The sequence below is a fragment of the Falsiroseomonas oleicola genome (genome assembly GCF_019029495.1).
Classification (GTDB): Bacteria; Pseudomonadota; Alphaproteobacteria; order Acetobacterales; family Acetobacteraceae; genus Falsiroseomonas; species Falsiroseomonas oleicola.
In genome coordinates this window covers 1,326,992-1,437,889 of the sequence record NZ_JAERQM010000001.1, presented here as the reverse complement: position 1 = coordinate 1,437,889, position 110,898 = coordinate 1,326,992, and the positions used below count along the sequence as shown (strand labels likewise).

Annotated in this window: 106 protein-coding genes and 1 tRNA gene (2 of these 107 only partly in view); 63 read left to right on the top strand and 44 right to left on the bottom strand. The window is 69.8% G+C overall.

Features of this window, described 5'->3' with window-relative positions; all coding sequences use genetic code 11:
* The 10 genes from JJQ90_RS06925 to JJQ90_RS06880 form a co-directional block, all read right to left on the bottom strand.
* Nucleotides 1-211, bottom strand: the 5' end (the start) of a protein-coding gene (locus tag JJQ90_RS06925; RefSeq protein WP_216873694.1) for a Gfo/Idh/MocA family protein. 938 nt of this gene lie to the left of the window's left edge; the window shows 211 of its 1,149 coding nt (coding positions 1-211); its start codon is at nt 209-211; its stop codon lies off the left edge, out of view.
* Entirely contained in the window at nt 208-1,266 is a 1,059-nt protein-coding gene (locus JJQ90_RS06920) for a sugar phosphate isomerase/epimerase family protein (protein ID WP_216873693.1), read from the bottom strand. Before JJQ90_RS06920 ends, JJQ90_RS06925 begins: the two co-directional genes overlap by 4 nt.
* Nucleotides 1,263-2,189: an SRPBCC family protein gene (locus JJQ90_RS27705; RefSeq protein ID WP_216873692.1), complete on the bottom strand. Its 927-nt coding sequence runs from the start codon at nt 2,187-2,189 to the stop codon at nt 1,263-1,265. The genes JJQ90_RS06920 and JJQ90_RS27705 overlap by 4 nt, the downstream gene beginning before the upstream one ends.
* Nucleotides 2,190-2,222: 33 nt before the next feature.
* Entirely contained in the window at nt 2,223-3,053 is an 831-nt protein-coding gene (locus tag JJQ90_RS06910) for a phosphoenolpyruvate hydrolase family protein (protein ID WP_216873691.1), read from the bottom strand.
* A 2-nt stretch (nt 3,054-3,055) separates the two neighbouring features.
* Nucleotides 3,056-4,252, bottom strand: coding sequence for a Tm-1-like ATP-binding domain-containing protein (locus JJQ90_RS06905; RefSeq protein WP_216873690.1), 1,197 nt, complete (start codon nt 4,250-4,252; stop codon nt 3,056-3,058).
* 16 nt (nt 4,253-4,268) lie between these two features.
* The gene (locus JJQ90_RS06900) at nt 4,269-4,970 is read right to left on the bottom strand and encodes an ABC transporter ATP-binding protein (RefSeq protein ID WP_216873689.1); all 702 of its coding nucleotides are present in this window, start codon (nt 4,968-4,970) and stop codon (nt 4,269-4,271) included.
* Entirely contained in the window at nt 4,970-5,716 is a 747-nt protein-coding gene (locus JJQ90_RS06895; protein WP_216873688.1) for an ABC transporter ATP-binding protein, read from the bottom strand. The genes JJQ90_RS06900 and JJQ90_RS06895 overlap by 1 nt, the downstream gene beginning before the upstream one ends.
* A 56-nt stretch (nt 5,717-5,772) precedes the next feature.
* Nucleotides 5,773-7,038, bottom strand: coding sequence for an ABC transporter substrate-binding protein (locus JJQ90_RS06890; RefSeq protein WP_216873687.1), 1,266 nt, complete (start codon nt 7,036-7,038; stop codon nt 5,773-5,775).
* A 73-nt stretch (nt 7,039-7,111) separates the two neighbouring features.
* Entirely contained in the window at nt 7,112-8,101 is a 990-nt protein-coding gene (locus tag JJQ90_RS06885; protein ID WP_329959391.1) for a branched-chain amino acid ABC transporter permease, read from the bottom strand.
* Nucleotides 8,094-8,969 carry a branched-chain amino acid ABC transporter permease gene (locus tag JJQ90_RS06880; RefSeq protein WP_216873686.1) on the bottom strand — a complete coding sequence of 292 codons (876 nt, stop codon included), beginning with the start codon at nt 8,967-8,969 and terminating at the stop codon, nt 8,094-8,096. The genes JJQ90_RS06885 and JJQ90_RS06880 overlap by 8 nt, the downstream gene beginning before the upstream one ends.
* Nucleotides 8,970-9,083: 114 nt before the next feature.
* Here JJQ90_RS06880 and JJQ90_RS06875 point away from each other — a divergent pair, with 114 nt between their 5' ends.
* On the top strand, nt 9,084-9,710 hold the full coding sequence (locus JJQ90_RS06875) for a phosphoenolpyruvate hydrolase family protein (protein ID WP_216873685.1): 627 nt from the start codon (nt 9,084-9,086) through the stop codon (nt 9,708-9,710).
* On the opposite strand, the gene JJQ90_RS06870 is transcribed toward JJQ90_RS06875, so the two are convergent.
* On the bottom strand, nt 9,674-11,326 hold the full coding sequence (locus tag JJQ90_RS06870) for a phosphoenolpyruvate hydrolase family protein (protein ID WP_216873684.1): 1,653 nt from the start codon (nt 11,324-11,326) through the stop codon (nt 9,674-9,676). The genes JJQ90_RS06875 and JJQ90_RS06870 overlap by 37 nt on opposite strands.
* A 352-nt stretch (nt 11,327-11,678) precedes the next feature.
* On the opposite strand from JJQ90_RS06870, the gene JJQ90_RS06865 reads away from it, so the two are divergent.
* The 5 genes from JJQ90_RS06865 (at nt 11,679) to JJQ90_RS06845 (ending at nt 15,722) form a co-directional block, all read left to right on the top strand.
* The gene (locus tag JJQ90_RS06865; protein ID WP_216873683.1) at nt 11,679-12,386 is read left to right on the top strand and encodes a TVP38/TMEM64 family protein; all 708 of its coding nucleotides are present in this window, start codon (nt 11,679-11,681) and stop codon (nt 12,384-12,386) included.
* A gap of 65 nt (nt 12,387-12,451) precedes the next feature.
* The gene (locus tag JJQ90_RS06860) at nt 12,452-13,312 is read left to right on the top strand and encodes a phosphate/phosphite/phosphonate ABC transporter substrate-binding protein (protein WP_216873682.1); all 861 of its coding nucleotides are present in this window, start codon (nt 12,452-12,454) and stop codon (nt 13,310-13,312) included.
* Nucleotides 13,309-14,052: a phosphonate ABC transporter, permease protein PhnE gene (phnE, locus tag JJQ90_RS06855; protein WP_216873681.1), complete on the top strand. Its 744-nt coding sequence runs from the start codon at nt 13,309-13,311 to the stop codon at nt 14,050-14,052. Before JJQ90_RS06860 ends, phnE begins: the two co-directional genes overlap by 4 nt.
* Nucleotides 14,049-14,870: a metallophosphoesterase family protein gene (locus JJQ90_RS06850; RefSeq protein ID WP_216873680.1), complete on the top strand. Its 822-nt coding sequence runs from the start codon at nt 14,049-14,051 to the stop codon at nt 14,868-14,870. The genes phnE and JJQ90_RS06850 overlap by 4 nt, the downstream gene beginning before the upstream one ends.
* 51 nt (nt 14,871-14,921) lie before the next feature.
* Nucleotides 14,922-15,722: a DUF72 domain-containing protein gene (locus tag JJQ90_RS06845; RefSeq protein ID WP_216873679.1), complete on the top strand. Its 801-nt coding sequence runs from the start codon at nt 14,922-14,924 to the stop codon at nt 15,720-15,722.
* Here the strand turns inward: JJQ90_RS06845 and JJQ90_RS06840 are convergent, their stop codons facing one another.
* Nucleotides 15,723-17,414, bottom strand: a complete 1,692-nt coding sequence (locus JJQ90_RS06840; protein WP_230410361.1) for a thiamine pyrophosphate-requiring protein — start codon at nt 17,412-17,414, stop codon at nt 15,723-15,725.
* Nucleotides 17,415-17,535: 121 nt separating this feature from the next.
* Nucleotides 17,536-18,501 carry a tripartite tricarboxylate transporter substrate binding protein gene (locus JJQ90_RS06835; RefSeq protein ID WP_216873677.1) on the bottom strand — a complete coding sequence of 322 codons (966 nt, stop codon included), beginning with the start codon at nt 18,499-18,501 and terminating at the stop codon, nt 17,536-17,538.
* Nucleotides 18,502-18,706: 205 nt separating this feature from the next.
* Here JJQ90_RS06835 and JJQ90_RS06830 point away from each other — a divergent pair, with 205 nt between their 5' ends.
* Nucleotides 18,707-19,558, top strand: coding sequence for a serine/threonine-protein kinase (locus JJQ90_RS06830; protein ID WP_216873676.1), 852 nt, complete (start codon nt 18,707-18,709; stop codon nt 19,556-19,558).
* 322 nt (nt 19,559-19,880) lie between these two features.
* Entirely contained in the window at nt 19,881-23,363 is a 3,483-nt protein-coding gene (locus JJQ90_RS06825; protein WP_230410360.1) for a class I SAM-dependent DNA methyltransferase, read from the top strand.
* A 75-nt stretch (nt 23,364-23,438) separates the two neighbouring features.
* Here the strand turns inward: JJQ90_RS06825 and JJQ90_RS06820 are convergent, their stop codons facing one another.
* On the bottom strand, nt 23,439-24,140 hold the full coding sequence (locus JJQ90_RS06820; RefSeq protein ID WP_216873675.1) for a recombinase family protein: 702 nt from the start codon (nt 24,138-24,140) through the stop codon (nt 23,439-23,441).
* A gap of 572 nt (nt 24,141-24,712) precedes the next feature.
* Between JJQ90_RS06820 and JJQ90_RS06815 the strand changes: the two genes are divergently transcribed.
* Nucleotides 24,713-25,162 (top strand): ASCH domain-containing protein, encoded by a 450-nt coding sequence (locus tag JJQ90_RS06815; protein WP_216873674.1) that lies wholly within the window; start codon nt 24,713-24,715, stop codon nt 25,160-25,162.
* Nucleotides 25,159-25,779 carry a hypothetical protein gene (locus JJQ90_RS06810; protein ID WP_216873673.1) on the top strand — a complete coding sequence of 207 codons (621 nt, stop codon included), beginning with the start codon at nt 25,159-25,161 and terminating at the stop codon, nt 25,777-25,779. The genes JJQ90_RS06815 and JJQ90_RS06810 overlap by 4 nt, the downstream gene beginning before the upstream one ends.
* 990 nt (nt 25,780-26,769) lie before the next feature.
* Here JJQ90_RS06810 and JJQ90_RS06805 read toward each other — a convergent pair.
* Both JJQ90_RS06805 and JJQ90_RS06800 read right to left on the bottom strand, forming a co-directional pair.
* Nucleotides 26,770-28,524, bottom strand: a complete 1,755-nt coding sequence (locus JJQ90_RS06805) for a site-specific integrase (RefSeq protein ID WP_216873672.1) — start codon at nt 28,522-28,524, stop codon at nt 26,770-26,772.
* A 64-nt stretch (nt 28,525-28,588) separates the two neighbouring features.
* Nucleotides 28,589-28,664: transfer RNA gene (locus JJQ90_RS06800), tRNA-Ala, on the bottom strand.
* Between the two features lie 155 nt (nt 28,665-28,819).
* Between JJQ90_RS06800 and JJQ90_RS06795 the strand changes: the two genes are divergently transcribed.
* The 6 genes from JJQ90_RS06795 to JJQ90_RS06770 all read left to right on the top strand — a co-directional run bounded on the left by JJQ90_RS06795 (nt 28,820) and on the right by JJQ90_RS06770 (nt 32,522).
* Nucleotides 28,820-29,131: a YggT family protein gene (locus tag JJQ90_RS06795; RefSeq protein WP_216873671.1), complete on the top strand. Its 312-nt coding sequence runs from the start codon at nt 28,820-28,822 to the stop codon at nt 29,129-29,131.
* 7 nt (nt 29,132-29,138) lie between these two features.
* Complete coding sequence (locus tag JJQ90_RS06790; protein WP_216873670.1) at nt 29,139-29,438, top strand: DUF167 domain-containing protein; 300 nt, start codon at nt 29,139-29,141, stop codon at nt 29,436-29,438.
* Complete coding sequence (gene folD, locus JJQ90_RS06785) at nt 29,435-30,277, top strand: bifunctional methylenetetrahydrofolate dehydrogenase/methenyltetrahydrofolate cyclohydrolase FolD (RefSeq protein WP_216873669.1); 843 nt, start codon at nt 29,435-29,437, stop codon at nt 30,275-30,277. The genes JJQ90_RS06790 and folD overlap by 4 nt, the downstream gene beginning before the upstream one ends.
* A 64-nt stretch (nt 30,278-30,341) precedes the next feature.
* On the top strand, nt 30,342-31,217 hold the full coding sequence (locus JJQ90_RS06780) for a DMT family transporter (RefSeq protein WP_216873668.1): 876 nt from the start codon (nt 30,342-30,344) through the stop codon (nt 31,215-31,217).
* 146 nt (nt 31,218-31,363) lie between these two features.
* Nucleotides 31,364-31,978 (top strand): FMN-binding negative transcriptional regulator, encoded by a 615-nt coding sequence (locus JJQ90_RS06775; RefSeq protein WP_216873667.1) that lies wholly within the window; start codon nt 31,364-31,366, stop codon nt 31,976-31,978.
* A 1-nt stretch (nt 31,979) separates the two neighbouring features.
* Nucleotides 31,980-32,522, top strand: coding sequence for an NUDIX hydrolase (locus JJQ90_RS06770; RefSeq protein ID WP_329959396.1), 543 nt, complete (start codon nt 31,980-31,982; stop codon nt 32,520-32,522).
* On the opposite strand, the gene JJQ90_RS06765 is transcribed toward JJQ90_RS06770, so the two are convergent.
* Nucleotides 32,506-34,563 carry a hydantoinase/oxoprolinase family protein gene (locus JJQ90_RS06765; protein WP_216873665.1) on the bottom strand — a complete coding sequence of 686 codons (2,058 nt, stop codon included), beginning with the start codon at nt 34,561-34,563 and terminating at the stop codon, nt 32,506-32,508. The two genes, JJQ90_RS06770 and JJQ90_RS06765, sit on opposite strands and share 17 nt — an antisense overlap.
* A gap of 68 nt (nt 34,564-34,631) precedes the next feature.
* Nucleotides 34,632-36,623: a hydantoinase B/oxoprolinase family protein gene (locus JJQ90_RS06760; protein WP_216873664.1), complete on the bottom strand. Its 1,992-nt coding sequence runs from the start codon at nt 36,621-36,623 to the stop codon at nt 34,632-34,634.
* A gap of 29 nt (nt 36,624-36,652) precedes the next feature.
* Here JJQ90_RS06760 and JJQ90_RS06755 point away from each other — a divergent pair, with 29 nt between their 5' ends.
* Nucleotides 36,653-37,855, top strand: a complete 1,203-nt coding sequence (locus JJQ90_RS06755; protein WP_216873663.1) for a 2-aminoethylphosphonate--pyruvate transaminase — start codon at nt 36,653-36,655, stop codon at nt 37,853-37,855.
* A 16-nt stretch (nt 37,856-37,871) separates the two neighbouring features.
* On the opposite strand, the gene JJQ90_RS06750 is transcribed toward JJQ90_RS06755, so the two are convergent.
* Nucleotides 37,872-38,435 (bottom strand): hypothetical protein, encoded by a 564-nt coding sequence (locus JJQ90_RS06750; RefSeq protein ID WP_216873662.1) that lies wholly within the window; start codon nt 38,433-38,435, stop codon nt 37,872-37,874.
* Between the two features lie 83 nt (nt 38,436-38,518).
* Between JJQ90_RS06750 and coaBC the strand changes: the two genes are divergently transcribed.
* The 4 genes from coaBC to JJQ90_RS06730 all read left to right on the top strand — a co-directional run bounded on the left by coaBC (nt 38,519) and on the right by JJQ90_RS06730 (nt 41,817).
* A complete protein-coding gene (coaBC, locus tag JJQ90_RS06745; RefSeq protein WP_216873661.1) occupies nt 38,519-39,694 on the top strand; it encodes a bifunctional phosphopantothenoylcysteine decarboxylase/phosphopantothenate--cysteine ligase CoaBC in 1,176 nt (391 codons plus the stop codon).
* A 1-nt stretch (nt 39,695) separates the two neighbouring features.
* Entirely contained in the window at nt 39,696-40,142 is a 447-nt protein-coding gene (dut, locus tag JJQ90_RS06740; RefSeq protein WP_216873825.1) for a dUTP diphosphatase, read from the top strand.
* 73 nt (nt 40,143-40,215) lie between these two features.
* On the top strand, nt 40,216-40,812 hold the full coding sequence (locus JJQ90_RS06735) for a hypothetical protein (protein WP_216873660.1): 597 nt from the start codon (nt 40,216-40,218) through the stop codon (nt 40,810-40,812).
* A gap of 108 nt (nt 40,813-40,920) precedes the next feature.
* Nucleotides 40,921-41,817 (top strand): dienelactone hydrolase family protein, encoded by an 897-nt coding sequence (locus JJQ90_RS06730; protein ID WP_216873659.1) that lies wholly within the window; start codon nt 40,921-40,923, stop codon nt 41,815-41,817.
* A 67-nt stretch (nt 41,818-41,884) separates the two neighbouring features.
* On the opposite strand, the gene JJQ90_RS06725 is transcribed toward JJQ90_RS06730, so the two are convergent.
* Nucleotides 41,885-42,322: a DoxX family protein gene (locus JJQ90_RS06725; protein WP_216873658.1), complete on the bottom strand. Its 438-nt coding sequence runs from the start codon at nt 42,320-42,322 to the stop codon at nt 41,885-41,887.
* Nucleotides 42,323-42,475: 153 nt separating this feature from the next.
* Between JJQ90_RS06725 and JJQ90_RS06720 the strand changes: the two genes are divergently transcribed.
* The 5 genes from JJQ90_RS06720 (at nt 42,476) to JJQ90_RS06700 (ending at nt 46,864) form a co-directional block, all read left to right on the top strand.
* Entirely contained in the window at nt 42,476-43,408 is a 933-nt protein-coding gene (locus JJQ90_RS06720) for a LysR family transcriptional regulator (RefSeq protein ID WP_216873657.1), read from the top strand.
* A 226-nt stretch (nt 43,409-43,634) separates the two neighbouring features.
* Complete coding sequence (locus tag JJQ90_RS06715; RefSeq protein WP_329959390.1) at nt 43,635-45,455, top strand: transglycosylase domain-containing protein; 1,821 nt, start codon at nt 43,635-43,637, stop codon at nt 45,453-45,455.
* 82 nt (nt 45,456-45,537) lie between these two features.
* Nucleotides 45,538-46,152 carry a histidine kinase dimerization/phospho-acceptor domain-containing protein gene (locus JJQ90_RS06710; RefSeq protein WP_216873655.1) on the top strand — a complete coding sequence of 205 codons (615 nt, stop codon included), beginning with the start codon at nt 45,538-45,540 and terminating at the stop codon, nt 46,150-46,152.
* 47 nt (nt 46,153-46,199) lie between these two features.
* Nucleotides 46,200-46,475, top strand: coding sequence for a type II toxin-antitoxin system Phd/YefM family antitoxin (locus JJQ90_RS06705; RefSeq protein WP_216873654.1), 276 nt, complete (start codon nt 46,200-46,202; stop codon nt 46,473-46,475).
* Complete coding sequence (locus JJQ90_RS06700) at nt 46,472-46,864, top strand: type II toxin-antitoxin system VapC family toxin (protein WP_216873653.1); 393 nt, start codon at nt 46,472-46,474, stop codon at nt 46,862-46,864. Before JJQ90_RS06705 ends, JJQ90_RS06700 begins: the two co-directional genes overlap by 4 nt.
* A gap of 9 nt (nt 46,865-46,873) precedes the next feature.
* Here the strand turns inward: JJQ90_RS06700 and JJQ90_RS06695 are convergent, their stop codons facing one another.
* The 5 genes from JJQ90_RS06695 to JJQ90_RS06675 form a co-directional block, all read right to left on the bottom strand.
* Nucleotides 46,874-47,476 (bottom strand): DNA-3-methyladenine glycosylase I, encoded by a 603-nt coding sequence (locus JJQ90_RS06695; RefSeq protein ID WP_216873652.1) that lies wholly within the window; start codon nt 47,474-47,476, stop codon nt 46,874-46,876.
* 3 nt (nt 47,477-47,479) lie between these two features.
* Nucleotides 47,480-47,767, bottom strand: a complete 288-nt coding sequence (locus JJQ90_RS06690; protein ID WP_216873651.1) for a YciI family protein — start codon at nt 47,765-47,767, stop codon at nt 47,480-47,482.
* Between the two features lie 14 nt (nt 47,768-47,781).
* The gene (locus tag JJQ90_RS06685; RefSeq protein WP_216873650.1) at nt 47,782-48,342 is read right to left on the bottom strand and encodes a TetR/AcrR family transcriptional regulator; all 561 of its coding nucleotides are present in this window, start codon (nt 48,340-48,342) and stop codon (nt 47,782-47,784) included.
* 78 nt (nt 48,343-48,420) lie between these two features.
* Complete coding sequence (locus tag JJQ90_RS06680) at nt 48,421-50,445, bottom strand: DUF4139 domain-containing protein (protein ID WP_216873649.1); 2,025 nt, start codon at nt 50,443-50,445, stop codon at nt 48,421-48,423.
* A gap of 53 nt (nt 50,446-50,498) precedes the next feature.
* Nucleotides 50,499-51,245, bottom strand: coding sequence for a hypothetical protein (locus JJQ90_RS06675; protein ID WP_216873648.1), 747 nt, complete (start codon nt 51,243-51,245; stop codon nt 50,499-50,501).
* On the opposite strand from JJQ90_RS06675, the gene JJQ90_RS06670 reads away from it, so the two are divergent.
* Complete coding sequence (locus JJQ90_RS06670; RefSeq protein WP_216873647.1) at nt 51,244-51,780, top strand: hypothetical protein; 537 nt, start codon at nt 51,244-51,246, stop codon at nt 51,778-51,780. The genes JJQ90_RS06675 and JJQ90_RS06670 overlap by 2 nt on opposite strands.
* On the opposite strand, the gene JJQ90_RS06665 is transcribed toward JJQ90_RS06670, so the two are convergent.
* Together JJQ90_RS06665 and JJQ90_RS06660 are read right to left on the bottom strand one after the other, a co-directional pair.
* Nucleotides 51,770-51,997, bottom strand: coding sequence for a hypothetical protein (locus JJQ90_RS06665; RefSeq protein ID WP_216873646.1), 228 nt, complete (start codon nt 51,995-51,997; stop codon nt 51,770-51,772). The two genes, JJQ90_RS06670 and JJQ90_RS06665, sit on opposite strands and share 11 nt — an antisense overlap.
* Before the next feature lie 4 nt (nt 51,998-52,001).
* Nucleotides 52,002-52,943 carry an SMP-30/gluconolactonase/LRE family protein gene (locus tag JJQ90_RS06660; RefSeq protein ID WP_216873645.1) on the bottom strand — a complete coding sequence of 314 codons (942 nt, stop codon included), beginning with the start codon at nt 52,941-52,943 and terminating at the stop codon, nt 52,002-52,004.
* A 108-nt stretch (nt 52,944-53,051) separates the two neighbouring features.
* Between JJQ90_RS06660 and JJQ90_RS06655 the strand changes: the two genes are divergently transcribed.
* The 8 genes from JJQ90_RS06655 to JJQ90_RS06620 all read left to right on the top strand — a co-directional run bounded on the left by JJQ90_RS06655 (nt 53,052) and on the right by JJQ90_RS06620 (nt 60,575).
* On the top strand, nt 53,052-54,077 hold the full coding sequence (locus JJQ90_RS06655; RefSeq protein WP_230410357.1) for an NAD-dependent epimerase/dehydratase family protein: 1,026 nt from the start codon (nt 53,052-53,054) through the stop codon (nt 54,075-54,077).
* Nucleotides 54,064-54,717, top strand: coding sequence for a TetR/AcrR family transcriptional regulator (locus tag JJQ90_RS06650; RefSeq protein WP_216873644.1), 654 nt, complete (start codon nt 54,064-54,066; stop codon nt 54,715-54,717). Before JJQ90_RS06655 ends, JJQ90_RS06650 begins: the two co-directional genes overlap by 14 nt.
* A 60-nt stretch (nt 54,718-54,777) precedes the next feature.
* Nucleotides 54,778-55,818: a dihydrodipicolinate synthase family protein gene (locus JJQ90_RS06645; RefSeq protein ID WP_216873643.1), complete on the top strand. Its 1,041-nt coding sequence runs from the start codon at nt 54,778-54,780 to the stop codon at nt 55,816-55,818.
* A 16-nt stretch (nt 55,819-55,834) separates the two neighbouring features.
* A complete protein-coding gene (locus JJQ90_RS06640) occupies nt 55,835-56,989 on the top strand; it encodes a Gfo/Idh/MocA family protein (protein ID WP_216873642.1) in 1,155 nt (384 codons plus the stop codon).
* 2 nt (nt 56,990-56,991) lie between these two features.
* Nucleotides 56,992-58,137: a dihydrodipicolinate synthase family protein gene (locus tag JJQ90_RS06635; protein WP_216873641.1), complete on the top strand. Its 1,146-nt coding sequence runs from the start codon at nt 56,992-56,994 to the stop codon at nt 58,135-58,137.
* Nucleotides 58,137-58,943 (top strand): sugar phosphate isomerase/epimerase family protein, encoded by an 807-nt coding sequence (locus JJQ90_RS06630; protein WP_216873640.1) that lies wholly within the window; start codon nt 58,137-58,139, stop codon nt 58,941-58,943. The genes JJQ90_RS06635 and JJQ90_RS06630 overlap by 1 nt, the downstream gene beginning before the upstream one ends.
* A gap of 27 nt (nt 58,944-58,970) precedes the next feature.
* The gene (locus JJQ90_RS06625) at nt 58,971-59,942 is read left to right on the top strand and encodes a Bug family tripartite tricarboxylate transporter substrate binding protein (protein WP_216873639.1); all 972 of its coding nucleotides are present in this window, start codon (nt 58,971-58,973) and stop codon (nt 59,940-59,942) included.
* A 66-nt stretch (nt 59,943-60,008) separates the two neighbouring features.
* The gene (locus JJQ90_RS06620; protein WP_216873638.1) at nt 60,009-60,575 is read left to right on the top strand and encodes a DUF2585 domain-containing protein; all 567 of its coding nucleotides are present in this window, start codon (nt 60,009-60,011) and stop codon (nt 60,573-60,575) included.
* A gap of 88 nt (nt 60,576-60,663) precedes the next feature.
* Here JJQ90_RS06620 and JJQ90_RS06615 read toward each other — a convergent pair whose 3' ends face one another.
* Both JJQ90_RS06615 and JJQ90_RS06610 read right to left on the bottom strand, forming a co-directional pair.
* Nucleotides 60,664-62,139 (bottom strand): UdgX family uracil-DNA binding protein, encoded by a 1,476-nt coding sequence (locus JJQ90_RS06615; RefSeq protein ID WP_216873637.1) that lies wholly within the window; start codon nt 62,137-62,139, stop codon nt 60,664-60,666.
* Nucleotides 62,139-63,389, bottom strand: coding sequence for a putative DNA modification/repair radical SAM protein (locus JJQ90_RS06610; RefSeq protein ID WP_216873636.1), 1,251 nt, complete (start codon nt 63,387-63,389; stop codon nt 62,139-62,141). The genes JJQ90_RS06615 and JJQ90_RS06610 overlap by 1 nt, the downstream gene beginning before the upstream one ends.
* Before the next feature lie 196 nt (nt 63,390-63,585).
* Between JJQ90_RS06610 and JJQ90_RS06605 the strand changes: the two genes are divergently transcribed.
* Nucleotides 63,586-63,777 carry a hypothetical protein gene (locus JJQ90_RS06605; RefSeq protein ID WP_216873635.1) on the top strand — a complete coding sequence of 64 codons (192 nt, stop codon included), beginning with the start codon at nt 63,586-63,588 and terminating at the stop codon, nt 63,775-63,777.
* Nucleotides 63,778-63,801: 24 nt separating this feature from the next.
* Here the strand turns inward: JJQ90_RS06605 and JJQ90_RS06600 are convergent, their stop codons facing one another.
* The 4 genes from JJQ90_RS06600 to JJQ90_RS06585 form a co-directional block, all read right to left on the bottom strand.
* Nucleotides 63,802-64,188 carry a hypothetical protein gene (locus JJQ90_RS06600; protein ID WP_216873634.1) on the bottom strand — a complete coding sequence of 129 codons (387 nt, stop codon included), beginning with the start codon at nt 64,186-64,188 and terminating at the stop codon, nt 63,802-63,804.
* A gap of 1 nt (nt 64,189) precedes the next feature.
* The gene (locus JJQ90_RS06595) at nt 64,190-64,978 is read right to left on the bottom strand and encodes a hypothetical protein (protein WP_216873633.1); all 789 of its coding nucleotides are present in this window, start codon (nt 64,976-64,978) and stop codon (nt 64,190-64,192) included.
* A 78-nt stretch (nt 64,979-65,056) separates the two neighbouring features.
* Nucleotides 65,057-66,451 (bottom strand): BLUF domain-containing protein, encoded by a 1,395-nt coding sequence (locus tag JJQ90_RS06590; protein WP_216873632.1) that lies wholly within the window; start codon nt 66,449-66,451, stop codon nt 65,057-65,059.
* 446 nt (nt 66,452-66,897) lie between these two features.
* Nucleotides 66,898-67,170 (bottom strand): hypothetical protein, encoded by a 273-nt coding sequence (locus tag JJQ90_RS06585; RefSeq protein WP_216873631.1) that lies wholly within the window; start codon nt 67,168-67,170, stop codon nt 66,898-66,900.
* Nucleotides 67,171-67,322: 152 nt separating this feature from the next.
* On the opposite strand from JJQ90_RS06585, the gene JJQ90_RS06580 reads away from it, so the two are divergent.
* From JJQ90_RS06580 to JJQ90_RS06555, 6 genes are all read left to right on the top strand, one after another.
* Nucleotides 67,323-67,988, top strand: a complete 666-nt coding sequence (locus tag JJQ90_RS06580) for a LolA family protein (RefSeq protein WP_230410356.1) — start codon at nt 67,323-67,325, stop codon at nt 67,986-67,988.
* A gap of 387 nt (nt 67,989-68,375) precedes the next feature.
* Nucleotides 68,376-70,610: a polyribonucleotide nucleotidyltransferase gene (pnp, locus tag JJQ90_RS06575; RefSeq protein WP_216873630.1), complete on the top strand. Its 2,235-nt coding sequence runs from the start codon at nt 68,376-68,378 to the stop codon at nt 70,608-70,610.
* A gap of 118 nt (nt 70,611-70,728) precedes the next feature.
* A complete protein-coding gene (locus JJQ90_RS06570) occupies nt 70,729-72,129 on the top strand; it encodes an NAD(P)H-dependent flavin oxidoreductase (RefSeq protein WP_216873629.1) in 1,401 nt (466 codons plus the stop codon).
* A gap of 141 nt (nt 72,130-72,270) precedes the next feature.
* Nucleotides 72,271-74,151 (top strand): hypothetical protein, encoded by a 1,881-nt coding sequence (locus tag JJQ90_RS06565; RefSeq protein ID WP_216873628.1) that lies wholly within the window; start codon nt 72,271-72,273, stop codon nt 74,149-74,151.
* Nucleotides 74,152-74,153: 2 nt separating this feature from the next.
* Nucleotides 74,154-74,957, top strand: a complete 804-nt coding sequence (locus tag JJQ90_RS06560; RefSeq protein ID WP_329959389.1) for a DUF2272 domain-containing protein — start codon at nt 74,154-74,156, stop codon at nt 74,955-74,957.
* 17 nt (nt 74,958-74,974) lie between these two features.
* Entirely contained in the window at nt 74,975-76,090 is a 1,116-nt protein-coding gene (locus JJQ90_RS06555; protein ID WP_216873627.1) for an NADH:flavin oxidoreductase/NADH oxidase, read from the top strand.
* A 41-nt stretch (nt 76,091-76,131) separates the two neighbouring features.
* Here the strand turns inward: JJQ90_RS06555 and JJQ90_RS06550 are convergent, their stop codons facing one another.
* A complete protein-coding gene (locus tag JJQ90_RS06550) occupies nt 76,132-77,109 on the bottom strand; it encodes a tripartite tricarboxylate transporter substrate binding protein (RefSeq protein WP_216873626.1) in 978 nt (325 codons plus the stop codon).
* Nucleotides 77,110-77,136: 27 nt separating this feature from the next.
* On the bottom strand, nt 77,137-78,285 hold the full coding sequence (locus tag JJQ90_RS06545) for a mandelate racemase/muconate lactonizing enzyme family protein (RefSeq protein WP_216873625.1): 1,149 nt from the start codon (nt 78,283-78,285) through the stop codon (nt 77,137-77,139).
* Between the two features lie 100 nt (nt 78,286-78,385).
* Between JJQ90_RS06545 and JJQ90_RS06540 the strand changes: the two genes are divergently transcribed.
* On the top strand, nt 78,386-79,294 hold the full coding sequence (locus JJQ90_RS06540) for a LysR substrate-binding domain-containing protein (RefSeq protein ID WP_216873624.1): 909 nt from the start codon (nt 78,386-78,388) through the stop codon (nt 79,292-79,294).
* A gap of 42 nt (nt 79,295-79,336) precedes the next feature.
* Here the strand turns inward: JJQ90_RS06540 and JJQ90_RS06535 are convergent, their stop codons facing one another.
* Complete coding sequence (locus tag JJQ90_RS06535; RefSeq protein WP_168049130.1) at nt 79,337-80,044, bottom strand: ribonuclease activity regulator RraA; 708 nt, start codon at nt 80,042-80,044, stop codon at nt 79,337-79,339.
* A 382-nt stretch (nt 80,045-80,426) separates the two neighbouring features.
* On the opposite strand from JJQ90_RS06535, the gene JJQ90_RS06530 reads away from it, so the two are divergent.
* Nucleotides 80,427-81,182 carry an SDR family oxidoreductase gene (locus JJQ90_RS06530; RefSeq protein WP_216873623.1) on the top strand — a complete coding sequence of 252 codons (756 nt, stop codon included), beginning with the start codon at nt 80,427-80,429 and terminating at the stop codon, nt 81,180-81,182.
* Between the two features lie 13 nt (nt 81,183-81,195).
* Here JJQ90_RS06530 and JJQ90_RS06525 read toward each other — a convergent pair whose 3' ends face one another.
* Complete coding sequence (locus JJQ90_RS06525) at nt 81,196-82,791, bottom strand: alpha-amylase family glycosyl hydrolase (RefSeq protein ID WP_216873622.1); 1,596 nt, start codon at nt 82,789-82,791, stop codon at nt 81,196-81,198.
* A 116-nt stretch (nt 82,792-82,907) separates the two neighbouring features.
* On the opposite strand from JJQ90_RS06525, the gene JJQ90_RS06520 reads away from it, so the two are divergent.
* Nucleotides 82,908-83,165, top strand: coding sequence for a hypothetical protein (locus JJQ90_RS06520; protein WP_216873831.1), 258 nt, complete (start codon nt 82,908-82,910; stop codon nt 83,163-83,165).
* A 29-nt stretch (nt 83,166-83,194) separates the two neighbouring features.
* Complete coding sequence (locus JJQ90_RS06515) at nt 83,195-84,172, top strand: Gfo/Idh/MocA family protein (RefSeq protein ID WP_216873621.1); 978 nt, start codon at nt 83,195-83,197, stop codon at nt 84,170-84,172.
* Here the strand turns inward: JJQ90_RS06515 and lhpI are convergent.
* Entirely contained in the window at nt 84,157-85,086 is a 930-nt protein-coding gene (gene lhpI, locus JJQ90_RS06510) for a bifunctional Delta(1)-pyrroline-2-carboxylate/Delta(1)-piperideine-2-carboxylate reductase (protein ID WP_216873620.1), read from the bottom strand. The two genes, JJQ90_RS06515 and lhpI, sit on opposite strands and share 16 nt — an antisense overlap.
* A gap of 231 nt (nt 85,087-85,317) precedes the next feature.
* Between lhpI and JJQ90_RS06505 the strand changes: the two genes are divergently transcribed.
* The 4 genes from JJQ90_RS06505 (at nt 85,318) to JJQ90_RS06490 (ending at nt 89,834) form a co-directional block, all read left to right on the top strand.
* Complete coding sequence (locus tag JJQ90_RS06505) at nt 85,318-86,346, top strand: amino acid ABC transporter substrate-binding protein (protein ID WP_216873619.1); 1,029 nt, start codon at nt 85,318-85,320, stop codon at nt 86,344-86,346.
* Between the two features lie 319 nt (nt 86,347-86,665).
* Nucleotides 86,666-87,871: an amino acid ABC transporter permease gene (locus JJQ90_RS06500; RefSeq protein WP_216873618.1), complete on the top strand. Its 1,206-nt coding sequence runs from the start codon at nt 86,666-86,668 to the stop codon at nt 87,869-87,871.
* 2 nt (nt 87,872-87,873) lie between these two features.
* A complete protein-coding gene (locus tag JJQ90_RS06495; RefSeq protein ID WP_216873617.1) occupies nt 87,874-89,016 on the top strand; it encodes an amino acid ABC transporter permease in 1,143 nt (380 codons plus the stop codon).
* Nucleotides 89,017-89,039: 23 nt separating this feature from the next.
* A complete protein-coding gene (locus JJQ90_RS06490) occupies nt 89,040-89,834 on the top strand; it encodes an amino acid ABC transporter ATP-binding protein (protein WP_216873616.1) in 795 nt (264 codons plus the stop codon).
* Between the two features lie 3 nt (nt 89,835-89,837).
* Here JJQ90_RS06490 and JJQ90_RS06485 read toward each other — a convergent pair whose 3' ends face one another.
* Nucleotides 89,838-90,491, bottom strand: coding sequence for an SCO family protein (locus JJQ90_RS06485; protein WP_216873615.1), 654 nt, complete (start codon nt 90,489-90,491; stop codon nt 89,838-89,840).
* A complete protein-coding gene (locus tag JJQ90_RS06480) occupies nt 90,488-92,671 on the bottom strand; it encodes a heavy metal translocating P-type ATPase (RefSeq protein ID WP_230410355.1) in 2,184 nt (727 codons plus the stop codon). The genes JJQ90_RS06485 and JJQ90_RS06480 overlap by 4 nt, the downstream gene beginning before the upstream one ends.
* 96 nt (nt 92,672-92,767) lie before the next feature.
* Between JJQ90_RS06480 and JJQ90_RS06475 the strand changes: the two genes are divergently transcribed.
* From JJQ90_RS06475 to JJQ90_RS06465, 3 genes are read left to right on the top strand one after another with little or no spacing between them, the layout of a single operon-like run.
* Nucleotides 92,768-93,217, top strand: coding sequence for a MerR family transcriptional regulator (locus tag JJQ90_RS06475; protein WP_216873614.1), 450 nt, complete (start codon nt 92,768-92,770; stop codon nt 93,215-93,217).
* 24 nt (nt 93,218-93,241) lie between these two features.
* Nucleotides 93,242-95,170, top strand: a complete 1,929-nt coding sequence (locus JJQ90_RS06470; protein ID WP_377097998.1) for a potassium transporter Kup — start codon at nt 93,242-93,244, stop codon at nt 95,168-95,170.
* A 27-nt stretch (nt 95,171-95,197) separates the two neighbouring features.
* A complete protein-coding gene (locus tag JJQ90_RS06465) occupies nt 95,198-95,593 on the top strand; it encodes a hypothetical protein (protein ID WP_216873612.1) in 396 nt (131 codons plus the stop codon).
* Between the two features lie 160 nt (nt 95,594-95,753).
* Here the strand turns inward: JJQ90_RS06465 and JJQ90_RS06460 are convergent, their stop codons facing one another.
* Together JJQ90_RS06460 and phaR are read right to left on the bottom strand one after the other, a co-directional pair.
* Nucleotides 95,754-96,206, bottom strand: coding sequence for a helix-turn-helix domain-containing protein (locus JJQ90_RS06460; RefSeq protein WP_377097995.1), 453 nt, complete (start codon nt 96,204-96,206; stop codon nt 95,754-95,756).
* Between the two features lie 159 nt (nt 96,207-96,365).
* Nucleotides 96,366-96,932: a polyhydroxyalkanoate synthesis repressor PhaR gene (gene phaR, locus JJQ90_RS06455; protein ID WP_216873611.1), complete on the bottom strand. Its 567-nt coding sequence runs from the start codon at nt 96,930-96,932 to the stop codon at nt 96,366-96,368.
* A 487-nt stretch (nt 96,933-97,419) separates the two neighbouring features.
* Here phaR and JJQ90_RS06450 point away from each other — a divergent pair, with 487 nt between their 5' ends.
* The 3 genes from JJQ90_RS06450 (at nt 97,420) to JJQ90_RS06440 (ending at nt 102,563) form a co-directional block, all read left to right on the top strand.
* Entirely contained in the window at nt 97,420-98,673 is a 1,254-nt protein-coding gene (locus JJQ90_RS06450) for an alpha/beta fold hydrolase (RefSeq protein ID WP_216873610.1), read from the top strand.
* Nucleotides 98,674-98,751: 78 nt separating this feature from the next.
* Nucleotides 98,752-99,924, top strand: coding sequence for an acetyl-CoA C-acetyltransferase (locus tag JJQ90_RS06445; protein WP_216873819.1), 1,173 nt, complete (start codon nt 98,752-98,754; stop codon nt 99,922-99,924).
* A gap of 140 nt (nt 99,925-100,064) precedes the next feature.
* Nucleotides 100,065-102,563 carry a calcium-binding protein gene (locus JJQ90_RS06440; protein WP_216873609.1) on the top strand — a complete coding sequence of 833 codons (2,499 nt, stop codon included), beginning with the start codon at nt 100,065-100,067 and terminating at the stop codon, nt 102,561-102,563.
* Nucleotides 102,564-102,568: 5 nt separating this feature from the next.
* Here JJQ90_RS06440 and JJQ90_RS06435 read toward each other — a convergent pair whose 3' ends face one another.
* Both JJQ90_RS06435 and JJQ90_RS06430 read right to left on the bottom strand, forming a co-directional pair.
* Entirely contained in the window at nt 102,569-103,180 is a 612-nt protein-coding gene (locus JJQ90_RS06435) for a protein phosphatase CheZ (RefSeq protein ID WP_216873608.1), read from the bottom strand.
* 135 nt (nt 103,181-103,315) lie between these two features.
* Nucleotides 103,316-104,137, bottom strand: a complete 822-nt coding sequence (locus tag JJQ90_RS06430) for an NADPH-dependent oxidoreductase (protein WP_216873607.1) — start codon at nt 104,135-104,137, stop codon at nt 103,316-103,318.
* A gap of 164 nt (nt 104,138-104,301) precedes the next feature.
* Between JJQ90_RS06430 and purH the strand changes: the two genes are divergently transcribed.
* From purH to JJQ90_RS06395, 7 genes are all read left to right on the top strand, one after another.
* Nucleotides 104,302-105,876 carry a bifunctional phosphoribosylaminoimidazolecarboxamide formyltransferase/IMP cyclohydrolase gene (purH, locus tag JJQ90_RS06425; protein ID WP_216873606.1) on the top strand — a complete coding sequence of 525 codons (1,575 nt, stop codon included), beginning with the start codon at nt 104,302-104,304 and terminating at the stop codon, nt 105,874-105,876.
* Between the two features lie 98 nt (nt 105,877-105,974).
* Complete coding sequence (locus JJQ90_RS06420; RefSeq protein WP_216873605.1) at nt 105,975-106,586, top strand: carbonic anhydrase; 612 nt, start codon at nt 105,975-105,977, stop codon at nt 106,584-106,586.
* Between the two features lie 90 nt (nt 106,587-106,676).
* The gene (locus JJQ90_RS06415) at nt 106,677-107,678 is read left to right on the top strand and encodes a DNA recombination protein RmuC (RefSeq protein ID WP_230410354.1); all 1,002 of its coding nucleotides are present in this window, start codon (nt 106,677-106,679) and stop codon (nt 107,676-107,678) included.
* A 31-nt stretch (nt 107,679-107,709) separates the two neighbouring features.
* The gene (locus JJQ90_RS06410) at nt 107,710-108,954 is read left to right on the top strand and encodes a NupC/NupG family nucleoside CNT transporter (protein WP_230410353.1); all 1,245 of its coding nucleotides are present in this window, start codon (nt 107,710-107,712) and stop codon (nt 108,952-108,954) included.
* Between the two features lie 11 nt (nt 108,955-108,965).
* Nucleotides 108,966-109,358 carry a RidA family protein gene (locus JJQ90_RS06405; protein WP_216873603.1) on the top strand — a complete coding sequence of 131 codons (393 nt, stop codon included), beginning with the start codon at nt 108,966-108,968 and terminating at the stop codon, nt 109,356-109,358.
* Nucleotides 109,351-110,697 (top strand): aspartate aminotransferase family protein, encoded by a 1,347-nt coding sequence (locus tag JJQ90_RS06400; protein WP_216873602.1) that lies wholly within the window; start codon nt 109,351-109,353, stop codon nt 110,695-110,697. The genes JJQ90_RS06405 and JJQ90_RS06400 overlap by 8 nt, the downstream gene beginning before the upstream one ends.
* Before the next feature lie 84 nt (nt 110,698-110,781).
* Nucleotides 110,782-110,898, top strand: the 5' portion of a protein-coding gene (locus JJQ90_RS06395) for a CsbD family protein (RefSeq protein ID WP_216873601.1). It continues 78 nt past the right edge of the window; the window shows 117 of its 195 coding nt (coding positions 1-117); its start codon is at nt 110,782-110,784; its stop codon lies beyond the right edge, outside the window.

Below are 110,898 nucleotides of genomic sequence, written 5' to 3'. Positions count from 1 at the left end.
CCTGGGCCGCCATCTCCTGCCAGGTCGCATAGGCGCGGTCCGGCGCGACATGCAATTCAGCCGCGCTGGCCCGCGCGCGCGCGGCATCGGAGGAAAAGGCGCCGGCGACCAGTTCGTAACGGTCATCGAGCCGGGCTGCGATGCGGTGCACCGCACCGATGAAGGCGCCCTGCCCGCCGCCCACCATGCCGAGGCGCAGACGCCGCCTCATCGCGAAAGCCCCAGCATGCGGCGGTTCGCCGCATCATCCACGCCGCTCGCCGCGAAATCGTCGAAGGCGCGCGACGCCACCTGGATGATGTGCTGGGCGATGAAGGGCGCGCCTTCCGCCGCGCCTTGCTCGCTGTCCTTGATGCAGCACTCCCATTCCAGCACGGCCCATCCGTCGAAGCCGTATTGGCTCAGCTTCGAGAAGACCGCGGCGAAATCCACCTGCCCGTCGCCGAGCGAGCGGAAGCGGCCGGCGCGCTGCGCCCAGGGTGCATAGCCCGAATAGACACCCTGGCGGCCGGAGGGATTGAACTCCGCATCCTTCGCGTGGAAGGCGCGGATGCGATCGCGGTAGATATCGATGAAGGCCAGATAGTCCAATTGCTGCAGAACGAAGTGGCTGGGATCGTACAGGATGTTGCAGCGCGGATGGTTGCCCAGGCGCTCCAGGAACATCTCGAAGGTCGTGCCGTCGAAGAGGTCCTCGCCAGGATGGATCTCGTAGCAGACATCGACGCCGGCTTCGTCGAAGGCGTCGAGGATCGGGCGCCAGCGTCGTGCGAGTTCGTCGAAGGCGGTCTCGATCAGGCCGGCCGGGCGCTGTGGCCAGGGATAGGCATAGGGCCAGGCCAGCGCGCCGGAGAAGCTGGCATGCGCGGTCAGGCCCAGGCGTTGCGAGGCACGCGCCGCGAGTTTCATCTGCTCGACGGCCCAGGCCTGGCGCGCTGTCGGATTGCCATGCACCGCGGCGGGCGCAAAGCCGTCGAAGGCCAGGTCGTAGGCCGGATGCACGGCGACGAGCTGGCCCTGGAGATGCGTCGACAGCTCCGTGACCACCAGGCCGGATTCGGCCAAGGTGCCGCGCAGCGCGTCGCAGTAGTCCTGGCTTTCCGCCGCACGCTTCAGGTCGATGAGGCGTGCATCCCAGCTCGGGATCTGCACGCCCTTGTAGCCATGCCCGGCCGCCCAGTTCGCCATGCCGCGCAGGCTGTCGAAGGGCGCGGCATCGCCGGCGAACTGCGCGAGGAAGATCGCGGGGCCCTTGATGGTTTTCATCGTCCGCTTGCCCCCTTCAGGAAACGCGCCCCCACCGTGCGGAAGGCCTTGAGATAGACCTCGTTCGTCGCGAAGGGGATCAGTTCCAGGTCATCCTGCGGCGAGGCCAGCCAGTCGCCGGTCCAACTGCCGAAGCAGCGATCGCCATCCGTCACCGGCCACAGCCGCGCGCCGCTGACATAATGCATCCAGGGCGTGTCGCATTTGGTGATGAAGTACGAAAAGCTGCGCCCCGTATCGTCCAGGTGCAGCAGCTTCTCGTTCAGATGGTTCGTGTCGAACCGGAAGTCGCGCGTGCCCGACACCTTGTCGCTGCGCGCACCGTCGATCATGTGCATCTGCGTGATAGCATCGTGCCAGTCGCCCATGCCAGCGAAGTCGCGGATCACCTGCCACACCGCATCCGCCGACCCGTCCAGCACCGTGCTGCACCACACCTTGTTCGGCGGGAAGCCGGCCCAGCGTTTCGTGCCCGACGGCGCGGCGCGTCCCGCGACAACCGGCTTCAGCGCATCCCAGCCGCCCTGGAAGACGCCCTTCGAGATGATCTCGACGTACTTGCCCGCATCCTCCGGCGCCTCATCGAACACCGCCTCCCATTCCGCGAAGGTGCGGTTGCCGTCGGTGACGGGCATGAGCTGCATGCGTGCGACGTAGTTCTTCACCGGGAAGGCCGGTGTCTCGAAATTATAGGTGAAGCTGTAGTCGCGGTCCGACAGGCTCAGCAGCCGCTCCCGCACCATGGGACCGTCGCGCAGCCAGAAGCGGCGCACGCAGCCGACGACGTCGGAGTCCAACCCATCCTCGATCTCGGATCGCGCGATGGCCGGGTTCCAACTGGGCAGGCCGTTGAAGTCGCGGACCACATCCCACACCGCCTCGACGGGCGCATCCAGGATGGTGGAGGCATAGGCGCGGGCCATGGCGATGCTCCCTTGCGTGTTGAGCGGGCCGATTCAGAAGCCGATGGATTTGAACTCGCGGGTGCGCGCGGTCAGCGCCTGTTCGGTCGGCAGCCGCTCCATCGAGGAGGCGCCGTAGAAGCCGTTGATGTTCGTGGTGTTGCGCAGGACATAGGCCGCATCCTCCGGCGTCGCGATCGGCCCGCCATGGCACAGCACGATGATGTCCGGTCGCACGCGCCGCGCCGCTGCTGCCCATTCGTCGATCAGCTTCGGGCAGTCCTCCAGCTTCAGCGCGGTCTGCGCGCCGATCGCGCCGCCCGTGGTCAGGCCGAGGTGGGGCACCAGGATATCGGCACCGGCCTTCGCCATCTCCGCCGCCTCCTCGGCATTGAAGACATAGGGCGTGGTCAGCATGTCCTTCGCATGGGCCATGCGGATCATGTCGATCTCATGCCCGAAGCCCATGCCCGTCTCTTCGAGGTTCGCGCGGAACACGCCGTCGATGAGGCCGACGGTCGGGAAGTTCTGCACGCCGGCGAAGCCGAGCGCCTTCAACTCATCCAGCAGGTGGTCCATGATCGCGAAGGGATCAGTCCCGTTGACACCTGCGATCACCGGCGTGCGCTGCACCACGGGCAGCACCTCCCGCGCCATCTCCTTCACGATGTCATTGGCATTGCCATAGGCGAGCATGCCGGCCAGTGAGCCACGGCCCGCCATGCGGTAGCGGCCGGAATTGTAGATGACGATGAGGTCGATCCCGCCATCCTCCTCGCATTTCGCGGACAGCCCGGTGCCGGCGCCGCCGCCGATGATCGGCTCCCGGCGCGCCACCATGGCGTTGAAGCGGTCGAGCAATTCGCGTCGCGTGAAGCGCGGCATGGTCAGGCAATCTCCCGGAAGGCGGCGAGGGTGGCGTCCACGAAGGCGCGGTCGTTGATCGCGGCCGGCACCTCGATGAGCTTGCGGTTCGGCGCTGGCTGGAAGCCGGAACGGATGGTCTCGAACAGCGCGGCATCGGCCGCGGGATCGTGGAAGGGCATGCCCGGTACGTCGATGGCCGAGACGCCGCCGAGCGGCAGCAGGAAGCGCACCGGCCCGTCCATGCGGTTCAGCCGATCCACGATGAAGCGCCCTATCGCCCCATTCTCCTCCGGCGTCGTGCGCATCAGCGTTACCTGCGGATTGTGGACGTAGAGATTGCGTCCAGTGAACTTTGCCGGAACCGTCTCCCTGGCGCCGAAATTCACCATGTCCACCGCACCGACGCTGCCGACATAGGGCAGCCGCGTGCGGATCGGCGCGCCGAAGCGGTCGGCATCGCAGGGAAAGACACCGCCCACCAGGAAGTCCGGCACCTCCGTGGTGGTGAGGTCGAGCAGCGCGGCGACCAGGCCGGAATCCGCCAGCTTCTCCATGCTGCGGCCGCCGGCGCCGGTGGCGTGGAAGACGTAGCATTCGTAGTCCGCATCCAGCGTTTCCCGCAGCATGGTGATGCAGGCGGTGGTCACGCCGAACATCGACAGGCCAAGGCCCTGCTTCTCCGCGGCAGTCGCGGCGGGCGGCGTGTTCAGCGCCATGCCAGCCACGGCATGCGCGGCATTGGCGATGACGCGGCGCGAGATGCCGTTGAGGCCGGCGACATCCACCACGGAATACATCATCGCCAGATCGGTCGGCCCGACATAGGCCGCGACATTGCCCGAGGCCACGGTGCTGACCATCAGCTTCGGCGTGCCGATCGGCAGGTCCCGCATCGCCTGCGTGACCAGCGCGGTATTGCCGGAGCCACCCAGCCCCAGCACGGCGCCGATATCGTCACGCGCGGCCAGCCAGCGCGACAGCGCCTCCGCCATGCCTGTCACCGCCTTGCCACGATCATCCAGGCCGAGCACGGCGCCAACGCCATCCGGATGCTTCCCCGCGATGTCCATCGCCGTCACATCGGCGCCCTGCCCCGCATCACGGGTTCCGACATCCACCAGCACCGGCACCGCGCCAGCGCGCCGCACGCAATCGGCGGCGAAGCGCAGTTCCTCGCCCTTGGTGTCCATGGTGCCGACGACATAGACCTTCGCCATCGCGCGCTCCCTGCCTTCAATGCCCACCAGTCGCCACGCCGAGGTAGCGGCGCTGGAGTTCCGGATTCTCCGCCAGTTCCCGCGCCGGCATGCGCGCGGCGATGCGGCCGGTGACCATGATCGCCACCTCCTCCGCCACCTCGGTCGCGACGCGCAGGTTCTGCTCGATCAGCAGCAGGCCCATGCCTTCTGCAGACAGGCCACGCAGCACGGTGATGAGGTGGTCCACGATCACCGGCGCCAGACCCTCACTGGGCTCGTCCATGATGACGAGCTTCGGGTCCATCAGCAGCGCACGCGCGATGGCGAGCATCTGCTGCTCGCCGCCCGAGAGTTCCGTGCCGCCATTGCGGCGACGCTCGGCGAGGCGCGGGAAGGTTTCGTAGACGCGCTCCGGCGACCAGCGCGCGCCGCGCCGCGCCACCAGGCGCAGATGCTCATCCACCGTCAGCGAGGGAAAGGTGCGCCGGCCCTGCGGTACCAGCGCGATGCCGCGCCGGGCGATGCGGAAGGGCGGCAGGCCGTTGAGCGCCGCGCCCTCCAGGGCAATCTCACCCTCCCGCACCGCGACGAGGCCCATCACCGCCTGGCACAGCGTGGTCTTGCCCATGCCGTTGCGGCCGACGATGGCCATGGGCCGCGCGCCGACGGACAGCGAAACCCCTTGCAGGATATGCGCCTGGCCAAAGCGGACATGCAGGTCGCGGATCTCCAGCATCAGTGCCCACCGCCGAGATAGATGGCCTGCACCACTGGGTCCTGCGCGATGCGGTCGGGCGTTGCCTCCACCACCACCTCGCCATCCTTCATCACGGTCACGATATCCGCGGCGGGCAAGGCGATATCCATGTCGTGCTCGATCAGCACCAGCGTCAGCGTGCGCGGCAATTCGCGCAGCAGGCGCAGCAGTTCCGGCCGGTCGCCGGGGGACAGGCCGGCGGCCGGCTCATCCAGCATCAGCAGGCGCGGATCGCCGGCCAGCGCCATGCCGACCTCCAATTGCCGGCGCTGGCCGTGGCTGAGGTTCAGCACCTCCGTCCCGAGCAGATGGCTGAGGCGCATGCGCTCCGCCAGCTCCCGCGCCTTGGCCAGGCCGGCATCGCCGCGGGCGGGACGCAGGAAGGAGAAGCGGTTGGGTCGCAGGCCGCGCACCGCGATGAACAGATTGTCCAGCACCGTCAGCCCGTTGAACAGCAGCGAGGTCTGGTAGGTGCGGCCGATACCCATCCGTGTGCGCCGATGCGGGCGCAGCCCGGTGATGTCCTCGCCGAACAGCGCGATGCTGCCGGCGGTCGGCGGGTAGTCGCCGCAGATCGTGTTGAACAGCGTGGTCTTGCCGGCACCGTTCGGCCCCAGCACGGCGCGTCGCTCCCCGGGCATGACGTCGAAGCTGACATCACGCACGGCCTGCAAGGCACCGAAGCGGCGGCTGACGCCGGCAAGGCGAAGGGCGGGTTGGGTCATGGTCTCCCGTGCGGCGATAAGGCGGGGCCGGCACGCGGCCGGCCCCGTCCGTCACATCAGGCCACGCAGCCCGCATTGTCGCGGGAGGGCGAGCCGAGCTGGAGGAACTGCGCCTCCGGCATGCCCAGCGTCTGGTTCACCGCGCGCGCCCGGTCGAAGGCCACCACCACGGCATTGCCGCCGCGTTCCTCGATCCGGTTCAGGAAGATGTCGGAGATCGCCTGGCGATTGTGGTCGAGTTTCACGGAAGCACCGGTCGGCGCGGTCAGCTCGGCCGCCGCCATGGCACGCTGGAATGCCGCCTGGTTGCCCGAAAGGTCGCCATTCACCGCCCGCAGACCGGCCAGGATGCCGTAGAGATTCGTCACGTAGTTCACGCCATGGATGGAGGGCGAGGCGAAGCCACCCTCATTGGCCCAGCGGCGCCGGTAGCGCGCGACGAAATCGGTCCAGGTCGGATCGTCGATGATGTCCGCGATCGGCCCCCCGGAGAGCATGCCCATCATCACGCGCCGATGCGGACCGCGGGCGGAGAGCATGGTCTGGTCCGCCATGATGGAGCCGCCGACCAGCGGCTTGCTGCCACCCGCCTGGGCATATTGCGTCATGAAGGCCAGGCCGTCCGTGCCGCCATGCACCACGATGACGGCCCCGGCATTGGAGCGGTTGATCTGCGCGATCTGGGAGGTGAAGTCGGTGGTGCCGAGCGGCGCCCAGTACTGCGTCACCTTGCCGCCCAGCCGGCAGAATTCCAGGTTGAAGCCGAAGACCTGCGCATAGGGGAAAGCATAGTCGCCCGCCGTGATCGCCACTTCACGGATGCCGAGCCCATGGATGTGCCGCCCCAGCCCGGCCATCCACTGCGTGCCATCGGTGGAGAAGCGGAAGAAGTTCGGCGACGGGTTGCGCAGCGTGGTGTCGGAGGCACCTGAAGACCCGTTGACGATGCTCTTGCCGGTCAGCGTGCGCGAATAGTCGCGCAGTGCGATGCCTTCGGCGCCCGAGAGCGGGCCGAGGATGATGTCCACATTGTCCTGCTCGATCAGCTTGCGGGCGCGCGCCAGCGCCACATCGGCCTGGGCGTTGGAGCTTTCGCGGATGAACTCGATGCGCCGGCCGCCGATCGTGTTGTTGATGCGCTCCAGCTCCATCTGCACGCAGCGATAGGCATCCTGCCCGCCGGTGGCGAAGGGGCCTTCCAGCGTGGTGAGGCCGCCGAGACGGATCGGCGCGTTCTGCGCGATGGCCGGCATGGCGAGGCCGCCGGCGGCGAGGCCCGCACCGCCCAGCAACGCGGCGCGACGGGTGATCTGGATGGTCATGACCGTTCCTCCTTCCTTGTTCGTTCTTCGTTGGTGGCGCGCGGGTTCGTTCTCGCCCGCGATCTGGTGACGCTCATGGTCGCCGTGCCAGCAGCCGGCGCAGCCTGGCGCCGATGCCGATCGCGCCATCCGGCGAGACCAGCACGATGGCGAGGAAGACGACGCCGATGAGCGTGTTGAAGCGGTCGCGGTCGTAGATGGTGGCCGCGAAGGTGTCGAAGACCGTGTAGATCAGGGAGCCGATGAAGGCGCCGACCGGATGGCCAAGCCCGCCGATCACACTCATGATGAGCACGTTCACCGTGGCCCCGAGGCCGATCGAGCCCGGCGAGATGCCGATATTGTAGATGGTGGAAAGAATGCCGCCGCAGCCGGCGATGAAGCCCGCGACGCCGAAGGCCGCGATCCGGTGCAGCCCGACGGAATAGCCCAGCGCCGCGACGCGCCGCGGATTGTCGCGGATGCCCTGCAGCACCAGGCCGAAGGGTGTGCGCACCAGATAGAGGATGCCGGCATAGAGCAGCACGGCGGTCGCCAGGGCGATATGGTAGAAGACCAGCGGGTTGCGGAAATCCTGCCCGAACAGGGTCGGGCCGACGACGTTGCGGATGCCCTCATAGCCGTTGAACCAGGCGATATTGGTCTCGATGAAGCGGAAGACGCCCATCGCCAGGGCCAGCGTGATCATCAGCAGGTAGATGTCCCGCGTGCGCACGCTGATGGCGCCGACCAGCAGACCCATCAGCGTGGCCGCGAGCAGGCCGAGCGGTATGGCCGCGCCATAGCCGAAGCCGCCCAGGATATGCGGCACGGCGCCATCCACCAGGATCGCCAGCGTGTAGCCGGCGATGCCGGCCACCATCATCTGCGCCAGCGAGATGAAGCCGCCATAGGTGGCCAGGAAGGTCAGCGACATGGCGATGATGCCGAAGACAAGGGCGCGGCCCAGGATGTTCGCCGTCCAGAACGCGGCTTCGTTCGCGGGCAGCACGAAGGGCAGCGCCCAGGGCAGCATCAGCAGTGCCACGAGGCCCAGCAGGGACCACAGGATGGTGTTACGCACGGCCCAGAATTCCCTGCGGGCGCAAGGCCAGCACCGCGACCATGATGACGAAGGTCAGGATCACGGAATAGGTCGGGAACAGCGCCTGGCCGATCTGCTCCGCCAGGCCGATCAGCACGGCGCCCAGCGCGGTTCCGGTCACGCTGCCCATGCCGCCGACGATCACCACCACCAGCGAGATCAGCAGGAAACGGCCATCCGCACCCATCGCGAGCGGCTGCGCCGTGGCGCCGACGACGCCACCGAGGCCCGCCAATGCGGAGCCGAGCGCGAAGACCGCGACCCCCACCAGCGGCACATTGACGCCACAGGCGCCGAGCATCTGCCGGTCATCCACGCCGGCGCGGATCATCATGCCCAGCTTCGTGCGGTTCAGCAGTAGCCACAGCCCGATGCCCACCGCCAGGGCGATGCCGATCTGCACCAGGCGGAAGGTGGGATAGCCGCCGACGCCCGGCACCTGGGTGGAACCGAAGATGGCGTCGGGCGCGAAGAACTGCCGCGGCGTGCCGCCATAGATGGCCAGAAGCTGGTCGGCGACAATGATGGACAGGCCGATGGTCACCAGCGCCTGGCGCAGCTCCTGCCCCTGCATCCAGCCGAGCAGCACCACCTGCACGAAGGCGCCGAACACCGCGGCGAAGGCCACGCCCGCGGCGACGCCGACATACCAGGCGTACCAGACATCCCTGTCATACAGCGGCTCGAACACCGCATAGCCGACATAGCCGGCGACGAGATACATCGCGCCATGCGCCATGTTCACCACGCGCATCAGGCCGAAGATCAGCGAGAAGCCGCTGGCCACGATGAAATAGAGCGCGGCCAGAGTCAGCCCGTTCAATACGATCGTGGCAGCCAGATCCATGCCCGCGCTCATCCCCCCGTCCGGGCGTCATCGCGCCCCTTGGCGGTGACCATGGCGGTTGGGCCGGCGGCGGAGCAAGATGGTTTTCCTGCAATCTTTGGGTAAAATGGGGTAATGGTTCCACCCTCCGCAGCACGGCTCCGGCCCTGCGCCCGGCTCGACGGCCTCGATCCGCCGGCCCGCCAGCGCAGCCTCTACCTGCCCGCGTTGGCCGGCTTTCCGCCCGGGACCTGGCCGCTCGTCGCGCTGCTGCCGGTGCTCGACATCAACGGTGCGCTTCGGGTGGCGCTGGAGGCGCGGCGGCCGTTTCGCAGCGCGCCGCCGGCCGTCGGCATCTTTGCCTGCGACCCCTTCCTGCGCCTGGCGGATATGGCGGCGCTGCTGCGGCGCGCCGGCGTGACGACGGTGGTCAACTACCCCACCGTCGCGCTGTTCGAGGGGGAGACCGCGGCAGCCCTGGCGGCGGTGGGCTACCGGGCGGAGGCGGAGTTCCGGCTATTGCTGCGTTTCGCCGAGTTGGGCTTCAGCGCTATCGCCTGCGCCGCCTCACGCCGCGCGGTGGATGTGGCGCTGGGCCTCGGGCTGCGCCGCATCCTGCTGCATCCCGGACTTGGGCCGCCCGCGGATCCGGAGGCCTGGTGGGCCGAACGCGCCGGCCATGTGGCGATCGAGGGGGCGGAACCTTTGGCCTGGGATGCGCCGGTTCAGGCCTCCAGCCCCAGGCGGCGCATGCGGTTGTAAAGGGTCTTGCGGGCGATGCCGAGGAAGGCGGCGGTCTCGCCCCGGCGGAAGCGGTTGCGGCGCAGCGCTTCCAGGATCCAGGCCCGCTCATCCGCCGGGGAGGTCGGGGTGGGGGCGATGGCGGGGCCAAGCTGCGCTTCCAGCGCCTCCAGCGTCAGGCGGCCACCCGGCGCCTCCGTCGCCGCGCGGGTCAGCACCTCCGCAAGCTGGCGCAGATTGCCGGGCCAGGGCTGCGCCATCAGCAGGCGCAGCGCGGTGGGGTCCAACTGCGTCGTCGGGCGCTGGGTCGCCCGCAGCATGGCCCGCGCCAGCAGCGGCAGGTCCTCCATGCGGTCGCGCAGGGGTGGCACCAGCAGGCGCTGCGCGGACAGCGCGCGGGCCAGGGCCTCGCCCCCAGGCGGATGGATCAGCACCAGCCGCGCCCGGGGCGCGCGTTCGCCCGGCTTGGCGAAGCGTTCGAAACTGCCGCGCTCGATCCAGTCGGCGAGCCGCGCGCGCAGCATGGGCGGCAGCGCATCGGCGCTTTCGATCACCACCGTGCTGTGGCGCTGGGCCAGCAGCGCCGCCGGCCCGGCCTCCCCGAACAGGCGCTCGGCAATCGCCTGCTGCGCGTCGAGGAAGGTCAGGCCGCCGGCGCGGCCACTGGCCTGGTGGATGGCGCGCGCGATGGTGGTGCGGCCGGCGCCGGGCTCTCCCTCCACCAGGATCGGCAGGTCGGTGGCGACCAGCCGGGCGATGCGCGCGGCAAGCTGCCGCGCGGCGCGGGACCGCGCGACGAGGCCAGGCAGTTTCGCCGCCTCCGGCGTCGCGTTGTCCCGCAGCAGACCCGCGGTCTTGAAGGCGGAGGTGGTCTGCATCACCGACATTTCGAGCGGCAGGCGATCCAGCGTGGAGCCACCGACATAGCCATCGGCGCGCGAGGCATCGCAGACCTCCAGCAGATGGGCGGGATCGATGATCGGCCCGCCTTCGACGAAGCACAGCGTGCGCGGCGCCGTGCGGCGCACATGGCGGAAGATGCGGCGGGCGCGTTCCGCCGCCTGGTCCAGGGGCACACCGCTCGGCACGCCCTGGCTGCCGCCGGAATTCCAGCCGAAGTTCAGGCACAGCCGCTCCACCCCGCCGCCGAGCAGGGCGTCCACCTCCGCCCGCGTCTTGGCATAGCCCAGCGTCGCGAGGCCCATGTCGCGCGCCGCCCGTAGCATGGCGACTTCCCGTCCGAATCCGAGGCCCGCGGCCTCCAGCGCGGTGCGGAAGGTGCCATCGTAGTGGATGGCGGTGGGGAAGTTGGCGACGCCGTGATAGCCGGCTTCCTGTATGCGTCGCAGCAGGTCCTCGATGGGCAGGCGTGGATCGCAGGCCGCGGCGCCGAAGAAGACCGGCACGCTGACGCGGTCGAGGATTTCCTGCCGGGCGAATTCATCGGTGAAGGCGTTGCTGTCGCGGATCGGCAGCATCGCGGCGAGGGACGGCGCGCCCATGACGCGCAACCTTCCGGCGCTGAGCGCCAGCAGGAAATCCGCCCCCCCATCCGCCGCGGCGCGCGCCGTCATGCCGAGGCCCATGGCGGCGCCGACAACCAGTTCCAGGCGGCCGGCGCCGGGCAGGGAGGTCATCGATGGCATGCCGCGCGAGGTCGGCAGGGCGACGGCCCGCCCTGTGCCACCCCGCTTCTGTCTCGGATGCAGGGATCAGGCCCCGGCATGGCATGCGCCTCTGCGGCTGGAGGGTTTCAGGCGGCCGTCCCGGTCACCCCACGCGCGTGTCGAACCGCGCAGGCCCCGGGCGGCCCAGGACGGACTATCGGCTCCTGCCACCCTACACCGCGTCGACGCGGCATGGCAGCGCCGCGGTGGCTTTTCCGCCTGCCGAAGAATGCGCAAGCTCCGTCCGCGAAAAGCAGCCATAGACGGGCCGTAACCACCGCATCGGCCGGGGCGAAGCCGTTCCGACCCAAGGAGATAGCCCATGCGCCTCGGCCGCCTGCTGCGCGACCGCCGGCTCTGGATCGGCGTTGCGATCCTGCTGCTGGTGCTGGGCCTGAGGGCCAGCGGCCTCTCGGAGCATCTGTCGCTGGAGACGCTGGCCCGGCACCGCGCCACGCTGGTCGGGCTGGTCACGGACCATGCGGTGCTCGCGGCGGCGGTCTATGTGCTGGTCTATGCGGCGGCGGTGGCGCTCTCCATTCCCGGCGCCGTCTTCCTGACGCTGAGCGGCGGCTTCCTGTTCGGCGCGGTGCTGGGCACGGCCCTGACGGTCACCGGCGCCACGCTGGGCGCGACGCTGGTCTTCCTGCTGGCCCGCACCCTGTTCGGCGCCGATGCGCTGGACCGGCTGGGGCCGCGCGCCCAGAAGCTGGCGGAAGGCATCCGGCGCAATGCCGCCTCTTACCTGCTGGTGCTGCGGCTGGTGCCGCTGTTTCCCTTCGTGCTGGTGAACCTGGTGCCGGCCTTCGCCGGGGTGCGGCTGCCGGTCTATGTGCTGACCACCTTCCTCGGCATCCTGCCCGGCACGGCCGTGTTCAGCCTGGCCGGCGCCGGGCTGGGCGGGGTGCTGGAGGCGGGCGGCGATTTCGACATAAGCAGCGTGCTGACGCCGCAGATCCTGGGCGCGCTGCTGGGCCTCGCCGCGCTGGCGCTGGCCGCCATCCCGCTGAAGGCGCGCTTCGCGCGTTGAAGCGGCGCGGTGTAACCTTTGCATCCGTGCCGGCGAAGCCGCGCCTGACATCGAAGGGGTCGATCTTGCCCGAGCATCCGCCGCTTCTCCGCCGACGTGCCCTGCTGGCCGGTGGCCTTGGCGCGTTGGCCAGCCCGGCCCTGGCCCAGGCCGCGCCGCTGCGCTTCGCGGTCGGGCCGTTCCAGCCGACGCCGGGCGACACCCGCCGGGCCTTCGAACCCTTCTTCGCCCATCTCGCCGCCCAGCTGGGCCGACGCTACGCGCTTTCCGTCACCGGGGACTGGGCCGGCATCGCGGTGGCGCTGGGCAGCGACCAGGTGGATTGCGCCTGGATGGGCCCCTGGGGCTATGTGCTGGCGCAGGACCGTGCGGGGGCGGAGGCGGTGGCCACCGTTCTGTGGCGCGGCAGCCCGACCTACCACGCCATCATCCTCGCCCAGCCGGACCTGCCGATCGCGCGCTTTCCGGAGGATGCGCGGGGCCTGTCGATCTCCTTCGCCGATGCGGGGTCGACCAGTGGCTGGCTGGTGCCGCATCACTGGTTCCTGCGCCAGGGCATCGATCCCCGCACCTTCTTCCGCTACCGCGACGGCGCCAGCCATGCGGCGAATGTCGTGGCCGTGGCCAATGGGCAGGTGGACCTCGCCACCGATTACGACCGCAACCTCGCCGCGATGATGGCGTCGGGAAGGGTGCGGGAGGGGCAGGTGAAGGTGGTGTGGCGCAGCGATCCCCTGCCGAATGACGCGCTGGCGGTGCGTCGCGGCCTGCCGGCCGAACTGCGCACCGCCCTGGCCGAGGCCGCCATTGCCAGCACGGCGGAGGTGCTGCCCCCCGACTATACTGGCTGGGTGCCAGCCACCGCCGAGACCTACGCCCCCATCGAGGCCGCCGGCCGCGCCCTGGGAAGGCTGCGCAACGCGTGAAGCGGCTCGGCTGGGCGGCGTTCCTGGTCTTGCTCGCGGGCTCGGTCTGGGTGGTGGGGCCGGACCCGGCGCGGCTGGCATCCGGCCTGCCGAGGCTGGGCGGCTGGCTGGCCGGCGCCTGGCCGCCGGATTTCTCCGACCCCGGTGATATCGCGCGCCGCGCGGCGGAAACCGTGGGCATCGCCACGCTGGGCACCTGCGCCGCCGCCATCCTGGCCGCGCCGGTGGCCCTGTTGGCGACCAGGCCGGTGACCCGTGCCGGATGGCTGCGGCAGCCGGCGCGCGGGGTGCTGGATGCGCTGCGCGGGGTGGATGGCTTCGTCTTCGCGCTGATCTTCGTCGCCGCCGTCGGCCTCGGCCCCTTCGCCGGCATGATCGGCGTGGCGTTGCATTCCGCCGGGTCCCTGGGAAAACTGTGGTCGGAGGCGCTGGAAGCTGCCGATCCGCGCCCGGCGGAGGCGGTCCTGGCGGTCGGCGGCAGCCCGTTGCAGGTGGCGCGCCACGCGCTGATCCCGCAGACCCTGCCGGAGACGGCGGGGGCGTTGCTGTATGTGTGGGAGTTCAACATCCGCGCCTCCACCGTGCTCGGGCTGGTCGGCGCCGGCGGCATTGGGCAGGAGCTGAAGAACGCCGTGGACCTGCTGGACTTCAACCGCCTGTTCGCCATTCTGCTGGTCGTGGTCGGGCTGACGCTGGCGGCCGACCGGATCAGCGCCGCGCTTCGGAGAAGCCTCGCATGATGATCGACGGACCGATGCTGGTTTTTGGCGGTCCCTATTCCAACCTTCAGGCGACGCGTGCCGTGCTGGCGGAAGCCGCGCGGCGCGGCATTCCACCGTCGCGCATTCTCTGCACCGGCGATGTGGTCGCCTATGGCGCGGATGCGGCGGCCTGCTGCGACCTGGTGATGGCCAGCGGCATCGCCGTGCTGGCCGGCAATTGCGAGGAACAGCTCGCCGAGGCCGCCGAGGATTGCGGCTGCGGCTTCGAGGAAGGCACCGCCTGCGACCTGCTCAGCCGAAGCTGGTACGCCCATGCCAATGCCGAGGTCACGCCCGCCCAGCGCGACTGGATGCGCGGCCTGCCGAAGCGGATCGTGCTGGCGCTGCCGGATGGCCGCCGGCTGGCCGTGCTGCATGGCGGCGCGACGGAGACCAGCCGCTTCCTCTTTGCCTCGGCGCCCGGGGATGTGCTGGCCGGGGAGATCGCGGCGACGGGCTGCGACGGCGTCATCGCCGGCCATTGCGGCCTGCCCTTCGCGCACCGCATCGGGGATGGGCTGTGGCTGAATGCCGGCGCGGTGGGCATGCCGGCCGATGACGGCACACCGCGAGTCTGGTTTTCGGTGCTGACACCCGCTGCGGAGGGCCTGCGCGTCGAGATCCTGCCGCTGGACTATGACCACGCGGGCGCCGCCGCGGCGATGCGCGCGGCACGGCTGCCGGAGGGCTATGCGGCGGCGCTCGCGATCGGGCTCTGGCCCTCCTGCGACGTCTTGCCGCCGGCGGAACGGGCGCGGCGCGGCCAGCCCCTGGCGCCGGTCGCGCTGATGTGGTGAGGCATCCCGCGCCGCATGGTGCAGCCTGCGGCGCGGGGGAAGGGGAACAGCATGGCAGGCAAGATCAGGGTCGGCATTGGCGGCTGGACCTTCGAGCCCTGGCGCGACAACTTCTTCCCGAAGGGCCTGCCCCAGAAACAGGAGCTGCATTTCGCCAGCCGCCAGGTCACGGCCATCGAGATCAACGGCACCTATTACGGCGCCCAGAAGCCCGAGAGCTTCGCGCGTTGGCATGATGAGGCGCCGGAGGATTTCGTCTTCGCGCTGAAGGCCAGCCGCTTCACCACCAACCGGAAGGTGCTGGCGGAATCGGAGGCTTCGATCACGCGCTTCCTCTCCAGCGGATTGACGGAGCTGAAGGCGAAGCTCGGCCCGATCAACTGGCAGTTCCTGCCGACCAAGGCCTTCGATCCGGAAGACTTCGAGGCTTTTCTCCGGTTGCTGCCGAAGACGCAGGATGGGGTTGCGCTGCGGCATGTGGTGGAGGTGCGGCATCCCAGCTTCGCCGTGCCGGAATTTCCCGAATTGCTGCGCCGCTACGGCGTCGCGGCGGTGGTGGCGGACAAGCCCGGCTTCCCCGCGATCCATGATGTGACCGCGCCCTTCGTCTATGCGCGATTGCAGGCGGCGGCGGAGGAGGAGGCGCTGGGTTACCCGGAGGCCGCGCTGGACCGTTGGGCCGACCGGGCGCGCGAATGGGCGAAGGGCGGCGCGCCCGCGGACCTTCCCTTGCTGACGGCCGCGGAGAACAAGCCGCCGAAGGCCCGGGACGTCTTCGTCTTCATGATCAACGGCTTCAAGCCGAAGGCGCCACATGCCGCGAAGGCGTTGATGGCGCGGCTCGGGACATAGTCAATATTCACACACCACGTTCACCAGCGCCTGCCGCTTCTCCCGCAGCACCACCTCCACCGCGCGGCGCAGCGCGGTGGGCAGCTCCGCCGCCACGCTCACCCGTTCCCCGTAGCCACCGCTGGCCTGGCACAGCATTTCGAAGGCCGGGGCGGGGCTGAGATCGGCCAGCAGCGTGCCGCCCTGCTGCGCCGAGGCGCCGTCGCGATACATCGCAAGGGTGGAATTCCGCACCGCGCCATACATCGCATTGTTGAACACCACGACCAGCAGCGGCAGGTCATGCGCGGCGGAAACCCAGTGGCAGGCGGTCGGGTTGTTGAAGACATAGGCGCCGTCGCCCAGCGTCGCCACCACCAGCCGCTCCGGCGCCGCCAGCTTGGCGCCGAGCGCCGCGCCGAACCCCCAGCCGAGGCCGCCCGCCGTGCTCTGGCCGTAGAAGGTGCCGTGTTTCACCCGCGGGCAATGCGTCTGCCGCAGCGGGTATTCGTTCACCAGCATGGCATCCGGCCCCGCCGCTTCCGCGATGCAATGGCTGATCCATTCCGGCGTGATCAGCCCTTCCGGCGGCTGTGCCACCTGCGCCGCCCATTCCGCGCGCAGCGCCGCGCCGATGGCGCCGTAATGCGCCAGCCGCGCGGCCACCACCGGGCTGTCGGCGGGCAGCAGCAGGTCGAGCGCGGTGGCGATGCCCTCCAGCCCCGTCGCGGGTTCCGCCGTGATGGCGAGGTCGACCGGAAAGCTGCGCATCGGGTAGCGGGTGAACAGCGGGTCCTCGCCCAGATGGATGACTCGGGAATGCTCCGGCGGGCCTTGCAGATGCGGAATCCAGGGCACGTCCGTATCCACCACTAGTACGCAATCCGCCTGCGCCAGCAAGGGTCCCGGCTCATAGCCCAGATGCATCGGGTGGTCGGCCGCGATGTTCACGAAGCGCGGGGTGAAGGAGATCACCGGCACGCCGAAGCGGCTGGCGAAACCGCTGAGTGCGTCAAAGCCTTCGCGCAGCCGCCCGGCGGCGGAGGTGATGATGAGCGGCCGCTCGGCGGTGGCGATCCAGCGCGCTGCCTCGGCCAGCGAAGCCGGATCGGGCAGGGGCTTCGCCGGCACGGCGGCCCGCGTCGCATCCACCCGCGCGGCCCCGGCCGGCGCTGCCAGCGTGTCGCGTGGCAGGGTCGCATAGACCGGGCCGCGCGGCGCCGTCATGGCGATGTGCAGCGCGCGCGTGGCGAGGTCCGCGGCCTGGTCGGGCTGGCGCAGCTCGCCATCCCATTTCACCGCCTCCCGCACCATGCCGGCCTGGTCGAACATCTCCTGCGCCCAATGGATGTGCCGCGTGCGGGCGCCATGGCGGCCCTTTTCGGCATAGGGGGTGCGGCCGGCGAGCACGAAGACCGGCGTGTGGTCGCGCGCGGCGTTCAGGATGCCGTTGATGGTATTCGCCGTGCCGACATTCACATGCACCATCACCGCCTGCGGCCGGCCGGTCACCATATAGGCGCCATGCGCCATGGCGACGGCCGCATTCTCATGCGGCACCGTCATCGGCACCGGCAGGCGGTGGTTGCTGCCCTCAAGTTTCGCGAAGGCTTCGACAATCGGTGGAAAATCGGTGCCGCCATTGGCAAAGAACCAGTCGACGCCACAGGCGCCAAGCTGGCGCAGGAAGATCTCGGCAGCAGTTGTGGTCATTTTTTCCATACCCTCAGACGCCGGGCGCGGCCTCCGGCCGCTTGGCTTCGCGGCATTGGCCGCGGCGGCCAGTCGGCCGCTCGGCCCGCGTGGGCGGGCCGCAGGTTGCGCCCGGCTTTGATCAGTTCACGCTGGCGCCCGACAGGCGAATGGCGTCGCGCATCACAGGGGTGAGGCGCTGGATCGAGGCCGCCATTTCCGCCGGCGTGCTGCAGACCGGGTCGGTGCCGAGACGGATCAGCCTTTCGCGGATGCCGGCATCCTGGCAGGCGCCCTGCATGGCGCTGGCGAGGCGGTCGCGGATGGCATCGGGCAGGCCGGCGGGCGCGGCGATGCCGTTCCAGGTTGTGACCTCGAAGCCCGGATGCCCCTGTTCGGCGATGGTCGGCACATCCGGCAGCACCGCGTTGCGCGTGGCGCCGGTGACGCCCAGCAGCCGGATGCTGTTGCCCTGCATCGCCGGCAGCACCTCCACCGCATTGCCCAGATAGCTGTGGATGCGTCCGCCCAGGATGTCCTGCATGGCCAGCGGGCCGGAACGGTAGGGCACATGCTCCATCCGCAGATCCAGCCTTTGCAGCAGATAGGCCATGCCGAGATGGCTCAACCCGCCCGTGCCGCCGGAGGCGTAGTCGAGCTGCCCGGGCCGCGCTTGCACATGCGCCACGAATTCCGCCAGCGTGGTCGGCCCGAGGCTTTGGGACACCACCAGCACCAGCGGGCTGGCGGCGGTGATGGCGATCGGGATCAGGTCCCGATGCGGGTCCAGGCTGATCCGCTGCATCAGCGGCAGGACCACGAGGTGCGACGCGCTGGCGCCCAGCAGCGTATGCCCATCCGGCGCCGCGCGGGCCACCGCCTCCATCCCCACGATGCCATTGCCGCCCGGGCGGTTGTCCACCACCACCGGCTGGCCGAGCTGGCGGGTGAGCCATTCCGCGCCGAGCCGCGCCACACCGTCGCTCAGCCCACCGGGGCCGAAGGGCACCACCAGCCGGATCGGCCGGTCCGGCCAGCTTCCCTGGGCCATGGCAGGGGCGAGGGGCACCAGCGCGAGGCCGGCGAGCAGCAGAAGGCGACGCAGCATGTCGGGACCCCCGGCGAGTTGTCCGGACATGTAAGCAGGATCGCGCGCGGCCTGGAACCCTGGTTGTGTACCAGCCGGAGCCGGACCTGGCGCAGCCAGGCGGCGATCAGGAACAACGAAGCAGACGAAACCGACGCTGCCCCTGGCACTGGTTGACGCTACCTCCCGGCACCGCAACTCTGCCGGGACGGGCGGGAGAAGAGCCATGCGACATGCCGGTTCAATGGGTGCCATCGCGGGCGTCGCGCTGCTGGCGCTTGCGGCCTGCGCCGCACCGGGCGCCCCCGTCGCCTCCCAGGCCGGGGCGGACCCGCAGGATGGCTGCGGGCCGCAGGTGGTGGTCTTCGTCAATGCCGGCGACCTGTTCGCCGGCGCCCCCCGCCGCAGCGGCCCGCCCACGGCCGCCGAGCTGGAGGCAGAGCTGGCGCGGGAGAATGCGGCGCTGGAACGGCTTCAGATCGCCTTCGACGCGCTGATGTATTGCCGCTGGACCGAGGTGCGGCTGATCCGGGCCGAGGCGGCCTCCGGCGGCTTCCCGCCCGCCGAACTGCCGCGCCGCCTGGGTGCGGCGGAGGGCCGGCTGCGGCAGGACCTGCAACGCGGCGGCCAGGCCCGCCAGAATATCGCCGCCCGGGCCGCGCGCATCGAACAGGCGGTGGAGCGGGTGGCGCCCGGCACCCGTGCCGCCGTCATGGCCAGCCAGGCGAATGATGCGGGCGTGTCCCGCGCCGTGGCCTCCGCCGCCGTGCCGCTGCGGCTGCGGCCGGAGGCGGATGCGCCGGTCGCGACGCGGCTCGCGGCCGGCAGCCAGGTGCGGCTGCGCCCCTCCGCGGCGCCGGGCTTCGTGGCGGCGGATGGCGGGCCGGGGCGGCGCGGCTATGCGCCGAGCAACGCCTTCACCCTGCAGCCGGCATTGCCGGCCGCGCCCGTCGCGACCGGCCCGGGGGCACGGCTGCGCAGCCTGGCGGCGACCAATCTGGCGCGCCGGGACGCCTTCGCGCAAAGCCTGGAACTGGCGGACCGTTCCGGCACCCAGGGTTTTGAGCAGGCAAGCTGAGGATCAGCGAGGGAGGACGGTGGTGGAGGTGAGCGGGATCTCCACCACCGATCCCATGGCCGAAAAGGTCAGGAACAACGGCTTCGCCGGGGCGACTATGGCCCCATGTGTTACATCATGTGTTACGTCCAGGGGAGCGATATTTGCTGCCTGTAGGACGTGACGCCATCGGTGGCCGTGGCCAGAACCTCACGCGACGCCCCCTGAGCATGTCGCGCTGCCTTCCAGGCGCCACCTCGGCCGGTCTTGCAAGCACCAAGCTGGGCAGCAACACTGCTCATTGCGGCGCCATAACCGGCGAACAAGGATCGGGAGAGCAAGGTTGGCGCAGCGCGGGGAAGGGGCGGACCCCATTACCGCCTTCATCGCGCGGTGGGACGGCACGGAACAGGCCGAACGGGCCAACTACGTCTCCTTCCTGGACGACCTCTGCACGGTCCTTGAGGTGCCCCGTCCGGAGCCTGCCGCCGGCCCTCTCGGCTCCTACCGCTACGAACGGGCCGTAACCCATCACGAGGCGGACGGGTCCACCAGCACCCGGCGCATCGACCTCTACAAGCGCGGCTGCTTCGTCCTGGAAGCCAAGCAGGGCAGCAACGCGCCCAAGCAGGGTGGGCTGTTCGGCCCCGTCGCGGCGGACCGGCGGGCCAATATCCGGCGTTCCCCGGGCTGGGCACAGTCCATGCTCAAGGCGAAGGGACAGGCGGAGGGTTACGCGCGGGACCTGCCATCGGAAGAGGGGTGGCCGCCCTTCGTTATCGTCTGTGACGTGGGCTTCTGCCTGGACCTCTATGCGGACTTCTCCGGCACCGGGAAGCACTACGCACAGTTCCCGGACCGCGAGGGCTTCCGCCTCTATCTGCCCGATCTGCAAAAGCCGGAGGTGCGGGACCTTCTCCGCGCCATCTGGACCGAACCCCTCTCCCTCAACCCGCAACGCAAGCGGGTGCAGGTCACGCGGGAGATTGCCGCCTACCTGGCCCGCCTGGTTCGGGCGCTTGAGGGACCGCGAGACAAGCCTCGCCACGCGCCGCAGCACGTCGCCACCTTCCTCATGCGCTGTATCTTCTCCATGTTCGCGCAATCGGTCGGGCTGCTGCCCTCCGGCACCGCCTTCACGGAACTGCTGCAAGACTGCCGGAAGGACCCGAAGAGCTTCGTCCCGCTCATTGGCGATCTGTGGCGCAGCATGAATGCCGGCGGCTTCTCCCCGGCCCTCCGCGCCATAGTGCTGCGCTTCAATGGGGGTCTCTTTGCGCCGGGGCCGCATGGCGGGGTGGAACCCCTGCCGGTGGATGGGGACATGCTGGAATTGCTGATCCAGGCATCCCAACGGGATTGGGCCGATGTGGAACCCGCCATCTTCGGCAGCCTGCTGGAAAACGCCCTGGATGCGAAACAGCGCGGTGAGCTTGGCGCCCATTTTACGCCCCGCGCCTTCGTGGAAAGGCTGGTGCTGCCGACCGTCATGGAGCCCCTGCGGACGGAATGGGATGGCGTGAAGGCGGCGGCGGTGGCGAAGGCGGAGGCGGGCGACCGGCCCGGCGCGGCGACCCTGGTGCGGGCCTATCACGCGCGTCTCTGTGCGGTGCGCGTTCTGGACCCCGCCTGCGGCACCGGGAACTTCCTTTACGTGACCTTGGAGTTGATGAAGCGGCTTGAGGGAGAGGTGCTGGACCTTCTGGCCGATCTGGTGCCCGGCGAGGGAGACCGGCTGGAGATGGCCGGCGCCAGCGTGGACCCGCACCAGTTCCTCGGGATTGAGAAGAACCCCCGGGCGGTGCCGGTGGCGGAGCTGGTCCTGTGGATTGGCTGGCTGCAATGGCATTTCCGCACGCGCGGCAACGCCCCGCCGGCCGAGCCGATCCTCCGCGACTTCCGCAACATCCAGGAAGGCGATGCGCTGCTGACCTATGACCGGGCGGAGCCGGACCGGGATGCGGCGGGCGCCCCCCTGACCCGCTGGGGCGGGCGGACGAAGCTGCATCCGATCACTGGTGAAGAGGTGCCGGACGAGACGGATCGCGTCCTGGTCCTGCGCCCCGTCGCGCCCAAGGTCACAGACTGGCCGGAGGCCGAATTCATCGTTGGCAACCCACCCTTCATCGGCGCGAAACACATGCGAGCCGAACTTGGCGATGGCTACGCAGAGGCGCTTTGGCAGGCATATCCTGCTGTTCCGAAGTCTGCCGATTTGGCGCTACATTTTTGGTGGAAAGCAGCGCAGGCATTACGCTTCGGTAAATCGAAAAATGGCAAGACATCGCCAGCCGCCACTCGGCGCTTCGGCTTCATTACATCCAATAGCATACGACAGGTCTTTTGCAGACGTGTTCTAGCGGAAGCCATGGCAGCCCCTAAAGCGCCACTGCACATCGTCTTTGCGGTTCCTGACCACCCATGGGCCGATGGAGCCGGGGCGGCGGCTGTCCGAATTTCATTGACAGTGGTTGAGGCCGGGGCTGGTGAAGGGACTCTGGCAACTGTGACTTCCGAAACACCGGGGGTGGATGGTGTTCCAACGATAGCGACCGCCACTTCGCTAGGTTTTATCAACTCCGATCTTACTATCGGCACAGATGTAAAGATGACAAAGTCGCTTCGTTCAAATGAACGGCTTGCCAGCCCAGGCGTGAAGCTACATGGAGCCGGATTTATTATCGAGCCTATTGCAGCGGGTGCGATGGGCCTTGGCAAGGTGTCTGGCTTGGACAGGCATATTCGACCGTATCTGAATGGCCGGGATTTCACGCAACGCAGTCGCGGCCAATTCGTCATTGATTTCTTTGGCCTCTCGGAAGGCGAAGTGCTCGCCCGCTTTCCAGCGGCTTATCAGCACATCCTTCTCCGCGTAAAACCGGAGCGGGAGCAAAATAATAGAAGCGCCTACCGACAGAATTGGTGGCTTCATGGCGAACCTCGGAGTGAGCTACGTCCAGCCCTCGCCGACTTGGAAAGATATATTGTCACGCCCGTAACGGCAAAGCATCGCGTATTTTCATTTCTTAAACACAACGTGCTTCCCGACGATGCTTTGATCGCCTTTGCATCTATGGATGGATTTATCCTGGGGACGCTTTCCAGTCGCTTCCACGGCGCTTGGTGCCTCGCCTCGGGAGGAACTTTGGAAGACAGACCCCGGTATCTGAAAAGTGTCTGCTTCGACCCGTTCCCCTTTCCCGCCGCCACGCCTGCCCAACGGACGGAAATCGGCGCCATCGCGGAAGAACTGGACGCCCATCGCAAGGCCCGCCTCGCGGCTCATTCGCACCTCACACTCACCGCCCTCTACAACACCCTTGAGGCGGTGCGAGCCGGGAAGCAGTTGACCGCGAAAGAGAAGGACATCCACGACGCCGGCCAGGTCTCCATCCTCCGCGACCTCCACGACCGCTTGGATGCAGCGGTAGCGGCTGCCTATGGCTGGCCCGCTGATCTGCCGGAGGCCGAGGTGGTGGCCCGCGTGGTGGCGCTGAATGCGGAACGGGTGGCGGAGGAAGCACAGGGCCTTGTGCGGTGGCTTCGTCCCGAATTCCAGGCGCCGCAGGAAGCCCGCCGGCCAGCCGTGCAAGGCGAAATGCTGGTGCCCGAAGCAGCCATTCCCGGTGCCCCGCCATGGCCCGTGGAAGGCCCCGCGCAGTATGTCGCGCTTCGCGCCGCCCTGGCCCGTGGTCCCGCCTCCGCCCGCGAAGTGGCCCGCCGCTTTAAGGGTGCCCCCCGCACCGCCAAGATGGGGGAAATGCTCGCCACGCTCGCCGCCCTCGGCCAAGCCCGTCCCCTGGGGGATGGCCGCTACGGGGCGTGATCAGTAGGTTGGTGCCCACCACCTCCGCATGACCCGCCAAGGCCCATGGGGTAACCGTGTTCGGCTCTCATGCTGCTACGACCCCAGCCGAGCAAGCACGCGCGACACCTGCACTGCTGACCACGAACCACCGCGCGACGTAGGGATGCCACGTGCATTGAGCTTGTCGGCGATGGCACGCAGAGAGGTGGCGCCGCTGTCCTTCGCCTCCTGAATGCTGGATGCCAGGTCGACAGCTCGGGCATTCGCCTTCCTCGTCTTCTCCACGTTGGCGCGATCCGTGCCGAGCTTCCGGTTCGACAGGTTGCCTGGGTTCCCAAGGGGGCGAAGCGTGGCACCGGCCGCACAGCGCGCCTTGTAAGCGGCAAGCGCGCCCTTCGTGCGGACGGAGATCATCTTGCGCTCCGCCTCCGCGACCACCGCCATGATGCCGATCGTCATCTCGTTCGCATCGGGCATGTCGGCCGCGACGAACTTCACGCCAGCGTCGCGCAGGTTCAACAGGAAGGCGGCGTTGCGAGAGAGCCGGTCAAGCTTGGCGATCACCAGTCTGGCACCGTGCAAGCGGCACGCGGCGAGTGCGGCGGCGAGCTGGGGGCGGTCGTCACGCTTGCCGCTCTCGACCTCCCTGAACTCAGCCACGAGCTTCCACTGCCCACCGTTGAGGTAGTCAGCCACCGCCTTGCGCTGCGCCTCCTCGCCAAGCCCGCTACGCCCCTGCTGCGCGGTGCTGACGCGGAGGTAGGAGACGAACTTGCCGGTGTGGGTGGTGGTCATCTGGTGCCGCTGCCTCTCGTGACATTCAGTCAGATGAACGTCTAAGCAAATGTAACACGTCGGCACCGTGACGCAAGGTCCGATTGCGCCCCCTTCGTGAAAACCCCGCAGCGCGCTCTGTCCTCCCATCCCGGTCGATCACCGAGCGGCGACGGCGGTCGGGCAAGGCCCGCCCTCAGAGCGAAGTCCTAGATGATGCGCCGACTGTCTCACCCTGATGCGTGCATGTCCTGCGGGGTCGTGCCGCACCCTTGGAGTGCGCGAAACAGTCACGCCGCACCCAGGGTGGTTTCGCGCAAATTATTCATTCATATCAATAGAATACGGCAACAATCACCAAAACCGTCCACTGTTGAGACCGGTTCTCTGCCGTGGGGCTCCCCAAGACAGCTCGGGGCGAGGTCAATCCAGCATCGCAGCCGTATAGCTGAACAAGACAGCGTGGCGCTGATCAGCGAAAATAAATGCGAATCTTCGCCAGTCATTCGCTCATCAAGGCGCCGATTTTGCCCGACATCGAGAAACCGGTCCGGTAAAATATGGCCGAACAACAAACATTCAGGAGTATTATCATGGCTACGTCGGCACTCGTTATTGTGGAACCCTACGCATCGCTCATCGTTTCTGGTGCGAAGACCCTCGAGCTGCGTTCGACCACGTCGCACAAGGTCGGCCAGGTGATCGGCATCATCGCCAAGGGCACGGGCACGGTCATCGGCGTGGTGCGCATCGACGACGTCATCGGGCCGGTCACTCGCGACGAGCTGGACGAGCTGCGGCACCAGCACCTGGCCTCGGCTGAAGACCTCGCGGCACACCCCACCTGGCGCTTCGGCTGGAGGCTTGCCGGCGCGATCCGCTTCCAGCACCCGGTGCCCTACCAACATCCCATGGGCGCCCAGACCTACGTGACGCTCTCCACCACCGAGGCTCTCGCGGTGCACCTGGCGATGGCACCCGCCGATGTTCGCGGCCTGCTGCGCCGGTCCCAGGCCGCCCGTGACGTCGCTGACCGCCGATGACCAATCTGCTGCCAGGCCCGGCCATCGCGGTGCGGAAATCTCGCCCCAAAACTACTATGAAGGTCATGAACCCAATCACCGCCGCCTCCGCCGCGTGGCTGATCAAGACGAAGACGAACATGGAAGCCGCGCGCCCGGGCGATGTCTGGTTCGCGGCGACGCTCCATCCTTGTCTGGGCCAAAACCGTCACCTCGACGGCATCGAAGCCGATGCGCGTCTTCGGCGGTTCGATGGCAGCGTGGCACAGCTGCTGTTCCCCGGACGTTGGAGGAACGGGCCGGCGACGAGGCAGCGGCCTTGGGCAGTGTTGATCGGCCAGAACGGCACCGAGGGCTTCCACTTCCACGGCCTGCTCGCTGTCCCGCAGCAGCACGCGGCCAGGTTCCTCAATGCCGCGCCCGGCGCCTGGCGTGCGGTCGCACCCTACGGATCGATCGATCTGCCGCCACTGCGCACCCAGGATTGCTGGCTGTCCTATACGACCCGCCAGCTTCGCTTGGGTCAGCCCGTCACCTTCACGGCGCTGCCCTACCTCAACAGCACCCGCAAGCTCCCCTTCTCCCCACCGCATCCAGCACACGCACCCCCCTCAGCCACCACCGCACTCGCAGCCTGACAGCCCTGGCCGCAAGGGACACGGAGAGCGCATCCGCACCGTGTCCTATCAGTGCCGACTTCCCAGATCAGGGAAGCGGAAATGTCGGCGCTGTGTCATGGCAGAATTGTTCAATCAGGATAGGCGGCTATCCGCCGGATCGTTGCGAATCTGAAGCGCGCCGCTAAAGTTCCCAACGTAACGGGGCGGGAGGACGTCGTGCCGAGCGCGGCGAAAAGCGGAGAACCCGGCGAGCATCGTTGGATTCCATGGGCGATAGGCGCCTTCGTTGCGGTTAGTCTCGGCGCGAATTGGTGGTTTGAACCCTTTCTGCAGAGCAGGGAGGCGGTCGAGCTCGGCATTGTTCAGGCACTCCGAGAATCTGACCCCCCTCAACTAATCCAGGAGAGGGCGCCCGAACTGGCACGGCATGCCTCTCGCCACGGCCACTTCTTCACCCGCGCTGATCTAATGGCCTTAGGAGAGGGCAGCTTCATCAGCGCAGATTGCCGGACGTGGCGGGAGTTACTCAGGCGTGGCGAGACCACAGAAGCCGCGACCCTCGAACGGCGCCTTGCAGCAATCGACGAACGCAGCGGAGTGGCCAGCAAGTCCTGCCACGTGATGTGGCGCGAATACGCCGTCCGCCAGCAGAGATTAGTGGTCCGGTTCGCGGACAGCTTCTTGCGCGCCCAAGCTACCGCTACCGGTTCGAGGTAGTTCATTCGAGAGGGCGGAGGTCGGTCGAGCACGTCTGGTTCTGGCGCAGCCCATCCTCGTGCAAATCGCGACCTTCAGCCGGCGACAGCGTTGTGATCGTGCCGGCGGGATGAAGCCGCCACGGGCCACACCCAAGGAAACGGGACCACCAAGGCACCACTCGCTGTGGCGTGCTGGTGCTGATCACAACGACGACCTCCAGCAGATGCAGCCCCCAACACCCCGGCACCGTCTGAGCCCTCCTGAAGCATACCGGTGGTGCCGTGATCCCTTCACGGCTCGGCATCCAGGTCAGTCGACGTGGCGTGGTCCGAGCCGAAGTAGACTGTCGGGCAGCTTGATCGCAATCAGGCCGCTCTTCATTGCCGCCAGATCAATGCTGCCATAGTCATCGCCGACCGTCCGCTTATCGTGGCCGCACACGTTGTTCGACACGCTGTCAGGAACCTGCGCATTTCGCAGTAGGGTCTTCAGCGTGTGCCGGAAGGAATGGAAGCCGAGCCCGGCGCGCGTCTTCAGTTTCATGCGCGGCAGGAACCTCTCGCTCATCCATTGGCCCGGCGCCTTGCCCGGATCACCGTGAATGGGCACTGGCATCCCCGGCAGCAGTCGCAGCGATTTCGCCGCTACCCGCTCGGCCGCGAGACGCATGAGCCCAAGCTCAACCAGCACATCGTGAAGCGGGATCAGCCGGGCTGTGGCGGCATTCTTCAGCGTCTTTCCAGCAGCCTCATTGATGTCCAGCACAGCGAACCCCTGCTCGACACGAATGTCGCCCGGCGAAAGCTGGGCGATCTCCCCAATGCGCGCGCCCGTCATCAGGGCGATCAGCGGCGCCCAGAACCGCCAGTCGCTTACCAGGTGGTCGCCGGCATCGTAGGGCTTCGCGGTGCTCTTCGCGCCCTGGAAGAGCGGGCTCGCGAACAGCATTTCCAACTCAGTCGCCGTGAACGTTTTCACCTGCTTCACGAACCGCGGCGGCTTCCTTTCACGCGTGCCGTGGAAGGGGTTGCTCGGCACCTGCGCCGCCTTCCTCTCCTGCTCGAACAGATTGCTCAGCGTCCTGAAGTAGGAGTTGACGGTCCGATAGCCCAGCGGCCTCAAGCCGAGCTCGCGGGCCTTTTCCGCCTTCTCGAACAGCCCAAGGCCCTCCAGCAACGGATGGCGCCGGAAATGCGGTGGCAGCGATCTAAGCGCTTCCCATAGTCGGCCAGCATCGGACGCGGTCACCTCAGCGACATGACGCTCAGACCCGAACGCTTCGACAAGCAGCTTCAGGTCCGACTGCACGTCGATGACATGCTTCTCCTTGATTCTCCTCTGCCGCATCGACGCTACAAAGATCTCGCCCGCCTCTGCAATCGAGCGCGAGGCGGGCTTCGGGCATGGAGCGGCTTCGGCACCGTCACCCGCGTGATCTCGTGCCGCCGTCGTGGTCGGCATGGACGTGCGCGAGATAAGCTGCGGCGGAACGCTGCCGACGTTGCCCTCCGCCCAAGCCAACTTCGTTCGTTGAAGGTCCGCAAAGCGTTCAAGCATGAGTCGGCTCAGGATTGCCCGCTCCTGCGTGCCTCTGCGCTCCCCGTGCCCGGCCACTGACAGCAACTGACCAGCGTCGGTGTCGAACCTGCGATAGTCGCCCTCGACAATACGATCAGCGGTCAGGTCCGCGTCGAGCCCGAACATGTAAGCGCTGTATGCTCTGCGCTCAGCCGCATCTAGCCCGGCGGGCGCCATCGCATCAGCGAAGTCACCGCGTTCCAAGAGCTTCCACTGGTCGGCCAGCGCTGCCCGCAGCCAGTCATCCGCGATCCTGCGGAGCTCTTCGGGGGTCAGGGGAGGCGTCTTTCGGACCATGGCCCAGAAAAGCCTGAGACGCAGAGCGACGCCAGCCACCACGAACCGGGCCGATCGTCTATCTGAGGTTCCAAGTGCTCGAACCAGCTCGGCGCGGCCGAGCCTCGGCACAAGGTCGAGCGGGACGCGAAGGCGGATTGAATGCCGCTTGTCCCTGACGAGCAGGTAGGAGCCGGTCGGCGAAGCCATGTGGTGCGTCCTGCGTTACAGGCGTCACCCGAGCCAGACCTAAGTTCCTGAAATAAAAGGACGGTGGTGGAGGTGAGCGGGATCGAACCGCTGACCTCGTCATTGCGAACGACGCGCTCTACCAACTGAGCTACACCCCCACACGACCAAGCGTGGGTCCACCGTAGGGCGCGGGTTATGATTGCGGGTCCGGCCGGTGTCAAGCCAGGGTCCCGCAACTTCCAAAGGCGGAGCAAAGCCTTGTTCCCCGGCCCGCCCGCCACTAGGTTTCGCGGGCAACGCCCAGGGGTCGCTGATGCTGCTCGATGCTGTTTTCTTCCTGCTGCGGGCCGGCCTCGACCTGTTCTGGTGGGCGGTTCTGCTGGCCGCGATCATGCAGACGCTGCTGTCCTTCAACGTGCTGGACGGGCGGAACCGCATCGTCTGGACCATCGCGGACTTCCTGTACCGGGTGACGGAGCCTGCGCTGCGGCGGGTGCGGGGGATGCTGCCCAATCTCGGCGGGGTCGACCTGTCGCCGCTGGTGGTGCTGCTGCTGATCACTGCGGCCTCCATCGCGCTGGGCGCGATCCAGGGATATCTGCTGCGGAGCGGCCTCTACTTCTGATGCGGCGATGACGGCCTGGCGGCTGCGGGCGGATGGGCTGGACCTTTCGGTGAAGGTGCAGCCCCGGGCGAAGCGCCCTTCCCTCGGCGGCCTCTCACCCGATGGCGCCGCGCTGCGCGTGGCGGTGGCGGAGGTGCCGGAGGATGGCCGCGCCAATCGCGCGGTGTGCGAGGCGGTGGCCAAGGCGCTGGGCCTCGCGAAATCCGCGGTCGAGCTGTTGCATGGCGGCGCCTCCCGCCAGAAAGTTCTCCGCGTGACCGGCGACCCCGCGGCGCTGGTGTCCAGATTGGAAAAGCTCCTCGCATGACGGCCACCCTCATCGACGGCAAGGCGGTCGCCGCCACGCTGCGCCAGACCATCGCCGCCCGCACCGCCGGCCTCGGCTTCCGCCCCGGCCTGCGCGTCGTGCGGGTGGGGGAGGACCCGGCCTCCGGCGTCTATGTCCGCAACAAGGACAAGGCGGCGAAGGAGGTCGGCTTCGACAGCGCCACCATCGCCCTGCCGGCCAGCACGACGGAGGCCGAATTGCTGGCGGAGGTCGCCCGGCTGAACGCCGACCCGGCCGTGGACGGCATCCTCGTGCAATTGCCGCTGCCGCCGCAGATCCGGGCCGACCGCGTGATCGCCGCCGTGGCGCCGGAGAAGGATGTGGATGGTTTTCATCCATTGAATGCCGGGCTGCTGGCCAGCGGCCAGCCGGGCCTGACCCCCTGCACGCCCAAGGGCGTCATGCACCTGCTGAAGGCCGCCGGCGCCGCTTTGCCGGGGGCGCGGGCGGTGGTGCTCGGGCGCAGCAATATCGTCGGCCGGCCGATGGCGCAGTTGCTGCTGGCGGCCGATTGCACCGTCACCATCGTGCATTCCCGCACCCGCGACCTGCCCGCCGAATGCCGCCGCGCCGAGATCCTGGTGGCGGCGGTGGGCCGGCCGGAGATGGTGCGGGGCGACTGGGTGGCGGAAGGCGCCACGGTGATCGATGTCGGCATCAACCGTCTGGCCGATGGCCGGCTGGTCGGCGATGTCGCCTTCGCCGAGGTCGCGGCCCATTGCGCCGCCATCACCCCGGTGCCGGGCGGCGTCGGCCCGATGACCATCGCCTGCCTGCTGGAGAACACGCTGGACGCGGCCCTGGCCCGCCGCGGCTGAGGGTGCAACCCTCGCCGCTGCTGGCTTAAGGAATGCCAGGGCCAGCAGGGAAGGCAGCTTTTCCATGAACGCCAGCGCGCTGCTGATCGCCGGCAGCTTCGTCGCCATCTGGGCCTCCGCCTTCACCGTGGCGGGGGTGGTGGTGAAGGAATGGCCGCCGCTCTGGTCGCTGGCCATCCGCTTTTCGCTGACCGTGCCGCTGCTGGCGGTGCTGGCCCTGGTGCTGCGGGCGCGGCTGCCGCGGCCGGGGGATATGGGGCGGGTGGCGGTGCTCGGCCTTTGCGGCATGGGCGGCTACCTGGCCTTCGCCTGGCTCGCCATGGCGCGCATCCCGACCGGCCTGGTCGCGCTGATCTGCGCCACCACGCCGCTGATGGTCGCCGCCGGGGAAAGCCTGTTCCTGCGCCGGCCGCTGCCGCGGCTGGCCTGGGTCGGGCTCGCCATCGGCTGGTCCGGCGTGGCGCTGCTGGGTTTTCTCCGCGCGCTGGACGGGCTGGCGGCGGCGGAGGCGCTGGGCTTCGTCTTCGCCATCGGCGCCGCCATTTCCCAGGCGGTCGGGCTGCTGGTCTATGCGCCGGCCAAGGGGCGGGTGGATATCTGGATGGCCAGCTTCGGCCAGACCCTGGTCTCCGCCTTGTTGTGCCTCGCCTTGGCGCTGGCGCTGGAAGGCGGCCCGCCGGGGCCGGCCAGCGCCCCCACCTGGGCGGCGATGATCTGGTCCATGGTGGTGGTGGGTATCGGCGCCTATGCGCTGAACTTTGCCATGATGCGCCGCGTGCCGGCCTCCACGGCCACCGCCCTGCAGCTGCTGGCCCCGCCGCTGGCCGCCGTGTTCGGCTGGGCGCTGCTGGGGGAAAGGCTCTATGTCAGCGACATCGTCGGCGGGGTGCTGACGCTGGGCGGGCTGGCGCTGCTGGTTCATGCGCGGTCGCGGGGCTGACCCTTCGGAAATGCAATGCTCCGGCGGCGGGACTCCGGTGCAGAGTTTCCGCATGCACATGCGACGACGAGCTACCATCGGCTTCTGAGCCTTTCCGCCAGGCCTTCCAGGCCGCGTTGCCCGTTCGCCCGCAGGATCATCCCGCCATGTACACCCCCGCCGCCTTCCGGGTGGAAGACCCCGACTGGATTCTCGGCCATGTCGAGCGCCATGACTTCGGCATGCTCGTCAGCGCCGATCCGCTGATGGTCAGCCACCTGCCCTTCCACCTGGTCCGCCCGAAGGGTGACCAGCCGGCGCAACTGCTGTGCCATGTCGCCCGCGCCAATCCGCATTGGCGCTGTTTTGAGGGGCAGGGCGCGCCGGCGCTGGCGGTGTTCCGCGGGCCGCATGCCTATGTCTCGCCGACCTGGTACGGCCAGCATCCCAGCGTGCCCACCTGGAACTACGATGTGGTGCAGGCGGAAGGCATCGCGACACTGATCGAGAACCCGGCCGAGATCGCCATCCAGATGCGCGCCATGGCCGCCGCCTATGAACCCACCCCCGGCTTCGACATGGACGCCCAGCCCCAAAAATACATGGAGGGGATGTTCAAGGCCCTGGTCGGCATCCGCCTGACCGTTCGGCACTGGACCGGCAAGCGCAAGCAGAGTCAGAATCGCCCGGAGGCGGATCGCATCATGGTCGCCCGCGCGCTGGAGGCGCGCGGCGACCATGACGCCGCCGCGGCCCTGCGCGAGGCGAACGACATTGGCTGACGTGATCCCGGATATCGAGACCCTCGCCTCGCGCGAGATCTACCGCAACGCCTGGATGCGGGTGCGCGAAGATGACATCCGCCGCCGCGACGGCTCCACCGGCATCTATGGCGTGGTGGAGAAGACGGATTTCGTCACGGTGGTGGCGCTGCATGCCGATGGCTCGGTGCAGCTCGTCCAACAGTTCCGCTACCCGGTCGGCCTGCGGCAATGGGAATTCGTGCAGGGCATGTGGGGCCCGCCCGGCACCGATCCGCTGGAGGCGGCACGCCACGAATTGCTGGAGGAGACGGGGCTGGCCGCCAGCGACTGGCAGCATGGCGGCCGGCTGAACCTGGCCCAGGGCAGCATGACCCAGGCCTACGACATTTTTGTCGCGCGCGGCCTGACCCAGGGGGCGGCCATGCCGGAGGTGGAGGAGCAGGACATCGTCACCCGCGCCGTGCCGCTGGCGGAGCTGGAGGCGATGCTGCGCGACGGCACGATCCTGGACGCGACGACGATGGCGACCTTCGGCCTGCTGCGGCTCAAGGGGTTGATGTAGCCGCTCGGAGCATCTCCAGGTTGCCCTGGCGGTCGGCGCGCAGCACCCAGCCGGGCAGCAACACCAGCGTGCTGTCCTCCTGTTCCAGGATCGCCGGACCCGCGACTTCGGCACCGAAGCCGAGCGCCTCGCGCCGCCAGACCGGCACATCCCGCCAGGACCCGGCGCGGAAGACGCGGCGGGTGCCGGGGGGTGCGGCGCTGGGCAGCATCGGGGCGGCGGGCAGCTCGACCGGGGCCATGCGGCCGGTGACGCGGACTCGCAGGGATGTCAGCTCCACCGCGCTGGCCGTGTCGCGGAAACCGTAGACGCCCTCATGCACCCGATGAAACAGCTCCGCCAACATATCGGGCGTCGGATCGTCGAAAGCCTCCGCCGTCCAGTCCACGGTCAGTTCGAAACTCTGGCCGGCATAGCGCATCTCGGTGGTGGCGGAGAGGATATGGCCGGCCAGCATGGTGCCCTCGCCCGCCAGCCAGTTCGTGGCCTCCGCCGAAAGCGCGGACAGTGCCGCACGCAGCCGCGCCATGGCGCCCTCCGCGCCGAGGCGCAGGCGGAGGGAACGCACGAAATCCCGCTTCACATCGGCCAGGATCGCGCCGAGCGCGCAGAAGGTGGATGGCGCCGGCGGCACCAGCACCGCCGGCAGCCGCGCCGCTTCCGCCAGCAGATTCGCATGCGTCGGCCCGGCGCCGCCGAAAGGCATCAGGGCGAATTGGGACGCATCCTCGCCGCGCTGGGCGAGGCCCTTGGCCAGTTCGGTCGCCATCGCCGCCGTGGCGACCGCCAACGCCGCTTCCGCCACGCGGGCGGGCGCATCCGCGCCGGTGAAGCCGAGCCGTGCGGCGAGAGGCAGCAGCGCCGCTTCCGCCGCCGCGCGGTCCAGCCTCATGCGGCCGCCGAGGAAGGCGTCCGGATCGATCCAGCCGATCGCCAGGTAGCAGTCGGTGACGGTGGGTTCCGTGCCGCCGCGGCCGTAGCAGACCGGGCCGGGCGCGGCGCCGGCGCTGCGCGGGCCGACCTTCAGCACGCCCTGCGGATCGACCCAGAGGATGGAGCCGCCGCCCGCCCCGATGGCGGAGACATTCACCACCGGCATCACCAGGGGGAAATCGCCGACCGTGGTGCGGGTGGTGTATTCGGGCTCCCCCGCCTTGGTCAGCGCGATGTCGCTGCTGGTGCCGCCCATGTCGAGGGTGATGAGCTGCGTGAAGCGCGTGCCCGCCGCCGCCTGCGCTGCCGCCACGACGCCGGAGGCCGGGCCGGACAGCACCGTTTCGATCGGGCGTTCGCCCGCGCTGCGCAGCCCGACGCTGCCGCCATTCGATGTCGTGATGCTGATCGGCGCCGTCAGGCCGCGCGCGGCGAGGCGCGATTCCAGGCGGGAGAAATAGCCCTGCATCAGCGGCGCGATGAAGCCGTTCAGCACGGCGACCAGCGCCCGCTCATATTCGCGGGATTCCGGCCAGATCTGCGCCGAGGCGGAAATCGCCACGCCGGGCAGGCGCGCGGCGAGTTCGCGCGCCACCTCCGCCTCCAGCGCCGGATGCAGGTAGGAATGCAGCAGCATCACCGCGACGGTGGCGACGCCGGCGGCGCGCAGGGATCCGGCGACGCGGTCGTAATCGGCGGGCTCCGGCCGCATCAGCACGGTGCCGTCCACCATCAGCCGCGCCGGAATCGCGAAGCACAGGTTGCGCGGCACCAGCGCCGCTTCCTTGGTCAGGTGGAAATCCACCGAATTCGGCATGCGGCAGCGCGCGACTTCCAGCACATCCGTATTGCCCGGCGAGGTGACCAGCCCGATGGGCCCGCCGCGCCGCTGGATGATGGCGTTCAGCCCGAGCGTGGTGCCATGCACCACCAGCGTGACATCGCCCATGGCGAGCCCCGCCTTCGCCACCACCGCGACCAGCCCGGATTCGACGGCGGCGGAGGGATCGGCCGGCGTGCTCGGTTCCTTATGGAAGACCAGGCCGCCCGGCGCGCCGGACAGGACGAAGTCGGTGAAGGTGCCACCGACATCGATGCCGATGCGCACTTCCGCGCTTGTCTGGCGCGGCGGATTCAGACCTCCGCGCCCTGCGGCGCTCCGGTCATCCGACGCGCTCATGCCCGCACCAGCGCGGCCAGCGCGTCCTCGAATCGCAGGCGCGCCGCGCCGGAATCGGCCAGCACCTCAACCAGCGGGCGGTGCCCCGCCTGCGGCATGTCCGGCACCGCTGCCTGCATCACGCGCAGTCTCGCCCGACCGCGCTGGCGGCGCGGCAGGGCGAAAAGCGCCGCGTTCAGTCGCGCCATGGCGTCATCGTCGAAGACGGCTTCATAGGCTTCGCGTTCCTCGCCGTAATCGATCCCCGCCGTGTCGCGCGGTGGCCGCGCCGCGCGCAGCGCCTCGGTGGCCTCCGCATCCACCGCTCCCTCGCGGATCACAACGCCATAATCCCGCGCCGCACTCTCCGCGCTGACAACCCGAAGAATCACGTCGCGCAGCACGGCTTCGGGATCGCGCACAAAAGGGTCGCCGAAGCCGCCGGCGCCGGGGGTGAGGATGGTGACCGTGTCGCCGGCCTCGACCGAGAGCTGGTCGATCTTGCCGATCACCTGCTCCCCCGGCAGGCCGTGGTTGAGGATGACCCGGAAGGGCAGGCCGGGCCGGCCGCCGAAGGCGCCCCAGGGCGGGAAGCGGCAGCGTTCCATCCCGCGCGCCAGCACCGTGCAGCCATCCCGCAGCACCTTGAAGGTGAAGGCCAGGCCCGCGCCCCCGCGCCAGCGCCCCGGCCCGCCGCTATCCTCCCGCAGCCCGTAATGCAGCACGAGGACGGGGGCGGCGGCCTCGATGCTCTCGATCGGGTTGTTGGCGAGGTTGCTGGTGCCGCTGTCGCGGCCATCGACGCCGTCATGGCCTTCCCGCGCGCCCATGCCGCCGATCATCGGCTCCAGCACCACGACATTGCGGTCGCCCTGCGCTGTCTCCTCCTCCGCCAGCACCACGGGGGTGGAAACGCCGCCGCTGGCCGCCGCCATCAGCGTCCGGTCGCCCTGCAGCAAGGCGGCGGTCATCATGTCGAAGATGCGCCGGCCGGTGGGCTGGCGCACGCCGACGGCGGCGGGCGGCTCCGCATTCACCACGCTGCCGGCGGGGGCGAAGGCGGTGACGGCGCGGTAGACGCCGGCATTCATCGGGATGCTGGGGTCATGCGTGGCGACGCAGCCGATCAGCCGCGCGGTGAACCAGGCATGCCGCCGGCCGAGGGTGGGGATGTTGTAGGCGGTGGCGACCTGCGGATCGGTGCCGCTGAAATCCAGCGCGAACCTTCCCGAGTTTACCCGCAGGGTCAGGCGGATGCGGACGGGAAAGGTCGAGACCATGTCGTCGTCCAGATAGTCCCAGGCGTGGTATTCGCCATCCGGGATGCGGGCGAAGACGGCGCGGGCCTTCTGGTCGGCATAGTCCTGCAAGGCTTCCTGGGCTTCGAGGAAGACATCGACGCCGTGCTGCGCGATCATCTCCGCCACACTCAGCCGGCCGACATGCAGCGCCGCCAACTGCGCCCGCACATCGCCCATGTTCTGGTCCGGTGTGCGGACATTGCTGCGGTAGAGCGTCAGGAAATCCGGATTCATCTCCCCCCGCCGCACCAGCTTCATCGGCGGGATCATCAGCCCCTCCTGGAACAGGTCGGTATTGGAGGGCGAGATGGAGGAAGGCACCCGCCCGCCGATATCGGCCGAATGGATGAAGCACCAGCCATAGGCGACGATGCGACCTTCGTGGAAATAGGGCCTGATGAGATTGAGGTCCGGCAGATGCGTGGACAGCCCCTCGCTGAGGAAGGGGTGGTTGGTGATGATGACATCGCCATCCTCCAGATCCGGCACCGCGCGCAGGGTCGGGCCGCAATCCAGGTCGAGGAAATGGCTGACGCCGATGGTGCGCGGATAGCCAAAGAAGCGCCCATCCAGCCCGACGAGGGCGGTGCCGAAATCCGAGGCCTCCTTCACATAGAGCGTGCGGCCGGTGCGCTGCAGGGTGAAGCCCATGCCCTCCGCCGCCGCCGTCACCTGGCGGCCGAGGATCTCCAGCGTCACCTTGTCCATGCCTGCGCTCCAAGCTGCATCCCGGCAGCATGCCGGTGGCTTTGCGACAGGTCCATGGCCCCCTAGGCTATGCCTGGAACCTGCCGGAGGCCGCGATGACCGAGACGCCGATTGAGGACGAGCCGCTGATGCTCACCCCCGGCCCCTCCACCCTTTCGGCCCGCGTCAAGCGCGCCATGCTGCATGACTACGCCTCGGGCGAGGAGAAGATGGTTTCGACCATCGCCTTCTGCCGGGACTATCTTCTGGACATCTGCAACGGCAAGGGCAGCCACACGGCGATCCCCCTGGTCGGCAGCGGCACATCGGGCGTGGAGGCGGTGATCGGCGGCTTCGTGCCCGAGAACGGCAAACTGCTGATCCACACCAATGGCATCTATGGCGACCGGCTGCTGGAGGTGGCGCGCCGCATCCGCACGCCCCATGCCAGCTTCCGCACCGCCCCCTATACCCCACCGACCGCCCAGCAGTTCGAGGAGGCGCTGCGCGCCGACCCGGCCATCACCCATGTAATGGTCGTGCATTGCGAGACCTCCACCGGCATCATGAACCCGTTGGCGGAGATCGCCGCCGTCTGCCGGCGGATGGGCAAGTCGCTGCTGGTGGATGCCGTCGCCTCCTTCGGCGCCTTCGAGATCGACGCCAGGGCGTTGGCTTTCGATGCGCTGGTCTGTTCCGCCAACAAGGGCTTGCAGGCGCCGCCAGGCCTTGCCTGGGTGGTGGCCAAGCGCGCGGCGCTGGAGGAGACGAAGGGCAATGGCCATAGCCTGACGCTCGACCTCTGGGACCAGCACCAGCATCTGGAACGCACCGGCCAGTTCCGCTTCACCCCCGCCACGCATTTGCTTCTGGCGATGGCGGAGGCCCTGCGCGAGCATGCGGAGGAAGGCGGCGTGCCGGCGCGCCAGGCCCGCTACCGGGCAAGCTGGCGGCGGCTGGTGGATGGCATGCGGCAGATGGGGTTTTCCACCCTGCTGGACGATGCCGTGGCATCCCCCATCGTCGCCACCTTCCACGACCCGGACGACCCCGCCTATGCCTTTTCGAAGCTGTATCTCGGCATGAAGCAGCGCGGCTTCGTGATCTTCCCGGGGCGGCTGGCCGCGGCCAATACCTTTCGCATCGCCTGCATCGGGGTGGTGACGGAGGCCGATATCGGCCGGGCACTGGATGCGCTGGCGGAGACGCTGGCGGAGATGGGCGTGCGGCGCATGGGGCGGGCGGCGGCGTAACCCGCCGCCCGGCCTGTCAGTCCGGCAGTTTCGTCGCATCCACGGCGCGGGCGAAGGCCATCTTCGCCTCCAGCGGCGCGTCGCCGCCGATCTGCACCAAATAGCGGTTCTTCAGCAGCATGGTGATATTGCCATCCTGGCCCTGCACGCCGCGATGCGGGCCGATGCGCACCAGCCGGCCCATGGCGCCGGCCATGGCCGGATTGCCGAGGATCATCGCCACCTGGGCGATCATCGGATTGTCGGCGGCGATCTCCACCCGCACCGTCTGGTCCGACCCGTTGCGGTAGCTGCGGCTCGCCTGGGTCATGCCGCCGAAGATGGTCGCGGCGGCCTGGCTTTCGGCGTCTTCCGCGGTCCAGCCGGCCGGCGCCGCCGGCAGGGCCAGCACCAGCCCATCCGCGGCGCGCTGCTGCAGCAACTGGCTGGCCTCGCCCAGCGCGGTGCGGGCCGCGGCCAGGTCGCCGGCGGCATAGGCACGGCCGGCCTCGGTGATGGCGTCGCCGATCTCATCCGCGCGCAGCGCGGCGGGGGCCAGCAGCCAGGCGGCGGCGGTCGCGGCGAGGATCATTCTGCGCATGCTGTTCTTCGTCTCCCGGTTCTGGCCGGGGCGGGAGGGAGAGCCCCTCGCCGGCCCGGCCGGGGCAGTCTAGGCTGGCGGCCATGGCCAATTTGCTTCTGATCGTTTCAGGCAGTGTCGCCGCCTATAAGGCGCTGGAACTGGTGCGGCTGGCCCGCCGCGCCGGCCATGCCGTGACGCCGATCCTGACCGCCGGCGGCGCCCGCTTCGTGACGAAGGAGGCGCTGGCCGGAATCTCCGGCGCCCGGGTGCATGACGACCTCTGGGCGGCGGAGGCCGAGATCGGCCATATCCGCCTGGCCCGCGCGCCGGACCTGGTGGTGGTGGCGCCGGCCTCCGCCGACCTGCTGGCGAAGATGGCGGCGGGGCTGGCGGATGATCTGGCGTCGACCGTGCTGCTGGCGACGCGGGCGCCGGTGCTGGTGGCGCCCGCGATGAATCCGGCGATGTGGGCGCATCCGGCGACCGTCGCCAATATGAAGGCGCTGGCCTCGCGCGGCGTGCATCTGGTGGGGCCGGAGGAGGGCGCCATGGCGGAGCCGGAAAGCGGCCCCGGCCGCCTCGCCGAACCGCCCGCCATCCTGGCGGCGATCGAGGCCCTGCTGCATCACGGCCCGCTCGCCGGCCGGCATGTGGTGGTGACCAGCGGGCCGACTCACGAAAACATCGACCCGGTGCGCTACATCGCCAATCGCAGCAGCGGCCGGCAGGGCCATGCGATCGCCGCGGCGCTGGCCGCGCTCGGCGCGCGCGTGACGCTGGTGAGCGGCCCGGTCGCGGTGCCGGATCCGGCCGGCGTCACCGTCGTGCGGATCGAAAGCGCGCGGCAGATGCTGGCGGCGGTGGAAGCCGCGTTGCCCGCCGATGCCGCGGTCTTTGCCGCCGCCGTGGCGGATTTCCGCCCGACCGATGTCGGCTCCCAGAAAATCAAGAAGGTGCCCGGCGCCCCGCCGCCCGAGATCGCCCTGACGCTGAACCCCGACATCCTGGCCACCATCGCCCAGCGTCAGGTGCAGCGCCCGGCGCTGGTGGTGGGTTTTGCCGCGGAGACGGAAAGCGTGGTGCCGCATGCGCAGGACAAGCGCCTGCGGAAGGGCTGCGACTGGATCGTCGCCAATGATGTCTCGGGTGACGTCATGGGCGGCGCGGAGAATGCCGTGCATCTGGTGACGGAAGCGGGGGTGGAGGACTGGCCCCGTCTGCCGAAGGCGGAGGTGGCGCGCCGTCTCGCCACCCGAATCGCGGAGAGTCTTGCCTGAGATGGTCGAAATCCTGGTCACCCGCCTGCCGCATGCCGAGGGCCTGCCGCTGCCCGCCTATGCCACGCCCGGCGCCGCCGGCATGGACCTGCTGGCCGCCGTCACCGCCCCCGTGGTGATCGCGCCCGGCGCCCGCGTGCTGGTGCCGACGGGCCTCTGCATCGCCTTGCCGCCGGACCATGAATTGCAGGTGCGCCCGCGTTCCGGCCTCGCGCTGAAGCACGGCATCACCATGCCCAATACGCCGGGCACGGTGGATGAGGATTATCGCGGGGAGCTGCAGGTCATCGTGATGAATGCGGGGACCGAGCCCTTCACCGTGGAACGTGGCATGCGCATCGCCCAGGCGGTGGTGGCCCCGGTGGTGCGTGCGCGCTTCACGGAGGTGGCGGTGCTGCCGGAAACCGCGCGCGGCGCAGGCGGCTTCGGGTCCACCGGCACCCGCTGAATTCCGGGCCGGCCTGCTAGGCGCATCATGGCCCTCTCGTTATGATCCGATATCCTAACGGGAGACGCCTTGCATGCTTCGCCTACCGCGCCTGATGGCGCTGCTGTCCATAGCCCTTCTGCCGGCCTGCGCCACCGTCACCTCCGGCACCAGCCAGACCGTCGCGGTCGAATCCGTCCCCGCCGGGGCCGCCTGCACCGTCTCCCGCCAGGGGGCGGTGCTCGGCACGGTGGCCGCCACGCCGGGCAGCCTCGAAGTCTCGAAGTCGCGGCAGGACCTGACCGTGGCCTGCACCCACCCGGACCACCAGCCCGCATCGCGGACCGTGGTGGCGGAAGCGCAGGCGATGGTGGCGGGCAATATCCTGATCGGCGGGGGAATCGGCCTGGCCATCGATGCCGCGACCGGCGCCATGAACCGCTATCCCGACAAGGTCTCCCTCACCCTCGCACCCTCCCGCTTCGCGACGGAGGCGGAGCGGGACATCTTCTTCGCCGCCCGTGTCGCGGAAGCCCGCACGCGCCATGCCGAGCGCGTCCAGGCGCTGGCGCCGCAATGCGCCACGATCGGACCCGACGCCTGCGCCACCAACACCCGCGCGCTGGAAGCCGAACGCGATGCGGCGCTGGCGGAGCTGGAACGGCAGCGCAGCGCCGCCACGATCGGATAGGCGCCGGCGGATAGACATGCGGGACAGCCTTGCGTTTCCGGCGTAGAGCCAGCACGCAATGCGGGGGGCGCAGCGATGCGCCCCCGACCCGGATGGAGTGACCGCATCTTGCAGGACCTGCCCGCACGCACCGAGCTGCACCCCTTCACCAGCCTCACGCTGACCGACCGCCAGTTCCTGCTGGGTGAGTCTGCCGGGCCGCCGACGCCGCTCGCCGGCCTGCTGAGCCTGGCGCAGGGCGCCACGCCGCAGCCGGTGGTGCTGCTGGTGCATGGCTCGGGCGGCATCGGACCCTCCCTGCCGCTGTGGCAGCGGCAGATCAACGCTCTGGGCATGGGCGCCTTCCTGCTGGATGGATTCACCGGGCGCGGGCTGACCTCCACCAGCCAGGACCAGGCGGCGCTGGGGCGGCTGGCCTTCATCCACGACATCTACCGGGCGCTGGAGGTTCTGGCGCGGCATCCGGCGGTGGATGCGAAGCGCGTCGTGGTGATGGGCTTCTCGCGCGGCGGGCAGGCGGCGCTGTATTCGGCCATGGCGCGCTTCCACCGGCTGTGGAACCGCTCCGGCATCACGCCGGCCCTGACCATCCCGGTCTATCCGGACTGCGCCACGCGCTACCTGGAGGATGCGGCGATGGTGGCCGCGCCGATCCGCATCCATCACGGCATCCCGGACGACATGAACCCGATTGCCCCGGTGCGCGCCCATGTCGCACGGCTGGTGCAGGCCGGGGTGGATGTGGAACTGGCGGAGTATGCGGAGGCGCATCATGGCTTCGACAATCCGCTGAGCCCCGGCGCCACCGAGGGTCCGGCACAATCCGTGCGCGATTGCCGCATCGGTGAGACGGCGCCGGGCGAGCTGACCAACCTCGCCACCGGCCAGCCCTTCACCTACCAGGATGACTGCGTGGCGCGCCGCGCCCATGTCGGCGGCCATGCGGCGGCCGGCGTGCTGCTGCGGCAGGCGGTGGCGGCGCAGCTCAAGGCATTGGTTGGCTGAACATGCGAAAGCCGCCGCGGATTGGCCCGCGGCGGCTTCGCCAGCCCGAAAAATCAGGACCGAAAAGTCAGGCCCGCGCCACCTCGGCGCCACGGCCGGTCAGCCGGCCCAGATCCACCGCATGCGCCCCGGCGCCGAGGCCGGCCTGCACCAGCAGCAGCACGGTCCAGAAGGCCGGGAATTCCCAGCCGCCGCCGGCATTGCTGAACATCCAGCCGGCGCCGAGATGCTGCAGCGTGGCGCCGATCATGATCGGCAGCAGCAGCAGGCTCACCGGCCGCACCCAGATGCCGAGGATCAGCGCGATGCCGGCCAGCGTCTCCGCCACCGCCACCACGGCGCCGAGCACCGGCGGGAAGCCGAGGGAGCCGAAGAAGCCCATCGTGCCGGCGAAGCCGAAGGTCATGATCTTCAGCAGCAGGCCATGGGCCAGGAACAGGACACCCATGCTCACGCGCAGCAGCAGCGCGGCATAGGGGGTGGTGGCGCGTGTATCGAGGTTCATATCCGTATCTCCGATGGCTGGGCCGCATCCGCGTCCCGTTCTGGCGCGGTTATGGTCGCGAAAGCGGCGTTCCTTCCAACACAGGGATGGAACAGCCATCATCACCACCACAAATGATGCGCCTTCGGTGCTTCACCTCCGGGATGCCCCACCTTGGCTGACCTGCAGACCCTCGACCTGAATCTCCTGCGCGTTTTCGACGCGGTGGCGCGTGAGCGTCATGTGACCCATGCGGCGGAGAAGCTGAATCTCTCCCAGCCCGCCGTCTCCAACGCCCTGGCCCGGCTGCGCGCCGCGCTGAATGACGAGCTGTTCCTGCGCCGCCCCGGCGGGGTGGAGCCTACGGCGCTGGCCCTGTCGCTGGCCGGGCCGGTGGCGGAGGTGCTGGACCGGCTGCGCACGACCCTCGCCGACCATGCCCCCTTCGACCCGGCGACGACGGATCGCGTCTTCACCGTGTCCCTGTCCGAATATGCCGAGAGCGTGCTGGTGCCGCCGCTGCTGGAACAGATGCACCAGGAAGCGCCGCGCGCCTTGCTCGCCGTGCGCCATGCCGACCGCACCAATGCGCTGGACCTGCTGGCGAAGGGGGAGGCGGAGCTGGCCGTGGCCGTGCTGCCGGACCCGCCGGCGCTCTACACCCGCGTGCGCCTGCTGCCCGAGAATTTTCTGACCTTGGTCCGCGCCGGCCATCCGCTGGCGGAAGGCCCTTTGACCCTGGAACGCTTCACCGCCTTCCCGCATCTGCTGCATTCGCCGAACGGCTCCCGCGACGGCGCGCTGGACGGGCCGTTGCGGGAGGCGGGGTTTCCGCGCAGGCTCGGCGCCGTGGTGGCGCATTTGGGCGCGGTGCCGGAGATCCTGGCGCGGACCGACATGGTGATGTCGCTCTCGGCGCGGCTGGCGCAGCGCATGGCGGAAACCTACGGCCTGGCGCTGCGGCCCTGCCCGGTGGAGTTCAAGCACACCCGCCTGTCCATGATCTTCCATCGCCGCTTCGAGGCCGATCCCGGCCATGCCTGGCTGCGCCGTTCCCTGCTGGCGGTGGCGCGGGAGGTGGGGCCGGTGCCAGGGGTCGGGGCGTGATCGTGGAGGCGACCGACGCGGGTCTGCCCGCCTCCTGGCCGCGGGTTCGACCGCTGGCTGGACCTGGTGCTGCTGCAGAAGCAGCTTCCGGCGGGCATGGGAATCAACGGCTTCGGCGCCCGGTTTTGCGTTTCATGGCAGCCGTTTTGCGCTAAGCGTGCCGCCGATGGCCCGCCCCGCCCGCCCACGCACCACCCCGCGAGTCGCACCTCGAATCGTGCCGCGCGTGGAGCCGCCCCGTGCCGCCGCCCCGTCGCGGCCGGAGGCGCCGCGGCGGCGCTCCCCGCTGCGCTGGCTGCGCCGGCTGTTCCTGCTCAGCATCTGGGGCGCGCTGGCGCTCGGTGCGGCGCTGCTGGTGCTGACCTGGGACCTGCCGCGCACCGATATCGCGCTCAGCCAGACCCGCCGCGCGGGCGTGACTCTGGAAGCCTCCAACGGCGCCGTCATCGCCACCTCCGGCGATGTGCATGGGGAGGTCGTGCGGCTGCGCGCCTTGCCGGCGCATCTGCCCGCCGCGCTGCTGGCGATCGAGGATCGCCGCTTCCGCCAGCACTACGGTATCGACCCCATCGGCATCGCTCGCGCCGCCTGGGTGAACTGGTCCAGCGGCCAGATTTCCCAGGGCGGATCGACGCTGACGCAGCAACTCGCAAAGAATCTGTTCCTGACGCCGGAGCGCAGCTTCCGGCGCAAGGCGCAGGAAGCCGTCATGGCGCTGTGGCTGGAATGGCATTTCAGCAAGGACGAGTTGCTGGAGATCTACCTGAACCGCGTCTATCTCGGCGGTGGTGCCTTTGGCGTCGATGCCGCCGCGCGGCTCTATTTCGGCATTCCGGCGACGCGGCTGAACCTGTGGCAATCCGCCATCCTCGCCGGCCTGCCCAAGGCGCCGTCGCGCCTCAATCCCCGCACCGCGCCGGATGCCGCGGCGGGCCGGGCGGCGGAGGTGCTGGCGGCGATGGTGGATGTCGGCAGCATCACGCAGCGAGAGGCGACGCTGGCGGCGGAGAGCATCCGCCTCGCCACGCGCCCGTCCCGCGACTCGGGCTGGTTCGCCGATTGGGCGCTGGACGATGTCATCGCGCGCTTCCCCGGCAATGCCGACCTCGTGCTGCGCACCTCGCTGGATCTCCGCGTGCAGGCGGTGGTGGAAGCGCGGCTGGAGGCGCTGCTGTCCGGCCCCGGCGCGCGGGCCGGTGTCGGCCAGGGGGCGGTGGTGGTGATGGAGGCGGAGACCGGGCTGGTGCGCGCCATGGCCGGCGGCCGGGACTACCGCACCAGCCAGTTCAACCGCGCGACCCAGGCGCGCCGGCAGCCGGGTTCCGCCTTCAAGCCCTTCGTCTTCCTGGCGGCGCTGGAGGCCGGCATGACACCGGAGGACACGGTCTCCGACGCGCCGATCAATCTCGGCGGCTGGCGCCCCGGCAATGGCGGCTGGCGGGCGCAGGGCCAGATCACGCTGGAGGAGGCGCTGGCCCATTCCGTCAATACCGCGGCGGTGCGGGTGCTGGCACGCGGTGGTGGGGCACGGACAGTGACGGAGGTGGCGCAGCGCTTCGGCCTGCCTGGCCCCTTCCCCCGGGATGCGACGCTGGCGCTCGGCACCGGGGAGGTGACGCTGATCGACCTGGTCGCCGCCTTCGCCCCCTTCGCCAATGGCGGGCTGTTGCCGGAGCCGCGCGGGCTGGTGACGGCGCGGGCGGACGGCCAGGCGGTGCCGGCCGGGCGGCCGACGCTGCTGCGCGTGACGACGCCGGAACGCGCCGCGGCGCTGCGCGGCATGCTGGAATCGGTGGTGGCGCGCGGCACCGGCCGCGCCGCGCAGCCGCCGGGCTTCCGGGCGGTCGCCGGCAAGACCGGCACGACGCAGGATTTCCGGGATGCCTGGTTCATCGGCCTGACCCCGGCGCCGCGCGGCATGTCCGGCGGCGCCCTGGTGATGGGCGTCTGGCTGGGCAATGATGACGCGACGCCGATGGCCGATGTGCGCGGCGGCACCCTGCCGGCGCGGCTGTTCCGCGACATCCTGGAAGCGCTTCCGCAATAGCTTCTGCCGCATACTGCGATTCGGCATGATCCGTTGCGGTGAATGCGGATAGGTTCACGGCACGCGATGAGGGAGATCCGGCATGTCCGATGAGGCGCCGACGCCGGAGAGACAGCGACAGGACCGGCTGCGGAGCCTGGCACCCGCCGTGCAGCACGAGATCAACAACGCCATGATGGTGCTGGCCTCCAACCTCGACCTGCTGGCGCGCAGCGTGACGGAGGGCGCGCCGCAGCGGCAGCTCGACCGCGCCGCGCAGGCCGGCCGGCGGCTGGAGGAGACGATCCGCGGCTTCCTCGACGCCGCGCGGCGGGAGGTGGTGGATGAGGCGCGCGCCGCGCCCGCCTTGGTCTTGCGGCAGATGGTGCCTTTGCTGCGCGTGGCGCTGGGCGCCCGGCTGGGGGCCGAACTCACCGCGCCGGACAGCCTGACGGAGGTGCGGATGGACCGCGCGGCGCTGGAACTCGGCCTGCTCACCTTGGCGCAGGAGGCGGCGGGGCGGCTGCCGCCGGGCACGAAGCTGATCCTGGAACTGCGCGAAGCGCCCGGCGAGATGACGCTGGCGCTGACCCTGCCGGGCGGGGTGGCAGAGGCGGTGCTGGACCTGCTGCGCGGGGGCTGCCTGCGGCTGGAGCCGCAGGCGGATGGATGCGTGATGGTCTGGGCCAAGGAGCAGAGCCGCGCCGTTCTTGCGTGAGGCAGACCCTTTGCGTACACATATTGTGGTCGCATCGGAGAGAAGCCATGCCCGGGCCGGAGCAGAACGACAGGCCTCCGCCGCGGCGACTTGGCGTACGCGAGTTCCGGGGGAACATGGCTGGGTTCCTGCGGCAGGCGCGGCAGGGCAGTTCGTTCATCATCACCTCGCATGACGAGGTCCTGGCCGAGATCCACCCGCCCTCGGCGCCGGCGCGGCCGCCCCGGCAACCTGGCGCGCTGCGCGGAAAAATCCGCATGGCTGCTGATTTCGATGTGCTGCCATTGGATGTGCTCGCGGCGATGGAAGCGGAGGAAGGTTGAGACTTCTCCTCGACACCCATGCGCTGCTCTGGTGGCTGGGCGATGACGGCAGGCTGGGCGGACAGGCGCGAGAGCTGATCGCGAACCCTGGCAATGACGTGCTGGTCAGCGTGGCATCGCTCTGGGAGCTCGTCGTGAAGATACGTATCGGGAAGCTGGAGGCCGATATCGGGGAGATCGAGGACGCCATCGCGCGGCAGGGCTTCACGCGACTGGAGATCAGCCCCGCGCATCTGGACGCGCTGCTCGGCCTGCGCGCGCATCCGGATCACCGCGATCCCTTCGGCCATCTGCTGATCGCGCAGGCCATGGTGGAAGACGCGACCTTCGTTTCCGAGGATCGCAACAGCAGTCGCTATCCGGTGCGGCGGATCACCTGTTCGGATTGATCTCTTTCGCTATCGCGGCCGCTGAAACACCGTCCGTGCCTGCGCCGCCTGCTCGCGGATGACGCAGCCCTCGGCATGGTCGTTGATCAGCCCCATGGCCTGCAGGAAGGCATGCACCGTGGTCGGGCCGACGAAGGCCCAGCCGCGCTTCTTCAGGTCCTTCGACAGGGCGATGGAGGCCGGGGAAGTGGCCGCGCCGTAGGGTGGAAGATCATCCGGCGAAGGCTCGAAGCGCCAGACATGGGCAGCCAGCGAGCCTTCCTGGCGCACCAGTTCCCGCAGCCGCTTCGCATTGTTGATGACGGCCTCGATCTTGCCGCGATGCCGCACGATGCCGGCATCGCCGAGCAGGCGTTCGACATCCGCCGCGGTGAAATCCGCGATGCGGTCGGCCTCGAAATTGGCGAAGGCCGCCCGGAAATTGTCGCGCTTGGCCAGGATGGTCCGCCAGCTCAGGCCGGACTGGAATCCCTCCAGGCACAGCTTCTCGAACAGCCGGCGCTCATCGGCGACTGGAAAGCCCCATTCCGTGTCGTGATAGGCGATGTAGTCGGGCGTGGAGAGGCACCAGCGGCAGCGGTGATGGCCATCGGGGCCGGGGAGCGTGCTCATCGCTCAACCCGCCAGGAAGGCGAGCCGCGGATCGGCGCGGCCGGGGGTGATGGCGATGATCTCGGCCTCCACGACGCCCTCCGCGACGAAAGGGTCCTGCCGCAGCCGGTCGTCCAGCGCGTCCCGGGACAGGCCATGGGCCAGGATGGCACCTCCGGCGGCGGGTTGCAGCGATCCGCTCAGCAGAAAGATGCCCTCGGCATGGCCCTGGTCGAGCCAGGCGCGGTGGCCCTCCATGAAACGCGGCGCCGCCGCACGATTCGCGCCGAAGCGCAGCAGCACGATGAACATCTCGGCTCTCCTCGTCATTGAGCGTCCAGCCAGGCTTCCATCGCCGCGACCTCGCGCCGGATGAAGTCCTCGTCGCGGAAGGCATTGGCCAACGTCGCCACGCCCTGGCTGCGGGCGAGCAGGTGCAGGGCCAGCGCCTCCGCCTCCGCCTCCCGTCCAAGAGCGGTGAATTGCCGCGCCAGCCAGTCGCGGAACAGCGCCATCACCGCATTCGCCTGGTCCCGCGCCGGGTGGTCGAGCTTTGCCAGCTCGCCGCAGAGCGTGCCGACCGGGCAGCCATGGCGCATGATCGGCGCGCGGTTCGCCACCAGCATCCGGATGAAGCCGCGGATGCGCCCGGCGGGGTCGCTGCCCGCCGCCTCCCACCCCGCCAGCATGGCCTGCGTGCGGTCCAGCCGCAGCGCGATCACAGCCGCCAGGATCTCGTCCTTGGTCTTGAAATGATAATAGAAATTGCCGCGCGAGATGCGCAGCGCGGCGGCGATATCGGCGAAGGAGGTGGGATCGTAGCCCTGGGCGTAGAACAGCCGGTCGGCGGCCTCGACGATCTGTTCGCGGGTGATCGCGCCGCCCATGGTCCTCTGCCGCCTTGAAAGGAGTTGGACGTTTGTCCTAATCGTCTTCTAGGACAAACGTCCAAATCACGTCAAGCCTCAGTTGCCACCGCGCGTCACCACCGCCTGCGCCTGGTTGCGCCAGGCGGTCCAGGCGCCGTCGGCCTCCGCCCCGCTGCGGCTGGCGGCGAGGCTGGCGGCGTTCAGCGCCTGGCGCGCCTGTTCCCGCGCCGGCCCGGTGCGATCCTCCACCGCGCGGCGGGCGCGGGCCAGCGCGGCCTCCGCTGCGGCGTGGCTGCGGGCGGCCTCGCGGAAGCGGTCCATCGCTTCGCGGGCGGCGGTGAAATCCGCGATCAGCGCGGCGAGGTCGGCGCGGCCGGCGGCCTCGGCGGGCAGGCGTTCCAGCAGGCTCCGCAGCGCCTGCAGCCGGTCGGTGCCGCCGGGCAGGCGGGCGATGTCGCGGTCCAGCGTCAGGTCGCGCCAGACCGGCGGCAGGGGCTCGGCCAGGGAGGCGTCCCAGAGCGGGATCGGCTGCATCTGGCTGCGCTCCCATTCCCAGGTGAAGGTGGCGGGCGTGCCTTCCAGCCGGGCCTCGACGCGAACCCCGAAATCGCCCTCCGCCACGGGGGTGAAGCGCGGCGTCTCGCCGCGCCGTGCCGGCAGGTCCAGCAGCATGCGGCCGCGCGCGCCGCCGCCATCCACGGCGAAGGTCACGGATTGCACGACGCGCAGCGTCGCCTGCACCACGCCGCGCCGCAGCGCCACGGCGCTGGGCTGGGCCGCGCTGCGCTGGGCCACCGTGTATTGCACGCCCTGGTCCCGCGCGAAGGCCAGCAGCCGTTCCTGCCCCGGCGGCAGGCCGCGCAGCTCCGCATCGCCGAGGAAGCCGCCGGCCTCCGCCCCGCCGCTGCCATAGATGGTGGCGAGGCCGGGCGGCAAAGCATGCGGCGTGGTGTTGCGCAGCCGCACCGCCTGCAGGGGGTGCCGCCCGCCCAGGCCCTGTACCCACCAGACCCGTTCCGCCGGCAGCCGCGCATCGAGGAAGGGCAGGTTGGCCGTCTGCCCCGCCGGGATCGTCACCGGGTCGGCCAGGGTGAAGGCGACGCGGCCGAGCGAGGCGGCGGCCACCGCCTGCGCCACCGCCGGCGCGGCTTCCGCGATCGGGGCCGGGGCGGGCAGGGGCGCTGCCGCCATGGCGCGGGCGGCGAAGCTGGGCGCCGCACCGGCAGGCGGGGGTGGCGGCACCGGCCGGGCGCCGCTATCGGCCTCCGCCTCCACCGGCCCGCTGCCGAGGATGGGCAATTCGCGGCGCGGCAGCAGCACGGGCGAATACAGCGCCTGGCGGAAGGCCGCGGCCTCGCCGGAGACCAGGGACAGGCGGATGCCGTCCCAATCCGCGCCGCTGTGATTTTCCACCACCGCCCAGCCCATCAGCCGCGCCTCCGCCGCCGCACCATGTTCCGGCACGGCGATGCGCCAGGATGGTTTCCACAGCGGTGCGCCGGCGACATAGCTCAGCGCAACCTCCCGCGCGCTGGCGGCGCCGGGGCGCAGCGCGATGGCGATCTGGCGGGTATCGGCGCTGCTGGTCTCGGCCAGCGCCTCCGCCGCGCGGACCAGCCGGGCGGCCAGCGCCGCATCCAGCAGCCGCACCTCCTGCGCCTCCCGCAATGTCAGGCTGCGCAGGCCGGTGGGGGTGAGGAGGGTGAGGCGCATTTCCTCCTTGCCCTCGGAGGCTTCGGTGATGCGGCCCTCCGTCTCCCCCACCGCGACGCGCTGGCCGCGCAGGGCGTTCAGCAGGGTGGCGCGACTCGCGAAATCCTCGGGCCGCACGGGCAGGCCCCGAAAAGCCTCGGCGGCCATGTCCTGGGCCGGCAGGCGCAGCCCCTCCACCCGCCCGGCCGGGTCGGCGACGACCAGGGAGCGCAGGATGTCGTCCACATCGGCCAGCGGCACGCGGAACAGCGCGGAGGGGTCATCCGGCGCGACGCGGCCCGCCCGCTCGATCTGCGCCAGCCCGGTGGAGGAGAGGGTGACGCCGCGCACCGGCAATTCGGCGGCCCAGGCGGGGGTCAGGGTCGTGCTGGCGAGCAGCAGGGCGGCGAGGCTTTGGCGGAGGGTCATGGCGGGTTTCCTCTTTGGGCCGCAGCTTGGGGGGCAAAGCGGGCGGGAATGCGTCAGCCAGCCGGAGGATGGTGCCGTCGCAGGAAGGTGAGGACGGTGTCGGACTCCGGCTCCAGCTCCACACGCCACCATTCGGGCGGCGTGACGGCCAGCGGGCGCAGGCTGCCGGCGCGGGGGGTATGGGGGTTGGCGACGAAGCCGATCACCACGCCATCCTGTTCCAGCACCGCACCCTCCGCCCGGCGATCCGGCTGAAGGCGGCTGGTGATGCCTTCCTCGCAGCGGCGGGGCCGTGTCGGGTCGATGCGCGGCAGCTCGGCGCCAAGGGCGGTGATGGCGCCATCGGGATGCAACAGCAGCCAGTGGCGGCTGAGATGGCGCGGGGCGCGCAGGAAGATCCACAAAGCGTGGCCCAGCACCAGCCCGAGCACGCCGACCGCCCAGGCGAGCTTCAGCCAGTCCGGCAGGGCCGCGCGCCAGGCGGGGGGCAGCAGGCGGCCCCAGAGGATCGGATCGTCCAGGATCGGGTCCAGCGCCAGCAGCAGCGTGGCGCCACCGGCCAGGATGGCGGCCAGGAAGGGCAGGGCGCGCGGCTGGTCGATGGCCAGCCCGCCCAGCCACAGCCAGAACCGCCGCGCCTCGCCGGGCTGGTGATGCGGCGGGAAGATGCGGGCGGCGACATGCCGCGCCTCGCCCTGGTGATGGCGGCGCCTGGCCCGCGCGGCGGCGCGGTGGATCGCGCCGAGATACAGGATGGCGGCCAGCAAAGTGGCGGCGGCCAGGATATGCGACATCTGCATGCGGGGCGCAGCCTATCAGCCGGTTCTTGCGCATGTGTTGCGCGGCATGTCGCGCGGCTTGCCGGGCGCGGCGTCGGCGCGGCAGGCTGGCGCCATGTCCGCCCCGTCATCACTGCCCGAAGGCGCGCCGGAGCGCTTCTTCACCCTCGCCGACCGCCCGGTGATGCAATGGCGGCTGCCCGATGGCGGGCGGGCGGTGCTGGCGATGCATCCCAGCTCCGGCGCCTTCCTGCCGAGCTACAGCCTGTTCACCCGATTGCGCGAAGGCGCGGTGGACCTGGACGAGCTGGACCGCCCCGCCTTCCTGGAGGCGGTGCGATCCTGGCGGGCGCGGGCCGCCGCGGCGCGGCACGCTTTGCCGATCCAATGGCAGCCGACGACGGATGTCGAATACCCCTATCGCGCCGAGCAGGACGGCCAGGAACTGGTGATCCGCGCGAATTTCCACCTGCCGGAGCCGCCCTGGTCGGTGCTGGCGGCGGGCCAGGTGGTGGAGGAGCTGTGGGAGTGGCCCGCCGCCTGGATCAAGGCGTAGCGCGCCGCCGCAGCAGCCAGGCGAGGCCCAGCAGGGCCAGCCCGATCCCGGTGAAGATCAGGGCGAAGTCCAGATCGGTCGGCACGGTCAGCCCCGGACTGGCGCCGGTCGGGCGGGTGCGGATCTCCCAGCCCGTGGCCCGGCTGAACAGCGCCACCAGGCCGGTGCCGGCCAGCGCCAGGCCCATCGCCGTCAGCAGGAAGACCAGCACCCGCATCGTGTCAGCCCCCGGCCGCGCCCTGCGTATTCACATAAAGGCTGTAGAGCGAATGCGCCGCCGCCATGAACAGCCGGTTCCGGTGCCTGCCACCGAAGCAGACATTGGCGCAGCGTTCCGGCAGGTCGATGAAGCCGATGGCGGTGCCAGCGGCGTTGAACACCTTCACCCCATCCATCCCCGGCCCGCCCATGCCCCAGCCGCACCAGAGGTTGCCGTCCACATCCACCCGGAAGCCGTCCGGCGTCTCGCCGGTGGCGCATTTGACGAAGACGCGGCGATTGCTCAGGCGGGTGCCGTCGCAGTCATAGGCGAGGATATTGCGCGGCTCCGACCGGCTCTCGATGACATAGAGAATGGATTCGTCCGGGCTGAAGGCGAGGCCGTTCGGGTGGTCGACATCGTCGGCGACCAGCGTGATCTCGCCCGATTGGCCATCCACCCGGTAGACGTTGGTGTGCGGCAGTTCGGGGGTGTGGCGCTCGCCCTCATAGAATCCGCCGATGCCGAAGGGCGGGTCGGTGAACCAGATGCTGCCATCCGACTTCACCACCACGTCGTTCGGGCTGTTCAGCCGCTTGCCCTCGAACTGGTCGGCGATGACGGTGATGGCGCCGTCATATTCGATGCGGATGACGCGCCGCCCGCCATGCTCGCAGGCGACGATGCGGCCCTGGCGGTCCCGCGTATGGCCATTGGCATTGCCCGAGGGCTTGCGGAAATGGGTGACGGCGCCCGTCTCCTCATCCCAGCGCAGCACGCGGTTGTTGGGGATGTCCGACCACAGCAGGCAGCGCTGGTCGCCGAGCCAGACCGGCCCTTCCCCCCAGCGGCTGCCGGTCCAGAGCCGCTCCACGGAGCTCAGCGGCAGGCGCAGCTTGTTGAAGGCCGGGTCCAGGGTGCGGATGGCGGGGTCCGGGTAGCGCAGGCTTTCCTGCCAGGTCATCGCGTCATTCCTCCTATGGCCGGCGGTCTTGGCGCCGGGCGGGCTGGCGGCCATGCTACTTCACGCGGCCAGCCGCCATGCTGGCCCGATATGGACGGGATGGAAACCATGACCGAGCTGCCGCGCCGTATCGCCGATGAAGCGATGCTGGAGGAGGTGATGTCGCGCCCCGACCCGGCGCTGATCGCCGATCTTGCCCAGGTGCCGGGCGACATCCTGGTGCTCGGCGCCGCCGGCAAGATGGGGCCGACGCTGTGCCGGCTGGCGAAGCGGGCCGACCCGGCGCGGCGCGTCATCGCCGTGGCGCGTTGGTCGGAGGCCGGGCTGCGGGAACGCATGGAATCCTGGGGCATCGAATGCCTGGCCGCCGACCTGATGGACGATGCGGCTTTGGCGGCGCTGCCGAACTCGGAAAATGTGGTCTTCATGGCGGCGATGAAATTCGGCTCCACGGGGAATGAGGCGCTGACCTGGGCGATGAATGTCCAGCTTCCGGCCCGCGTCGCGGCGCGCTGGGCGGCCTCGCGAATCGTGTTCTTCTCCACCGGCAATGTGCTGCCGATGCTGCCGGTGAACGGGCCGATGCCGGATGAGGCGACGCCGCCGGCCCCCATCGGCGACTACGCCGCGAGCTGCCTCGGCCGCGAACGCGCCTTCCAGCACGCCGCCGCCACGCGCGGCACGCGCTGCTTCGGCATCCGCCTGAACTACGCCATCGACCTGCGCTACGGCGTGCTGCACGACATCGCCACCAAGGTCCTGGCCGGCACGCCGGTGCCGCTGGCCATGGGGCAGGCCAATGTCATCTGGCAGGGCGATGCCAATGCCTGGACGCTGCGCGCGCTTTCCCGCGCCGATGCCACCTGCCCGATCCTGAATGCGACGGGGCCGGAGACCGTCTCCATCCGCTGGCTGGCCGAACAGCTTGGCGCGCGCATGGACCGCACCCCGGAATTCGCCGGCAGCGAGGCGCCCAACGCCCTGCTCTCCAACGCCGCCCGTGCCTTTGCGCAGTTCGGTTACCCTCGCGTGCCGCTGCTGGTGCTGATCGACTGGGTGGCGGATTGGGTGGCGGGCGGCGGGCGGGCGCTGGGCAAGGCGACCAAGTTCGAGGTGCGGGATGGCCGCTTCTAGCCCCGCGATCCGCGCGGAAGACCAGCTCTCCGCCCGCGCCAAGGCAACGCGCCAGCGCATCCTGGACGCGGCGCTGGTGGAATTCGCCGAGAAGGGCATGGCCGGCAGCCGGGTGGATGAGATCGCGGCCCGGGCCGGCGCCAACAAGCGCATGCTCTACGCCTATTTCGGCAGCAAGGAGGAGCTGTGGCTGACGGTGCTGGAAGGCGCCTATGCCGCCAAGCGGGAGGAGGAGCGGGAGCTGTCGGTGGACAGCCTGCCGCCGCTGGAGGCGATGGCGCGGCTGGTGGCCTTCAACCTGCGCTACACCAGCCGCCACCCCGAATTCGTCGCCCTGCTGAACCAGGAAAACCTGCACCGCGCCGCCTATCTACGCCGGTCGGACCATGTGCCGGCGCTGTATTCCCCGATGCTGCGGGCGCTGACCACGGTGCTGGAGCGCGGCGCCGCCGCCGGGGTCTTCCGGTCGGGGGTGGATGCCATGCAGCTCTACATCTCCATCCTGGCGCTGGGGCATTTCTACGTCGCCAATCGCCACACCCTGTCCACCATCTTCGGCGCCGCGCTGGACACCGAGGCCGCGATCGCGGCGCGGGAGGCGCATATCGCGGAGGTGGTGCTGGGCTATCTGCGGCCTTGACCTGATCGCCCGCCCGCGACAAAGTAACCGTCTGGTTACTGGTTTCGGGGAGGAAAATCCGTGGGTCTGCGCTGGCAGGATTGGCCCGAGAACGTCCTCGCGCGGCTGCGGGCCGGCTGCGCCATTCCGGCACAGCCGCTGGCGCTGAATGCGCGGCGGGAGCTGGACCCGCTGCGGCAGCGGGCGCTGGGCCGCTACTACCTGGCGGCCGGGGCGGGGGGCCTCGCCGTCGGCGTCCACACCACCCAATTCGCCATCCGCCAGGTCGGGCTGTTCCAGCACGTCCTGTCGCTGGCGGCGGAGGCGGCGAGCGAGCGGGACGACGCGCCGATCCTGGTCGCGGGCGCCATCGGCCGCACGGAACAGGCGGTGCGGGAGGCGCGGATCGCCCGCGGCCTCGGCTACCACGCCGTGCTGCTCAGCCTCGCCGCCTGGAAGGGCGCCTCGGAGGATGAGGTCATCGCCCATTGCCAGGCGGTGGCGGCGGAGATGCCGGTCTTCGGCTTCTACCTGCAACCGGCCGTGGGCGGCCTGCCGCTGCCGATGCGCTTCTGGAAGCGTTTCGCCGCGATCGAGAATGTGGTCGCCATCAAGATGGCGCCCTTCAACCGCTACGCCACGCTGGACGTCCTGCGAGGTGTGCTCGAAGCCGGGGCGGTCGATCGCATTTCGCTCTACACCGGCAATGACGACCATATCGTCGGCGACCTGCTGACGCCTTTCGCATTGGCCGGCGCGGAAAAGCCGCTGCGCATCCTGGGCGGGCTGCTCGGGCATTGGAGCGTCTGGACCAAGGCGGCGGTCGATCTGCATGCGCGCTGCCGCGGCGCCGATGCCACGCCCGAATTGCTGGCGCTGGATGCGCAGGTGACGGAGATGAACGCCGCCGTCTTCGACGTGGCACATGACTTCCACGGCGTCATCGCCGGCTGCCACGAAATTCTTTTCCGGGCTGGCCTGCTGGAAGGCATCTGGTGCCTCGACCCGAATGAGGGGCTTTCGCCGGGGCAGTCCGAACTGCTGACCGCGGTGGCGCAACGCTACCCGCATCTGACGGACGACGACTTCGTCCGCGCGAACCTCAACACCTGGCTCTCCTGAAGGAGATTTGAAAAAAATGGCGGAACGTCGCATCGGCCTCATCATGAACGGCGTCACCGGGCGCATGGGCATGAACCAGCACCTGATCCGCTCCATCGCGGCGATCCGCAAGGATGGCGGCGTGAAGCTGGCGAATGGCGACCGCGTGATGCCCGACCCGATCCTGGTCGGCCGCAACCGGGAGAAGCTGGAGGCGCTGGCCAAGGCGCATGGCATTTCCCGGGTTTCCACCGACCTCGATGCCTGCCTGGCCGATTCGAATGACACGCTGTTCTTCGACGCCGCCACGACCCAGATGCGCGCCGGCCTGCTGACCAAGGCGATCAACGCGGGCAAGGACATCTATTGCGAGAAGCCGACCTCGGACAATCTCGCGGAAGCCATGGCCGTCGCACGGCTGGCCAAGGAGAAAGGCATCAAGGCCGGCGTGGTGCAGGACAAGCTGTTCCTGCCGGGGCTGCGCAAGCTGAAGATGGCCATCGACAGCGGCTTTTTCGGCGAGATCCTCAGCGTGAAGGGCGAGTTCGGCTACTGGGTCTTCGAGGGCGACCTTCAGCCGACGCAGCGCCCGTCCTGGAACTACAAGAAGGCCGAGGGCGGCGGCATGATCCTCGATATGCTCTGCCACTGGCGCTACGTCCTCGACAACCTTTTCGGGAATGTCGAGAGCGTGTCCTGCCTTGGCGCGACGCATATCAAGCGGCGCATTGATGAGCAGGGGAAGGCCTATACGGCCGATACCGACGATGCGGCCTATGCCACTTTCCAGCTTGAAGGCGGCGTGATCGCGCATATCAATTCCAGCTGGGTGACGCGCGTGCGGCGCGACGACCTGGTGACCTTCCAGGTGGACGGCACGCATGGCAGCGCCGTGGCCGGCTTGCAGAAGTGCTGGACGCAGTCGCGCGTGAACACGCCGAAGCCGGTCTGGAGCCCCGACACGCCGCAGCCGATCAACTTCTTCGAAGGCTGGCAGGAAATCCCCGACACCGAGCCCATGCCCAACGGTTTCCGGGTGCAGTGGGAGCTGTTCTTCAAATACCTGGCCGGCGAAGTCGCGACCTATCCCTGGGACCTGCTGGCGGGCGCAAAGGGCGTGCAGCTTGCCGAGGCCGGCCTGCAGAGCTGGGCGGAGCGCCGCTGGGTCGACCTGCCGAAGCTGGAGGTGTGACCATGTCGACGATCAAGCTTCCCGAGGGCGATTATTCTCTAAAGGGCCCGCGCGACTTTCCGAAGGCGACGCCGCCCTTCCCGCGCGTGGCGCTCGCCGCCGCGCATGTGGTGGCGGACACCTTGGCCGAGCAGGACCCCTGGCTCGACGCGAAGATCGACTGGGACCGCACCATCGCCTTCCGAAAGCACCTGTGGTCGCTCGGCCTCGGCGTGGCGGAGGCGATGGATACGGCGCAGCGCGGCATGGGCCTGGATTGGACTGCCGCGCAGGAGCTGATCCGCCGCTCGCTGGACGCGATGCAGGACCATCCCGGCGCAGTGATGGCGAGCGGTGCCGGCACCGACCACTTGGCGCCCGGCCCCTACGTGACCGTGGACGACGTGATCCGCGCCTATGAGGAGCAGTGCGAGGCCGTCGAGGCGATGGGCGGCCGCATCATCCTGATGGCCTCCCGCGCCTTGGCGAAAGCCGCAAAGTCCCCGGCGGATTATGAGCGCGTCTATGACCGCATCCTGTCCCAGGTGAAGCAGCCGGTCGTCATCCACTGGCTCGGCGAAATGTTCGACCCGGCGCTGGAAGGCTACTGGGGCAATCACGACCACATGGCCGCGATGGAGACCGCGCTGAAGGTCATCCACGCCCACGCGGAAAAAGTCGATGGCGTGAAAGTCTCGCTGCTGGACGACAAGAAGGAGATCTCGATGCGCCGGCGCCTGCCGAAAGGCGTGCGCATGTACACCGGCGACGACTTCAACTACGCGGAGCTGATCGCGGGCGACGAGCAGGGCTATTCCGACGCGCTGCTCGGCATCTTCGATCCCATCGCCCCGGCGGTGGGTGGCGCGCTGGCCAGCCTCGCGAAGAACGACCTCTCGACCTTCCACGACATCCTGGCGCCGACCGTCCCGCTGTCGCGCCACATCTTCAAGGCGCCGACACGCTTCTACAAGACGGGCGTGGTCTTCATGGCCTGGCTGAACGGCCACCAGGACCACTTCGTCATGATCGGCGGCCAGCAATCCACCCGCAGCATCCGCCATTTTTCCGAGCTGTTCCGGCTCGCCGACAAGGCGGGCCTGCTGCGCGACCCGGACATGGCGGTCGCCCGCATGCGGAACCTGCTCGCGCTGCATGGTGCCGCCTGATGGAGATGTCGCTCAACACCGTCACGGTGAAGGAGAAGTGGGGTCTTTCCGAGTGCATCGAGGGCTGCGCCCGTCACGGGATTCCGGGCATCTCGCCCTGGCGTGATGTGCTGCAGGCGATGGGCGTTGACCGTGCCGCGAAGCAGATTCGCGATGCGGGCCTCGCTGTCAGCGGATTGTGCCGCGGCGGCATGTTCCCGGCCGCCGACGCCGCCGGCCGCGCCGCCGCCATCGAGGACAATCTGCGGGCCATCGACGAAGCGCACACGATTGGCGCCGCCTGCCTGGTGATGGTCTGTGGCGGATTGCCGCCGGGGTCGAAGGACCTGCCGGGTGCGCGGGCCATGGTGCGCGATGGGCTGGCGGCGATCATGCCGGCGGCGCGCGCGGCCGGCGTGACCATCGCACTGGAACCGCTGCATCCGATGACCTGCGCGGATCGTTCGGTGCTGTCGACGCTTGGCCAGGCGCTGGATCTCTGTGACGAGTTCGGCGCGGGCATGGGCGTCGCGCTGGATGTCTATCACGTCTGGTGGGACCCGCAGCTTGCCGCGCAGATCCAGCGCGCCGGGTCGCGCATCGCCGCCTTCCATGTCTGCGACTGGAAGGTGCCGACGCTCGACACCGTCTTCGACCGCGGCATCCCCGGCGAAGGCTGCATCGACATCCCCGCCATCCGCCAAATGGTCGAGGCCCAGGGCTATGGCAGCTTCGCCGAGGTCGAGATCCTGTCGAAGCATTGGTGGCAGCAGGACCCCGAACAGGTGCTGCCCCTGCTGAAGGAACGCCACGCCGCCGCCGTCTGACTGCCAAAAAAAACCGGGAGAACAACCATGAAAACGTTCCGCATCACGCGCCGCGCCCTGCTAGGCACGGCACTCGCGACCCCCGCTCTGGCCCAGGGCTGGGCGCCGAGCCGGCCGCTGCGCTTCGTCGTGCCCTTCCCGCCGGGTGGCGCCACCGATGTGGTGGCGCGCGTCGTGGCCGACCGGATGCAGGCGAAGCTGGGCCAGCCGGTGACCGTGGAAAACCGCACCGGCGCCGGCGGCAATGTCGGCGTGGAGAATGTGGTTCGCAGCCCGGCCGATGGCTACACCATCCTGATGGGCACGACGGGCACGCTGACCATCAACCCGCATCTCTACACCAATATGGGCTTCAACCCGGCGACGGACCTGACGCCCATCGGCATGGCCTTCTCCACCGACCATGTGCTGATCGTGAACCCCTCCGTCCCCGCGCAGAACCTGGCGGAGTTCCTGGCGCTGCTGCGGGCGCGGCCCGGGGCGCTGTCCTATGGCTCGGGCGGCAACGGCTCCTCCACCCATCTGGTGCCGGAGCTGTTCAAGATGGTGGCGCGGGTGGAGATGCAGCATGTGCCGTATCGCGGCAGCGCGCCGGCGCTGAACGACACCGTCGCGGGCAATGTCCAGGTGATGCTGGACCAGCTTCCCTCCGCCTTGGCGCAGGTGCAGGGCGGCCGGGTGCGGGCGCTGGCGGTCACCGGCCCGCGCCGGTCCAGCCTGCTGCCGGACGTGCCGACCTTCGCCGAATCGGGCCTCGCCGACGCCCAGGCCACCTCCTGGGGCGCGGTGATGGCGCCCGCCGGCCTGCCCGAGGCGGCGACGGCGCGGCTGAGCACCGTGCTGCGGGAGGTTCTGGCGGAGCCGGGCGTGCAGCAGCGCCTGACGGCCGCCGGCGCCGATGCTGTCAGCTCCACCTCCGCCGAGCTCGCCACCACCATGCGGGACGAGACGGCGAAATGGGGCCGGGTGATCCGGGAAGCCCGCATCACCGTGAACTGAGGGCTGTCTTGCCGGGCGGCCGCGGCGTCGTCACGCTGCGGCCGCACCGACAAGGCCCTTCGTCCCATGCGCCACCTGCCCCGCTGGGCCTGGTTCGCCATCCTGCTGCTGCTTCTCGCCGCCACCGCCGGCATCCTGCTGGCCATGGGGCGGGAGCCGATCTGCAAATGCGGCAGCATCAAGCTGTGGCATGGGGAGGTGGTGAGCAGCGAGAATTCGCAGCATCTGACGGACTGGTACACGCCGTCCCACATCGCCCACGGGCTGATCTTCTACGCCGCCCTGCATCTGCTGGCCGGCCGGCTCGGCCTGATGCCGCGACTCGTCATCGCCACGGTGGTGGAGGCGGCGTGGGAGATCGTGGAGAACACCGAGGCGGTGATCCAGCGCTACCGCGAGGCGACCATTGCGCTGGACTACTTCGGCGACAGCGTCCTCAATTCCGTCAGCGACATCGCCGCCATGTGGGTCGGCTTCGCTTTGGCCGCGCGGCTGCCCGTCTGGGCCAGCGTCGCGCTGCTGCTGGCCATGGAGATCGGCGTGGCGCTGGTGATCCGCGACAACCTGACCTTGAACGTGCTGATGCTGCTCTGGCCGCTGGAGAGCGTGAAGGCCTGGCAGGCGGGCGGCTAGAGTGTGATCCGCGAAGGCGGAATCGCCGTAGCGGTGAATCACCCTCTCAGCAAAGCCTAAACCATGATCCGTGTTTACGGATCATGGTTTAGGCCGCCGCCTGTGCCGCCGCCGCCCGCAGGTCCGCCACGAAGTCGACAAAGCCGGCCTGCTGCGCGCCCTCGTCGGGCAGGCGCAGCAGATAGCTCGGATGGATGGTGGCGAAGACCGGATGGCGGGTGAGGCCGGTCACCACCTGGCCACGGGTCTTCAGCACCGGCAGCTTCCGGCCCGTCAGAGCCGCCAGAGCCGCCAGCGCCGTGGCGCCCAGCGCCACCACCAGGCGTGGCGCCACCGCCGTCACCTCCCGCGCCAGGAAGGGGCGGTAGTAGGTGATGTCGCCGGCGTCCGGGGATTGGTGCAGGCGACGCTTGCCGGTGGCGGTGAATTTGAAGTGCTTCACCGCGTTCGTCAGATAGGCCTCGCTTCGCGCCACGCCGGCCTGCGCCAAGGCGCGGTCGAGCAGCCTTCCGGCGGGTCCGACGAAGGGACGGCCGGCGATATCCTCCTCATCCCCCGGCTGTTCGCCGACGAACATCAGCGCCGCGCCGACGGGACCCTCCCCGAAGACAGGCTGCGTCGCGCGGGCGCTGAACGCCGGCAGGTCGGGGCGCGCCAGCAACTCCTCGCGCAGGGCGGCCAGGGCCATGGCCGGATCGGTGGGGGGCTCGATCGGGGTCCGCATATCCGGCGCAACGCGGGCCGGCGCGGAAAGATGCACTTGCCGCTGCGGCCGGGGATTCGGCGCCAGCAGCGCGGCCATCGCCGCCACGCGGCCGGGGGCTTCCGCCAGCAGGCGCGGGATCTCCGCCGCCTCCGGCAGGTTGCGCCAGTATTTGCGCGGCATCTCCGCCCGCATCGCGCCGGGCTTCAGCCGGGCCGGGTTGAAGATGGCGCCGTAATAGGTGCGCCACAGCGGCTCCGTCGCATCATCCGGCGGCACATCGGCGCGGCGCCCGCCCGGGCCGAAGGACAGCGCCGCGCCATCCCAGGCGACGCTGCGGCGCGGCGTGACGATGGACCAGCGGAGCGAGGCGAAGCGGCGGACGAAGAAGCCGGCCTCGGCCTCCTCGATATGATGGTCCGGTTCGAACCAGGCGATGTGGCGCGCGCCGTCCTCCGCCTGCACCTCCCGGAATCGGACGAAGGCGTGCATCTTGTGGGCGTCGCGCCGCACCGCCTTGGCCAGGGCGCCGAGGCGGATCACCGCCGGGTCGGTCGCCGCCTGCATCACATGGCGTTCACCCCGCGTGATTCGCCAGAGCAGGCCGTAGAGCAGGGCGAAGCGTTCCGGGTCGCTGTGGCGGATGGCGATCTCCGCCTGGTCGAGGAAGGCGCGCGGCACGCTGAAGGGCGCGGCGGAAGGGGGCGGTGCCGGCGCCTCCGCCAGCAGCCCCGGCATGTCGCCCGCCACCACCCATTCCGCCTGTTCCGGCGGGATATCGGCCGCCACCAGCCCGCGCGCCGCCTGGCGCCAGGCGAGGAAGTCGGCCGGGCCGGGCAGCGTCACCGCCAGGCAGCGCATCAGAACAGCGCCATTTGCACCGGCCGGGCGGCGGCGGCGAAGGCGGTGGCCGGGCGCAGCCGGTCGCGCAGACCGCCGCTGTCCAGCCCGCGCGGCACATGGTCCGCCAGCACCAGGAAGGGCAGCACCTTGCCCAGGCTGACCCGCAGCCGCGCCAGGTCGGCGACGCGCAGCCGGCTGTGGCGCCGGGCCGAGATCAGCCGCTCGACCGTTTTCGCGCCCAGGCCGGGCACGCGCAGCAGCGCCTCCCGCGGCGCGGTGTTCGCATCCACGGGAAAGTCCTGGCGGGATTGCAGCGCCCAGGCGGTTTTCGGATCGAATTCCAGATCCAGCATGCCGCCCTGGCCGCCGGCGAGGATTTCCGCCTGGGAGAAGCCGTAGAAGCGCAGCAGCCAATCCGCCTGGTACAGCCGGTGTTCCCGCAGCAGCGGCGGCGCGGCGGGTGGCAACAGGCGGGAGGCATCGGGGATCGGCGAATAGGCGGAGTAGTAGACCCGCCGCATGCGATAGCCGGCGTAAAGATCACCCGCCATGCCGAGGATGGCGCCGTCATCCGCGCCATCGGCGCCGACGATCATCTGCGTGCTCTGCCCCGCCGGCGCGAATTTTTGCGGCGATGCGCGCCGCGCCGTTTTCAACTCATCCTGCGCCCCCTCGATCCGCGTCCGCAGCCCGGCCATGGCATGGCGGATGCGGGAAAAATTCTTTTCAGGGGCGAGGGATTCCAGGCCGGCGACGGTCGGCAGCTCCATGTTGATGGACAGCCGGTCGGCATGCAGCCCAGCCTCCGCCAGCAGTTCCGGCGCCGCGTCGGGGATGGTCTTCAGGTGGATATAGCCGCGGAAGCCGTGATCCAGCCGCAGGCTTCGCGCCACGCGCACCAGCTGCTCCATCGTATAGTCCGGGGAGCGGATGATGCCGGAGGACAGGAACAGCCCCTCGATCGTGTTGCGGCGATAGAAGCTGAGGGTGAGGTCCACCACCTCCTGCACCGTGAAGCGCGCGCGTGGCGTGTTGGAGGAGGCGCGGTTGATGCAATAGGCGCAGTCGAAGACGCAGGCATTGGTCAGCAGCAGCTTGAGCAGCGAGATGCAGCGCCCATCCGGCGCATAGGCATGGCAGATGCCGCTGCCCTCCGTGCTGCCCAGCCCGCCCTTCAGGCTGTTGCGCCGGCTGGTGCCGGAGGAGGCGCAGGAGGCGTCGTATTTCGCGGCATCGGCGAGGATCTCCAGCTTGCGCAGCAATTCCATTGAAGCGGGTCCCGGCGGTTTAGTTCATGATATGTTCTGTTCGACAAACCGCAAGGGCGCCTCACCGGCGCCCGCATGGGTATCGGTCCGCGATTTCGTGATATTTATGAACAACGGGCCCGGCCTCCCATCTTGTCTGGGACATCTCAGCAGGTCCAATATTGGGATAATGCCTCATGAAGACAGCCATCACCCCGTGGAGACAGACCCCGTAACGGGGGAGGTCACGCGCAGCCTGGCCTCCATCCTTGCGGAGCTGCGGCAACTGGCCCTGGTGGCACTCGATTCCGGTCATCCGCTCGCCGCCGCCCGCATCGCAGGCACTGCGGATCTGCTGGAGGTGGACAGTCTTTCCCTGCCGCCACGCCCCAGCTACCGGGGGCGCTGACCGGCGCGAGACGGCCCTGGCCCATCATGCCCTGGCGTGATGGTCCCTTGCCGCCGCCGCCACATCGGTGATCTGCCGTTGCATCGCCAGCAGCGGGCGGTTGTCGGCCAGGCTGAACAGGAAGGCGTTCTCCGCGAAAGCGTCGCGCAGGTAGTGGCCGCTGGGCACCGGGCAGCCCGGATAGGTCAGGCGCAGGAACTGCACCAGCAGCAGCGAGCGCACCATATGCACCGCCACCAGGTCGCGCAGCAGGATGATGGTCTCCATCTCCCGCTCCAGATGCGCCAGCAGGTTCATCGCGGTGAACCAGGGCCCATGCCGCAGCAGCCGGATGCGGTCGGGGTAGAGCAGCAGGTGCCCGCCCATCCCGTGCAGATGCGCGATCGGCGCCGGGCCGCCGTGATCCGCCATCTCAGCTCCCGAGCGGCGCGACGCGGACGGTCAGGTCGCCGCGCCCCGTCATCTCCCCGACCAGGGTGCCGCCCGCGGCGGGTACCGGCAGCATGCCGGTCTGGCTGCCGAGGGTGATGACCTCCCCGGCCTGGGGCAGGTGGCCGAGCGCCATGCAGCGGTCGCGCCAGGCGCCGATCAGCGCCTCCAGCGGCATGGCGCGGTGCGCGCCCTCACGCCGCGCCACCTCGATGCCATCCACGGTCAGGCGCATGGCGAGGGTCTCGACATCCGGCCAGGTCCAGGCACCGGTGGCGGGGCCGAAGACGCAACTGCCGTTGGAGACGCAATCGGCCAGCTTCTCCAGCTCGCCGGCGGGATGGCCGGCGGCGAAGCGCGTCTCGACGAATTCGAACAGCAGGACGAGGTCGGCCAGCTCCGGCAGGTCCGCGGGCTGAAGGGCGGCCAGTTGCGCCGCATCCAGCCCCTGGCGCAGCCGCAGCGCCACTTCCAGCTCCATCGCCGTGCCGGGCGGCAGGTGCAGCGGCACCTCGGCCACCGGGTCCAAGGCCACATTGGGCAGCGGGGCGGCGATGGGCTGGTGTAAGGTGCGGCCAACCTTCCAGCCGGCGATGGCCCAGCCCAGCGCGGCATAGGTCGCCACCTGAATCGCCTCCGCCTCCGCGATGGTCCGGGGTTTCAGCGCCTCCGGCAGGCCGGGGATGGGCGCGCGCCGGCCCCGGCGGATATCGGCCAGCAGCGCGGCGGCGCCGGCGATGCGGGATTGCGGGGTGGTCTCGGTTTCGAACATCGGCTGCTCCTGCCCTGTGCCGCGCGGTGGCGAAGGGTAGGGCGAAGCGCGGCCCGGCGGAACCGCCCCGGGCGAGGATCAGGCCTCGGCCAAGTGCTTCCCCGGGGCTGATGCCATGCCACGGACCGGCGGGATGCGGCGCCGGGGGGATGTTCCGGCGCCATCCGCGTCCCGCAGCGCTGCCTCGACCCGCATCCCCTGGATGATGCGCTGGTCGACGTTCTCCGAGCTTCGGCTGGCCAGGTCGGCGCCGACACCCGGGCCGGCGGTGCCGTCCTCGACGAAGGCGCGCCCGCCCACGACGACCAGCAGCGCCGGGTTGCGGGAGGCACGGCGTGCCTTGGCGATGGTCTTGGCGAGTCGCGGCAGCGAATCCTCCCGCCGGAACGCCGCACTCAGCGACAGGTCCAGCACATCGATCCAGCTTGCGGAGAGCAGGTCCTGCAGAGCCCGGTCGCTGGTGGGGAAGGCGATCTGGGGTGCCCAGCCCGCCCCCGTCAGCCATTCGGAATCGAGACCCGCCATAAGCTGGTGCAACTCCCCCGGAACCGGGGCGACCAGCACATTCGGCAGGTCGCCGAGCGGAATGCCGCGCGGCACATCGACGCCGAGCAGCCGCACCGCCGTCTGCAGGCGGCACAGCCCGAGCGTCACCTCGAATTCGCTGCAGATGTCGTTGTTCCACAGATCGCCCAGGCTCCGCGCCGCCGGTTCGAACAGCGGCGCGTAGAGGTGCCGGGGATCGGCATCGCCCCCCCGCAATTCGCGGATGAGATCGAGGGCGGCCGTCTGGTCCGAGGCGATGAGGAGCTCCGCGAGTTCCGCGGCCCGGGGATTGACCGCGGGCGGCATCGTCTCGGTGCTGTCCCGCCCATGCCGCTGCAACAGCATGGGAATGACCGAATCGCGGATCACGGACTTCAGCACCGCGGCGGAGGCCTGGCCCAGCGCCGTCCGCACCAGCGCGGCTGCTTCCTGTCCGCCGGCCTGTGTGGGATCCAGGGGCACGGGGCTCAACCGGACCAGAAGGCCGGGCGCGGCCTTGGGCTGGCGCCGCAGGTTTTCGATGACCTCGGCCGGTGGTTCGATGACCTCGTCCGGCCAGGCGAATGTCCTGGCGCCGGGCGCGGCGAACTTCATGTCCCAGCCGCTGAACCGGCGCGCGGGCGATCTGCGCCGGGACAGGATCTCGACGTCGGTATGGCGCCGGTCATTGTGGATCGAGTGCATCACCCGATCGACCCCATCGGGGGGGCCTTCCAGCCACTGGAAGAAATGCGTGTCGTCGTAGAGCATCACGCCCGTGATGGCCTCGCCTTGATTGCGGGCCTGGGCGGTCTGGACGAGATGCCGCAGCGCCGGGCCGGGAAGCGGTGCGACCGCCCGGCTGCGATAGACGATGGTGGCGAGGGGCGGCGGGGTGGACCCCTGCCGCGCATCTGTCCTGGCCCCGATCCCCGCCGAAAAAGCCATGGCAGAACCCACCTCTCCCCATGCCGGAAATTGGGCATGCAGGGACGAGCGGAAACATCACAGCAAGCTGTGGCGAATCACACGACCCTGCCGGAGCACCCCTCCCGGCGATTCTTTGCTACGGCAGGTCTTCCAGTGCGCGGACCGACATCGGTATCCGGCCTGGATTGTTCGGCGCCATGGACAGATCCGGGCGCCGGCTCATCGCGCTGCCTTGCATTGGGATCTGGTCAAGGTTCGCACCCTGCCAGAAGACCTTCTTGCTTCTTCGCAGACAGCGCATGAACGCCGTAACGACCGCATGCTCGCAACGGAGCCTGTGGGATGTCAAGGATGTTTGACGGGCGGTGACTCATTGGCTTGACGATACGGGGCATTGGTCGCGTATTTCAGCGCCTTGCCGTGCCGGAGGGCCCTCCTTGTTGACAAGGCGGCCTGACGATTGGTCAGACCGGGCTGCCGTTCCACACCGGAAAGCTTCCGCTGGCCACCGGCAGTCCGGGGCGGCGCCAGGCGGCGCGCCAGGCGACCTGGTCGAAGACCATGCCCATATGCACGAATCGGCCGCTGCCGCTGACCTCGATCTCGGCGACGGCGTCGCGCAGGGCCGGCGGGATCTGGGCCATCGCATGGGCGACCAGCTCATGCCTCGGCACGCCGTGAATGCTCTCGGCATCGATGGGCATCCGAGGCAGCGGGGGCATGAAATCGAAGGGCATCAGAAGACTCCGTGGCACCGGGAGGTGGAGAGGCCGGAGGCCCGATCTTCGGGTAACAAGGCGGCCGCTCTACAACCTTGGGTTGGGTGCATTAGACGCAACTGCTGTTGATGGTGGGTTAACGGCGCCCGGCTCTTTCCGCGGCGACGACGATGGGCCATCTGCTGGACATGACACGTCGCCGCATCCTCGGGGCCGCCGCCGCCCTGGCCCTCGCCCCCTGGGTCTCCCGCCCCGCTCTGGCCCAGCAGGGCGCCGCCCAGGGGGGCATCGACCGCACTGCGCTGGGGCGGGTGGAGGCCTATCTCAATGGCCTGCGCACCCTGCGCGCCCGCTTCCTCCAGGTGGCGCAGAACGGCGCCTCGGCCCAGGGCACGGCGCTGATCAGCCGCCCCGGCCGGATGCGCTTCGACTACGACCCGCCGGAGCCGCTGCTGCTGGTCGCCGCCGGCGGCCAGGTGCTGATGTATGACCGGGAGTTGCGCCAGCCCACGGCGGTGCCCGCCTCCTCCACCCCGCTCGGCGTGTTGCTGCGGCCGGAGATCCGGTTGTCCGGCGACATCACCGTCTTCGGCATGGAACGCTCGGGCGGCTTCCTGCGGGTCGGGCTGCACCGCACGGAGGCGGCGGCGGAAGGCCGGCTGATCCTGGCCTTCGCCGAGGACCCGCTGGAATTGCGGCAATGGACCGTGCTCGACGCCCAGGGGCGGGAGACGCGGGTGACGCTGTATGAGGTCGAATCCGGCATGACGCTGGACAACCGCCTGTTTGACTTCAACGATCCGCGCTTCTTCGAGGGTGAGGCCGCGCGGCGCTGAACCGAAGGGCGGCGGTCGCTAACCCGTTTCTTCTGGCCTTTCAGGTCCCGGCATGCCATAGGCCGCGCGGGTCGGTCCCGGATGCGGGAAAGACCTTCGCTGCGATGGCAGCGGAAGCCTCGCGGACCAGCCGCGCCCGGATGGGGCGATGACGGCGCCTCCGGCCACATGGGCGGCCTGCTTCCAGCGCCGTCCCCATCGCGTTGCGCCTGGACAGGTCCGGGTACAGCGCGCGGTGGGACCCATGCCGCCCGAGTCGCCGCGTCCCCCCGGGATCGGATAACCCCCCGGCCTCCGCCTTCGTCGCGTTCCGGCTGCCTGCGCGTTTCGCGCCCGGGCGGCTTTTCGCTGTGGCCCCGCATCCGGCGGGGTCAAGAAGGACGCTTCATGTTCGACAAGTATTTCCGCAAGGACATTTCCTGGGGTGGCCAGCTTCTGACGCTGGAGACGGGCAAGGTTGCCCGCCAGGCGGATGGCGCGGTGATGGCCCGGCTCGGCGACACCATCGTCCTCTGCACCGTGGTCGGCGCCCGTTCCGTGAAGCCCGGCCAGGACTTCTTCCCGCTGACCGTGAACTACCAGGAAAAGGCCTTCGCGGCCGGCAAGATCCCGGGCGGCTTCTTCAAGCGCGAGGGCCGTCCCTCCGAGAACGAGACCCTGGTCTCCCGCCTCATCGACCGCCCGCTGCGCCCGCTGTTCCCGGAGGGTTTCCGCAACGAGGTCCAGGTGGTCGCGACCGTGCTGTCGCATGACCTGGAGAACAACCCGGATGTGGTGGCCCTGGTCGGCTGCTCCGCCGCGCTGACGCTCTCCGGCATTCCCTTCTTCGGCCCGGTCGCCGGCGCCCGCGTCGCCTATATCGACGGCGGCTATGTGCTGAACCCGACCTCCGCCCAGCTCCAGCAGTCCCAGCTCGACCTGATGGTCGCCGGCACCGCCGAGGGCGTGCTGATGGTGGAGTCGGAGGCGCAGGAACTGTCCGAGGAGGTCATGCTCGGCGCCGTCGAATTCGGCCACAAGTCCTTCCAGGCGGTGATCCAGGGGATCATCGAGCTGGCCGAGGTCGCGGCCAAGGAGCCCTGGGCGCTGCCCGAGGCCAGCGAGAGCCAGAAGACCCTGTCCGCGCGCATTACCGAGCTCGGCCGCGCGCCGATGGTCGAAGCCTACAAGACCACCGAGAAGCTGGCCCGCCAGAACCAGGTCGGCGCGGTGAAGAAGGCCGTGTTGGCCTCGCTGGAGGCCGAGGGCCTCGATGCCGGCGCCGCCAAGGGCCTGCTGAAGGCGCTGGAAGCCGATGTGGTCCGCAACGCCATCCTCGACACCGGCATGCGCATCGACGGCCGCGACACCAAGACCGTGCGCCCGATCGTGGCCGAGGTCGGCGTCCTGCCGCGCGCCCACGGCTCCGCCCTGTTCACCCGCGGCGAGACCCAGGCGCTGTGCGTCGCCACGCTGGGCACCGGGCAGGATGAGCAGATCATCGACTCCCTCGCGGGCGAATACCGCGAGAACTTCATGCTGCATTACAACTTCCCTCCCTACTCGGTGAACGAGACGGGCCGCATGGGTTCTCCGGGCCGCCGCGAGATCGGCCATGGCAAGCTCGCCTGGCGCGCGCTGCACCCGCTGCTGCCCGAAAAGGAGAAGTTCCCCTACACGATGCGCGTCGTGTCGGAGATCACGGAATCCAACGGTTCCTCCTCCATGGCGACCGTCTGCGGCACCAGCCTCGCGCTGATGGACGCCGGTGCGCCGCTGAAGCGCCCCTGCGCCGGCATCGCCATGGGCCTCATCAAGGAAGACCGCGGCTTCGCCGTGCTGTCCGACATCCTGGGTGACGAAGACCACCTGGGCGACATGGACTTCAAGGTGGCGGGTTCGGAGAACGGCATCACCGCGCTCCAGATGGACATCAAGATCACGTCCATCACCTTCGACATCATGAAGATCGCCCTCGGCCAGGCCAAGGACGGCCGCCTGCACATCCTGGGCGAGATGGCCAAGGGCCTTTCGGGCGCCCGTGGCGACGTGGCCGCGACGGCCCCGCGCATCACGGTCATCCAGATCAACAAGGACAAGATCCGCGACGTGATCGGCTCCGGCGGCAAGGTGATCCGCGAGATCACGGAGCAGACCGGCACCAAGATCGACATCGACGACGACGGCACCATCAAGGTGGCGGCGACGACGGTGGAGGCCGCGCAGAAGGCCATCGACCGGATCATGGGCATCGTGGCGGAGCCGGAGATCAACAAGATCTACAACGGCAAGGTGGTGAAGACCGCCGAATTCGGCGCCTTCGTGAACTTCCTCGGCGCCAAGGACGGGCTGGTCCATATCTCCGAACTGGCCAATGAGCGCGTCCAGAAGACTAGCGACATCGTCAAGGACGGCGATGCGGTGAAGGTCAAGGTCATCGGCTTCGACGACCGCGGCAAGGTGAAGCTGTCCATGCGGATGGTGGACCAGGCGACCGGCGCCGACATCTCCGAACAGGTCGGCGCCCGCCGGCCGCGTGAGGAAGGCGAGGGTGCCGGTGGTGCCGAACGCGCGCCGCGCGGTGACCGTCCGCCGCGCCGCGACGGCGAGCGCAGCTTCCGCCCCCGTCGCGACGAGGGCTGATTCAGCAAACCGCGGGGGGCCCCCTCCCCCTGCGGCGGTTGGAACGCCATATTGAGGTCACGCGCGCGTCATCAAGACGTGACGCCGCGCAACCCATAGAGTCCCGGAGCCCAAATCCTTGAAGGCCATCAACCCGATCCGCATGGGTGGCGTGGACGTTCTTCCCCTCGTTGAGGGTGGCAAGGGCGTCGCGGTTTCCAATGGCGCGACCTGCGGCGGCTGGGCATCCGGCGGCGGCGTCGGCACGTTTTCCGCCGTCAACGCCGACAGCTACGATGCCGACGGCAATGTGATCCGCCAGACCTATTCCGGCCGCACCCGACGGGAACGGCATGAGGAGCTGGTGGCCTATGGCATCGCCGGCGGCATCGCCCAGGCGAAGGAAGCGCATGAACGCTCCAACGGCCAGGGCCGCATCCACACCAATATCCTGTGGGAGATGGGTGGGGCGGAACGTGTCGCCCGCGGCATGCTGGAAGGGGCCAAGGGCCTGATCCATGGCATCACCTGCGGCGCCGGCATGCCTTATCGCCTGGCCGATATCGCCCGCGACTACGGGGTGCACTACTACCCCATCATCTCCTCCTCCCGCGCCTTCGCCGCGCTGTGGAAGCGCGCCTATTCCAAGACCCGGGAATGGCTGGGTGGCGTGGTCTATGAGGACCCCTGGCTGGCCGGCGGCCATAACGGCCTGTCGAATTCCGAAGATCCGAGGAAGCCGGAGGATCCCTTCCCGCGCGTCCTGAAACTGCGCCAGCAGATGCGCGAATTCGGCCTGGGCGACGTGCCGATCATCATGGCCGGCGGTGTCTGGTGGCTGGAGGAGTGGGAGGACTGGATCGACAATCCCGATCTCGGTCCGATCGCCTTCCAGTTCGGCACCCGCCCCCTGCTGACGCAGGAAAGCCCGATCAGCGAGGCCTGGAAGCAGCGCCTGATGACGCTGAAGCCCGGCGATGTCTCGCTTCAGGCCTTCTCGCCGACCGGCTTCTATTCCTCCGCCATCCGCAACGAATTCCTGCGGGAGCTGGAGGACCGGAACGAGCACCAGGTGGCCTATACCAGCGAGCCTGTGGGCGACCATGTGGCCGAATACGGCGTCGGCCCGCGGAAGCGCCTGGTCTACCTGACCGAGCATGACCGCGCCCGGGTGCAGGGCTGGGAGGCGCAGGGCTTCATCGAGGCGATGCGCACGCCCGACAATACGCTGATCTTCGTGACGCCCGACCAGGCGCAGGAGATCATCAAGGACCAGGTCGACTGCATGGGCTGCCTCAGCCATTGCCGCTTCTCGAACTGGACGCAGAACGAGCCGGATTTCTCCACGGGCAAGAAGGCCGATCCGCGCAGCTTCTGCATCCAGAAGACCCTGCAGGACGTGGCGCATGACGGGGCGCTGGACCGCAACCTGATGTTCGCCGGCCACAACGCCTTTCGCTTCGCCAGCGACCCCTTCTATTCCAACGGCTTCGTGCCGACGGCCAAGCAGCTCGTCGAGCGGATCATGACGGGACGCTGAGGAACCCAAGGGTCACGGCGCCTGACAGGGCCGGGACCCTTGGTGCCGGCCTGCCCTGGCGAAGACAGCTGACGCAGGCCCTTCACGCCGACCCTCTGGCAACGGTATCCTTGTCCGGCTGTCCGGAGAGCGATCCCGCCCATGCGCAACCTTCTGCATGCGACCGACCGTGACCGCCTGGTCGCCCATCTGCGCGGCACGATGCTCCGGGATGTGACGGTCGGGGCCCGGCGGCTCATGGCGCTGTCGGACTCGGAAGCGGCGGGCTTCTGCGCCGTGCCGGCCAATGCGCAGGTGGCGGAATTGCTGGCGCAGCCCGACATCCGCGATGCCGACCCGGCCTTCGCCGATGGCCTGCTGGATTTCGTCATGGCGATGGCGGAAACACCGCTGCCCTGCCGCCGCGCGGCGCTCGGCGCGACCGAGGTGGTGCGCGACGACCCCCGGAACTTCGAGATCCGCACCCCGTTCCACCGCTTCACCGGCGATCTCTCGGCGGGCGTGGTGATGCAGCAGATGGTGGATGAGGCGGCGGCGCCCGTCGTGCACACCGGCAACCTGGTCGAATTCCGCGCGGGCCGCTTCCGCAACGGCATCGATGCCGAGGATACGATCACCGATTTCGCCCTGGACCGGAAGGATGGCGCCATCATCCTGCGGCATGAAAGCCGCATCACCGGCAAGGCCGGCCTGTTGCGGCCCCGCACCACCGACATCGGCACGCTGCGCTACGACTACACCATCACCCCCGGCTCCCCGATCCTGCAGCTCAGCGTGACCTTCACCGCCAGGCGGCGGATCGGCAAGCTGCGGCTCAGCACGGCGCTCGACCAACTCGGCGCCGGTGGACTGGACATGGCGGAAGGCCGGGTCACCGGCACCAATGCGGAATGGCGCGATTTCGCCGCGCCACAGGCGGCCGGCGTCAGCGTCTGGGCGGAACGGCAGCCGGTGGCGCATCTGGCGATGGGCGTGGCCGGCTGGCCGGAAACCGGCCCCACCTTGCATCTGCGCCCCGGCGCGCCGGACAAGGTCATGTCCGTGAAGGCCATCGCCGCGCGCCCACAGGCCTTGCACTGGGTGATACTGCGGCATGGCCCGGTGACCCTCAGTGTCGGGGAAGCCCTGGTGGTCCGGGAGGAGCGGTTGCTTGCCCCCGGGCTGGCGGCCGAGAAGGCCGCGTCCATCATGGCGGCCGCCGGCCCGGCCGGCGCGGCGATGGCGGGGCTGGAACTGGACCCGCTGCCCCCCAACGGGGCGGCGCTGAATGCGGTGGCGACGCAGCTTCTGTTCGCCGCGCGCGGCGCCTATCGCACCGCGCTGCCGGCGATGCGGGTGGCGGCGCTCCAGGCCTGGTTCGACAGGCAGATGGCGGCGCTCCAGGCGGGCGAACCGGCCCTGCCCGACCTCGCCGGCGCCATCCTGGCGGCGGAGGCGCGGCGGCGGGCAGGGGCGGAGGTGCCGCTGGACGCGCTGGTGCGGCGGTTGATCGGCCTGCAGCAACCTTCGGGCACTTTCGAGGATCGGCCTGGCCTGCCGGCGAGCCTGGTGGGGCAGGCCCTGGCGCTGCTGGCGATGGCGCGCGCCCTGCCGCATCTCGACCCGCCGCTGCTCGCCGATCCCATCGGCCGGGCGCTGGCGGCGGTGCAGCCGGGGCTGACGGAACTGCAGGATGGTGGCCGGCTGATGCGGCTGGAAGGGCTGGTGCTGGAAGGGGGCGCCGCCTATCCGCTGCGCAGCCATGCCGAGGCGCTGGGCCTGATGGCGCGGGCGGCGACCGCCGTGGCGCTCGTCGCCGAACTGCGGCCGGAGGCGCTGCCCTTGGCGGCGGTGAACCAGGCGCAGGCGCTGCATCGCAAGGCGGTGGCGCTGCTGCGCCCGCTGGTCCGGCCGCAGGGCCAGGCGCTGGTCGTGCAGCCCTCGCCGCTGGGCGGGGCGCCGAATGCGGCGGGGCAGGCGGCCCTGGTGCTCGGGCTGACGCTGCCCGATGCGGCGATGCTGCAACAGCCGGTCGCGGCCTGAAGGTGCCGCGTGCAAGGTTCGTCCTCGCCCTGCTGATGCTGCTGGCCGGCTGCGCCAGGCCGGTGCCGCCGCCCCCCGCCGCGTCGCCGCCACTGCCTTATCCGCCGGCCGCCGCGGAACGCGTGCTGCGCCTGGCCCTGGGGGAATGGCGCGACTGGGGCGGCGTGGTGCGGGAGGCCTGGACGACCGCGCCGGAAGGCCCGGCGCCGGAATCGGACATGGCGAATTTTCCCCGCGTTCTGGCCTATTGGCGCGCGGTAGAGGATGATGAGGGCGCGATCCGCGACAACCGGCAGATCTATGCCACCGCGGTCTGGGGCATGGGCGGCACGACCCTGTGGTCGAACCCGGCCTGGTCGGCGGCTTTCATTTCCTGGGTGTTCCGGACCGCGGGCGTGGATGCGCGGGAGTTTCCGCCGAACGCCACCCATTCCCTGTATCTGGACGCGCTGATCGCCGATGCCGCGGCCTATCCGGCCACCGCCCCCTTCCTGCCGCATGCGCCGGGGGACTATGCGCCGCGCCTGGGCGACCTGGTCTGCTTCGACCGCAGCCGCAACCGGCTGCGCCACTGGTCGGAACGGCGGGCGGAGGCGGGGGTGCCGCGTCCGATGCATTGCGACATCGTCACCACCGTCGCCCCCGGCGTGGTGGAGGTGGTGGGCGGCAATGTGGGTGACACCGTGACCCTCACCCGGTATCCGGCGGATGCGGCAGGCTATCTGGCGTCGCCGCCGGCGGGCCGGGCGCCCATCCTTCTGGTCATGGAAAGCCGCCTCGGCCGCCTGCCGCCCTTCGCGCCCTGAACAGGATCCTTGTTCCTATGACCGATCTGTTTTCTCCGTTGACCATCCGTGGCGTGACGCTGCCCAATCGCATCGGCATCTCGCCCATGTGCCAGTATTGCTGCGCGGATGACGGCAAGCCGACCGACTGGCACCTGGCGCATCTGCTGCAGCGCGCGCTGGGTGGCGCGGGCATGGTGATGGTGGAGGCGACCGCCGTGCTGCCCGAAGGCCGCATCACCCCCGGCGATGTCGGGCTGTGGGAGGATGGGCAGATCCCGGCCCATGCGCGCCTCGCCGCCGCCATCGCCCATGCCGGCGCGGTGCCGGCCATCCAGATCGGCCATGCCGGCCGCAAGGCCAGCCGGGCGCCGGCCTGGGTGGACGAGCCGGCGTCGCCGGGCTGGGAGATCGTCTCCTCCGCCAACCTGCCGATGGGCCATTTCGCCGCGCCGCGCCCGATGACGGAAGCCGAGATCCTCGACCTGCCCGCGGCCTTCGCCGCCACGGCGAAGCGGGCGGTCGCGGCCGGCTACAAGGTGATCGAGCTGCATGGCGCGCATGGCTATCTGATGCACCAGTTTCTCTCGCCCATCTCCAACACCCGCAATGACCAGTGGGGCGGCGATTTCGAGGGTCGCACCCGCCTGCCGCTGGCCATCGCCCAGGCCGTGCGCAAGGCGGTGGGGGAGGATGTGCCGCTGTTCCTGCGCATCTCCCACACCGACTGGATCGAGGGCGGCTGGACCACGGCGGAGAGCATCGCATTGTCGAAGCGCATGGCCGCGCTGGGCATCGACCTGATCGACGTCTCCTCCGGCGGCATCGACCCGTCCCAGAAGATCGTGCTCGGCCCGGGCTATCAGGTGCCGGGGGCGGAGGCGGTGAAGCAGGGTGCCGGCGTGCTGGTTTCCGCCGTCGGTCTCATCACGGAGCCGGAGCAGGCCCAGGCCATCATCACGGAAGGCCGCGCCGACCTGGTGCTGCTGGCCCGCGCCACGCTGCGCGACCCCTACTGGCCGATGCGCGCCGCCGTGGCGCTGGGCCGCGTGGACGCCATCCGCACGCCGCCGCAATACGACCGCGCCTGGGGCAGCATCGCGCGCATGGCGATGCGCGTGGAAACCGGCGCGCCGATGCCGCCGCTGGGGTGAGCTGAAAAGCCTCTCCCCCCGTCGGGGGGAGGAGCAGGCGCTCAGTCCACCTTGATATCGCCCGCGCGGATCACCTGGTCCCACTGCGCGATCTCCGCCAGCAGCCCCGTCCGTGCCTCCTCCGGCGTGCTGCCGACCGTGTCGAAGCCCAGCTCGGTCAGGCGGGCGCGGGTGGCGGGGCTGGCGATGGCGCGGCGGGCGGCCTCGGCGAGGCGGGTCACCACCGGCTCCGGCAGCCCGGCCGGGCCGATCAGGGCGTTCAGCAAAGCGGCGTTCACCTGCGGGAAGCCGGCCTCCGCCATGCTCGGCACCTCCGGCAGCAGGGCGGATCGGGTGGCGCCGGTGATGGCCAAAGCGCGCAGCCGGCCGCCGCGCACATGCTCCGCCATGGCGGGGATGGTGCCGAAGGCCATGTGGACGCGGCCGGCGATGAGGTCCGTGATCATCGGCCCGCCGCCGCGATAGGGCACATGCAGGAAGGTGAAGTCGGCGGCGAGGCGGAACTGCTCCCCGGCCATATGCACCGCCGTGCCATTGCCGGCGGAGCCGAAGGTCATCTCGTTCGGCTTGGCCTTGGCGTCCCGCACCAGCGCCGCCGCGTCCTGCCAGGGCGCATTGGCCGGCACCACCAGCACCAGCGGCGACCGCACCAGCAGGGAGACGAAGCTGAAGTCGCGCCGCGTGTCATAGGGCAGGCGACTGCCGAGCAGGCCCGGATTGACCACGAAGGCGCTGTCGATGACGCCCAGCGTGTGCCCATCCGCCGCTGCCGTGGCGATGGCCTGGGTGCCGGTGACGCTGGCGCCGCCGCCGCGATTCTCCACGGCGAAGGACTGGCCGAGCGACTGCGACAATTCCTGCGCCAGCAGCCGGGCCGTGATGTCCGTGGCGCCACCGGGCGGATAGGGCACGACCAGCCGCACGGGGCGGGTGGGGTAGGACTGCGCCAGAGCGGGCGCTGCCAGCCCGGCGGCCAGGGCGGTGCCGAGCAGGGCCCGGCGGCGCATCGTCATGGTCATCGGCGGTTTCCTCCGTGTTGTTCTTTTTCAGGCGGTGCCCAGGCTCCAGCTTTCCGTCAGCCAGGGCGCCAGGCGCTCCGGGTCCAGCTCCAGGCCGATGCCCGGCTCTTCCGGCAGCCGCACCATGCCGGCCGCATCCAGCTCCGGCGTGCCGAGCAGGGTCAGCAGCGGGTTGGGCGTCGCGTCGTATTCCATGAAGGGGTAGGGCGCCGGCCCGCCGCCGCGCCGCGCCGGCAGCAGGGCGGCCATCTGCAGGGCGGCGTGGAAATTCACCAGCGTGCCGAAGACATGCGGCATCACCGGCAGGTCATAGGCATCGGCGAGGGCCGCGACCTTGCGAAATCCCGTAAAACCGCCGCAGACGGTCAGGTCCGGCTGCAGGACGGAGAAGGTGCGGGCGGCCAGGAAATCGCGGAAGGCGGCCAGGCTGGCCAGCGCCTCCCCGCCCGCGATGGCGCAGGGCACGGCGCGGGCGACGGTCTGGTAGCCGGGGATATCCTCGGGCTGCAGCGGCTCCTCGATCCAGAGCAGTCCGGCCTCCTCCATCCGTCTGGCGGATTCGATGGCGGAGCCTACGCCGTAGCCCTGGTTGATATCGACCATCAGCGCGATGTCCTCGCCGACCTGCCGGCGCATCGCCCTGGTCATCACCCCATCGGCGCGGGGGTCGAAGCCGGCGCGGGGCTTGATGGCGCGGAAGCCGCGGCGCAGCAGGGCGTCGATCTGCTCCGGATAGGCGCCATAGGGCGCAGGACCCTCGGCGATGAAGGGGCCGCTGGCATAGGCCAGCGCCCGGTCGCGCAGTGCCCCGCCCAGCATCGCCGCCACGCTGATGCCCTGGCTGCGGGCGGCAGCATCGTGCAGCGCCATGTCGATGGCGGAGGCCGCCATCATCGCCGGGCCGCGCCGGTCATAGCCCAGCGTGCCGAGCATGGCCTGGTAGATCCGACCGTAGTCGCCCACGGGCTGGCCCAGCACCAGCGGCGCCAGCTTCGTCCTGATCAGCGCCGCGGCGGCGAAGGGCGACGCAAAAACCTCGCCCCAGCCGACCACGCCCGACTCCGTGGTGACGCGGACCAGCAGGAAATCGCGGCGGCGGATGAAGGTGGAGGCATTGCCCAGCGCCGGCGTCGGGCTGAAGCCGGCGTGGAAACCCTGGATGCTGGCGATCTTCATGCGTTTCCCCGGGCGCCCTTTTTCCGATCGCGCCTGACCGGGAGGCTGCGGCGGGGAGATCATGCTGTCAAATCGCAAGATGTGCTGACATCATGTCCATATGGCTATGAACCTCAACCTGCGCGAATTGCAGGTGTTCCGCGCCGTGATGGAGCAGGGTGGCGTCACGGCCGCCGCTTCATCGCTCGGCATGTCCCAGCCCGCCGCCAGCAAGATGCTGCAGCAGGCGGAGGAACGGCTGGGCTTCGCGCTGTTCCTGCGCCAGCGGAAGCGCCTGGTGCCGACGGCGGAGGCGCATGCGCTGCTGCCGGAACTGGTGGGCGCCTTCACCGCGCTGGACGACCTGGGACGGCTGGCGGAGGACCTGCGCGGCGGGCGTTCCGGCCTGCTCGCGCTGGTCGCCGTGCCGGCACTGACCACGACATTGCTGCCTCGCGCCATCGCCCGTTTCCGCGCGACGCGGCCGGAGGTCTTTCTCACCCTGCGGGCGGTGACGGCGATCGAGGCGGTGAACCTGGTGGCGGACCATCGCGCCGACCTGGCGCTGATCCTGGGCACCACGCCGGATGCCCGGACCGAAGCGCGCAGCCTGTTCACCTCCGAGATCGGCTGCGCCCTGCCGGCGGGGCATGCGCTGGCGGCGAAGCGCGCGCTGCATCTGGCGGATATTCTCGACCAGCCGCTGATCTCGCTCGGCCCGCAGCAGCCGGTGGGCGCGGTGCTGCACCGGGCGCTGGCGGAGGCCGGGCGCAGCGGGCGGATCGCGATGGAGGTCTCGCAATCCGCCATCGCCTGCGCCCTGGTGCGGGAGGGGGCGGGGATCGCGGTGCTGGATGGGGTGGGGCTGCAGGAAGCGCGGTCGCAGGGGTTGCTGGTGCGCAAGCTGCTGCCGCGCACCCGCCTGGCCGTCAGCCTGCTACGGCCGCGCCACCGCGCGCCGTCGCGGCTGGAACAGGATTTTGTCGCGGTGCTGGATGGGGTGGTGGGGGAGGAGGCGCGCGCGCCGTGACGCGCGCCCCGTCGTTCAGGCCCAGTCGTTCAGGCCCGGTCGTTAGGCCCGGCCGGCGGCCTTGTCGGCCTCGTAGCGGGCCTTGGTTTCGGCATTGGCCGGGTAGAGGCCGGGCAGGGCGACGCCCTTGCCGACCTCGACCATGATCCAGGCCTCCAGCCGCTCCTGCTCCACCGCGGCATCCACCACGGCATCCAGCAGCGCGGCTGGGATCACCACGGCGCCGTCCTGGTCGGCCACCACGATGTCGCCCGGCACCACGGTGACGCCGCCGCAGCCGATCGTCTCCTGCCAGCCCACAAAATTCAGCGCGGCGACGGAGGCCGGCGCCACATAGCCCTGGCAGAACACCGGCAGGCCGGTGCCGATCACGCCGGCGCCGTCGCGCACCATGCCGTCCGTGACCAGCCCCGCAACGCCCTTCTTGGCCATGCGGGCGCACAAAATGTCGCCGAAGATGCCGGCGGCGGTGCTGCCCATGGCATCCGCCACGGCGACGGCGCCTTCCGGCATCGCCTCGATCGCGGCGCGGGTGGAGGTGGGGGAGGCCCAGCTATCGACGGTGGCCAGATCCTCGCGCGTCGGGGTGAAGCGCAGGGTGAAGGCGGGGCCGACGATGCGCTTCGTCGGGCCGGGCTCCAGCGGGCGGCTGCCGGCGATGTAGCAGAAGCGCACGCCCTTCTTGAGCAGCACCGTGGTCAGGGTGGCGGTGGTCACACCCATCAGGGCGTCGCGCTGTGCGGGGGTCATGGGCCGGGCTCCGTGTGCTTCGATGCCGAAGCTTGAAGCGCGACGCGGGCCGTCCGTCCAGGGTGCGGCCTGACGTGAACTGATACCAGCGGACCGGTCTCTTGACCGGCCCGAGCGCCCGAATGGGCGCCGCGGCTTATGCGTCGCGCCGAAGGCGCGCCTTCGGCGCGACGAAGCCCAGGAACCCGGAGGTTTCCGCCCGGCGCTTGAGGGGGCCCGGAGCGGTCACGCGATAGGGCCGTTGGTATGAGACGCGATCGGCAAGGGCTGGCTGCGGCAGGTGGCGGCGGTCGTGGAAGGGCCTTCGATTACGGCGCAACGAGCGGAGGGTGTCCGCCGGCAAACTCCCGCATATCCCGCGCCGTCATACGGAGACGCCACGGTGGAACTGAAGAACAAGACGATCATCATCACGGGAGCCAGCAGCGGTATCGGCAAGGCGGCGGCCCTGCTGTTCGCTGCGGAAGGCGCCAATGTGGTGCTCGGTGCACGTCGGGCGGAATTGCTCAGGCAACTGGCCGGGGACATCGAACGGACGGGCGGCCGCGCCGCCGTACTGGCTGGCGATGTGAGAGAGGAGGGTTTCGCCGAAGCCTTGGTCGATGCCGCCAGGTCCGAGTTCGGCGGATTGCACGGCGCCTTCAACAATGCCGGCATTGTCGGCCCGATGAGCGCCGTTGCTGACATGGAGCTGACGACCTGGCAAGAGATCATCGACGTCAACCTGACAAGCGCGTTTCGGGCGGCGAAAGCTCAGATCCCGGCCTTCGGACAGGGCGCGGGTTCGATCGTCTTCACCTCCTCCTTCGTGGGGTTCAGCAATGGAGGCATGCCCGGGATGGCAGCCTACGCCGCCTCCAAGGCCGGGCTGATCGGCCTGGTGCGATCCCTGGCTTCGGATCACGCGGCAGCCGGTATCCGCGTCAACGCGCTACTGCCGGGTGGCACGGTCACGCCGGCTGGGGGCGAAGGCAATGCGGCGGTCCTGGATCTGATCGCCACCCTTCACCCGATGCGGCGCATGGCCACGGCGCATGAGATTGCGCAGGCAGCCCTGTTTCTGCTGTCGGATCGCTCCTCCTTCATGACCGGCAGCCCAATGCTGGTGGACGGCGGCATCTCGGTCCGCCTCATGTGAAACCGCCCGGAGGTCACGGTGTTGGCACCCGGGCTAGCGCTACGCCCCAGGGTGGCAGCGTGCCCTGCGGGTCAGGCAGCACGTGATCCGCCAGCGGCTGCGCGCCCACCAGCAGCATGGGCGGCACCGGCGCCGGCTGGCCCGAGAGGTTGAACAGGCAGCGCAGCCGCGCCCCGCTCGCCGCATCCACCCGATCGAAGCCCAGCAGCGGCGCCGGCAGGTCGAGCGGCTCCAGGTCGCCGGTGATCATCGCCGGATGTTCGTGGCGCAGTTTCAACAGCGCGCGGGTGAAGTGCAGCGGGCTTTCGGGGTCCGCCTCCTGCGCATCGATCGCTAGCGGCAGGTGCGTATCGGGGACCGGTAGCCAGGGCGTGCCGGTGCTGAATCCGGCATGGGGCTTCGACTGCTGCCAGGGGATCGGGGTGCGGGACCCGTCGCGACCGGCGAAATCCGGCCAGAATTCGATACCGAAGGGATCGCGCAGCGCCTCGAAGGGCAGTTGCGCCTCGGGCAGCCCCAGCTCCTCGCCCTGATAGACGCAGATGCTGCCGCGCAGGGTCAGCAGCAGGGCCAGCAGCAGCCGCGTCACCGCCGGCTGCGCCACGCCGCCCGGCGCCCAGCGGGTGGCGGCGCGCACCACATCGTGGTTGCTGAAGCACCAGCAGGCCCAGCCATCCGGATTGGCGGCGGCCTGCACCAGCAGGCTGGCGATGGTGTGGTCGAAGGCGCCGCGCAGCGGGGCGAGCGTATAGGCCATGTGCAGCAGCCCCGGCCCGGTGGAGCGTGCCACCCGGGCATGGGCGCCGGGCTGCGACGACAGCTCCCCCAGCAGCGCGCGATCCGGGAAGGCATCTGCCGTGGCGCGGAAATGCCGCAGGATCGTCGGCGTCTCGGGCCCCATCATGTCGTATTGGTGGAGCTGCATGCCGAAGAGTTTCGACGGAATCTCCGGCTTCGGCGGTGCCGCCGGATTGTCGCGCAGCGCCGGGTCGCGATGCATGAAGTCCAGCGCGTCGATGCGAAAACCGTCGACGCCGCGCGACATCCAGAAGCGCATGATCTCGCCCACCGCATCCCGCGTGGCGGGCTCGGCCAGGTTCAGCGCCGGCTGGTCGGCGAGGAAATGGTGCAGGTAGTATTGCCGGCGCCGGCTTTCCCAGCGCCAGGCCGGGCCGCCAAAAACGGAAAGCCAGTTGTTCGGCGGCGTGCCATCCGGCCGCGGATCGGCCCAGATGTAGCGATCCGCCAGCGGCCCGGTCCGCCGCGCCCGGCTTTCGATGAACCAGGGATGCTGCACGCTGGTATGGCCCACCACCAGGTCCAGCATCACCTTCAGCCCGCGCGCATGGGCGCCGGCCACCAGGGCGTCGAAATCCGCCATGGTGCCATAGGCCGGGTCGATGGCGCAGTGGTCGGCGATGTCGTAGCCGAAATCCGCCTGGGGCGAGACATAGATCGGCGAGAGCCACAGCGCGTCCACGCCGAGGCTGGCGATATGGTCCAGCCCGGCGAGCAGGCCGCGCAGGTCACCCACCCCATCCCCGTCCGAGTCCCGGAAGGACCTCGGATAGACCTGGTAGATCACCGCACCCTGCCACCATGCCGTCATGCATCCGCTCCGCCTGTTGCGTCTGTGGAAAGCCTGTTTCCCGGCCTCGGGTTCCCCGCGCGAACCCGGCCATATCCCCGGGCGTTGACCCAGCCTCGGGACGAGGAGGACAGGATATGGACGACAAGGACCGGATCGGCGAGGCAAAAGGCGCGGAGGACGCGCTGCGCCCGACCTTGCCCGGCGGCGAAAGGGTGCGGGAAGGCGAGAGCGGCGACGCCCCCGATGCCGTGACCGACGTGCTGGATGAGCGTGCCGCCGGCCAGATCGACGACCCGATCCAGCCCGGCGAGACCCAGCCGGGCGAGCGGATCGAACAGGCGCAGCTTCGCGGCGGCCCGGTCGATATCGCGCCGGAACGCCTGCGCGGCTAGCCTGCCCGCCTCGGCGCGGGAGGTGGGCGATGCTGCGGACGGCGATCATCGGCGCGGGCAAATGGGGACGCATCCTGGTGGAGAGCGTCCAGGACGATGCCGCGACCGGGCTGCGCTTCACCGCCGCCGCCACCGCCACGCCCGACAAGGCGCAGGACTGGGCCGCGGCGCGGGGCATCGCCCTGCATGCGGATTACGCCGCCGTGCTGGCCGATCCGGCCATCGACGCAGTGGTGCTGGCCACCCCGCATGGCCAGCACGCCGCGCAGGTCGCGGCGGCCGCCGCGGCCGGAAAGCATGTCTTCGTCGAAAAGCCCTTCACCCTGGAACTGCCCGGCGCCCAGGCGGCGGCGGAGGCCTGCCGGGCGGCCGGGGTGGTGCTGGCGCTCGGCCATAACCGCCGCTTCCTGCCCGCTGCCCAGGCGATGAAGCAGGCGATGGCGGAGGGGCGGCTCGGCACCCTGCTGCATGTGGAGGGGCATTTCGGTGGCCCGGCCGGCTTCGCCTACCAGCCCGGCGGCTGGCGCGCCGAAACCCGGGAAAGCCCGCTCGGCGGCATGGGCAGCAGCGGCATGCATATGCTCGACATGATGATCCACCTGGCGGGCCCGATCGCCCGCGTCGCCGTGGAAAGCCGGGCGCTGGTGCTGACCAATGGTCTGGACGATGCCACTGCCATGCTCTGCGGCTTTGCCAGCGGCGCCACCGGCAATTTCGCGACGCTGGCCGCCGCCCCCCGCTACTGGCGCGTCGCGCTGTTCGGCAGCGACCGCATCCTGGAGATGCGCGGCCAGGACCAGTTGGTGGAGACGCCGCGCGAGGGGCCGCCCACCATCCGGGACTTTCCGCCCACCGATATCGAGCGCGCCGAACTCATGGCCTTCGCCGCCGCGGCCCAGGGCGGCGCGCCCTATCCGCTGACCCCGGCGGAGGCGGTGCATGGCGTCGCGGTCTTCGCCGCCATGCAGCGGGCCGCCGCGACCGGGGCGGTTCAGCCGGTGGTATAGGTCAATATGGCGGCGGCCAGGTCCTCCCCGGCCCAGCCGACCGACTTGAACACGGTCACCTCCGCCCCGTCGCGCCGCCCGGGATGGGTGCCGCGGCAAAGCTCGAAAAGATCGGCGGCGACATGGGCCTCCGTGATCGCGCCCTCGGCGATCGCCTGCACCACGTCGCCGGCCTCCGCCAGCCCGCCGGCCCGGGTGTCCAGCACCAGGGTGGCGCGGGCGAGCAGCGCGCCGTCGCTTTCCCGCATCGTCGGGCGGAAGGCGCCGACCAGGTCCACATGCGTGCCGGGTGATACCGCCGCGCCCCGCACCAGCGGGGTTTCGGACAGGGTGGCGGCGGAGACGATGTCATAGCCGGCCGGATCGGGGTCCTCGGTCGCCACCGCCGGCAGGCCATGCGCGGCCAGGCGCTCGGCCAAAGCGCGGGCATGGGCCGGGTTGCGCGACCAGATGGCCGCCTGTTCCAGGGGGAAGCGGTCGCACCAGGCCTCCGCCAGCGCCGCGCCGACCCGGCCGGCGCCCAGCACCAGCAGGCGGCGACTGTCTTTCCGGGCCAGGAGGCGGCCGGCCAGGGTGCTGGCGGCGGCGGTGCGGCGATCCGTCAGCTCCCCGCCATCCAGCATCGCCAGCGGCTGGCCGGTGGCGGCATCGGACAGCAGATACACCGCCTGCACCGCCGGCAGGCCGCGCGCGCCATTGCCGGGGGCGACATGCACGATCTTCACGCCCGTGTAATTATCCGACCAGGCCGGCATCAGCAGCAGCATGCCCTCCGCCGCGCCGTGCACCGGGGGCAGGGGGTGGCGGTGGCGCAGCGGCGCGTTGCAGCCCTGGCGGAACATCGATTCCAGCGCCGCCTCCAACCCTTCCCAGGGCAGGCTGGCCTGAATCTGCTCCGCCGAAATGATCCGCATGTCTGCTTGCCCTTCGCCGCAATCCCATGTCGCAGATTGGCGCCTGCGTGACGATCGGGGAAGCCAGCGGGTTTGACAGGGTCCGGCCGCCCCCCTAGGCGAAGCGCCTCGGCGTGCCATGTTGCGCGTTGATCCCGGCCCGAGGCTGGCGCAGCATGTCCCGGCAGGGAACATCTCGCCCGCGAATCGGCGGGCAATGAGGCTTTGAGACAAATAATGGGAGTGCTCGGAATGAAAGCTCTTCGCCTGGCCCTGACCGCCGTGCTCGGCGGCGTGGCCATGATGGCAACGCCCGCGCTCGCGCAGGCCCCCGGTTCACCGACGCTGGACGCGATCCGCGCCCGCGGCACGCTGATCTGCGGCGTGAACACCGGCCTGGCCGGCTTCGCCCAGCCCGACAGCCAGGGCGTCTGGCGCGGCTTCGACGTGGATTACTGCCGCGCCGTCGCCGTCGCCCTGTGGAACGACCCGACCAAGGTCCGCTACGTTCCCACTACCGCCCAGAACCGCTTCACCGCGCTGCAGTCCGGCGAAGTGGACCTGCTGGTCCGGAACACGACCTGGACCCTGTCCCGCGACACCTCGCTGGGCTTCGACTTCACCGGCATCAACTTCTTCGACGGCCAGGGCTTCATGGTGAAGACCGCCGCCGGCGTGCGCACCGCGCGTGACCTGAACGGCGCCACCATCTGCGTCCAGCCCGGCACCACCACCGAGCAGAACCTGACCGACTGGGCGCGGGCCAACCGCATCCGCTTCACCCCCGTGGTGATCGAGCGTCTGGAAGAAGTGGTGGGCGCCTATGTGTCCGGCCGCTGCGATGCCTATACCACCGACGTCTCCGGACTGGCTTCCACCCGTTCGGCCCAGCCGCGCCCGGCCGACCACATGATCCTGCCGGATGTCATCAGCAAGGAACCGCTTGGCCCGGCAGTCCGCCATGGCGACCAGCGCTTCGCCGACCTGGTGAAGTGGGTGCATTTCGGGCTGGTGGGTGCCGAGGAACTGGGCATCACCGCGGCGAATGTCGCCCAGGCGGCGCAGTCCGACGCGCGGCCTGACGTGCAGCGCATGCTCGGCCGCAGCGGTGAGCTCGGCCAGATGCTGGGCGTGGACAATCTGTGGATGGTCAACATCATCCGCACGCTGGGCAATTACGGCGAGATCTTCGAGCGCAACCTGACGCCGATCGGGCTGCAGCGCGGCCCGAACGCGCTGTGGACCAATGGCGGCCTGCAATACGCCCCGCCGCTGCGCTGAACCCTTCGCGCGCGGCCCCGGCCGCGCGCGAGAACCTGCCCGGGCGGCCGCTGGCTGCCCGAGCGTGATGACTTGAGGCGGAATCGCCGAAAAGTCTGAATCACGCGATCAGACGAGAGCGTGATGACTTGAGGCGGAATCGCCGAAAAGTCTGAATCACGCGATCGGACAAAGGCTCTGAGGGGGCGGCGGCCCCGCTTTTGCATGGCCGGCCCGGCATGCCACCCCCTCCCTCCTCCACCGGGACCCTCGGTCCCGCGACACCATATCGCCGGCGGGAGCCAACCTGCCGGAGCCTGATCCTCAGCAGGGATGCCGCATGTCCTCCTCGACCGCCGATCCGCGCCTGAGCAAGGCCGGGCCGCCCCGACGCCCGCTTCGCCTGTCCTGGTCCGACGAACGCCTGCGCGGCATCGTCTGGCAGGTGCTGGTCGTCGGCATCGTGGGGGTGATCGTCTACTGGCTGTGGTCCAACACGGTGCACAATCTGGAAGTGCGCCGCATCGCCACCGGCTTCGGCTTCCTGGGGCGGGAGGCGGGGCTGCCGATCGGCGAGAGCCTGATCGACTATGACCCCACCGACACCTATCGCCGCGCCTTGACCGTGGGCGTGCTGAACACGCTGAAGGTCGCCGTGGTCGGCGTGGTTCTGGCCACCATCCTCGGCACGCTGGTCGGCATTGCCCGGCTGTCGCGCAACTGGATGCTGTCGAAGATGGCCGGCTTCTATATCGAGGTCATCCGCGACCTGCCGCTGCTGCTGCAATTGCTGTTCTGGTACACCATCCTCCAGACCCTGCCGGTGCCTCGCCAGGCGCTGAACCCGGTGGGGGGCGTGTTCCTGTCCAACCGGGGCATGAAGCTGCCCTTCATCGAATGGCTGCCGGCGCATAGCCTGGCGCTGCTGGCCCTGGTGGCGGGATCCGTGCTGACCCTGCTGGTCGGCCGCGCCCTGCGCGCCCGGCAATATGCCGATGGCCAGCCGCGCAAGCTGTGGCCCGCCGCGCTCGGCCTGATGGGCGGGCTGCCGCTGCTGGTCTGGCTGGCGCATGGCGCGCCCTTCACCCCAGATATCCCGGCGCTGCGCGGTTTCAACTTCCAGGGCGGCATCACCATCACGCCGGAATACGCGGCGCTGCTGATCGGCCTGGTCACCTACACCGCCGGCTTCATCGCGGAGATCGTCCGCGCCGGCATCCAGGCGGTGAACCAGGGGCAGTGGGAGGCGGCGCAGGCGCTGGGCATGCGCCGCGGCGATATCCTGAAGCGCATCGTGCTGCCGCAGGCGCTGCGCGTCATCATCCCGCCGATGACCAGCCAGTACCTGAACCTGACCAAGAACAGCTCGCTGGCCGTCGCCATCGGCTACCAGGACATCGTCAGCATTGCCAATACCACGCTGAACCAGACCGGCCAGGCGATCGAGGGCATCGCCATCATCATGCTGGTCTACCTGACCATCAGCCTCTCGATCAGCCTTTTCATGAACTGGTATAATTCCCGAATTGCCCTGGTGGAGCGCTGAGCATGAGCGATGTCACGCTGAATGCCGCCACCGCCAACCCGGAGGCGGCCCCCCGCACCGCCCCGGTGGCGACCACCGGCGCCCTGGCCTGGGCGCGCACCAACCTGTTCTCCTCCTGGCTCAACACCGCGCTGACGCTGGTGATGGCCTATCTGCTGGTCCGTTGGACCATCGGCTTCATCGACTGGGCCTTCATCAATGCCATCTGGTCGGTGCCGATGCAGGGCAATGTGCCGCAGACCCAGGTCTGCCGCGACCTGGAAGGGTCCGGCGCCTGCTGGGCGGTGATCGGGGAGAAGCACCGCTTCATCCTGTTCGGCACCTACCCCTATGAGGAACACTGGCGGCCGCTGCTGGTCTGCGCGCTTTTCATCGGCCTCTACGTCGTCTCTGCCATGCGACGCTTCTGGTCCTGGGTGCTGATCCCGATCTGGATCGTCACCCTGACCGTCATCGGCGTGCTGATGTGGGGCGGCATCCTCGGCATGACCTATGTGCCGCAGGAGCGTTGGGGCGGGCTGCCGATCACGCTGATCCTGTCCACCTTCGGGCTGGCCTTCGCCTTTCCGCTGGCCATCCTGGTGGCGCTCGGCCGGCGCTCGAACCTGCCGGCGATCAAGACGCTCTGCGTGCTGTATGTGGAGCTGATCCGTGGCGTGCCGCTGATCAGCCTGCTGTTCATGGCCAGCGTGATGTTCCCGCTGTTCCTGCCGGAGGGCATGAACATCGACAAGCTGCTGCGCGCGCAGATCGCCATCACGCTCTTCGCCGGTGCGTATCTGGCGGAAGTCGTGCGGGCCGGGCTGCAAACCCTGCCGCGCGGGCAGTATGAGGCGGCGGAGGCGCTGGGCCTGTCCTATTGGCAGAAGACCGGCTTCATCATCCTGCCGCAGGCGCTGCGGCTGGTGATCCCGCCGCTGGTGAACACCTTCATCGGCTTCTTCAAGGACACGAGCCTGGTGCTCATCATCGGCATCTTCGACCTGCTGACCGCGGGCAAGACCGCCATCGTGGAGCCTGCCTGGCAGGGCTTCGGCATCGAGGTCTATGTCTTCGTCGGCGCCATCTACCTGGTGTTCTGCTTCGCCATGTCGAAGTACAGCCAGGGTCTCGAACGCGATCTCAACCAACATCGGCGCCGCTGAACCGGTGCGAAGGGAAGCTGAACATGGGTGACACCCTCGAAACCGAAGGCCGCTTCGCCTCCGCGGTGCGGGCCGATGCGCCGCCGGCCATCCTGCTGCAGGACGTCAACAAGTGGTTCGGCGCGCTGCATGTGCTGCGCGACATCAACCTGTCCGTCGCCACCGGGGAACGGGTGGTGGTCTGCGGCCCCTCCGGCTCCGGCAAGTCCACCATGATCCGCTGCATCAACCGGTTGGAGCAGCACCAGCAGGGCAAGATCATCGTCGATGGGATCGAGCTGTCGGACGACCTGCGCAGCCTGGACGCGATCCGCCGCGAGGTCGGCATGGTGTTCCAGTCCTTCAACCTGTTCCCGCATCTGACGATCCTGGAGAACTGCACCCTGGCGCCGATCTGGGTGCGCCGGATGCCGAAGAAGGAAGCGGAAGAACTGGCGATGGAATACCTGGAACGGGTGCGCATCCCGGAACAGGCGAAGAAGTATCCGGGTCAGCTTTCCGGCGGCCAGCAGCAGCGCGTGGCGATCGCCCGCGCGCTGTGCATGAAGCCCAAGATCATGCTGTTCGACGAGCCGACCAGCGCGCTCGACCCCGAGATGATCAAGGAGGTGCTGGACACCATGGTGATGCTGGCCGAGACCGGCATGACCATGATCTGCGTGACCCATGAGATGGGTTTCGCGCGCCAGGTCGCCGACCGGGTGGTGTTCATGGACCGCGGCGAGATCGTGGAAAGCGGGGAGCCGGAGGCGCTGTTCAGCAACCCGAAGACCGACCGCCTGCGCCTGTTCCTCAGCCAGATCCTGCGCGGGCATTGAGCCCTACCCGGGCGGGGAGGGGCTTTCCGCCTCGCTCCGCCCGGCAAGCAGCCGGAGCTTCTCCACCGCGACCGTCTCGCTTTCCTTGTAGTCGATCGTCCCGGCAAAACGCCCTGCGGCGTCCAGCAGCAGGACGCTCGCCGTGTGGTCCATGGTATAGCCTCCGCCTTCCAGCGGCACGCGGCGGTAGCTGATGCGAAAGGCTTCCGCCGCCCGGGCGATCTGCGCCTCGTTCCCGCTCAGGCCGCGGATGCGCGGGTCGAAGGCGGACAGGTAGTCGGCCATGGCCTGCGGCGTGTCGCGCCCGGCATCGACGCTGACGAAGACCCAGTGCAGCCGGTCCGCACCTTCGCCCAGTGCCGCGATGAAACTGGTCATGTCGCCCAGCGTGGTCGGGCAGATATCCGGGCAGTAGGTGAAGCCGAAGAAGATCGCCATCGGCCGGCCGAGGAAGTCGCGCTCCGTCACCGCGCGGCCGGTGTGGTCGGTCAGCTCGAAAGGCCCGCCGATCTGCAGGCTGGCCGGGCCGGAGGCGACAGGCGGCGGGCCGAGCGGCCCATCCGTCACCAGCCAGCCGCCGGCCACGGCCAGCAGCAGACCGGACAGCAGCACCACGCCGCCCCAGGCCAGCCGGCGCACCAGGCGCAGCGCCCTCATGGCCGCGCCCTGGCCGGCAGTTGGGCAGGTCGCCACAGCAGCAGGCGCAGCGCGTTCAGCGTGACCAGCACGGTGGCGCCGGTATCGGCCAGAATGGCGGGCCACAGCCCGGTCAGGCCCATCAGCGTGGTCACCAGGAACACCGCCTTCAGCCCCACCGCCACCGCCACATTCTGCTTCACATTGGCCATGGTGGCGCGGGACAGGCCGACCAGCTCCGCCACCCCCGTCACACGGTCCCGCAGCACGGCGGCATCGGCCGCTTCCAGCGCCACATCGGTGCCGCCGCCCATGGCGATGCCGACCGAGGCGGCAGCCAGGGCCGGCGCGTCATTGATGCCGTCCCCCACCATGATGACCGGGCCGTCCTGCCGCAGCCGGGCGATGGCGCGCAGCTTGTCGTCCGGCAGCAGCTCCGCCTGCACCTCCAGCCCCAGCGCGCCGGCCAGGGCGGCGCCGGTGCGGGCGTTGTCGCCGGTCAGCATCACGGGCCGCAGCCCCTGCGCCCGCAGCGCGGCGATGCCGGCCTGGGCATCCGGGCGCGGTTCGTCGCGCAGCGCGATCAGGCCGAGCAGACGCTCCCCGGCCAGCAGCACGGCGACGGTCCTGCCCTCCGCCTCCAGCCGCGACAGCTCGCCTTCCAGCGTCCCGAAATCCGCGTTTTTTTCCGTCGCATGGCGCGGGCTGCCCAGGGCCATGCGGCGGCCCTCCACCAGCGCGGTCACGGCCTTTCCGGGAATGGCGGCATGTTCGCTGGCCCGGGGCGCCGTCACGCCCCGTGCCAAGGCCTCGGCCAGGATGGCGGCGGCGAGCGGATGGCTGGAACCCTGTTCCACCGCCGCGGCCCAGCCCAGCACCTGCACCTCCGTCACGCCCGGCGCGGCCAGGATGTCGGTGACGCGCGGCCGGCCCTCGGTCAGCGTGCCGGTCTTGTCGAAGGCGACCGTCCGCGCCCCACCGATCGCCTCCAGCGCCGCGCCACCCTTCACCAGCAGGCCACGCCGCGCGCCGGCCGAAAGGCCGGAGGCCATGGCGGCGGGCACGGAAATCACCAGCGCGCAGGGGCAGGCGATCAGCAGCACCGCCAGGCCGCGATAGAGGCTGGTGCCCCAGTCCCAGCCCAGCAGCGGCGGCGACAGCAGGATCACCAGCGCCGAGACCAGCATCGCCCCCGGCGTCCACCAGGTGGAAAACCGCTCGATGAAACGCTGCGTCGGCGCGCGGCTGGCGGTGGCTTCCTCCACCATGCGGATGATGCGGGCGATGGTGTTGTCGGCGGCGCCGCGGGTGACGCGGATGCGCAGCGCGCCCTCCGCATTGATGGCGCCGGCCACCACCGCCTCCCCCGGCCCACGGCTGACGGGCAGGCTCTCGCCGGTCACCGGACTTTCATCCAGGGCGGAGGTGCCCTCCTCGATAACGCCGTCGCAGGGCAGGCGGTCGCCGGGGCGGACCAGCACCAGATCACCCACGGCCAGAAGGCCGGCGGCGAGCTGTTCGGTGGTGCCATCGGCGCGCAGCCGCAGGGCGGTGCGGGGCATCAGGCTGGACAAGGCGCGGATGCCGGCTCGGGCGCGGCCGGCGGCGACATTCTCCAGCATCTCGCCGAGGGCGAACAGCAGCACGACCACCGCCGCCTCCTCCGCCGCGCCGATCAGCGTGGCGCCGACGGTGGCGACCACCACCAGCGTCTCGATGGAAAAGGGCGATCCGGCGCGGGCCAGCGCAAAGGCACGGCGGCCGAAGGGCCAGAGCGCGACCAGCGTCGCCACCACGAACAGCGGATAGGTCAGGTCGGCCGGCAGCAGCAGCGACAGCGCATAGGCGGCGCCCACCAGCCCGCCGAGCAGCCAGACCAGCCGCGCCTTCGACGTCCCCCACCAGGGTTTTGGGGCATCCGCGGCGTCGTCATGGTCGTGATGGCCGTGCGCCACCGGGCTGGGGGCCGCCGCCGCCTCGCCGAGCGCCGTGGCCTTGTAGCCCAGGCCTGCCACCTGCCCCGTGATGTCCTCCGCCGTCGCGCCGCCCGGCGCCAGGGACAGGGTCAGGCGCTCCGCCATCAGGTTCACCTCGACCCGCGAAACCCCCGGCAGACGTTCCACCGCCCGGGTCACGGAGGCGACGCAGGCGGCGCAATCCATGCCCGCCACCCGCCAGCTCCGTCGTTCCAAACCGTCCATCCGCCTGGTCCCTTGCCGATGGAGATGGTTATGGGACCTCCAGTGGCTGGAAGTTCAAGCCCCCTGTCCCCACCTCCCGGGACAGGAGACTCCGCGATGCAGAGCTACGCGATCGGCGACCTGGCCCGCGCCACGGGCGTGAAGGCCACCACCATCCGCTGGTATGAGCAGGAAGGCTGGCTGCCGCCGCCCGCCCGCACCGCCGGCGGCCACCGCGCCTATGGCCCGGCGCATCTGCGCCGCCTGGGCTTCATCCGCCATGCGCGGGAGCTGGGCTTCGGCAGCGACGCGATCCGCGCCCTGCTCGGCCTGGCCGACCGGCCACAGGCGGACTGCACCCAGGCCCATGCCCTGGCCACCGCCCAGATCGCCGAGATCGACGCCCGGATGCGCCGGCTGGCCGCGCTGCGGGCGGAGCTTTCGCGGATGGCGGCAAGCTGCGAGGGCGGATCGGCCGGGGATTGCCGGATCATCGAGACGCTGGCCGATTTCGGCCATGGCCATTGCGCCGATGCCAGCCATGGGAAACTGGCGGCCGAGCCGTAGCGTGCCAGATCCGCGCGCGCTTGCATGGCGCTGGCAGGGCAGCCTATGCCTGCGGCTGTTCCGCAACTGGAGCGTGACTTGAGCCACCCCATCGGCGCCCGGCCTGCCTCCCTGGCCTCCATCATCGCGGTACTGGGCATTGTCTATGGCGATATCGGCACCAGCCCGCTTTATGCGATGCGGGCCTCACTGCTGCTGTTCGCCGCCGACGGGATCTCGGAATTCGAGATCCTGGGCATCCTCAGCCTGATCTTCTGGTCGCTGATCCTCGTCGTCACCGTGAAATATGTCGGCTTCATCCTGCGGGCCGACAACCGGGGCGAGGGCGGCATCATGGCGCTGGCCGCCCTGGCCCAGCAGGCCTTGCCGGAGGGCACCTGGCTGCGCCGCGCGGTGCTGGTGGTGGGTATCGCCGGCGCCAGCCTGTTCTTCAGCGACGGCATGGTGACCCCGGCGATTTCGGTGCTCTCGGCGGTGGAGGGGCTGAAGATCGTCTCCCCGGCGATGGAGCCGGCGGTGATCCCCGTCTCGCTCGCCGTGCTGGTCGGGCTGTTCCTGGTGCAGTATCGCGGCACCGGCTCCATGGGCCGGATCTTCGGGCCGGTGACGGCGCTGTGGTTCCTGGTGCTGGCCCTGCTGGGGCTGGCGCAGATCGTGCAGAATCCGGCGGTGCTGTCGGCGGTGTCGCCGCATCATGCGATCGCCTTCTGCCTGGAGAATCGCCTGGCGGCCTTCATCTCGCTCGGCGCCGTGGTGCTGGCGGTGACGGGGGGGGAGGCGCTCTACGCCGATATGGGGCATTTCGGCGCCAAGCCGATCCGCTTCGCCTGGATGGCCATCGTCCTGCCGGCGCTGTTGCTGAACTATTTCGGCCAGGGTGCCCTGCTGCTGGCGGACCGGGAGGCGCTGGCGAATCCCTTCTTCCTTCTGGCGCCGGAGCTTTTGCGCCTGCCGCTGGTCTTCCTGGCCACCGCCGCCACCATCATCGCCAGCCAGGCGATGATCTCGGGCGCCTTTTCGGTCGCCCGGCAGGCGGTGCAGCTCGGCCTGCTGCCGCGCATGACGGTGCACCACACCAGCGAGACGGAGGAAGGGCAGATCTACCTGCCGCAGGTGAACTTCATGCTGCTGTTCGGCGTGGTTATCCTGGTGCTGGAATTCCGTTCCTCCGACGCGCTGGCCGCGGCCTATGGCCTGGCGGTGACCGGCACCTTCGTCTGCACCAGCCTGCTGGCCGGGGTGGTGTTCTGGCGCCGCTTCGGCTGGCCGCTCTGGCTGGCGGTGCCGGTGTTCGGCACCTTTCTGCTGATCGACGTGCTGTTCTTCGCCGCCAATGTGCTGAAGGTGCCGGAGGGCGGGTATTTCCCCCTGCTGCTGGGCATCGTGCTGTTCACGCTGATGCGCATCTGGCAGCGCGGCCGCGCCCTGCTGTTCGCCCGTTTCCGGCAGGACAGCCTGCCGTTGAAAAGCTTCCTGGCCCGGCTGCCGCAATCGCGCACCATGCGGGTGCCCGGCATTGCCGTCTTCATGACCAGCCAGGCGGATTTCGTGCCCGGCGCGCTGCTGCACAACCTGAAGCACAACAAGGTGCTGCATCAGCGCGTGCTGTTCGTGACGGTGCTGAACGAGGGCATCCCAAGGGTCGAGGACCGGCGCGAGGTGACGGAGCTGGCGCCTGACATCCATCGGGTGATCCTGCGCTATGGCTTCTTGGAAAGCCCGAACCTGCCAAAGGAGTTGGAGGCACTGCGCGATATCGGCATTGCCTTCGAGCCGATGCAGGCCAGCTACTTCCTGGGGCGGGAGACGGTGGTGGCCGCCGCGGTGCCGAAGATGTCCCGCTGGCGCCAGTGGCTGTTCACGCTGATGAGCCGCAATGCGCAGCCGGCCACCGAATTCTTCCGCATCCCGTCGGACCGGGTGGTGGAGCTGGGCGTGCGGGTGGCCATCTGAACCGCGGCCCACCATCCGGCGTTATGAATGACGGCGGCGGGAGAAGCGGCGGTGGCGGACGTGGTGGAGGTGACGCTGGTGATGACCTGGAGCCCGGCGGAGCCGCAGGGCCAGGATGGTCATCGGATCGTCTTCTCGTTGGCGCTGGATGCCCACGGCATGCCGGATGACGCTGCCTACCTCGCCGATCCGGCGCCCTGGCCGGCGCGGCGCGAAGCGCCGGAGGCGCCGGCGCTGTTCGGTGACGTGGTGCGGGAGGAGGAGGGTTGGGCGCTGCGCCTTGCCATCCCCGGCGAATCACTGGACGAGGCGCCGCTCTGCCGGCTTCAGGCCCTGTCCGGCTGGCTGCGCCCCGGCAGCGTGGTGACCATCAAGGAGCCGAATGGTACCGCCGCCGCCTGGCGTGTGGTGGCGGTGGGCTGACGGTAGGATTTTCCTGGCCCTGCGGCCCTTCCAGGGGCCTTGGCCCGCCGGATAAGCGACGGGCCGCATTCGCGGCCTCGGCCGGATTCATCGGCCGCAGGCCAGCGTTTTCGGCCGCGGTCACGCGATAGGGCCCTTGGTATCAGTCCTCGCCGCGCCCCTACTGGCCTGATCCCGACCCTGATCCCGGCCCTGATCCCGACTGGGCTGCCAGCGCGCGGGCCATCTGGCTCAGCGCCTCCTGGTGCTTCTCATTGTCGATCAGCGCGAAGTTGCGGGCCAGTTCCAGGCACATGCGCTGGCGCGGCGAGGCGTCTGCCGCGGTGCTTTCCGCGGTCAGGCCCTCGAAGAACCAGGATACCGGCACCCCCAGCACCTGCCCGATCTCGAACAGCCGCCCGGCTGAGATGCGGTTCAATCCACGCTCATACTTGTGCGCCTGCTGATAGGTCACGCCGATCAGCTTGGCGAGTTGCTGCTGGGACAGACCCATCATGACGCGGCGTTCGCGGATGCGCGCGCCCACATGGTGGTCTGCGGCGCTGGCGCGTTGGCCGGGACGCGATTCGCCCGGCATGGCGCCGGCATCATTCTCGGTTTCGATCGTCGACATGTCCCATATCCCCGCGCTGCGGTGCAGCGCTCTTTCCGGGCGGGACAATGGCCCCCCATTCGCCTTTGGCGCGCATGACAAGGCCGTGAGTGTCGCCGATCCATGCACTGTGTTGCTACTGCCGCGATCACAATTGTCGTGATGCGGCCGCCTGAGAATTCAGCCCTTTTCCGGACGCTTGGCGGCGGCCTTGTAGTATTCGACCTGCTGCCGCAGCGATTCCAGCTCCACCTGCAATGCGGCCAGCCTGGCTGAGTCGGGTGTGGTCTCCGGCTGTTCCATGTTGGGCCGGAAAGGGGAGAACAAGGTCATGGCGCGTTCCATCATCGCCATGTTCTGCTTGCTCATCTCCTCCAGGTTGGGGAAGGGCATGAAGCCGCCCATGGTCTGCTCCACGGTCTTCCGAACCTGGTCCTGCTGGCGGGAAAAGGCGCCCATGACGGATTCCAGGTAGCGTGGCACCAGCGACTGCATGCTGTCGCCGTAGAAGCCGATGATCTGCCGCAGGAAGGAGGTCGGCAGCAGGTTCCGCCCCTTCGCCTCCTCCTCCACGATGATCTGGGTCAGCACACCGCGGGTGATGTCATCGCCCGACTTTGCGTCATAGACCACGAAATACCGGCCGTTCCGGACCATCACCGCCAAATCCTCCAATGTGACGTAGGAGGAGGATTCGGTGTTGTAGAGACGGCGATTGGCGTATTTCTTCACCACGACCGGCGGCATGCCCGATCCGTCCGTGGTATCTGGCGCGGCACCGGCCCCCTTGCCTGTCGCTGCCCCGGCGCCTGCTTGGCCCGCACCTGCCTGGATCGTATCCTGCGCCATGCGTCTTGTTTCCCCTGGCGGCCCCGCCGCTGCCACAATCCTAACATGCGCCACGCTGCGGTGCGAAACACCTGATTCCGATGATTTCGAAAATCGCGCCATGTCCCGGTTTTCTGGCCTCGATTCCGCCCGTGGGGCGGGATGATGCCGGGCGATGGCCGCAAGCCGGCGGCGCCGGAGCCGGATGTGGCGGCGGAGCTGGAAAGCCTCGCGGAGGACTGGATCACCCTGTGGCAAAGCGAGATCGCCGGCCTCGCCGCGGACCGGGAGGCCGCGGAGGGCTGGGCGGCGATGAGCGCGGCCTGGGCGGGGCTGGGCGCCGCCTGGCTGCGCGCCGCCACCGCGCCCCCCTTCGGCCGTGGCGCGCCCAACTCCTGGCCCGCGCATGACGGCCCCGCTGCGCCGCCGCGGCCCACGCCCGCTGCCGCTGCACCTGATCCTGGGTGCGAGCCGGGGGATGGCGGCGCTGGCGGGCACGGCGATGCTGCCCTCCGCCGGCGGGTCGAGGAGCTGGAACGTCGGCTGGCCGCCCTGGAACCAGGGCCGCCCGATCTCCCCGGCGGGGCAGGCGGAGATGCGCCGGATCGCCGCCGCCCTCGCCGCCGCAAACCAGCCGGCTGAGGCCTTCCGGGCCGCCATCCTGCGCCGCCTGCTGCGTGCCGACCGGGCGCTGCTGGCCGGCATCGCCGCCTATCGCCGCCATCCCTACAGCCGAACCCTGCCGGACCCGCCGGCGATCTGGGCGGAGGGCGATACGCGGCTGCTGGATTATGGCGGCAGCGGACCGACGCTGCTGTTCGTCCCCTCCCTCATCAACCGGGCCCAGGTGCTGGACCTGGCGGAGGGCCGGTCGATGCTGCGCTTCCTGGCCGGGCAGGGCACCCGCCCGCTGCTGCTCGATTGGGGCTGGCCCGGGGAGGCGGAGCGCGGCTTCACCCTGACCGACTATATCGCCGGAAGGCTGGAACGGGCGCTGATGGCAGCCCCCGGCCCGGTGGTGCTGGTGGGCTATTGCATGGGCGGGCTGCTGGCCCTGGCCGCAGCACTGCGCCGGCCGGACCGGGTGCGCGCCTTGGCCCTGCTGGCGACGCCCTGGGATTTCCACACGGGGCCGGAAGAAGCCACCCGCGCGCGCACCGCCGCCGCCCTGCTGCCGGGGCTGGAGCCGATGCTTCAGGCCAGCGGCACCCTGCCCGTCGACGCCATCCAGACCCTGTTTGCCGGCCTCGACCCCTTCGGCATCCCGCAGAAATTCCGCGCTTTCGCCCGGCTCGATCCCGCCTCCGACCGCGCCCGGAACTTCGTGGCGCTGGAGGATTGGCTGAATGACGGCGTGCCCCTGGCCGCCCCCGTGGCGCGGGAGGCGCTGGGTGGCTGGTACGGCGCCAATAGCCCGGCGCGCGGCGCCTGGCGGGTGGCCGGGGCGGTGGTCGATCCGGCCGCGCTCGCCATGCCCACCTTCTGCGCCGTGCCGGCGCGCGACCGCATCGTGCCGCCGGCCTCCGCCGAGGCGCTGGCCGCGCGGCTGCGCCAGGGCCGGATCCATGTCGCCGCCGGCGGCCATATCGGCATGGCGGCCGGCAGCGGGGCGGAGGCCGCGCTGTGGCGGCCGCTGCTGGCATGGCTGCGCGACTTGTAGCGGCCGCCCTGCCGTCCCACACTGGCGTCAACGACCAGTCTCCAGAGCCAAGGAGCCCCAGGGCCCATGTCCGCCAGCATGTCCGATATTGTCATCGCCTCTGCCGCCCGCACCCCGGTCGGCGCCTTCAACGGGGCCTTCGCAACCCTGCCCGCCCATGCGCTGGGCACCATCGCCATCCAGGCCGCGCTGTCCCGCGCCGGGCTGACCGGCGCGGAGGTGGATGAGGTCATCCTCGGCCAGATCCTGACGGCGAATGCCGGCCAGAACCCGGCCCGCCAGGCGGCGGTCGCCGCCGGCATCCCGGTGGAACGCACCGCCTTCGGCATCAACCAGCTCTGCGGTTCCGGCCTGCGCGCCGTGGCGCTGGCAGCCCAGCAGATCGCCTGCGGCGACGCCGCCATCGTGGTGGCCGGCGGGCAGGAAAGCATGACCCAGGCGCCGCATGCGGCCAATCTGCGCGCCGGACAGAAGATGGGCGACCTTTCCATGGTCGACACCATGATCAAGGACGGGCTGTGGGATGCCTTCCACGGCTACCACATGGGCACCACGGCGGAGAATGTGGCCCAGAAATTCCAGCTCACCCGCCAGGAACAGGACGAATTCGCCGCCAACAGCCAGCGCAAAGCCGGGGAGGCGATGAAGGCCGGCCGCTTCAAGGACGAGATCGTCCCGGTCACCGTGAAGGGCCGCAAGGGCGACACCGTCATCAGCGACGACGAATACCCCCGCCCCGACACGACCTATGAGGTGCTTGCCAAGCTGCGCCCGGCCTTCAGCAAGGATGGCACGGTGACCGCCGGCAATGCCTCCGGCATCAATGACGGCGCCGCGGTGGCCGTGGTGATGACGGCGGCGGAGGCGAAGAAGCGCGGCATCACGCCGCTGGCGCGCATCGCTTCCTGGGCCACGGCGGGCGTCGATCCCTCCATCATGGGCACCGGCCCGATCCCGGCCAGCCGCAAGGCGCTTCAGAAGGCGGGCTGGGACATCGCCTCGCTCGACCTGATCGAGGCGAATGAGGCCTTCGCCGCCCAGGCCTGCGCGGTGAACAAGGATCTCGGCTGGGATCCGGCCCGGGTGAACGTCAATGGCGGCGCCATCGCGCTCGGCCATCCGATCGGCGCCTCCGGCGCGCGGGTGCTGAACACGCTGCTGTTCGAGATGCAGCGGCGGGATGCCAAGCGCGGCCTCGCCACGCTGTGCATCGGCGGCGGCATGGGCGTCGCCATGTGCCTGGAGCGCTGATCGTTTCACCTGCGTTGCACCGCGCGAGGTTGTGTTTCGCGCGGTGCCTTCCAGACAAAACGAGCCCTGGACGCCGTCCGGGCCGCGCCTAAGCTCCCGAAAGCTGCGCAACCGAACCGGTCGCGGCGGGGAGAGACACCATGGCGCTGTTTCGGATCAACCCGCTGACCGGCGGGCCGTTGCTGCAGGATGGCAGCGATCTCGCCGACATCTTCTTTACCCTTGGCACCGCCGACCTGCTGGCCCCCGGCCTGCTCCAGGATGCGGGGCAGGGGCGGGACACGCTGCGCATCGTCGCGGCGGGCCCGCTGGCGGTCGAGGACGCCGCCTTCGCCGGGCTGCGCGGCTTCGAACAGGTGGTGCTGCGCGCCACCGACAGCATCACGCTGACCCTGGGCGCGTCGGCCTCGGCGGCGCTGGCGCCCGGTGCCACCATCACCCTGGCCCGCATCGCCACCGCCGACCTGGCCGTTGATGCCGCCAGCGCCACCACGGGGCTGCGCCTGGTGGGCCGTGGCGGGAATGACCTGCTGCTGGGCGGCACGGGGAACGACACCATCGTCGGTGGCGATGGCGCCGATACCTTGATGGGCGGCGGGGGCAACGACCGGCTGACCGGCGGCGCGGGGGGCGATGTGTTCCGCCTCGGCCCGCAGGCCGGCCAGGTGGTGCTGGTGGACTTCGCCGCCGGGGAGGATCTGATCGATTTTTCCGCCATGGCCGGGCTGACGCTGGAAGGGCTGCTGGAAGCGGCCACGCAGATCGGCAGCGTTGTCCGGATCGATCTGGGAGGCGGCGTTCGGGTGACGCTGCGCAATACCGCGCTGGAGGATCTGAACGCCGGCAACCTGCTGTTCGGCCCGGCGAGCGACCCGCTCGACATCGATGAGCTGCGGCAGGAGATCGGCACGAACGGCGTCGCCGGCGCGGCGGGCGGCGGCGCCATCGCCACCTTCTACGACGGCGCCGATGTGCTGACCGGCAGCGCGCAGGAGGACCGGGTGCTGCGCCGTGGCCAAGCGGAGGGCGGCGATGGCGGCGCGGGCGATGCCGGCCAGGTGGGGGAGGATGGGCTGGAGACCTTCCTTTTCGCCGAGCCCCTGAACGTCCGCACGACGCCGCGCGGCGAGGATGGCGCGGCCGGCGATGCGGGCGGTGCCGGCGGCGCCGCGCAGGCCATCGCCGACGGGGCCGGCACGCGGCTCAACGGCGCCCTGGCGGGGCGCGACGAATCGGCATTCCGGCTGGTCGCGCTGGGCGGCGATGGCGGTCAGGGCGGGGCCGGCGGTCTGGGGGGCGCCTCCGCCGCGGAACGCAACGTCACCATCCTGGACGATGAGGGCATGGTGGTCGGCGGCCTTCATGACAATGCGAGCCAGGGCGGCACCGGCGGCGCCGGCGGGGCGGGTGGCGCGGGCGGCGCGGCCATCGCCGAGATCCTGGATTATCTCGCGGCACAGGGTCCGGGGGCGAACCACGCGCTGCAGGCCAGTGCCACCGGCGGCCGGGGTGGCAATGGCGGGCTGGGCGGTGCCGGCGGCCTCGGCGATTTCGACCTGGACCTGACCGATGGCGTCGATGGCAGCGAGGGCGGCGCCGGTGGGGCGGGCGGTGCCGGCGGCGATGCCCTGGCGCGGATCAGCGGCCTCGATGCCCGGCAGGCGCCCGGCACGGAATGGGTGCTGGTGGCGGAGGCCCAGGGCGGCCGCGGTGGCGATGGCGGCTTCGGCGGCGCCGCCGGCTTCGGCAGCAGCGGCATCGAACAGGAATTCGAAGCCATGATCTCCGGCGGCCGGGAGGAGGGTTCGGATATCGGGGGCGCCGGCGGCGCGGGTGGGGCCGGCGGCGACGCGGCGGCCGAACTGGTCGGCAACCGGATCGCCGTGGCGGGCGATGCGGCGACCACGCTGCGGCTGGAGGTCGCGGCGACCGGCGGGCAGGGCGGCCTGGGTGGCATCGGCGGCTTCGGCGGCGCGGCGGAGGATGCCGGCATCTCGGAGGAGGGCGGCATCCTGGTCACCAACCGCCTCGGCCAGGCCGGCGCGGATGGCGCCGTTGGCGCGCAGGGCATGGCCCGCGCCGTGCTGCGGGACAATGATGTGGCGCTGGGTGAGGGGGACGACCTGCTGCAGCTCGCCATCTTCCTGGATGGCGCCGATCCGGTGCTGGACTTCGCCGGCAACCGCTTCGAGGGCGGCGGCGGGCGCGACACGCTGGACCTGTTCAACGTCCAGCCTTTCGGCCTCGTCGGCGCCAATGTGGATCTGCGCAATGCGCTCCTGTCGCTGGATGGCCAGGCGGGGGCCGCGCTGTCCGGCTTCGAGAGCTTCATCGGAACCAACCAGGGCGACCGCTTCGTCGATGGGGCGGATGCGCAGATCTATACCGGTGCCGGCGGTGCCGACATCTTCGTCTTCGCCGCCGGCCACGGCCATGACAGCATCCAGGACTTTCGCCAGGGCGAGGATCTGCTGGATCTCAGCGCCCTGAACTACACCGATTTCGCCGAGCTGGAGATTGGTGTGAGTCCGCCGGGTGACGAATATCCCTATGTGGTGGTGACCACCTCCGGCGGCAGTTCCATCACCCTGTCCTTCACCGCCGACACGGTGCTGACGGCGGCTGATTTTATCCTGTAGGCGCCTCAGAAATCATCCAGCAGGGCGTCGATCGCGGCCTGGCCGAGGTCGCCGCCGGCCGGGGTTTCCACCGTGCGGATGGCGGTCTTCACCTCCACCTGCTCGCGCGGCACTTCCGGCCGGACGCCTTCGGGGATCATCGTCTCCAGCATCGTCTCCACCTGCTGGAGGTGCTGGATGGCGCGGCGGATGCGCTGGCCGGTGACGTCCTGGAAGCTGCAGGCCTCGAAGATCGAATTCACCCGCTCGGCGATCGCCGCCACCGCATCCAGGTCCTTGCCGCCTGTGGCGACCCAGTCCTGGATCGCCTCGGCCGCTTCCATGATGGTATTGGCGGCGGCTTCCGTGGCCTGCACCACCGCCTCCAGCTCCAGCCCGCTGTTGCGGGTGGCGGCGGCGGGAACGGCGACGAGCTGGCCGATCTGGTCGTGGATGCGGGCCAGTTCCTTGGTCATCCGCTCCTCCCCCATGTCGGAGATCTCGACGCTGGCATGCAGCTCCGCGCTCAGCTCGGCGATGCGGCGATCGACGAAGCGGCGGAAGTCATCCAGGGCCGGATGCAGCTCCGCCCGCACGGCGTCGCGGAAGGTGTCGGTCGTTTCGGTCGTCACAGACATGCCTTGATCCCCGTGGCGCCGGCAATCCGGCCGATCGCGTGGCGTGGTGGGGGGCATTATGGCGCCGGCCGGTGAACAAGCCGTTGCCGGCGCCACTTTCAGATAGGCATCCCTCGGGCGAAAGGTCCGCCGATCCTATTTCAGCGGAAAGCCCAGCGCCGTCAGCGCATCCCGCATCCGGTCCCGCCCCGACAGCCCGGCGGCGGTGCCGACGCGGCTCATCATGCGCTGGGTCCAGTCCTGCTGGCCCATGCCCTGCGCCACGGAGAAATCGCCCAGGGCCTTGTCATAGCCCGCGATCTTCCGGTCTTCCTCCGCCACCTGATACTGCTCCCGGTGCAGCACCAGGGATTGCGGCAGGCGGGGCTTCACGGCGCCCTGCATGGCGGGGTGGCCGACCGCCATGCCGAAGCAGGCGAAGGCATTGGGCGGCAGGTTCAGCTCCGCCGAGACCTTCTCCGGGTATTGCCGCAACTGGCCGACATAGACGGTGCCGAGACCCAGCGATTCCGCTGCCACCAGCGCGTTCTGCGCGGCCAGGGCGGCATCCACCAGCGCCACCATGAAGGATTCCAGGTAGTCCAGCCCCTCCATCTTCCGCTGATGCGCCTCGCCCAGCCGGGTCAGGCGGGAATTGTCGGCGATCCAGCACAGGAACAGCGGCGCCTGGCGGATGAAGGCCTGGCGGCTGGAAAGGTCGGCCAGCCGGTTGCGCCGCGCCTCGTCCTCCACCGCGACCACGGACCAGGCCTGGAGGTTGGAGGAGGTGGGGGCGGATTGCGCCGCGGCCACCAGCGTCTCCAGCGTGCCCGGCGCCAGCTTCTGGTCGGTGAAGGCGCGGATGGAGCGGTGGTTCAGCAGGGTCTCCAGCACCGGATTGGTCATCTCCAGCGCCGTCTCCGGGCCGGCATCGGCGCCATAGCGGGCGCGGACGGTTTCGATCGGGGCCTGGTCCATGCGTGTCTCTCCGGAATCTGGATGCCGCGTAACGCGAAGCGGTCCCGCAGGTCCAGGGCATCCGCCGCCTAAACCGCAAGGCTGCCTCGCGAAGGCATTGGTTGATGCTGCACTGCGGCGGGTCCATACCCCCGGCCATCATGCTGTCAGGTTCCAACCCCCCCATGTCCGACATGACCCCCATCCGCCGCGCCCTGCTCTCCGTCTCCGACAAGACGGGGATCGTCGAATTCGCCCGCCAGCTTGTCGCCCATGGCGCCGAGATCCTCTCCACCGGCGGCACCGCCCAGGCGCTGCGCATCGCCGGCATCCCGGTGAAGGATGTGGCGGAGCATTCGGGCTTTCCGGAGATCCTCGACGGGCGGGTGAAGACCCTGGTGCCGCAGGTCCATGGCGGTCTGCTCGGCCGGCGCGACCTGCCGGAGCATCTGGCGCAGATGGAGGAACACGCCATCGCCCCGATCGACCTGGTGGCGGTGAACCTCTACCCCTTCGAGGCGACGGTGGCCCAGGGCGCCGGCTTCGAGGACTGCATCGAGAATATCGACATCGGCGGCCCCGCCATGATCCGCTCCGCCGCCAAGAACTTTGCTTCGGTTGTTGTCGTCACCGAGCCGGGGCAGTTGGCGGAAGTGCAGGCGGAATTGCTGCAGGGGGGGACCAGCCTGGGCCTGCGTCGTCGTTTGGCCCAGGCGGCCTATGCGCGCACGGCGGCCTATGACACGGCCATCAGCACCTGGTTCGCCGGCCAGAATGGGGAGGCCTTCCCGCCGCGCCTGGCCTTCGCCGGGCTGCTGCGCCAGACGCTGCGCTATGGCGAGAACCCGCACCAGCAGGCCGGCTTCTATGCCGATGGCAGCCTGCGGCCGGGGCTGGCCACCGCCGCGCAGATCCAGGGCAAGGAACTGTCCTACAACAACCTGAACGACACCGACGCCGCCTTCGAATGCGTCGCGGAGTTCGAGCAGCCGGCCATCGTCATCGTCAAGCACGCCAACCCCTGCGGCGTGGCGGAGGCCGACAGCCTCGCCGCGGCCTGGGACCTTGCCCTGCGCTGCGACCCGGTCTCCGCCTTCGGCGGCATCGTGGCCGCCAACCGCATCCTGGATGCCGAAGCCGCCGAGCGCATCACGGCCATCTTCACCGAGGTGGTGGTGGCCCCCGATGCCGACGCCGCCGCGCGGGCCATCTTCGCCCGCAAGAAGAATTTGCGCTTGTTGCTGACCGGCGCGCTGCCGGACCCGGCGGCGCCGGGCCTGACCTTCAAGTCGGTGGCCGGCGGCTTCCTGGCGCAGTCGCGCGATGCCGGGCGGGTGGCGCTGGAGAAGCTGAAGGTCGTCACCCAGCGCGTGCCGACGCAACAGGAGCTGGAAGATCTGCTGTTTGCCTTCCGCGTCTGCAAGCATGTGAAGTCCAACGCCATCGTCTATGCCAAGGGCCTCGCCACGGTCGGCATCGGCGCCGGGCAGATGAACCGCGTGGAGAGCAGCCGCATCGCCGCCTGGAAGTCTGAGGCCGCGGCCAAGGCGGCAGGGCTGGACCGGCCACTGGCAGAGGGCTCCGTCGTCGCCTCCGACGCCTTCTTCCCCTTCGCGGACGGGCTGGAGACGGCGGCGGCGGCCGGCGCCACGGCGGTGATCCAGCCGGGCGGGTCGATGCGGGATGCCGAGGTGATCGCGGCGGCGGACAAGGCAGGCCTCGCCATGGTCTTCACGGGCATGCGCCACTTCCGGCACTGAATTACGGTTCTGTCATTTTTATGCGGCGCCCGGCCTTCCATTCGGCCGGGCGCGCAACCATCTCGCGCGCCGTCTCCACCATCCAAAGGCTTGAGTTGATGAACCGCCTCCTCGACGGCTATCGCCGCTTCCGCGCCGACACCTGGCCGCAGGAACGCGCGCGATTCGAGGCCCTGGCCGCCCAGGGCCAGCATCCCGAGACCATGGTCATCGCCTGTTCCGACAGCCGCGTGGACCCGGCCGTGATCTTCGGTGCCGGGCCGGGGGAGCTGTTCGTGGTGCGCAACGTGGCCAACCTCGTGCCGCCCTTCAGTCCCGACGGCGCCTATCACGGCACCAGCGCGGCGCTGGAATTCGGCGTGCGGGTGCTGAAGGTCTCGCAGCTTGTGGTGATGGGCCACGCCATGTGCGGCGGCGTCACCGCTTTGCTGCGCGGCGCGCCGCCGGAAGCGCGTGACTTCGTGCCGGCCTGGATGACCATCGCCACCGAGGCCCGCCGCCGCGTGCTGGAATGCGTGCCGGTGGAGCAGGACCAGCAGGAGGCCTGTGAGCTGGAGGCGGTGCGCCTGTCGCTCGCCAACCTCATGACCTTCCCCTGGGTGGCGGAGGCCGTGGAAGCGGGCCGCCTGACGCTGCAGGGCGCGCATTTCGGCGTGGCTACGGGTAGGCTGATGCTGCTGGGCGCGAATGGGGAATTCGCGCCGGCGTAGCCAGAGGCGGCGCCGGGATGCGAGTCTGGGTTTCTGAGCCCCGATTCGCGACAAAGGAGTCCTCGCCTGCCGGACTGGCTGCCCCTCGCGTTGATCGCCGGCGCCCTGGCCTTCGGCCTGCTGCTGCTGGTGCTGGCGCTCCGCGGCCGGCGCGGGGATGAGGTGCTGCGCCTGGGCGCGATGATGGAGGCCCTGGCCGCCGGCCAGGACCGCCTCGCCCGCCTCAGCGAGGACCGGATGCGGGAACAGGAGCGGACGCTGGCCGCGCGGCTGGACCACGCCGCCGAACGCAGCCAGGCCACCGCCACCGCCATCCAGCAGCGCCTGTCGGTGATCGACGCCGCCCGCCAGAATATTGAGGCGCTGGGCGGGCAGGTGACCTCGCTCGCCGCCATGCTCGGCAACAAGCAGGCGCGCGGAGCCTTGGGGGAGGTGCAGCTGCGCGACCTGGTGGCGGACCGGCTGCCGGCGGCGGGTTTTGTCTGGCAGCACACCCTGTCCAACGGCACCCGCTGCGACTGCCTGATCCGCCTGCCCTTTCCGCCCGGCCCGATCGTGGTGGACAGCAAATTCCCGCTGGAGGCCTGGGCGGCGATGCAGGACGCGCCGGATGCGCCGGCCCGGCTGCTGGCCACGCGCCGCTTCACCCAGGACATCCGCAAGCATGTCGCGGATATCTCGACCAAATACCTGATCCCCGGGGAGACGGCGGAAGGCGCGCTGATGTTCCTGCCGTCGGAGGCCGTTCATGCCACGCTGCATGCGGCGCATGGCGACCTGGTGGCGGAGGCGGCGCGGCGCGGCGTGCATATCGTGGGGCCATCCAGCCTCTGGGCCGTGCTCAACACCATGCGCGGGCTGCTGCGCGATGCGCGGCTTCAGGATGAGGCGCGGCGCATCCGGCATGAGGTGGAGGCGCTGGCCGAGGACTGCGCCCGCCTGGAACGCCGCACCGGCGCGCTGCGCGGCCATTTCGCGAATATCCAGCAGGATGTGCGGGACATCGAGATCACGGCGGAGAAGATCATCCGCCGGAGTGCGGCGATCCGCGCGCTCGACATTCCGGACGAGACCGCGAGGGCCGCTGAATGATGTCGCCGCCACCCAGCACGGAGAGTGGGCTTTGACCCTCCTCCAGCTCCAATCCGCCCTCGGCCTGCTGGCGCTCACCACCCTCGCCTGGGCGCTCGGCGGCTTCCACCGGTGCACCCCCTGGCGCGTCGTCGCGGCCGGGCTGGGTCTGCAAATCCTGTTCGCCGCCGCGCTTCTGCACATTCCGCCGCTGCGCGCCGCCTTCGCCCTGCTGGGCCGCGCGGTGGATGCGCTGGCCACGGCGACGCGGGCCGGCACCAGCTTCGTCTTCGGCTATCTCGGCGGCGGGCCTCTGCCCTTCGCGGAGCCCTTTCCCGGCGCCGGCTTCATCCTGTTCTTCCAGGGCCTGCCGCTGGTGCTGGTGGTCGGTGCGCTGGCCGCCGTGCTGTACCACTGGCGCGTCATCCCGGTGATCGTGGAGGCGCTGGCCCGCCTGCTGACGCGCGCCTTCGGCCTCGGCGGCGCGGCCGGCTTCGCCACCGCGGCCAATGTCTTCGTTGGCATGGTGGAGGCGCCGCTGCTGGTCCGTCCCTGGCTGGCGCGGCTTTCGATCAGCGAGATGTTCGTGGTGATGACCGCGGGGCTCGCCACCATCGCCGGCAATATGCTGGTGGTCTATGCGGTGATGATCGCCCCCGTGGTGCCCGACGCCGCCGGCCAGTTGCTGACCGCCAGCCTGATCTCGGCGCCGGCCGCCGTGCTGGTGGCGCTGCTGATGCGACCGGGCGATGCGGCACCTGTCGTCGAACAGGCCGCCACGGCGCCGCGCCTGTATGACAGCACCATGGAAGCGCTGGTGCGCGGCACGCAGGATGGGCTGACCCTGCTGCTCGGCATCATGGCGACGCTGGTGGTCTTCGTGGCGCTGGTGGCGCTGCTGAACATGGTGCTGGAACCGCTGACCGGGCTGACCTTGCAGCGCATCTGCGCCGTGCTGTTCTGGCCGCTGGCCTTTGCCATGGGCATCCCGGCCGAGAGCGCCGGCACGGTTGCCGCCTCGCTCGGCACCAAGGTCGTGGTGAATGAATTCGTCGCCTATCTCGAACTCGCGCAATCCGGCGGGCTGGGGCTGAGCGAAAGGTCGCGGCTGATCCTGATCTATGCGCTGTGCGGCTTCACCAACTTCGCCTCGGTCGGCATCATGCTGGGTGGCATGGTGGCGATGTGCCCGGAACGGCGGGCCGATATCGTGAAGCTCGGCCTGCCGGCGCTGGTGGCCGCGACCATCGCCTGCTGCATGACGGGCGCGGTGGTGGGGCTGCTGACGGCGCCCTGAGAAAGGACCTCATGTTCGACATCCTCGGCCCGCCCCCCGCCGGCTCCCCCCGCCCCTTCAGCGAGGCGACGCGCGCCGGCGGCCTGGTCTTCGTCTCCGGCCATTCCGCGCCGCATGACCCGGCCCGCGGCATTTCGCGCGGCGCGACGCCGGCGGAGGAGGTGCGGAACGCGCTGGCCAAGGTCGCCGCCATTCTGGAAGCTGCGGGCAGCGGGCTGGACCGGGTGGTGCAGATGACCATGCTGATCACCGACCCCGCCGACTACGCCGCGCTCAACGCCGAATATGTGACGCATTTTCCAAACGGCCTGCCGGCCCGGCACACGGCCCGCTTCGGCGTGCCGACCGAGGCCCGCGTCGCCTTCGCCTGCATCGCCCTCGCCGGAGAGCCCACCCATGCGTAGCCATCTGGTCCAGCGCAATTTGCGGCAGGACCCGCCCCTCGCTTTGCGAGGCGAGGGAATCTTCCTGCATGACTCCAACGGAAAGACCATCATCGATGGCTCCGGCGGCGCGGCCGTCGCCTGCCTCGGTCATGGCCATCCCCGCGTGCTGGACGCGATGCGCGCGCAGATGGACCAGCTGACCTACGCCCACACGGCGCTCTATTCCTGCGAGAGCGCGGAGGCGCTGGCCGACCTGGTGCTGGAGGGTGAGCCCGGCGGCCTGACCCAGCTCTATCTCTGCTCCTCCGGCTCCGAGGCCATGGAGGCGGCGCTGAAGCTCTCCCGCCAGTATTTCTGGGAAATCGGCCAGCCAAACAGGCAAAAGTATATCGCAAGGCGGCAGAGCTATCATGGCAATACGCTCGGCGCGCTGGCGGCCGGCGGCAATGCCATGCGGAAGGCGATCTACCAGCCGATCCTGTCCGACGCCTTCAGCCATGTCGCGCCCTGCTACGCCTATCGCGACCGTGGGCCGGCGGAATCCGACGCCGATTATGTGGCCCGGCTGGCGGCGGAACTGGAGGCGGAGTTTCAGCGCCTCGGCCCCGACACCGTCATCGCCTTCATCGCGGAGCCGGTGGTCGGCGCGACGCTCGGCTGCGTCACCGCCTTGCCGGGCTATTTCCAGGCCATGCGCGCGGTCTGCGACCGGCATGGGGCGCTGCTGATATTGGATGAGGTGATGTGCGGCATGGGCCGCACCGGCACCATGCATGCCTGGGAACAGGAAGGCGTGACGCCGGACATCCAGGTGGTGGCGAAGGGCCTGGGTGGTGGCTACCAGCCGATCGGCGGCATCCTGGCCAACCATCGCGTCATGGACGCGCTGCGCGACGGCAGCGGCGCCTTCATGCACGGCCATACCTACCAGGCCCATCCCATGGCCGCCGCCGCCGCGCTGGCGGTGCAGCGGGTGATCCGGGAGGAAGGGCTGCTGGCCAATATCCAGGCCATGGGCGCGCTGCTGGAACAGCGGCTGGTGGAGCGCCTGGGCAACCATCGCCATGTCGGCGACATCCGCGGCCGCGGCCTGTTCTGGGCCGCCGAATTCGTCAAGGATCGCGGCAGCAAGGCGCCCTTCGACCCGGCGCTGAAGCTGAACGACCGCATCAAGCGCGCCGCCTATGACAACGGCCTGGCCTGCTACCCCATGGCCGGCACCATCGATGGCCGCCTCGGCGACCATGTGCTGCTGGCGCCCCCCTACATCGCCACCGCCCAGGACATCGATTCCATCGTCGCCCGCTTCGGCGACGCGGTGGACACGGCGCTGGCCGGGCTGCCGAAATCTCGTTGATTCCGCAATGAACCGATCCTTCCGTAACGCGTTCTATATCCGAAGCCCAGCCACCAGGCCGGGCCCAAGGATAGGAGAAGCGCTATGGACAAGGATCGCATCAAGGGCGCCCTGAACGAGGCCAAGGGCTCCGTGAAGAAGACCGTCGGCGAGGCCGTGGGCAATGAGCGTCTGGAGGCCGAAGGCCACCTCGACACCGCC

What these genes read in the sequence shown, in the direction of transcription:
- JJQ90_RS06920 (WP_216873693.1), bottom strand. Translation starts at nt 1,266, where the DNA reads ATGAAAACCATCAAGGGCCCCGCGATCTTCCTCGCGCAGTTCGCCGGC.
- JJQ90_RS27705 (WP_216873692.1), bottom strand. Translation starts at nt 2,189, where the DNA reads ATGGCCCGCGCCTATGCCTCCACCATCCTGGATGCGCCCGTCGAGGCG.
- JJQ90_RS06910 (WP_216873691.1), bottom strand. Translation starts at nt 3,053, where the DNA reads ATGCCGCGCTTCACGCGACGCGAATTGCTCGACCGCTTCAACGCCATG.
- JJQ90_RS06905 (WP_216873690.1), bottom strand. Translation starts at nt 4,252, where the DNA reads ATGGCGAAGGTCTATGTCGTCGGCACCATGGACACCAAGGGCGAGGAA.
- JJQ90_RS06900 (WP_216873689.1), bottom strand. Translation starts at nt 4,970, where the DNA reads ATGCTGGAGATCCGCGACCTGCATGTCCGCTTTGGCCAGGCGCATATC.
- JJQ90_RS06895 (WP_216873688.1), bottom strand. Translation starts at nt 5,716, where the DNA reads ATGACCCAACCCGCCCTTCGCCTTGCCGGCGTCAGCCGCCGCTTCGGT.
- JJQ90_RS06890 (WP_216873687.1), bottom strand. Translation starts at nt 7,038, where the DNA reads ATGACCATCCAGATCACCCGTCGCGCCGCGTTGCTGGGCGGTGCGGGC.
- JJQ90_RS06880 (WP_216873686.1), bottom strand. Translation starts at nt 8,969, where the DNA reads ATGGATCTGGCTGCCACGATCGTATTGAACGGGCTGACTCTGGCCGCG.
- JJQ90_RS06875 (WP_216873685.1), top strand. Translation starts at nt 9,084, where the DNA reads ATGGTTCCACCCTCCGCAGCACGGCTCCGGCCCTGCGCCCGGCTCGAC.
- JJQ90_RS06870 (WP_216873684.1), bottom strand. Translation starts at nt 11,326, where the DNA reads ATGACCTCCCTGCCCGGCGCCGGCCGCCTGGAACTGGTTGTCGGCGCC.
- JJQ90_RS06865 (WP_216873683.1), top strand. Translation starts at nt 11,679, where the DNA reads ATGCGCCTCGGCCGCCTGCTGCGCGACCGCCGGCTCTGGATCGGCGTT.
- JJQ90_RS06850 (WP_216873680.1), top strand. Translation starts at nt 14,049, where the DNA reads ATGATGATCGACGGACCGATGCTGGTTTTTGGCGGTCCCTATTCCAAC.
- JJQ90_RS06845 (WP_216873679.1), top strand. Translation starts at nt 14,922, where the DNA reads ATGGCAGGCAAGATCAGGGTCGGCATTGGCGGCTGGACCTTCGAGCCC.
- JJQ90_RS06840 (WP_230410361.1), bottom strand. Translation starts at nt 17,414, where the DNA reads ATGACCACAACTGCTGCCGAGATCTTCCTGCGCCAGCTTGGCGCCTGT.
- JJQ90_RS06835 (WP_216873677.1), bottom strand. Translation starts at nt 18,501, where the DNA reads ATGCTGCGTCGCCTTCTGCTGCTCGCCGGCCTCGCGCTGGTGCCCCTC.
- JJQ90_RS06830 (WP_216873676.1), top strand. Translation starts at nt 18,707, where the DNA reads ATGCGACATGCCGGTTCAATGGGTGCCATCGCGGGCGTCGCGCTGCTG.
- JJQ90_RS06820 (WP_216873675.1), bottom strand. Translation starts at nt 24,140, where the DNA reads ATGACCACCACCCACACCGGCAAGTTCGTCTCCTACCTCCGCGTCAGC.
- JJQ90_RS06815 (WP_216873674.1), top strand. Translation starts at nt 24,713, where the DNA reads ATGGCTACGTCGGCACTCGTTATTGTGGAACCCTACGCATCGCTCATC.
- JJQ90_RS06810 (WP_216873673.1), top strand. Translation starts at nt 25,159, where the DNA reads ATGACCAATCTGCTGCCAGGCCCGGCCATCGCGGTGCGGAAATCTCGC.
- JJQ90_RS06805 (WP_216873672.1), bottom strand. Translation starts at nt 28,524, where the DNA reads ATGGCTTCGCCGACCGGCTCCTACCTGCTCGTCAGGGACAAGCGGCAT.
- JJQ90_RS06795 (WP_216873671.1), top strand. Translation starts at nt 28,820, where the DNA reads ATGCTGCTCGATGCTGTTTTCTTCCTGCTGCGGGCCGGCCTCGACCTG.
- JJQ90_RS06790 (WP_216873670.1), top strand. Translation starts at nt 29,139, where the DNA reads ATGACGGCCTGGCGGCTGCGGGCGGATGGGCTGGACCTTTCGGTGAAG.
- folD (WP_216873669.1), top strand. Translation starts at nt 29,435, where the DNA reads ATGACGGCCACCCTCATCGACGGCAAGGCGGTCGCCGCCACGCTGCGC.
- JJQ90_RS06780 (WP_216873668.1), top strand. Translation starts at nt 30,342, where the DNA reads ATGAACGCCAGCGCGCTGCTGATCGCCGGCAGCTTCGTCGCCATCTGG.
- JJQ90_RS06775 (WP_216873667.1), top strand. Translation starts at nt 31,364, where the DNA reads ATGTACACCCCCGCCGCCTTCCGGGTGGAAGACCCCGACTGGATTCTC.
- JJQ90_RS06760 (WP_216873664.1), bottom strand. Translation starts at nt 36,623, where the DNA reads ATGGACAAGGTGACGCTGGAGATCCTCGGCCGCCAGGTGACGGCGGCG.
- JJQ90_RS06755 (WP_216873663.1), top strand. Translation starts at nt 36,653, where the DNA reads ATGCCGGTGGCTTTGCGACAGGTCCATGGCCCCCTAGGCTATGCCTGG.
- JJQ90_RS06750 (WP_216873662.1), bottom strand. Translation starts at nt 38,435, where the DNA reads ATGCGCAGAATGATCCTCGCCGCGACCGCCGCCGCCTGGCTGCTGGCC.
- coaBC (WP_216873661.1), top strand. Translation starts at nt 38,519, where the DNA reads ATGGCCAATTTGCTTCTGATCGTTTCAGGCAGTGTCGCCGCCTATAAG.
- dut (WP_216873825.1), top strand. Translation starts at nt 39,696, where the DNA reads ATGGTCGAAATCCTGGTCACCCGCCTGCCGCATGCCGAGGGCCTGCCG.
- JJQ90_RS06735 (WP_216873660.1), top strand. Translation starts at nt 40,216, where the DNA reads ATGCTTCGCCTACCGCGCCTGATGGCGCTGCTGTCCATAGCCCTTCTG.
- JJQ90_RS06725 (WP_216873658.1), bottom strand. Translation starts at nt 42,322, where the DNA reads ATGAACCTCGATACACGCGCCACCACCCCCTATGCCGCGCTGCTGCTG.
- JJQ90_RS06710 (WP_216873655.1), top strand. Translation starts at nt 45,538, where the DNA reads ATGTCCGATGAGGCGCCGACGCCGGAGAGACAGCGACAGGACCGGCTG.
- JJQ90_RS06705 (WP_216873654.1), top strand. Translation starts at nt 46,200, where the DNA reads ATGCCCGGGCCGGAGCAGAACGACAGGCCTCCGCCGCGGCGACTTGGC.
- JJQ90_RS06695 (WP_216873652.1), bottom strand. Translation starts at nt 47,476, where the DNA reads ATGAGCACGCTCCCCGGCCCCGATGGCCATCACCGCTGCCGCTGGTGC.
- JJQ90_RS06690 (WP_216873651.1), bottom strand. Translation starts at nt 47,767, where the DNA reads ATGTTCATCGTGCTGCTGCGCTTCGGCGCGAATCGTGCGGCGGCGCCG.
- JJQ90_RS06685 (WP_216873650.1), bottom strand. Translation starts at nt 48,342, where the DNA reads ATGGGCGGCGCGATCACCCGCGAACAGATCGTCGAGGCCGCCGACCGG.
- JJQ90_RS06680 (WP_216873649.1), bottom strand. Translation starts at nt 50,445, where the DNA reads ATGACCCTCCGCCAAAGCCTCGCCGCCCTGCTGCTCGCCAGCACGACC.
- JJQ90_RS06670 (WP_216873647.1), top strand. Translation starts at nt 51,244, where the DNA reads ATGCGGGGCGCAGCCTATCAGCCGGTTCTTGCGCATGTGTTGCGCGGC.
- JJQ90_RS06675 (WP_216873648.1), bottom strand. Translation starts at nt 51,245, where the DNA reads ATGCAGATGTCGCATATCCTGGCCGCCGCCACTTTGCTGGCCGCCATC.
- JJQ90_RS06665 (WP_216873646.1), bottom strand. Translation starts at nt 51,997, where the DNA reads ATGCGGGTGCTGGTCTTCCTGCTGACGGCGATGGGCCTGGCGCTGGCC.
- JJQ90_RS06660 (WP_216873645.1), bottom strand. Translation starts at nt 52,943, where the DNA reads ATGACCTGGCAGGAAAGCCTGCGCTACCCGGACCCCGCCATCCGCACC.
- JJQ90_RS06655 (WP_230410357.1), top strand. Translation starts at nt 53,052, where the DNA reads ATGACCGAGCTGCCGCGCCGTATCGCCGATGAAGCGATGCTGGAGGAG.
- JJQ90_RS06650 (WP_216873644.1), top strand. Translation starts at nt 54,064, where the DNA reads ATGGCCGCTTCTAGCCCCGCGATCCGCGCGGAAGACCAGCTCTCCGCC.
- JJQ90_RS06640 (WP_216873642.1), top strand. Translation starts at nt 55,835, where the DNA reads ATGGCGGAACGTCGCATCGGCCTCATCATGAACGGCGTCACCGGGCGC.
- JJQ90_RS06635 (WP_216873641.1), top strand. Translation starts at nt 56,992, where the DNA reads ATGTCGACGATCAAGCTTCCCGAGGGCGATTATTCTCTAAAGGGCCCG.
- JJQ90_RS06630 (WP_216873640.1), top strand. Translation starts at nt 58,137, where the DNA reads ATGGAGATGTCGCTCAACACCGTCACGGTGAAGGAGAAGTGGGGTCTT.
- JJQ90_RS06625 (WP_216873639.1), top strand. Translation starts at nt 58,971, where the DNA reads ATGAAAACGTTCCGCATCACGCGCCGCGCCCTGCTAGGCACGGCACTC.
- JJQ90_RS06620 (WP_216873638.1), top strand. Translation starts at nt 60,009, where the DNA reads ATGCGCCACCTGCCCCGCTGGGCCTGGTTCGCCATCCTGCTGCTGCTT.
- JJQ90_RS06615 (WP_216873637.1), bottom strand. Translation starts at nt 62,139, where the DNA reads ATGCGCTGCCTGGCGGTGACGCTGCCCGGCCCGGCCGACTTCCTCGCC.
- JJQ90_RS06610 (WP_216873636.1), bottom strand. Translation starts at nt 63,389, where the DNA reads ATGGAATTGCTGCGCAAGCTGGAGATCCTCGCCGATGCCGCGAAATAC.
- JJQ90_RS06600 (WP_216873634.1), bottom strand. Translation starts at nt 64,188, where the DNA reads ATGGCGGATCACGGCGGCCCGGCGCCGATCGCGCATCTGCACGGGATG.
- JJQ90_RS06595 (WP_216873633.1), bottom strand. Translation starts at nt 64,978, where the DNA reads ATGTTCGAAACCGAGACCACCCCGCAATCCCGCATCGCCGGCGCCGCC.
- JJQ90_RS06590 (WP_216873632.1), bottom strand. Translation starts at nt 66,451, where the DNA reads ATGGCTTTTTCGGCGGGGATCGGGGCCAGGACAGATGCGCGGCAGGGG.
- JJQ90_RS06585 (WP_216873631.1), bottom strand. Translation starts at nt 67,170, where the DNA reads ATGCCCTTCGATTTCATGCCCCCGCTGCCTCGGATGCCCATCGATGCC.
- JJQ90_RS06580 (WP_230410356.1), top strand. Translation starts at nt 67,323, where the DNA reads ATGGGCCATCTGCTGGACATGACACGTCGCCGCATCCTCGGGGCCGCC.
- pnp (WP_216873630.1), top strand. Translation starts at nt 68,376, where the DNA reads ATGTTCGACAAGTATTTCCGCAAGGACATTTCCTGGGGTGGCCAGCTT.
- JJQ90_RS06565 (WP_216873628.1), top strand. Translation starts at nt 72,271, where the DNA reads ATGCGCAACCTTCTGCATGCGACCGACCGTGACCGCCTGGTCGCCCAT.
- JJQ90_RS06555 (WP_216873627.1), top strand. Translation starts at nt 74,975, where the DNA reads ATGACCGATCTGTTTTCTCCGTTGACCATCCGTGGCGTGACGCTGCCC.
- JJQ90_RS06550 (WP_216873626.1), bottom strand. Translation starts at nt 77,109, where the DNA reads ATGACCATGACGATGCGCCGCCGGGCCCTGCTCGGCACCGCCCTGGCC.
- JJQ90_RS06545 (WP_216873625.1), bottom strand. Translation starts at nt 78,285, where the DNA reads ATGAAGATCGCCAGCATCCAGGGTTTCCACGCCGGCTTCAGCCCGACG.
- JJQ90_RS06540 (WP_216873624.1), top strand. Translation starts at nt 78,386, where the DNA reads ATGGCTATGAACCTCAACCTGCGCGAATTGCAGGTGTTCCGCGCCGTG.
- JJQ90_RS06535 (WP_168049130.1), bottom strand. Translation starts at nt 80,044, where the DNA reads ATGACCCCCGCACAGCGCGACGCCCTGATGGGTGTGACCACCGCCACC.
- JJQ90_RS06525 (WP_216873622.1), bottom strand. Translation starts at nt 82,791, where the DNA reads ATGACGGCATGGTGGCAGGGTGCGGTGATCTACCAGGTCTATCCGAGG.
- JJQ90_RS06520 (WP_216873831.1), top strand. Translation starts at nt 82,908, where the DNA reads ATGGACGACAAGGACCGGATCGGCGAGGCAAAAGGCGCGGAGGACGCG.
- JJQ90_RS06515 (WP_216873621.1), top strand. Translation starts at nt 83,195, where the DNA reads ATGCTGCGGACGGCGATCATCGGCGCGGGCAAATGGGGACGCATCCTG.
- lhpI (WP_216873620.1), bottom strand. Translation starts at nt 85,086, where the DNA reads ATGCGGATCATTTCGGCGGAGCAGATTCAGGCCAGCCTGCCCTGGGAA.
- JJQ90_RS06505 (WP_216873619.1), top strand. Translation starts at nt 85,318, where the DNA reads ATGAAAGCTCTTCGCCTGGCCCTGACCGCCGTGCTCGGCGGCGTGGCC.
- JJQ90_RS06500 (WP_216873618.1), top strand. Translation starts at nt 86,666, where the DNA reads ATGTCCTCCTCGACCGCCGATCCGCGCCTGAGCAAGGCCGGGCCGCCC.
- JJQ90_RS06495 (WP_216873617.1), top strand. Translation starts at nt 87,874, where the DNA reads ATGAGCGATGTCACGCTGAATGCCGCCACCGCCAACCCGGAGGCGGCC.
- JJQ90_RS06490 (WP_216873616.1), top strand. Translation starts at nt 89,040, where the DNA reads ATGGGTGACACCCTCGAAACCGAAGGCCGCTTCGCCTCCGCGGTGCGG.
- JJQ90_RS06485 (WP_216873615.1), bottom strand. Translation starts at nt 90,491, where the DNA reads ATGAGGGCGCTGCGCCTGGTGCGCCGGCTGGCCTGGGGCGGCGTGGTG.
- JJQ90_RS06480 (WP_230410355.1), bottom strand. Translation starts at nt 92,671, where the DNA reads ATGGACGGTTTGGAACGACGGAGCTGGCGGGTGGCGGGCATGGATTGC.
- JJQ90_RS06475 (WP_216873614.1), top strand. Translation starts at nt 92,768, where the DNA reads ATGCAGAGCTACGCGATCGGCGACCTGGCCCGCGCCACGGGCGTGAAG.
- JJQ90_RS06470 (WP_377097998.1), top strand. Translation starts at nt 93,242, where the DNA reads ATGGCGCTGGCAGGGCAGCCTATGCCTGCGGCTGTTCCGCAACTGGAG.
- JJQ90_RS06465 (WP_216873612.1), top strand. Translation starts at nt 95,198, where the DNA reads ATGACGGCGGCGGGAGAAGCGGCGGTGGCGGACGTGGTGGAGGTGACG.
- JJQ90_RS06460 (WP_377097995.1), bottom strand. Translation starts at nt 96,206, where the DNA reads ATGTCGACGATCGAAACCGAGAATGATGCCGGCGCCATGCCGGGCGAA.
- phaR (WP_216873611.1), bottom strand. Translation starts at nt 96,932, where the DNA reads ATGCCGCCGGTCGTGGTGAAGAAATACGCCAATCGCCGTCTCTACAAC.
- JJQ90_RS06450 (WP_216873610.1), top strand. Translation starts at nt 97,420, where the DNA reads ATGACGGCCCCGCTGCGCCGCCGCGGCCCACGCCCGCTGCCGCTGCAC.
- JJQ90_RS06445 (WP_216873819.1), top strand. Translation starts at nt 98,752, where the DNA reads ATGTCCGATATTGTCATCGCCTCTGCCGCCCGCACCCCGGTCGGCGCC.
- JJQ90_RS06440 (WP_216873609.1), top strand. Translation starts at nt 100,065, where the DNA reads ATGGCGCTGTTTCGGATCAACCCGCTGACCGGCGGGCCGTTGCTGCAG.
- JJQ90_RS06435 (WP_216873608.1), bottom strand. Translation starts at nt 103,180, where the DNA reads ATGTCTGTGACGACCGAAACGACCGACACCTTCCGCGACGCCGTGCGG.
- JJQ90_RS06430 (WP_216873607.1), bottom strand. Translation starts at nt 104,137, where the DNA reads ATGGACCAGGCCCCGATCGAAACCGTCCGCGCCCGCTATGGCGCCGAT.
- purH (WP_216873606.1), top strand. Translation starts at nt 104,302, where the DNA reads ATGTCCGACATGACCCCCATCCGCCGCGCCCTGCTCTCCGTCTCCGAC.
- JJQ90_RS06420 (WP_216873605.1), top strand. Translation starts at nt 105,975, where the DNA reads ATGAACCGCCTCCTCGACGGCTATCGCCGCTTCCGCGCCGACACCTGG.
- JJQ90_RS06405 (WP_216873603.1), top strand. Translation starts at nt 108,966, where the DNA reads ATGTTCGACATCCTCGGCCCGCCCCCCGCCGGCTCCCCCCGCCCCTTC.
- JJQ90_RS06400 (WP_216873602.1), top strand. Translation starts at nt 109,351, where the DNA reads ATGCGTAGCCATCTGGTCCAGCGCAATTTGCGGCAGGACCCGCCCCTC.